General features: G+C 48.1%; 107 protein-coding genes, 6 tRNA genes and 1 other RNA gene (2 of these 114 running past the window's edge). 34 read left to right on the forward strand and 80 right to left on the reverse strand.

All coding sequences use genetic code 11. From position 1 onward, the window contains the following. The 8 genes in view from purL to fbaA are tightly spaced (at most 32 nt apart) and all read right to left on the reverse strand, a layout consistent with a single transcriptional unit that may run on beyond the window. Window positions 1-810 carry the 5' portion of a phosphoribosylformylglycinamidine synthase subunit PurL gene (purL, locus tag AC8GFK_RS06535; RefSeq protein WP_506625104.1) on the reverse strand. It extends 1,422 nt beyond the left edge of the window, so only the first 810 of its 2,232 coding nucleotides appear in the window; its start codon is at window positions 808-810; its stop codon lies off the left edge, out of view. Then, window positions 810-1,490 (reverse strand): phosphoribosylformylglycinamidine synthase subunit PurQ, encoded by a 681-nt coding sequence (gene purQ / locus AC8GFK_RS06540; RefSeq protein WP_506625105.1) that lies wholly within the window; start codon window positions 1,488-1,490, stop codon window positions 810-812. Before purQ ends, purL begins: the two co-directional genes overlap by 1 nt. 5 nt (window positions 1,491-1,495) lie before the next feature. Further along, complete coding sequence (gene purS / locus AC8GFK_RS06545; RefSeq protein ID WP_426870824.1) at window positions 1,496-1,741, reverse strand: phosphoribosylformylglycinamidine synthase subunit PurS; 246 nt, start codon at window positions 1,739-1,741, stop codon at window positions 1,496-1,498. A 32-nt stretch (window positions 1,742-1,773) separates the two neighbouring features. Beyond that, on the reverse strand, window positions 1,774-2,655 hold the full coding sequence (locus tag AC8GFK_RS06550; RefSeq protein ID WP_506625106.1) for a phosphoribosylaminoimidazolesuccinocarboxamide synthase: 882 nt from the start codon (window positions 2,653-2,655) through the stop codon (window positions 1,774-1,776). Continuing rightward, a complete protein-coding gene (gene purB, locus AC8GFK_RS06555) occupies window positions 2,652-4,073 on the reverse strand; it encodes an adenylosuccinate lyase (protein WP_506625107.1) in 1,422 nt (473 codons plus the stop codon). The genes AC8GFK_RS06550 and purB overlap by 4 nt, the downstream gene beginning before the upstream one ends. Then, complete coding sequence (gene purD / locus AC8GFK_RS06560; protein ID WP_506625108.1) at window positions 4,074-5,318, reverse strand: phosphoribosylamine--glycine ligase; 1,245 nt, start codon at window positions 5,316-5,318, stop codon at window positions 4,074-4,076. A 3-nt stretch (window positions 5,319-5,321) separates the two neighbouring features. Continuing rightward, window positions 5,322-6,605, reverse strand: a complete 1,284-nt coding sequence (locus AC8GFK_RS06565) for an adenylosuccinate synthase (protein ID WP_095674049.1) — start codon at window positions 6,603-6,605, stop codon at window positions 5,322-5,324. Window positions 6,606-6,633: 28 nt separating this feature from the next. Next, window positions 6,634-7,668, reverse strand: a complete 1,035-nt coding sequence (gene fbaA / locus AC8GFK_RS06570; protein WP_095674050.1) for a class II fructose-bisphosphate aldolase — start codon at window positions 7,666-7,668, stop codon at window positions 6,634-6,636. Window positions 7,669-8,046: 378 nt separating this feature from the next. Between fbaA and acs the strand changes: the two genes are divergently transcribed. Beyond that, the gene (gene acs, locus AC8GFK_RS06575) at window positions 8,047-10,005 is read left to right on the forward strand and encodes an acetate--CoA ligase (RefSeq protein WP_506625109.1); all 1,959 of its coding nucleotides are present in this window, start codon (window positions 8,047-8,049) and stop codon (window positions 10,003-10,005) included. On the opposite strand, the gene AC8GFK_RS06580 is transcribed toward acs, so the two are convergent. From AC8GFK_RS06580 to nth, 3 genes are read right to left on the reverse strand one after another with little or no spacing between them, the layout of a single operon-like run. Then, entirely contained in the window at window positions 9,989-10,459 is a 471-nt protein-coding gene (locus AC8GFK_RS06580) for a CvpA family protein (RefSeq protein WP_506625110.1), read from the reverse strand. The genes acs and AC8GFK_RS06580 overlap by 17 nt on opposite strands. After that, on the reverse strand, window positions 10,456-10,980 hold the full coding sequence (locus tag AC8GFK_RS06585; RefSeq protein WP_506625111.1) for a TlpA family protein disulfide reductase: 525 nt from the start codon (window positions 10,978-10,980) through the stop codon (window positions 10,456-10,458). The genes AC8GFK_RS06580 and AC8GFK_RS06585 overlap by 4 nt, the downstream gene beginning before the upstream one ends. Then, window positions 10,977-11,675 carry an endonuclease III gene (nth, locus tag AC8GFK_RS06590; protein ID WP_506625112.1) on the reverse strand — a complete coding sequence of 233 codons (699 nt, stop codon included), beginning with the start codon at window positions 11,673-11,675 and terminating at the stop codon, window positions 10,977-10,979. The genes AC8GFK_RS06585 and nth overlap by 4 nt, the downstream gene beginning before the upstream one ends. Before the next feature lie 17 nt (window positions 11,676-11,692). Between nth and AC8GFK_RS06595 the strand changes: the two genes are divergently transcribed. Continuing rightward, window positions 11,693-12,376: a Crp/Fnr family transcriptional regulator gene (locus AC8GFK_RS06595; protein WP_095674055.1), complete on the forward strand. Its 684-nt coding sequence runs from the start codon at window positions 11,693-11,695 to the stop codon at window positions 12,374-12,376. Here AC8GFK_RS06595 and AC8GFK_RS06600 read toward each other — a convergent pair whose 3' ends face one another. Genes AC8GFK_RS06600 through AC8GFK_RS06610 form a run of 3 tightly spaced genes read right to left on the reverse strand, consistent with a single transcriptional unit; the run spans window position 12,377 to window position 13,447 of the window. Next, window positions 12,377-12,835, reverse strand: a complete 459-nt coding sequence (locus tag AC8GFK_RS06600; RefSeq protein WP_095674056.1) for a RidA family protein — start codon at window positions 12,833-12,835, stop codon at window positions 12,377-12,379. It abuts the gene before it with no gap. Continuing rightward, window positions 12,835-12,987: a Sp36 family protein gene (gene sp36 / locus AC8GFK_RS06605; protein ID WP_017954825.1), complete on the reverse strand. Its 153-nt coding sequence runs from the start codon at window positions 12,985-12,987 to the stop codon at window positions 12,835-12,837. Before sp36 ends, AC8GFK_RS06600 begins: the two co-directional genes overlap by 1 nt. 1 nt (window position 12,988) lies before the next feature. Further along, window positions 12,989-13,447 (reverse strand): GatB/YqeY domain-containing protein, encoded by a 459-nt coding sequence (locus tag AC8GFK_RS06610; RefSeq protein WP_095674057.1) that lies wholly within the window; start codon window positions 13,445-13,447, stop codon window positions 12,989-12,991. Window positions 13,448-13,477: 30 nt separating this feature from the next. Between AC8GFK_RS06610 and AC8GFK_RS06615 the strand changes: the two genes are divergently transcribed. Then, the gene (locus AC8GFK_RS06615; protein WP_506625792.1) at window positions 13,478-14,299 is read left to right on the forward strand and encodes a metallophosphoesterase; all 822 of its coding nucleotides are present in this window, start codon (window positions 13,478-13,480) and stop codon (window positions 14,297-14,299) included. Between the two features lies 1 nt (window position 14,300). Here the strand turns inward: AC8GFK_RS06615 and gmd are convergent, their stop codons facing one another. The 7 genes from gmd to ffs form a co-directional block, all read right to left on the reverse strand. Further along, window positions 14,301-15,284 carry a GDP-mannose 4,6-dehydratase gene (gene gmd, locus AC8GFK_RS06620; RefSeq protein WP_506625113.1) on the reverse strand — a complete coding sequence of 328 codons (984 nt, stop codon included), beginning with the start codon at window positions 15,282-15,284 and terminating at the stop codon, window positions 14,301-14,303. Beyond that, the gene (locus AC8GFK_RS06625; RefSeq protein ID WP_506625114.1) at window positions 15,281-16,213 is read right to left on the reverse strand and encodes a GDP-L-fucose synthase family protein; all 933 of its coding nucleotides are present in this window, start codon (window positions 16,211-16,213) and stop codon (window positions 15,281-15,283) included. The genes gmd and AC8GFK_RS06625 overlap by 4 nt, the downstream gene beginning before the upstream one ends. 19 nt (window positions 16,214-16,232) lie before the next feature. Beyond that, window positions 16,233-17,285, reverse strand: a complete 1,053-nt coding sequence (locus AC8GFK_RS06630) for an aspartate-semialdehyde dehydrogenase (protein ID WP_506625115.1) — start codon at window positions 17,283-17,285, stop codon at window positions 16,233-16,235. Next, a complete protein-coding gene (locus tag AC8GFK_RS06635) occupies window positions 17,282-18,553 on the reverse strand; it encodes an aspartate kinase (RefSeq protein ID WP_506625116.1) in 1,272 nt (423 codons plus the stop codon). The genes AC8GFK_RS06630 and AC8GFK_RS06635 overlap by 4 nt, the downstream gene beginning before the upstream one ends. Before the next feature lie 90 nt (window positions 18,554-18,643). Continuing rightward, window positions 18,644-19,237: a recombination mediator RecR gene (recR, locus tag AC8GFK_RS06640; RefSeq protein WP_506625793.1), complete on the reverse strand. Its 594-nt coding sequence runs from the start codon at window positions 19,235-19,237 to the stop codon at window positions 18,644-18,646. 11 nt (window positions 19,238-19,248) lie between these two features. Beyond that, entirely contained in the window at window positions 19,249-21,072 is a 1,824-nt protein-coding gene (locus AC8GFK_RS06645) for a DNA polymerase III subunit gamma and tau (protein WP_506625117.1), read from the reverse strand. 80 nt (window positions 21,073-21,152) lie between these two features. After that, window positions 21,153-21,249, reverse strand: an RNA gene (gene ffs, locus AC8GFK_RS06650) — signal recognition particle sRNA small type. A gap of 72 nt (window positions 21,250-21,321) precedes the next feature. On the opposite strand from ffs, the gene AC8GFK_RS06655 reads away from it, so the two are divergent. After that, a tRNA-Ser gene (locus AC8GFK_RS06655) sits at window positions 21,322-21,409 on the forward strand. 6 nt (window positions 21,410-21,415) lie between these two features. Here AC8GFK_RS06655 and AC8GFK_RS06660 read toward each other — a convergent pair. Continuing rightward, window positions 21,416-22,576: a hypothetical protein gene (locus AC8GFK_RS06660; protein WP_506625118.1), complete on the reverse strand. Its 1,161-nt coding sequence runs from the start codon at window positions 22,574-22,576 to the stop codon at window positions 21,416-21,418. A gap of 70 nt (window positions 22,577-22,646) precedes the next feature. Beyond that, on the reverse strand, window positions 22,647-24,065 hold the full coding sequence (locus AC8GFK_RS06665) for an NAD-dependent succinate-semialdehyde dehydrogenase (protein ID WP_506625119.1): 1,419 nt from the start codon (window positions 24,063-24,065) through the stop codon (window positions 22,647-22,649). Between the two features lie 93 nt (window positions 24,066-24,158). Between AC8GFK_RS06665 and AC8GFK_RS06670 the strand changes: the two genes are divergently transcribed. Further along, window positions 24,159-26,498: an amino acid permease gene (locus AC8GFK_RS06670; RefSeq protein WP_506625120.1), complete on the forward strand. Its 2,340-nt coding sequence runs from the start codon at window positions 24,159-24,161 to the stop codon at window positions 26,496-26,498. Here the strand turns inward: AC8GFK_RS06670 and tadA are convergent. Then, window positions 26,487-26,942 (reverse strand): tRNA adenosine(34) deaminase TadA, encoded by a 456-nt coding sequence (gene tadA, locus AC8GFK_RS06675; RefSeq protein ID WP_506625794.1) that lies wholly within the window; start codon window positions 26,940-26,942, stop codon window positions 26,487-26,489. The genes AC8GFK_RS06670 and tadA overlap by 12 nt on opposite strands. Before the next feature lie 2 nt (window positions 26,943-26,944). Next, window positions 26,945-27,418, reverse strand: coding sequence for a tRNA adenosine deaminase-associated protein (locus tag AC8GFK_RS06680; RefSeq protein WP_506625795.1), 474 nt, complete (start codon window positions 27,416-27,418; stop codon window positions 26,945-26,947). Between the two features lie 46 nt (window positions 27,419-27,464). Here AC8GFK_RS06680 and upp point away from each other — a divergent pair, with 46 nt between their 5' ends. The 3 genes from upp to AC8GFK_RS06695 are packed head-to-tail and all read left to right on the forward strand — an operon-like array spanning window position 27,465 to window position 30,097. Further along, entirely contained in the window at window positions 27,465-28,103 is a 639-nt protein-coding gene (gene upp, locus AC8GFK_RS06685) for a uracil phosphoribosyltransferase (protein WP_506625121.1), read from the forward strand. After that, on the forward strand, window positions 28,104-29,480 hold the full coding sequence (locus AC8GFK_RS06690) for an NAD(P)-dependent malic enzyme (protein WP_506625122.1): 1,377 nt from the start codon (window positions 28,104-28,106) through the stop codon (window positions 29,478-29,480). It begins immediately after the preceding gene. Continuing rightward, a complete protein-coding gene (locus AC8GFK_RS06695) occupies window positions 29,480-30,097 on the forward strand; it encodes a DedA family protein (RefSeq protein ID WP_506625123.1) in 618 nt (205 codons plus the stop codon). The genes AC8GFK_RS06690 and AC8GFK_RS06695 overlap by 1 nt, the downstream gene beginning before the upstream one ends. Here the strand turns inward: AC8GFK_RS06695 and AC8GFK_RS06700 are convergent. Together AC8GFK_RS06700 and AC8GFK_RS06705 are read right to left on the reverse strand one after the other, a co-directional pair. Beyond that, a complete protein-coding gene (locus AC8GFK_RS06700) occupies window positions 30,045-31,001 on the reverse strand; it encodes a DMT family transporter (protein ID WP_095674073.1) in 957 nt (318 codons plus the stop codon). The two genes, AC8GFK_RS06695 and AC8GFK_RS06700, sit on opposite strands and share 53 nt — an antisense overlap. 12 nt (window positions 31,002-31,013) lie before the next feature. Beyond that, window positions 31,014-32,786: an ABC-F family ATP-binding cassette domain-containing protein gene (locus AC8GFK_RS06705; protein WP_506625124.1), complete on the reverse strand. Its 1,773-nt coding sequence runs from the start codon at window positions 32,784-32,786 to the stop codon at window positions 31,014-31,016. Window positions 32,787-32,810: 24 nt separating this feature from the next. Here AC8GFK_RS06705 and AC8GFK_RS06710 point away from each other — a divergent pair, with 24 nt between their 5' ends. Further along, window positions 32,811-34,085 (forward strand): kynureninase, encoded by a 1,275-nt coding sequence (locus tag AC8GFK_RS06710; protein ID WP_095674075.1) that lies wholly within the window; start codon window positions 32,811-32,813, stop codon window positions 34,083-34,085. Beyond that, the gene (locus tag AC8GFK_RS06715; protein WP_506625125.1) at window positions 34,082-34,876 is read left to right on the forward strand and encodes a tryptophan 2,3-dioxygenase; all 795 of its coding nucleotides are present in this window, start codon (window positions 34,082-34,084) and stop codon (window positions 34,874-34,876) included. The genes AC8GFK_RS06710 and AC8GFK_RS06715 overlap by 4 nt, the downstream gene beginning before the upstream one ends. Here AC8GFK_RS06715 and AC8GFK_RS06720 read toward each other — a convergent pair. Together AC8GFK_RS06720 and AC8GFK_RS06725 are read right to left on the reverse strand one after the other, a co-directional pair. Then, window positions 34,873-35,445 (reverse strand): nitroreductase family protein, encoded by a 573-nt coding sequence (locus tag AC8GFK_RS06720; protein WP_506625126.1) that lies wholly within the window; start codon window positions 35,443-35,445, stop codon window positions 34,873-34,875. The genes AC8GFK_RS06715 and AC8GFK_RS06720 overlap by 4 nt on opposite strands. A gap of 42 nt (window positions 35,446-35,487) precedes the next feature. Next, window positions 35,488-36,909, reverse strand: a complete 1,422-nt coding sequence (locus tag AC8GFK_RS06725) for a UDP-N-acetylglucosamine--LPS N-acetylglucosamine transferase (protein ID WP_506625127.1) — start codon at window positions 36,907-36,909, stop codon at window positions 35,488-35,490. A gap of 169 nt (window positions 36,910-37,078) precedes the next feature. Here AC8GFK_RS06725 and AC8GFK_RS06730 point away from each other — a divergent pair, with 169 nt between their 5' ends. Together AC8GFK_RS06730 and AC8GFK_RS06735 are read left to right on the forward strand one after the other, a co-directional pair. Further along, a complete protein-coding gene (locus AC8GFK_RS06730) occupies window positions 37,079-38,485 on the forward strand; it encodes an aspartate aminotransferase family protein (RefSeq protein ID WP_506625128.1) in 1,407 nt (468 codons plus the stop codon). 44 nt (window positions 38,486-38,529) lie between these two features. After that, a complete protein-coding gene (locus AC8GFK_RS06735; protein WP_506625129.1) occupies window positions 38,530-39,768 on the forward strand; it encodes a Glu/Leu/Phe/Val family dehydrogenase in 1,239 nt (412 codons plus the stop codon). Window positions 39,769-39,770: 2 nt separating this feature from the next. Here AC8GFK_RS06735 and AC8GFK_RS06740 read toward each other — a convergent pair whose 3' ends face one another. From AC8GFK_RS06740 to AC8GFK_RS06755, 4 genes are all read right to left on the reverse strand, one after another. After that, a complete protein-coding gene (locus tag AC8GFK_RS06740) occupies window positions 39,771-40,517 on the reverse strand; it encodes an ROK family protein (protein ID WP_506625130.1) in 747 nt (248 codons plus the stop codon). Further along, window positions 40,514-40,804, reverse strand: coding sequence for a putative quinol monooxygenase (locus tag AC8GFK_RS06745; RefSeq protein ID WP_506625131.1), 291 nt, complete (start codon window positions 40,802-40,804; stop codon window positions 40,514-40,516). The genes AC8GFK_RS06740 and AC8GFK_RS06745 overlap by 4 nt, the downstream gene beginning before the upstream one ends. A 72-nt stretch (window positions 40,805-40,876) precedes the next feature. After that, window positions 40,877-40,949, reverse strand: a tRNA-Arg gene (locus AC8GFK_RS06750). Window positions 40,950-41,033: 84 nt separating this feature from the next. After that, the gene (locus tag AC8GFK_RS06755) at window positions 41,034-42,470 is read right to left on the reverse strand and encodes a GuaB1 family IMP dehydrogenase-related protein (protein ID WP_506625132.1); all 1,437 of its coding nucleotides are present in this window, start codon (window positions 42,468-42,470) and stop codon (window positions 41,034-41,036) included. Between the two features lie 46 nt (window positions 42,471-42,516). Between AC8GFK_RS06755 and AC8GFK_RS06760 the strand changes: the two genes are divergently transcribed. Continuing rightward, window positions 42,517-43,737 carry a beta-N-acetylhexosaminidase gene (locus tag AC8GFK_RS06760; protein WP_506625133.1) on the forward strand — a complete coding sequence of 407 codons (1,221 nt, stop codon included), beginning with the start codon at window positions 42,517-42,519 and terminating at the stop codon, window positions 43,735-43,737. Here AC8GFK_RS06760 and AC8GFK_RS06765 read toward each other — a convergent pair. The 6 genes from AC8GFK_RS06765 to AC8GFK_RS06790 form a co-directional block, all read right to left on the reverse strand. Further along, window positions 43,734-44,339, reverse strand: a complete 606-nt coding sequence (locus AC8GFK_RS06765) for a GNAT family N-acetyltransferase (RefSeq protein ID WP_506625134.1) — start codon at window positions 44,337-44,339, stop codon at window positions 43,734-43,736. The two genes, AC8GFK_RS06760 and AC8GFK_RS06765, sit on opposite strands and share 4 nt — an antisense overlap. 2 nt (window positions 44,340-44,341) lie before the next feature. Then, on the reverse strand, window positions 44,342-45,172 hold the full coding sequence (locus tag AC8GFK_RS06770; protein WP_506625135.1) for a class II fructose-bisphosphate aldolase: 831 nt from the start codon (window positions 45,170-45,172) through the stop codon (window positions 44,342-44,344). Between the two features lie 8 nt (window positions 45,173-45,180). Further along, a complete protein-coding gene (locus AC8GFK_RS06775) occupies window positions 45,181-45,975 on the reverse strand; it encodes a DeoR/GlpR family DNA-binding transcription regulator (RefSeq protein WP_506625136.1) in 795 nt (264 codons plus the stop codon). After that, window positions 45,972-46,826: a carbohydrate ABC transporter permease gene (locus AC8GFK_RS06780; RefSeq protein ID WP_506625137.1), complete on the reverse strand. Its 855-nt coding sequence runs from the start codon at window positions 46,824-46,826 to the stop codon at window positions 45,972-45,974. The genes AC8GFK_RS06775 and AC8GFK_RS06780 overlap by 4 nt, the downstream gene beginning before the upstream one ends. Beyond that, window positions 46,826-47,713, reverse strand: coding sequence for a carbohydrate ABC transporter permease (locus AC8GFK_RS06785; protein ID WP_506625138.1), 888 nt, complete (start codon window positions 47,711-47,713; stop codon window positions 46,826-46,828). The genes AC8GFK_RS06780 and AC8GFK_RS06785 overlap by 1 nt, the downstream gene beginning before the upstream one ends. 134 nt (window positions 47,714-47,847) lie before the next feature. Further along, entirely contained in the window at window positions 47,848-49,083 is a 1,236-nt protein-coding gene (locus AC8GFK_RS06790) for an extracellular solute-binding protein (protein WP_506625139.1), read from the reverse strand. A 174-nt stretch (window positions 49,084-49,257) separates the two neighbouring features. On the opposite strand from AC8GFK_RS06790, the gene AC8GFK_RS06795 reads away from it, so the two are divergent. The 4 genes from AC8GFK_RS06795 to AC8GFK_RS06810 are packed head-to-tail and all read left to right on the forward strand — an operon-like array spanning window position 49,258 to window position 52,563. Continuing rightward, complete coding sequence (locus tag AC8GFK_RS06795) at window positions 49,258-50,139, forward strand: SIS domain-containing protein (RefSeq protein ID WP_506625140.1); 882 nt, start codon at window positions 49,258-49,260, stop codon at window positions 50,137-50,139. Between the two features lie 14 nt (window positions 50,140-50,153). After that, a complete protein-coding gene (locus tag AC8GFK_RS06800; RefSeq protein ID WP_506625141.1) occupies window positions 50,154-51,056 on the forward strand; it encodes an ROK family protein in 903 nt (300 codons plus the stop codon). Beyond that, complete coding sequence (locus AC8GFK_RS06805) at window positions 51,056-52,147, forward strand: N-acetylglucosamine-6-phosphate deacetylase (RefSeq protein WP_506625796.1); 1,092 nt, start codon at window positions 51,056-51,058, stop codon at window positions 52,145-52,147. The genes AC8GFK_RS06800 and AC8GFK_RS06805 overlap by 1 nt, the downstream gene beginning before the upstream one ends. Next, window positions 52,144-52,563 (forward strand): ester cyclase, encoded by a 420-nt coding sequence (locus AC8GFK_RS06810; protein WP_506625142.1) that lies wholly within the window; start codon window positions 52,144-52,146, stop codon window positions 52,561-52,563. Before AC8GFK_RS06805 ends, AC8GFK_RS06810 begins: the two co-directional genes overlap by 4 nt. On the opposite strand, the gene AC8GFK_RS06815 is transcribed toward AC8GFK_RS06810, so the two are convergent. The 5 genes from AC8GFK_RS06815 to AC8GFK_RS06835 all read right to left on the reverse strand — a co-directional run bounded on the left by AC8GFK_RS06815 (window position 52,560) and on the right by AC8GFK_RS06835 (window position 59,836). Further along, window positions 52,560-53,834: an FAD-dependent oxidoreductase gene (locus tag AC8GFK_RS06815; protein ID WP_506625143.1), complete on the reverse strand. Its 1,275-nt coding sequence runs from the start codon at window positions 53,832-53,834 to the stop codon at window positions 52,560-52,562. The two genes, AC8GFK_RS06810 and AC8GFK_RS06815, sit on opposite strands and share 4 nt — an antisense overlap. A gap of 28 nt (window positions 53,835-53,862) precedes the next feature. Next, a tRNA-Ser gene (locus tag AC8GFK_RS06820) sits at window positions 53,863-53,951 on the reverse strand. 24 nt (window positions 53,952-53,975) lie between these two features. Next, window positions 53,976-55,274 carry an endonuclease/exonuclease/phosphatase family protein gene (locus tag AC8GFK_RS06825; RefSeq protein WP_506625144.1) on the reverse strand — a complete coding sequence of 433 codons (1,299 nt, stop codon included), beginning with the start codon at window positions 55,272-55,274 and terminating at the stop codon, window positions 53,976-53,978. After that, the gene (locus tag AC8GFK_RS06830) at window positions 55,275-56,504 is read right to left on the reverse strand and encodes an FAD-binding protein (protein ID WP_506625145.1); all 1,230 of its coding nucleotides are present in this window, start codon (window positions 56,502-56,504) and stop codon (window positions 55,275-55,277) included. Between the two features lie 2 nt (window positions 56,505-56,506). After that, window positions 56,507-59,836: a proline dehydrogenase family protein gene (locus tag AC8GFK_RS06835; RefSeq protein WP_506625146.1), complete on the reverse strand. Its 3,330-nt coding sequence runs from the start codon at window positions 59,834-59,836 to the stop codon at window positions 56,507-56,509. Window positions 59,837-59,910: 74 nt separating this feature from the next. On the opposite strand from AC8GFK_RS06835, the gene AC8GFK_RS06840 reads away from it, so the two are divergent. Beyond that, complete coding sequence (locus AC8GFK_RS06840) at window positions 59,911-61,365, forward strand: aminopeptidase P family protein (protein WP_506625147.1); 1,455 nt, start codon at window positions 59,911-59,913, stop codon at window positions 61,363-61,365. Here AC8GFK_RS06840 and AC8GFK_RS06845 read toward each other — a convergent pair. The 11 genes from AC8GFK_RS06845 to AC8GFK_RS06895 all read right to left on the reverse strand — a co-directional run bounded on the left by AC8GFK_RS06845 (window position 61,354) and on the right by AC8GFK_RS06895 (window position 69,791). Beyond that, the gene (locus AC8GFK_RS06845) at window positions 61,354-61,692 is read right to left on the reverse strand and encodes a fluoride efflux transporter FluC (RefSeq protein WP_506625148.1); all 339 of its coding nucleotides are present in this window, start codon (window positions 61,690-61,692) and stop codon (window positions 61,354-61,356) included. The two genes, AC8GFK_RS06840 and AC8GFK_RS06845, sit on opposite strands and share 12 nt — an antisense overlap. After that, on the reverse strand, window positions 61,689-62,066 hold the full coding sequence (locus AC8GFK_RS06850; RefSeq protein WP_506625797.1) for a fluoride efflux transporter FluC: 378 nt from the start codon (window positions 62,064-62,066) through the stop codon (window positions 61,689-61,691). The genes AC8GFK_RS06845 and AC8GFK_RS06850 overlap by 4 nt, the downstream gene beginning before the upstream one ends. Beyond that, window positions 62,045-62,386, reverse strand: coding sequence for a phage holin family protein (locus tag AC8GFK_RS06855; RefSeq protein WP_095674107.1), 342 nt, complete (start codon window positions 62,384-62,386; stop codon window positions 62,045-62,047). The genes AC8GFK_RS06850 and AC8GFK_RS06855 overlap by 22 nt, the downstream gene beginning before the upstream one ends. Further along, entirely contained in the window at window positions 62,386-63,144 is a 759-nt protein-coding gene (locus AC8GFK_RS06860) for a succinate dehydrogenase/fumarate reductase iron-sulfur subunit (RefSeq protein WP_095674108.1), read from the reverse strand. The genes AC8GFK_RS06855 and AC8GFK_RS06860 overlap by 1 nt, the downstream gene beginning before the upstream one ends. After that, window positions 63,144-65,048 (reverse strand): fumarate reductase/succinate dehydrogenase flavoprotein subunit, encoded by a 1,905-nt coding sequence (locus AC8GFK_RS06865; protein ID WP_506625149.1) that lies wholly within the window; start codon window positions 65,046-65,048, stop codon window positions 63,144-63,146. The genes AC8GFK_RS06860 and AC8GFK_RS06865 overlap by 1 nt, the downstream gene beginning before the upstream one ends. Before the next feature lie 6 nt (window positions 65,049-65,054). Continuing rightward, the gene (gene sdhC, locus AC8GFK_RS06870; protein ID WP_095674110.1) at window positions 65,055-65,855 is read right to left on the reverse strand and encodes a succinate dehydrogenase subunit SdhC; all 801 of its coding nucleotides are present in this window, start codon (window positions 65,853-65,855) and stop codon (window positions 65,055-65,057) included. Window positions 65,856-66,025: 170 nt separating this feature from the next. Next, window positions 66,026-66,108 (reverse strand) — tRNA-Ser (locus AC8GFK_RS06875). A gap of 49 nt (window positions 66,109-66,157) precedes the next feature. After that, window positions 66,158-66,988, reverse strand: coding sequence for an HAD family hydrolase (locus AC8GFK_RS06880; RefSeq protein WP_506625150.1), 831 nt, complete (start codon window positions 66,986-66,988; stop codon window positions 66,158-66,160). Next, complete coding sequence (gene serS, locus AC8GFK_RS06885; protein ID WP_506625151.1) at window positions 66,985-68,253, reverse strand: serine--tRNA ligase; 1,269 nt, start codon at window positions 68,251-68,253, stop codon at window positions 66,985-66,987. Before serS ends, AC8GFK_RS06880 begins: the two co-directional genes overlap by 4 nt. Continuing rightward, entirely contained in the window at window positions 68,250-69,092 is an 843-nt protein-coding gene (pheA, locus tag AC8GFK_RS06890; protein WP_506625152.1) for a prephenate dehydratase, read from the reverse strand. The genes serS and pheA overlap by 4 nt, the downstream gene beginning before the upstream one ends. Window positions 69,093-69,095: 3 nt before the next feature. Then, complete coding sequence (locus tag AC8GFK_RS06895) at window positions 69,096-69,791, reverse strand: glycerophosphodiester phosphodiesterase (RefSeq protein WP_506625153.1); 696 nt, start codon at window positions 69,789-69,791, stop codon at window positions 69,096-69,098. Between the two features lie 36 nt (window positions 69,792-69,827). Here AC8GFK_RS06895 and AC8GFK_RS06900 point away from each other — a divergent pair, with 36 nt between their 5' ends. The 3 genes from AC8GFK_RS06900 to AC8GFK_RS06910 are packed head-to-tail and all read left to right on the forward strand — an operon-like array spanning window position 69,828 to window position 73,339. After that, window positions 69,828-70,604, forward strand: coding sequence for a PP2C family protein-serine/threonine phosphatase (locus AC8GFK_RS06900; RefSeq protein WP_506625154.1), 777 nt, complete (start codon window positions 69,828-69,830; stop codon window positions 70,602-70,604). Next, complete coding sequence (locus tag AC8GFK_RS06905; RefSeq protein ID WP_506625155.1) at window positions 70,601-72,148, forward strand: protein kinase domain-containing protein; 1,548 nt, start codon at window positions 70,601-70,603, stop codon at window positions 72,146-72,148. The genes AC8GFK_RS06900 and AC8GFK_RS06905 overlap by 4 nt, the downstream gene beginning before the upstream one ends. Window positions 72,149-72,157: 9 nt before the next feature. Further along, window positions 72,158-73,339, forward strand: a complete 1,182-nt coding sequence (locus tag AC8GFK_RS06910; protein ID WP_506625156.1) for a cytochrome P450 — start codon at window positions 72,158-72,160, stop codon at window positions 73,337-73,339. Window positions 73,340-73,341: 2 nt separating this feature from the next. Here AC8GFK_RS06910 and AC8GFK_RS06915 read toward each other — a convergent pair whose 3' ends face one another. Continuing rightward, on the reverse strand, window positions 73,342-73,971 hold the full coding sequence (locus tag AC8GFK_RS06915; protein WP_506625157.1) for an aminodeoxychorismate/anthranilate synthase component II: 630 nt from the start codon (window positions 73,969-73,971) through the stop codon (window positions 73,342-73,344). A gap of 28 nt (window positions 73,972-73,999) precedes the next feature. Between AC8GFK_RS06915 and AC8GFK_RS06920 the strand changes: the two genes are divergently transcribed. Continuing rightward, a complete protein-coding gene (locus AC8GFK_RS06920; protein ID WP_095674116.1) occupies window positions 74,000-74,266 on the forward strand; it encodes a cell division protein CrgA in 267 nt (88 codons plus the stop codon). A 10-nt stretch (window positions 74,267-74,276) separates the two neighbouring features. Here the strand turns inward: AC8GFK_RS06920 and AC8GFK_RS06925 are convergent, their stop codons facing one another. From AC8GFK_RS06925 to AC8GFK_RS06950, 6 genes are all read right to left on the reverse strand, one after another. Continuing rightward, a complete protein-coding gene (locus AC8GFK_RS06925; protein WP_506625158.1) occupies window positions 74,277-75,464 on the reverse strand; it encodes an MFS transporter in 1,188 nt (395 codons plus the stop codon). Next, entirely contained in the window at window positions 75,457-77,838 is a 2,382-nt protein-coding gene (locus tag AC8GFK_RS06930; RefSeq protein ID WP_506625159.1) for a beta-glucosidase family protein, read from the reverse strand. The genes AC8GFK_RS06925 and AC8GFK_RS06930 overlap by 8 nt, the downstream gene beginning before the upstream one ends. Window positions 77,839-77,853: 15 nt before the next feature. Next, complete coding sequence (locus AC8GFK_RS06935; protein WP_506625160.1) at window positions 77,854-80,559, reverse strand: family 78 glycoside hydrolase catalytic domain; 2,706 nt, start codon at window positions 80,557-80,559, stop codon at window positions 77,854-77,856. Window positions 80,560-80,585: 26 nt separating this feature from the next. After that, window positions 80,586-81,416: a carbohydrate ABC transporter permease gene (locus tag AC8GFK_RS06940; protein ID WP_506625161.1), complete on the reverse strand. Its 831-nt coding sequence runs from the start codon at window positions 81,414-81,416 to the stop codon at window positions 80,586-80,588. After that, entirely contained in the window at window positions 81,413-82,309 is an 897-nt protein-coding gene (locus AC8GFK_RS06945; RefSeq protein WP_506625162.1) for a carbohydrate ABC transporter permease, read from the reverse strand. The genes AC8GFK_RS06940 and AC8GFK_RS06945 overlap by 4 nt, the downstream gene beginning before the upstream one ends. A 76-nt stretch (window positions 82,310-82,385) precedes the next feature. Next, window positions 82,386-83,669 (reverse strand): ABC transporter substrate-binding protein, encoded by a 1,284-nt coding sequence (locus AC8GFK_RS06950; protein ID WP_506625798.1) that lies wholly within the window; start codon window positions 83,667-83,669, stop codon window positions 82,386-82,388. Window positions 83,670-83,923: 254 nt separating this feature from the next. Here AC8GFK_RS06950 and AC8GFK_RS06955 point away from each other — a divergent pair, with 254 nt between their 5' ends. Further along, window positions 83,924-85,195: an alpha-hydroxy acid oxidase gene (locus tag AC8GFK_RS06955; protein WP_506625163.1), complete on the forward strand. Its 1,272-nt coding sequence runs from the start codon at window positions 83,924-83,926 to the stop codon at window positions 85,193-85,195. Here the strand turns inward: AC8GFK_RS06955 and AC8GFK_RS06960 are convergent, their stop codons facing one another. Beyond that, window positions 85,196-86,194, reverse strand: coding sequence for a LacI family DNA-binding transcriptional regulator (locus tag AC8GFK_RS06960; protein WP_506625164.1), 999 nt, complete (start codon window positions 86,192-86,194; stop codon window positions 85,196-85,198). A gap of 153 nt (window positions 86,195-86,347) precedes the next feature. Here AC8GFK_RS06960 and AC8GFK_RS06965 point away from each other — a divergent pair, with 153 nt between their 5' ends. From AC8GFK_RS06965 to AC8GFK_RS06985, 5 genes are read left to right on the forward strand one after another with little or no spacing between them, the layout of a single operon-like run. Further along, window positions 86,348-86,671, forward strand: coding sequence for an L-rhamnose mutarotase (locus AC8GFK_RS06965; protein ID WP_506625165.1), 324 nt, complete (start codon window positions 86,348-86,350; stop codon window positions 86,669-86,671). A gap of 18 nt (window positions 86,672-86,689) precedes the next feature. Then, window positions 86,690-87,856: an L-rhamnose isomerase gene (rhaI, locus tag AC8GFK_RS06970; RefSeq protein ID WP_506625166.1), complete on the forward strand. Its 1,167-nt coding sequence runs from the start codon at window positions 86,690-86,692 to the stop codon at window positions 87,854-87,856. 4 nt (window positions 87,857-87,860) lie between these two features. Next, window positions 87,861-89,897, forward strand: coding sequence for a bifunctional aldolase/short-chain dehydrogenase (locus AC8GFK_RS06975; protein WP_506625167.1), 2,037 nt, complete (start codon window positions 87,861-87,863; stop codon window positions 89,895-89,897). A 6-nt stretch (window positions 89,898-89,903) separates the two neighbouring features. Then, entirely contained in the window at window positions 89,904-91,304 is a 1,401-nt protein-coding gene (locus tag AC8GFK_RS06980; protein ID WP_506625168.1) for a rhamnulokinase, read from the forward strand. A gap of 17 nt (window positions 91,305-91,321) precedes the next feature. Next, the gene (locus AC8GFK_RS06985; protein ID WP_506625169.1) at window positions 91,322-93,355 is read left to right on the forward strand and encodes a 4Fe-4S dicluster domain-containing protein; all 2,034 of its coding nucleotides are present in this window, start codon (window positions 91,322-91,324) and stop codon (window positions 93,353-93,355) included. Here AC8GFK_RS06985 and AC8GFK_RS06990 read toward each other — a convergent pair. The 6 genes from AC8GFK_RS06990 to gyrB form a co-directional block, all read right to left on the reverse strand. Next, window positions 93,336-93,887, reverse strand: a complete 552-nt coding sequence (locus tag AC8GFK_RS06990; protein WP_506625170.1) for a rhomboid family intramembrane serine protease — start codon at window positions 93,885-93,887, stop codon at window positions 93,336-93,338. The two genes, AC8GFK_RS06985 and AC8GFK_RS06990, sit on opposite strands and share 20 nt — an antisense overlap. Before the next feature lie 12 nt (window positions 93,888-93,899). Further along, a complete protein-coding gene (locus tag AC8GFK_RS06995) occupies window positions 93,900-94,412 on the reverse strand; it encodes a peptidylprolyl isomerase (protein ID WP_426829605.1) in 513 nt (170 codons plus the stop codon). A 55-nt stretch (window positions 94,413-94,467) separates the two neighbouring features. Next, window positions 94,468-94,540, reverse strand: a tRNA-Ala gene (locus AC8GFK_RS07000). A 13-nt stretch (window positions 94,541-94,553) separates the two neighbouring features. Continuing rightward, window positions 94,554-94,628, reverse strand: a tRNA-Ile gene (locus AC8GFK_RS07005). A gap of 94 nt (window positions 94,629-94,722) precedes the next feature. Continuing rightward, window positions 94,723-97,221, reverse strand: a complete 2,499-nt coding sequence (gyrA, locus tag AC8GFK_RS07010) for a DNA gyrase subunit A (RefSeq protein ID WP_506625171.1) — start codon at window positions 97,219-97,221, stop codon at window positions 94,723-94,725. Beyond that, window positions 97,221-99,191 (reverse strand): DNA topoisomerase (ATP-hydrolyzing) subunit B, encoded by a 1,971-nt coding sequence (gene gyrB, locus AC8GFK_RS07015; RefSeq protein WP_506625172.1) that lies wholly within the window; start codon window positions 99,189-99,191, stop codon window positions 97,221-97,223. Before gyrB ends, gyrA begins: the two co-directional genes overlap by 1 nt. A gap of 316 nt (window positions 99,192-99,507) precedes the next feature. Between gyrB and AC8GFK_RS07020 the strand changes: the two genes are divergently transcribed. Continuing rightward, a complete protein-coding gene (locus tag AC8GFK_RS07020; RefSeq protein ID WP_095674122.1) occupies window positions 99,508-100,230 on the forward strand; it encodes a response regulator transcription factor in 723 nt (240 codons plus the stop codon). Window positions 100,231-100,235: 5 nt separating this feature from the next. Next, a complete protein-coding gene (locus AC8GFK_RS07025) occupies window positions 100,236-101,711 on the forward strand; it encodes a sensor histidine kinase (protein WP_506625173.1) in 1,476 nt (491 codons plus the stop codon). Here the strand turns inward: AC8GFK_RS07025 and AC8GFK_RS07030 are convergent. From AC8GFK_RS07030 to dcd, 3 genes are read right to left on the reverse strand one after another with little or no spacing between them, the layout of a single operon-like run. After that, complete coding sequence (locus AC8GFK_RS07030) at window positions 101,688-102,611, reverse strand: M48 family metallopeptidase (protein ID WP_506625174.1); 924 nt, start codon at window positions 102,609-102,611, stop codon at window positions 101,688-101,690. The two genes, AC8GFK_RS07025 and AC8GFK_RS07030, sit on opposite strands and share 24 nt — an antisense overlap. Window positions 102,612-102,619: 8 nt before the next feature. After that, window positions 102,620-103,168 carry a LemA family protein gene (locus tag AC8GFK_RS07035; protein ID WP_506625175.1) on the reverse strand — a complete coding sequence of 183 codons (549 nt, stop codon included), beginning with the start codon at window positions 103,166-103,168 and terminating at the stop codon, window positions 102,620-102,622. A 57-nt stretch (window positions 103,169-103,225) separates the two neighbouring features. Then, window positions 103,226-103,804: a dCTP deaminase gene (gene dcd / locus AC8GFK_RS07040; protein ID WP_095674126.1), complete on the reverse strand. Its 579-nt coding sequence runs from the start codon at window positions 103,802-103,804 to the stop codon at window positions 103,226-103,228. Between the two features lie 81 nt (window positions 103,805-103,885). On the opposite strand from dcd, the gene AC8GFK_RS07045 reads away from it, so the two are divergent. Beyond that, a complete protein-coding gene (locus AC8GFK_RS07045; protein ID WP_506625176.1) occupies window positions 103,886-105,712 on the forward strand; it encodes an acyl-CoA dehydrogenase in 1,827 nt (608 codons plus the stop codon). A gap of 22 nt (window positions 105,713-105,734) precedes the next feature. Beyond that, window positions 105,735-106,655: an EamA family transporter gene (locus tag AC8GFK_RS07050; RefSeq protein ID WP_095674128.1), complete on the forward strand. Its 921-nt coding sequence runs from the start codon at window positions 105,735-105,737 to the stop codon at window positions 106,653-106,655. Between the two features lie 4 nt (window positions 106,656-106,659). Here the strand turns inward: AC8GFK_RS07050 and dnaB are convergent, their stop codons facing one another. Further along, a complete protein-coding gene (dnaB, locus tag AC8GFK_RS07055; RefSeq protein WP_095674129.1) occupies window positions 106,660-108,120 on the reverse strand; it encodes a replicative DNA helicase in 1,461 nt (486 codons plus the stop codon). A gap of 279 nt (window positions 108,121-108,399) precedes the next feature. Here dnaB and AC8GFK_RS07060 point away from each other — a divergent pair, with 279 nt between their 5' ends. Beyond that, a complete protein-coding gene (locus AC8GFK_RS07060) occupies window positions 108,400-109,371 on the forward strand; it encodes a magnesium and cobalt transport protein CorA (protein WP_506625177.1) in 972 nt (323 codons plus the stop codon). Between the two features lie 62 nt (window positions 109,372-109,433). Here the strand turns inward: AC8GFK_RS07060 and rplI are convergent, their stop codons facing one another. The 7 genes from rplI to AC8GFK_RS07095 all read right to left on the reverse strand — a co-directional run bounded on the left by rplI (window position 109,434) and on the right by AC8GFK_RS07095 (window position 114,826). Then, window positions 109,434-109,880: a 50S ribosomal protein L9 gene (rplI, locus tag AC8GFK_RS07065; RefSeq protein ID WP_095674131.1), complete on the reverse strand. Its 447-nt coding sequence runs from the start codon at window positions 109,878-109,880 to the stop codon at window positions 109,434-109,436. Window positions 109,881-109,893: 13 nt separating this feature from the next. Next, window positions 109,894-110,181 carry a 30S ribosomal protein S18 gene (rpsR, locus tag AC8GFK_RS07070; RefSeq protein ID WP_017955648.1) on the reverse strand — a complete coding sequence of 96 codons (288 nt, stop codon included), beginning with the start codon at window positions 110,179-110,181 and terminating at the stop codon, window positions 109,894-109,896. Window positions 110,182-110,245: 64 nt separating this feature from the next. After that, window positions 110,246-110,746, reverse strand: coding sequence for a single-stranded DNA-binding protein (locus tag AC8GFK_RS07075; RefSeq protein WP_506625178.1), 501 nt, complete (start codon window positions 110,744-110,746; stop codon window positions 110,246-110,248). Window positions 110,747-110,876: 130 nt separating this feature from the next. Beyond that, the gene (rpsF, locus tag AC8GFK_RS07080; protein WP_095674133.1) at window positions 110,877-111,161 is read right to left on the reverse strand and encodes a 30S ribosomal protein S6; all 285 of its coding nucleotides are present in this window, start codon (window positions 111,159-111,161) and stop codon (window positions 110,877-110,879) included. Window positions 111,162-111,264: 103 nt separating this feature from the next. Continuing rightward, entirely contained in the window at window positions 111,265-112,452 is a 1,188-nt protein-coding gene (locus tag AC8GFK_RS07085; RefSeq protein WP_506625179.1) for a glycosyltransferase family 87 protein, read from the reverse strand. 5 nt (window positions 112,453-112,457) lie between these two features. After that, window positions 112,458-114,383 carry a transglycosylase domain-containing protein gene (locus tag AC8GFK_RS07090; RefSeq protein ID WP_095674135.1) on the reverse strand — a complete coding sequence of 642 codons (1,926 nt, stop codon included), beginning with the start codon at window positions 114,381-114,383 and terminating at the stop codon, window positions 112,458-112,460. 26 nt (window positions 114,384-114,409) lie between these two features. Next, window positions 114,410-114,826, reverse strand: coding sequence for a DUF5318 family protein (locus AC8GFK_RS07095; RefSeq protein ID WP_095674136.1), 417 nt, complete (start codon window positions 114,824-114,826; stop codon window positions 114,410-114,412). A gap of 43 nt (window positions 114,827-114,869) precedes the next feature. On the opposite strand from AC8GFK_RS07095, the gene AC8GFK_RS07100 reads away from it, so the two are divergent. Beyond that, window positions 114,870-115,343: the start of an MFS transporter gene (locus tag AC8GFK_RS07100; RefSeq protein WP_506625180.1), read on the forward strand. It continues 804 nt past the right edge of the window; the window shows 474 of its 1,278 coding nt (coding positions 1-474); its start codon is at window positions 114,870-114,872; its stop codon lies off the right edge, out of view.

Consider the following 115,343-nt stretch of genomic DNA (forward strand, 5'->3'; position numbering starts at 1 on the left):
TTCAGCGAAGATTTCGAGTGAACATTCGATAAGAACTTTCTCAACGAATGGATCGCCAACTTGAACAGCAGGACGCTTTGCAGGTCCCTTTGATTCAAAAGTTTCAGAGGCAAGGACTGATACTCCGCCGATTCCATCTCCGCCGGTCTTTGCACCGTAGAGAACGACAAGGTTGCCAGCTCCGGCAGCTTTGGCAAGCTTGATATCGCTATGTTTCATAACGCCTACGCAAAGGGCATTAACCAAAGGGTTTCCGAGGTAGGTCTCATCGAAGACAACTTCGCCACCGATATTTGGCAAGCCAAGACAGTTCCCGTATCCGCCAACTCCAGCAACGATGCCAGGTAGTACGCGACGAGTATCGGCCGCATCCGCTGGACCAAAGCGAAGTGGATCCATTACTGCGATTGGACGTGCACCCATCGTCAAGATGTCACGAACGATTCCACCAACGCCAGTTGCAGCGCCTTGGTATGGCTCGATAAATGATGGGTGGTTGTGAGATTCGATTTTAAAAGTGACTGCGTAACCCTGACCAACATCGACAACACCTGCGTTCTCGCCGATACCGACAAGAAGGGCATCGGTCTTAACAGCCTTGTCACCAAATTGCTTGAGGTGAACTTTGGAAGATTTATATGAGCAGTGCTCAGACCACATCACTGAATACATAGCGAGTTCAGATGAAGTTGGACGGCGACCAAGAATTTCCTTGATGCGCGCGTATTCGTCAGGCTTTAATCCAAGCTCAGCGAATGGTTGTGATAAATCTGGATTTGCTTGTGCCGTTGCAACGGTATCGAGTGACATTACTTCACACCTCCAGAAACAAAACTTTTCAGAACAGAGGTAAAGAATCCAAGACCATCTGCTGACGGACCAGCAAGTGAATCGATGGCATGTTCAGGGTGAGGCATTAAGCCAACAATATTTCCGCGTTCATTGGTAATTCCTGCAATCAAGTTACGTGATCCATTCGGATTTTCTCCAACATAGCGCGCAATAATGCGACCTTCGCCTTCAAGCGCTGCAAGGGTTTCGTCATCGCACATATATGCGCCTTCACCATTCTTCAATGGAATGAGAACCTCTTGCCCTTGAGTAAATGAAGATGTCCACGCAGTATTTGTATTTTCGATTGTGAGCTTCTGATCACGGCATAAGAAGTGAAGTTCGTGGTTACGAGTAAGCGCACCTGGTATCAGGTGAGCTTCGGCAAGGACCTGAAAGCCGTTACAGATACCTAGTAGAGGCATCCCGCCCTGGGCTGCCTTAATGATTGGCTCCATCACTGGAGAGAAGCGAGAGATTGCTCCACAGCGAAGATAATCACCGTAAGAGAAGCCGCCAGGGAGGATGACTGCATCTACACCGTGAAGATCTGCATCGTTATGCCACAAAGCTACTGATTCGCCACCGGCATGGCGAACAGCGCGGGCTGCATCTCGATCATCGAGAGTGCCTGGAAAAGTTACAACACCAATTTTCATTGTTATTACTTCTCCACTCGAACTGTGAAGTTTTCAATAACAGGGTTTGAGAGCAGCTTCTCAGCAGCCTTTTCGACATCAGCAAGCTGTGCCGGAGTTGGCTCGCCATCGACTTCAATTTCAAATCGCTTTCCTTGGCGAACATCTTTGGCAAAGTTAAATCCAAGACGAGGAAGAGCTGCAGCAACTGCCTTTCCTTGTGGGTCAAGAATTTCGGGCTTTAACATCACATCAACCACGATCTTTGCCATTTTTATCTCCCTAGTTGTTATTTTGAAATCTATTAAAACTTGCTACCGGTAATACGTTCAAAAGCTTCTTCATATCGCGCCGCAGTTTTTTCTACGATCTCTGCGGGCAATTCTGGAGGTGTGGATTCTTTATCCCATCCACTTGATGTCAACCAATCACGGACAAATTGCTTATCAAATGATGGTTGCGATTTTCCTGGAGCCCATCCTTCGGCCTCCCAGAAACGTGAAGAGTCAGGAGTCAGGGCTTCATCACCTAAAGTGATTTCTCCAGCCATATTGATTCCGAATTCAAATTTTGTATCTGCCAAGATAATTCCGCGGCTGCGAGCAAAATCAGCTGCTGTGTCGTAGAGCTTGATAGTTAAGTCGCGCAGTTCTGCTGCTTGATCTGCCCCAACAATCTTGGCAGCGCTTTCAAAATCGATATTGATGTCGTGGTCGCCGATTTCAGCCTTGGTCGCTGGGGTAAAGATGCTTGTTGGAAGCGCTGAACCATCTAATAACCCTGCTGGGAGTGGGTTTCCGCAGACTGCCTGGTTACCTTTATATTCAGCAAGTCCGCTGCCAGTCAGATACCCGCGAGCCACACATTCGATGGCAAACATTTCAAGTGGTTGAACAATGACTGCACGATCCGCAACAGATGCAGGAACATCTTCACTAATGATGTGGTTGGGGACGATATCTGCCAAGAGTTCAAACCAGAACAGTGAAAGCTGAGTAAGGATCGCGCCCTTATTCGGAATTGTTGTCGGCAATACCCAATCGAATGCAGAGATGCGATCAGATGCAACTAAGAGAATTTCACCGGATTCATTTGTATAGAGATCGCGGACTTTTCCTGTGCGAAGGTGCTTCCAACCTTCGATGACTGGTGCTGGCGGTGCGCCAGCTGCGCCGAAGCCGCTCACCGGATACTGGCGGGTTTGTACTGCGCTGCGGCAGGGTGCGCGGAAGTAATCGCGTCGATGCGACTTACAACTCGAGCTACTTGTTGGCGTGCATCGCCAGTAAATTCAATGGGGTTACCAATCAGCGCATCAAGTTCTGCGCGCTTAAATGGAATGCGGTCATCGCCTGCAATTGCATCAAGGAAATTATTAGGCTTGCCTTCGCGCATACCAAGAGCTGCAGCAACTGCATGTTCTTTAATCGCTTCATGTGCGACTTCGCGACCGACGCCAGCTTTAACCGATGCCATCAAAATCTTTGTTGTTGCTAAGAATGGAAGGTAGCGCTCGAGCTCTGCAGAGATCACTGCAGGGAAAGCGCCGAACTCGTTGAGAACTGTAAGCATTGTTTCGAGTAATCCATCCATGGCATAGAACGCATCAGGAAGTGCAACGCGACGAACAACGCTGCATGAGACATCGCCCTCGTTCCATTGATTGCCAGCAAGTTCGGAGACCATTGAGGCATAGCCGCGCAAAATAACGGTGAGGCCATTTACTCGTTCACATGAACGGGTATTCATCTTGTGTGGCATCGCCGATGAACCAACTTGGCCTGCCTTAAAGCCTTCTGTAACAAGCTCTGCGCCCGCCATCAAGCGGATTGATGTGGCAAGAGAAGATGGTGAAGTCGCCAGCTGAACAAGAGTTGTGAGTACTTCGTAATCAAGTGAACGGGGATAAACCTGGCCAGTTGAATCGAGAACGCGATAAAAGCCGAGTTCCTTAGCAATCGCAGATTCGAGTGACTGGTGCGCTTCAGTGGAACCGAGTAAATCAATTGAATCTTGCGCTGTTCCGACAGGACCCTTGATTCCGCGCATTGGATAGCGGCTCTGAAGAGATGCAAGACGCTCGTAGGCGTAAAGGAGTTCTTCGGCAGCGGATGCAAAACGCTTTCCGAGTGTGGTGATCTGTGCGGGCACATTATGTGAACGACCAGCGATTGGTTGATCTGAATACTGTGCTGCCTTTGCACCAAGGGCGGCAAGGAGTGCAACTGTCTTATCGTGAACAATCGCCAGACCCTCGCGCACTTGAAGCGCTTCAATATTTTCGGTTAGGTCGCGGCTAGTCATTCCGGCATGGATAGCTTCATGCCCGGCAAGTGCGTTGAACTCTTCGATACGTGCTTTCACATCATGGCGAGTAACTTTCTCGCGTGCATCGATAGAAGCTAAATCAACTTTTGTTAAAACCTTTTCGTAATCGGCAATAACTGCATCCGAGATCGAGTGTCCTAGCTTTGATTGTGCGCGGGCAACTGCAAGCCACAGCTTACGTTCGGCGATGATCTTCTGTTCTGGCGCAAAGACTTGGCGCATCTCTTTCGATGCATAACGATCTGCTAATACGCTCACTGGTGCATTCTCCCCCATTTAATTGCCCTTCTCAGCGACCGACGCATTGAGCGCGATATCCGAGCGGTAGAACGATCCCTCTAGTTCAATCTGTGAGATTGCGCGATATGCGCGGTCGCGCGCTTCAGTTAGATCAGCGCCGGTTCCGGTAACGGTGAGGACTCGTCCGCCTGTTGAAAGTAGCGCGCCGCTGCTATCGCTTGTGCCTGCATGAAATACCTGTGATTTATCAATGGCGGGAATAGATGAAATAGCTGCCCCAGTCTTTGGCGATTCTGGATAACCCTGAGCTGCGAGAACGACAGTGACGGCGCTTTCATCGCGCCAGTGAAGAACTGCGTCATCCAAATTATCTGTTGCAGCGTTATAGAGAAGAGTTGCAAGCGGGGTTATAAGTCGTGGAATCAGAACTTGAGTCTCTGGATCACCAAAGCGCGCGTTAAATTCAATGACGCGGATTCCATCATCAGTGAGTGCAAGACCTGCATAGAGAAGTCCAACAAATGGAGTTCCACGTGCTGCCATCTCGGCAATCATTGGAGCTAAGACTTTTTCATACGTCTCTTCGACGATGTCATCCGGTGCCCATGGAAGTGGCGAGTAGGCACCCATTCCACCAGTGTTTGGACCTTCATCGCCATCGTATGCGCGTTTAAAATCTTGAGCTGGTTGCATCGGCAAGATATTGCGGCCATCTGAGATTCCGAAGAGTGAAATTTCTGGACCTGCAAGATATTCCTCGATAACAACTCGTGAACATGCAAGAGCGTGATCAAGTGCTACCTGGCGGTCGTTTGTAACGACAACGCCTTTGCCTGCAGCTAAGCCGTCATCTTTTACAACATATGGGGCGCCGAAAGTATCGAGCGCCTTTTCAATTTCAGATTGTTCGGTGCAAGTGAAGCTGCGTGCTGTTGGAACGCCTGCGTCGCGCATAACGCCCTTTGCAAAATCTTTTGAACCTTCGAGTTGTGCGGCTGCCTTTGATGGACCAAAGACAGCAAAACCTGCTTCGCGCAGTACATCAGATACTCCATTAACCAAAGGCACTTCAGGACCTACGACAACAAGATTGACTGCTAATTGCTGTGCGAGTTTAAGGATTGCTTCGTTATCTGTAATTGCAACAGGGTGAAGAGTTGCAAGGGATGCAATACCTGGATTTCCCGGAGCTGCATGAAGTTCAGTACAACTTTTATCTGCTCTTAGTCCTAGTGCGAGTGCGTGCTCACGACCGCCGCTACCGACTAGGAGGATTTTCATGGCTTAGATGAAATCCTTGACGACAATTGTCTGGGTACGCCCGGGCCCGACTCCGATGGCGCTCATTGGGGCGCCTGAAATCTTCTCGAGGAAGGTGATGTAATCCTGGGCGTTCTTAGGAAGATCGCTGATCTTCGTAGCTCCTGAAATATCTTCTTTCCAACCTGGGAGATATTCGTAGATTGGCTTTGCATGGTGGAAATCTGATTGTGAAGCTGGAAGTTCTTCAACGCGCTTTCCGTCAATCTCGTATGCAACACATACTGGAATCTGTTCCCAGCCAGTGAGTACATCGAGCTTTGTTAGGAAGAAATCTGTAAGTCCGTTAACGCGAACTGCGTAACGAGCGATAGGTGCGTCATACCAACCGCAACGACGAGCGCGACCAGTTGTTACGCCGACTTCGCCACCGATGGTGCGAAGTTTTTCGCCATCTTCATCGAAGAGTTCTGTTGGGAATGGGCCAGAACCAACGCGTGTTGTGTAGGCCTTAACGATTCCGATGACGCGATCAATCTTGGTTGGTCCGATTCCGGAACCAGTACATGCACCGCCCGCAGTTGGGTTTGATGATGTAACGAATGGATAAGTACCGTGATCGACATCGAGAAGAGTTCCTTGTGAACCTTCGAGAAGTACGCGCTTTCCAGCCTTCAAAGCGTTATCGAGCAGAAGCACTGTATCTGCAACGTATGGACGCAAGATTTCGGCATAGCGTAGGTATTCCTCGAGAACATCTTCTACTTCAATATCTTTACGGTTGAAGACCTTGATAAGAACTTGGTTCTTATCGCGAAGTGCGCCTTCGATCTTCTGGCGCAAGATTGATGGATCAAAGAGATCTTGTACGCGAATACCGATGCGGTTGATCTTGTCTGCGTACGCTGGTCCGATACCGCGACCAGTTGTACCGATCTTTGACTTACCAAGGAAGCGCTCTGAAACTTTATCGATGGTGCGGTGATACGGAGTAATCAAGTGCGCATTAGTTGAGATAACCAACTTGCTGCAATCGATACCGCGTTCTGTGAGTCCCTTAATTTCTTCCAGCAATACACCTGGATCGATAACAACACCATTAGCAATTACTGGGACAACGTTAGGAGAAAGAATTCCGGATGGAAGTAAGTGAAGTGCGTACTTCTGATCTCCGATAACAACTGTGTGGCCCGCGTTATTGCCGCCTTGATAGCGAACAACATAATCAACGCGATCACCGAGCAAATCGGTAGCTTTACCCTTGCCTTCGTCGCCCCACTGAGCGCCAAGAAGTACTAATGCAGGCATGGATAAAGCCTCTCCGACTCGTCGTTAATTACTTAAGAAGTGATGTGCCAGTTGAACGAAGATCTTCGCAAGCAACGCCAACACGTGCAGCGATTCCTGCTTCAGCAGCTTTACCCCACGCACGTGGATCGTAAGCCTTCTTATTACCAACTTCGCCGTCGATCTTAAGAACGCCGTCGTAGTTCTTGAAGATGTGATCAACGACTGGACGTGTAAACGCGTACTGAGTATCTGTATCGATATTCATCTTGATTACGCCGTAATCAAGTGATTCGCGGATTTCAGTAAGAAGTGAGCCTGAGCCACCGTGGAATACGAGATCCATTGGCTTGCTTCCTGCTGGAAGACCGAGCTTTGCAGCTACTGCATCCTGAAGTGTCTTAAGAATCTTTGGCTGAAGAACAACGTTTCCTGGCTTGTAAACACCGTGAACGTTTCCGAATGTTGCTGCCACCATGTAGCGAGCATTTGCATCATGTCCAAGAGTTTCGATTGTAAGAAGTGCATCTTCAGGTGTTGAGTAAAGCTTTGCATCATGCTTTGCCTCGATGCCATCTTCTTCTCCACCGACAACGCCGATTTCGATTTCAAGAACAGTGCGAGCTGCAACTGACTTATCAAGAAGTTCGCGAGCAACCTTCATATTCTCTGGCATATCAACAGCTGATCCATCCCACATATGTGAGTTGAACAGAGGCTGCTTGCCTTCCTTAACGCGCTGCGCTCCGATTTCGAGAAGTGGACGCATGAAACCGTCGAGCTTCTCCTTTGGGCAGTGATCAGTGTGAATACCGATGTTGACGTTGTAATTCTTTGCAACAACGTGTGCGAATTCTGCGAGCGCTACTGCGCCATCGACCATGTGCTTAACAGTTGAGCCTGATGCGTATTCAGCTCCACCCCAAGAAAATTGGATGATTCCATCTGATTCTGCTTCAGCGAATCCACGGATCGCACCAATAATGGTCTGCGATGATGAAACGTTGATTGCTGGGTATGCGAATGCTCCGGCCTTAGCGCGGTCCAACATTGCTGCATAAACTTCAGGGGTTGCTATTGGCATTGTGACTCCCAAATCAGTGACTAGAACTGGTGTAAACGCTCTTGACGCACCATTGGGTCTAAGTGAGGCTTACGCCTAATCCAACCACCTACCCCCGCGTATGAAAAATCGGCACACTCAATACGCGAGGGCGCAGCCCTTTTTGGCCGCTGGGCTGGCCTACGGGTGGAGGTACTTCTGCAGGAAGGCTACGAAGCCTGCGAGTAGGGCTGGGTTGCTCAAGACCTTGAGCAAGATCGTCAAGAATGCTGCGATTGTCATCTTTCTCCTTTCATATTTTCCTATTTCAAGGCGCGAAGTATCTGCAGAAATCGAAATGAACAAATGAACAAAATCAATCACTGTTGATAAATCAGAGCGGGCGGTAATCTCACCTACATGACTTCTGACTCAATTGAGAATCTCTCCACAGAGAACCGCACCTTTGCGCCAACTCCAGAATTTTCTGCACAAGCAAATGCACAAGCAGGCCTCTACGGTGAAGCAGATAACGATCGTTTAGCTTTCTGGGACCAGCAAGCAGAAGCGCTGATCTGGGAGAAGAAGTGGGATAAGACCCTCGAGTGGGAATCTCCATATGCAAAGTGGTTTGTCGGCGGAAAACTCAATGCAACAGTTTCAGCGCTCGATCGCCACGTTGCTGAAGGTCATGGCGGAAGAATAGCTTTTCACTTCGAAGGTGAACCTGGAGATACGCGCACAATTTCTTATGCACAACTTCTTACCGATGTCAGCAAGGCGGCTAATGCTCTGACTTCGATTGGGATTAACGCCGGCGATCGCGTTGCAATTTATATGCCGCTTATTCCTGAAGCAGTTGTCGCAATGCTTGCCTGTGCCCGTATCGGTGCAATTCACTCTGTTGTATTTGGTGGATTCTCTGCAGACGCACTTCTTTCACGCATTCAAGATGCAGATGCGAAATTGGTAATCACTGCAGATGGTGGCTTTAGAAAGGGCGCTGCCTTTGCGCTCAAGCCTGCAGTCGATGAAGCGCTCAAGGGCGAAACAAACGTTGCGCAAGTACTTGTTGTGAAGCGCACCGGTCAAGAGACAGCATGGGTCGAAGGTCGCGATTTATGGTGGCACGATGTTGTTGATCCACAGCACTCAACACATACCCCTGAATACTTCGATAGCGAGCACCCGCTCTTTATCTTGTACACATCGGGTACAACGGCGAAACCAAAGGGAATTTTCCACACAACTGCTGGTTATTTAACTCAGGTCGCTTACACACATAAAGTCGTCTTCGATATCAAACCAAAGACAGATGTTTACTGGTGTACTGCAGATGTTGGCTGGATTACTGGACACTCATACATGGTTTATGGCCCGCTTATTAACGGTGCAACTCAAGTTATCTACGAAGGCACACCTGATACTCCGCATAAGGGACGCATGTTCGAGATCATCGAAAAGTATGGCGTCACAATTTTGTATACAGCTCCAACACTGATTCGCACATGGATGAAGTGGGGAGATGAATTTCCAAATCAATTTAATCTCTCATCACTTCGCTTACTTGGATCTGTTGGAGAACCAATCAACCCTGAAGCGTGGATCTGGTATCGCCACGTTATTGGTGGAGGCAATTGCCCAATCGTTGATACATGGTGGCAGACAGAGACTGGCGCGATCATGATTTCACCGCTGCCCGGTGTCACTGCTACAAAGCCAGGATCTGCGATGAAACCAATTCCTGGAATCAGTGCAAAGGTCGTCGACGATAAAGGCGTTCCTGTTCCAAATGGACATGGTGGATTCCTTATTCTTGATCAACCTTGGCCATCAATGCTTCGCGGCGTATGGGGCGAAGATGAACGATACAAAGAGACTTACTGGTCACGCTTTCCTGGAATTTACTTCGCAGGAGATGGCGCAAAGCTCGATGAAGACGGCGCAATCTGGTTGATGGGTCGCGTTGATGATGTCATGAACGTTTCTGGTCACCGCATCTCAACAACCGAAGTTGAATCCGCGCTTGTTTCACATGAAGCAGTCGCAGAAGCTGCTGTAGTTGGTGCAGCTGATCCACTTACTGGTCAAGGAATTGTTGCTTTCGTGATTCTGCGCGGAGGCGTTGAACATGCAGATGGCGATGTTCTTATTAAAGAGCTTCGCAATCACGTGGCTAAAGAGATTGGCGCAATCGCAAAGCCTCGCCAAATAATGGTTGTAAACGAGCTACCTAAGACCCGAAGCGGCAAGATCATGCGCAGATTGTTAAAGGATGTTGCCGAAAACCGCGCGGTTGGAGATGCAACTACTTTGGCAGATCCGAATGTGATGAAGCTGATTTCAGAAGGTTTGAAATCTTCTAAAGACGAGGATTAGAGAGCGCCTTTTCCACTTCGCGGCGAATATCTGCGATAACTCCGGGTGCATGTTTATTCACCTGGAGGTAGAACTCGCTTTCAGAGACCGAATTCTGTCCTGCGCTCCATGGCGCCCACAACAGAATTGTTCCGATCACGTAGAAGAGAAGAATGTACTTTCCAACTTCGAGTACTGCGCCTAATGCGGAATCGATTAGACGTAGGGGTCCGCGAATCAAGGTGAGCTTCAAAGTTTTCGCTAGTTGGGTGCCAACCCAAGCTGCTGCATATGCACCAAAAATAATTGCCACGATGAGCCAGCCGCTCTGGTCATATTTCACAACGAAGTACATCGCAGCAACTCCGCCAGCGATAAAGAAGGCAGTACGAAGAATCGTTGTCAGAAGCCCGTTCTTATATCCATTGAAAAGTGCTCCAACAAAGATCAGCGCGACAATTACATCAAAGATCATTTCACTCCCAGATACTTGATTATGGCCATTTCGATTTCCTCAAGAGATTTAAATGGACCGAACTTCTTATAGGCAACTCTGCCCGAAGAATCGATAAACCAAGTAACAGGCACGCCCATGCCAAAAGTTTCACGGGTGGATCCATCTGCGTCATAGAGAATCGGCCAAGTTATTCCATGTGTTTCTACAAACTTCTTAACTACAGCAGGGCTCTTCTCTTCTACGGCAATACCAATCACCTTCGCGCCCTTTGGGTGTTGAGCTAAGTAATGTGCAAGATGTGGAAGTTCCTGGCGGCAAGGCTTGCACCACGTTCCCCACACATTGACTATCGCTGGCCCGCGAATTGCACTGACTGCAGCCCCTTCGCCCCCACCAAGACATTCAAGTGGCGCATCAGTACTTGGGCTCACCCGAATTGATTCGCATGAAACAACTTCGCCTTTCACCGGAATTGGTTCGGTGAGCGAACAACCCGTAAGAGTGGCGACCGCAAGGAAAGTCGCTAAGAATTTCTTCATCGGAAATCCTTATCTGTCTTCACAAGCAGCTTGGCTTTCTCTTTATCCATCTCACCAATTCCTACCGATGGACAAATCTTTGCGAGAGGACAAGCGCCACATGCAGGTTTACGTGAATGACAGATGCGACGGCCATGCCAAATCATTCGCTGCGAGAGATTGGTCCACTCTTTCTGCGGAATGAGTTCTCCGACTTCGTGTTCAACTTTCACAGGATCCATTGATGTGGACCATTCGAACCGGCGAGAGAGTCTCCCGAAGTGCGTATCGACTGTAATTCCTGGAATATCAAAGGCATGTCCTAAAACTACATTTGCAGTTTTACGGCCAACTCCGGGCAAAGTAATTAACTCTTCAAGAGTTGCAGGAACATGGCCATCAAATTCTTCAACTAACTTAATTCCGATACCTTTGAGGTGGCGTGCTTTCACATGATGGAAACCAGCTGAGAAAATAAATTCTTCAATCTCCGCAAGGGGCGCCTTCGCATAATCCTTTGGCTTCTTATACTTCTTAAAGAGCGCAGGCGTAATGGCGTTAACTCTCTTATCTGTGCACTGCGCTGAAAGCACAACTGCGACGAGAAGCTCGAGAGGATTCTTAAAATCTAGCTCGCAGCGGATATCGGGGTAGGTCTTGGTCAAAATTCGATAGATGGCCCTTGCTTCTCTTCGAGTTTCGCTATCGACGGCCATGCGAGTAAACTACCGACGTGCCTCAAGAAGATGAAGTCGTAAGACGCGCCCCTCTCTTTACCGCCCTTGACGATGCTCAAGCGGCGTCTCTGCGCACCTCAATGGATTCAGTAAAGATCAGCAAGGGCGGAATTCTCTTCAAAGAAGGCGATGAAGGCGAGCACGTCTACGTAATCCTCGAAGGAAAGCTCAAGCTTGGAACTTCTAGCGGTGATGGACGCGAAAACCTTCTCTCAATTCTTGGACCTGGTGAAATGTTCGGCGAACTTTCACTCTTTGATCCAGGCCCACGTACTTCAACTGCAACAGCAGTCACCGATGCAAAGCTTCTATCTCTTAGCCACGAGAAGTTAATTCCTTGGCTTAAGGGAAATCCAGAAGTTTCACTTCACCTTTTGGCTCGTCTTGCTCAGCGCCTACGTCGCACAAATGAAGCAGTGGGCGATCTCGTATTTTCAGATGTTCCTGGCCGCGTTGCTAAGGCGCTTATGGATCTTGGAACTCGCTTCGGCAAGAAGACTGATGACGGTCTCTTTGTTCACCACGACCTTACGCAAGAAGAGCTTGCTCAGCTTGTTGGCGCATCACGCGAAACAGTAAATAAAGCTCTCGCTGATTTTGCTGGTCGCGGATGGCTCAAGCTCGATGGTCGCGCTGTATTAATTACAGATATCGAGCGCCTCGAAAAAAGAGGTAAGTAGTTACTTAACTTCCACCGTTAACTCGACCTCGACAGGTGAGTTAAGAGGAAGTTCAGCAACACCAAGTGCACTTCGTGCAGCAACTCCAGCGTCTCCCCAGATATGCATAAAGAGCTCTGATGCTCCATTTGCAACTGCTGGCTGAGAGATAAATCCTGGTGCACCGTTTACATAACAGACGATGCGAACAACCTTGACGATTGAATCTACTGGAGCAACGAGTTCAACTGCAGAGAGTGCGTTAAGCGCACAGATCTTTGCGAGTTCGTAAGCCTCTTCAACTGTTACATCTGCGCCGACTTTTCCAGTCTTTGCGATTGCGCCATCAACCATAGGAAGTTGGCCAGCAGTAAAGACAATATTGCCGGTACGAACCGCAGGAACATATGCAGCTAATGGCTTTGATGAAACTGGAAGTACGAGGCCCTTTTCAGCAAGCTTTGCGCGAACATCAGTCATTACTTAACCTCACGCTTCATATATGCAACGAGTTGTTCGCCGCCTGGTGCTGGAATAACAGTGACGAGTTCCCATCCATCTGAACCCCATGTATCAAGGATCTGCTTTGTTGCATGTGAGAGAAGTGGAACGGTTGCGTATTCAAACTTCATATTAATTTCCTCCGGCTAGAGCGGCTTTAACGAGAGATGAAACGAGTGATCCATCTGCCTTTCCTGCAATCTGTGGCTTGATAGCGCCCATGACCTTGCCCATATCGGCTGGTCCTGCAGCACCGGTTGATGCAACTGCTGCAGCAATGAGTGCCTTGATGTCATCTTCTGAAAGTTGTGCAGGTAAATACTTAGCGATTACTTCGCCTTCAGCTTTCTCTTCAGCTGCCTTTTCTTCGCGGCCTGCCTTAGCAAACTCTTCCGCTGCTTCGCGACGCTTCTTCGCTTCTCGTGAGAGCACAGTGATGATTTCCTCATCAGTTAGAACGCGTGCTTCTTTCCCTGAAACCTCTTCATTGGTGATTGCAGTCAGAACCATGCGGATAGTGCCTGATACAACTTTGTCACTGCTGCGAATTGCTTCGGTGAGGTCGCTCTTAAGTGTCTCTTTTAAGGTCATGTGCTCATCTTCTCACAGCCCTGTATCTTGTTGCACATGAGCTACGTACTCCGCGAGGCCGAGATGCCTATCTTGCCTCCTGGCCACGACGATATCCGCGTCCTGCACTTCTCCGACCTGCACTTAACTCCTGCACGTAAGAAAGAGATTGCAGATATCAAGTCATTTATTTCACTGAAGCCTGATCTTGTAATCAGTACTGGTGATTTCTTGGCACACAAGAACGCAGTGCCTGTGGCACTCGATGCACTTGATGCGCTGCTTGATATCCCTGGACTCTTTGTCTTCGGCTCTAATGATTACTACGAACCTGTTCCAAAGAATCCTTTGAAGTACTTGCTACCCAATCATGGAAAGCGAGTTCATGGTCCTGAACTTCCGTGGCAAGAACTTGATGCAGGGCTACAAGCCCGTGGTTGGAAGAACCTCAATACCTCTCGCACGACAATCACAATAAATAAGACTGTGATTGAAGCTCGTGGAACCGACGATGCTCACCTTGAATTTGATGATTACTCACTTGTTGCCGGCGAAGCCGGAAAGTGTCACGTAGCAATTGGTGTAACTCACGCGCCTTACTTACGAATTATTGAAGGCATGAAGAACGATAATCTCGATGCAATCTTTGCTGGCCACACACATGGCGGACAAGTTCGACTTCCATGGCCCGGTGGATCAAAGGCGCTCACAACTAATTGCGACCTACCGAATTGGCGTGCGCGCGGATTAACCGTTGTAAAAGGTGAACCGCTCTTAAACGTTTCAGCAGGAATGGGAACAGGACCGTTCTCACGAATTAGAGTTGCCAGCCCACCAGAAGTTTCTCTGGTGACGCTTACTGCAGCTTTTTAACTTACTTCTTCAACGCCTCAATATCGGCATCAACCATAAGTTCTGCAAGCTCTTTCCAATGAGTCTTTGCCTTCCAATTCAAAGCTTTTTCAGCCTTTGATGGATCGCCGATAAGTGCATCAACTTCTGTAGGGCGGATGTACTTTTTATCTGTCTCAACATGGTCTTGCCAGTTAAGTCCTGCACGAGAAAACGCTGCTTCGGCAAAGTCTTTTACTGTCGCACCAACGCCGGTCGCAACCACGTAATCAGATGGCTTATCTTGCTGAAGCATCAGCCACATTGATTCGACATACTCTTTTGCATATCCCCAGTCGCGAACTGCATCAAGGTTTCCAAGGAATAGCTTGTCCTGCTTGCCTGCCTTGATGGCAGCCACTGCACGTGTGATCTTGCGAGTAACGAAAGTTTCACCGCGGCGTGGAGATTCGTGGTTGAACAAAATTCCGTTTGTGGCATGAAGGCCATAGCCGTCGCGGTAGTTAACGGTGCACCAGTACGCCATCAACTTTGCAGCTGCATATGGTGACTGTGGGCGAAAGACTGAAGTTTCATTCTGCGGTGGTGGAGTTGAACCAAAGAGTTCTGATGTTGATGCTTGATAGAAACGAATATCAAGATCTGCAGAACGGATTGCTTCAAGAAGACCAACAGCTCCAACAGCATCTACTTGACCTGTGTATTGAGGCATTGTGAATGAAACCTGAACGTGTGATTGAGCACCGAGGTTGTAGACCTCTGTTGGCTTGATTTCGCGGATGAGGTTGGTAAGTCCAACTCCGTCAATAAGGTCGCCATAGTGCAAGAAAAGCTTTGGATTCTTATCGTGTGGATCCTGGTAGATGTGATCGATACGAGAAGTATTAAATGTTGAGGAACGACGGATCAGGCCGTGTACTTCATATCCCTTTGCGAGCAAGAACTCTGCAAGGTATGAACCATCTTGACCTGTAACACCAGTAATTAGTGCAACTTTTCTACTCATCGTCTCGCTACTCCCTTTGCAGATGCATCTCTATACCAAGCGATAGTTGATGCAATTCCATCACTTAAAGAAATCTTCGGTGCCCAACCTAGCGACTTAGCCTTCGAAACATCAAGAACTTTGCGTGGAGTCCCATCAGGTTTTGATGAATCCCATGCAATTTCGCCCTCAAAGCCTGCTAATTCAGCGACAAGTTCGGCAAGTGCCTTAATTGTCAGATCTTCACCTGTTCCAATATTGATGTGATCAGATGAGTTGTAATTCGAACCAAGGTGAACAACGGCAGCAGCGAGATCATCGACGTGAAGGAACTCGCGCTTTGGTGAACCTGTCCCCCACAAAGTTTCAGTTGCAACTTTCTTTTCAGCTGCCTCAACAAAGCGACGGATAAATGCAGGCAAAACATGTGAACCTTGAAGTTCAAAGTTGTCATTAGGGCCATAGAGATTTGTTGGCATCAAGGAAATCCATGTGCGGCCATACTCTTTACGGAAAGATTTAATGAGTTCGATGCCGGCAATCTTTGCAATTGCATAGGCAGAGTTGGTCTCTTCAAGAGGGCCAGTCAGTAAATACTCTTCTTTAATTGGCTGAGCGCAATCACGAGGATAAATGCAGCTTGAACCCAAGAAGATGAACTTTTCTACATCGGCAGCATGAGCAGCTTCCATGAGATTGCTCTGGATGCGCACATTGTCTGAAAGGAACTCGACCGGAAATGCGTTATTGGCGCCGATTCCGCCGACCTTGGCAGCCGCATCTACAACAAGCGATGGCTTGGTCTTCTTGAGATATGCCGTAGTGGCATCGCGATCAAGGAGATCGACGACAGAGCGGTTGAGTGCAATGACCTCTGCGCCAGTTGCCTGATAGGCCCGCACGATTGCAGAGCCCGCAAGACCAGTTCCGCCCGCGACAACGATTGTCATGGGTGCAGTCTAGTTGCGGTTAGCGTGTGAATTCGACAGCGAGAAGCTCTGCGATTTGCGCAGTATTTAACGCTGCACCCTTACGCAAATTATCTCCACATACAAAGAGATCGAGTGACATTGGGTCATCGATGCTCTTACGTACTCGCCCAACCCATGTTGGGTCAGTGCCGACTACATCTGCAGGTGTTGGGAACTTGTGATTTTCAGGGTCATCAACCAACTTCACGCCCGCTGCGTTCTGCAAGATATTTTGCGCAGCTTTACGTGATGGTTCCTTTGCAAATGTTGCATGCACAGTCAATGAGTGAGTTGTAATAACTGGAACGCGGACGCATGTTGCTGAAACCTTGAGGTTTGGGAGTCCAAGAATTTTTCTCGATTCGTTGCGAACCTTGAGCTCTTCAGATGAGTAACCATCTTCTTTGAGTGACCCCGCCCATGGGACAACGTTCATCGCAAGTGGCGCTGGGAAAGGTCCGTTGTCCTTAACAACGTTGCGGAGATCTCCGGCAACATCGCCAACAACTTTGCCAGCGACCGCATCTATCTGGGCACGAAGAGTGTCTATGCCTGCTTGTCCTGCACCTGATGCTGCTTGGTAGGAAGAGACAACAAGTTCTTTGAGTTCGTATTCTCGGTGAAGTGCGCCCATTGCAACAATCATGGAAAGTGTTGTGCAGTTTGGATTCGAGATAATTCCGCGAGGACGATTCTTTACATCCTGAGGGTTTACTTCTGGAACAACTAGCGGAACGTCAGCATCCATACGGAAGGCGCCAGAGTTATCGACAACAACAGCGCCGCGTGACGCAGCAACTGGTGCCCACTCTGCTGAAATTTCATCTGGCACATCGAACATTGCAACGTCGATGCCATCAAATGCCTCGGGTGAAAGTGAAACGACGGTGAGTTCTTCACCGCGGCACATCAACTTCTTACCTGCACTTCGCGCAGATGCAATCAAACGGATTTCGCCCCATACATCGGGACGTTCAGACAAGATGCCGAGCATCACTGTGCCAACGGCACCTGTTGCACCTACAACTGCGAGAGATGGCTTCTGTGTCATCGACCTGTTCCTCCGTATACGACTGCCTCGTTCTGATCTGAATCAAGGCCGAAAGCTGTATGTGCTGCTTGTGCTGCGCGCTCGAGATCGCCCTCGCGGACAATGACAGAGATGCGAATTTCTGATGTTGAAATCATTTCAATATTCACACCGGCTTCAGCCATTGCTGCAAAGAAGGTAGCTGTCACACCTGGATGCGAACGCATTCCTGCTCCAACGAGAGAGAGCTTTCCGATGGTGTCGTCATATTGAATTGATGCAAAGCCAACTTCACCTTGGATCTTCTTGAGAACAGTTGTCGCTTCAGCGCCATCTGCCTTCGGCAAAGTGAATGAGATATCAGTAAGACCTGTTGCTGCTGCAGATACGTTCTGCACAATCATGTCGATGTTGAGGTCGTTATCAGCAAGCGCTTGGAAGATGCGCGCAGCAACACCTGTGCGGTCAGGTACACCGACGATAGTTACCTTCGCCTCTGACTTATCGTGTGCGACTCCAGCGATGATTGCTTGCTCCATGGTGCCTCCTTCTGGGTGGTTCTCAACTACCCATGTTCCTTCTAGTGGTGAAAAAGATGAACGGACGTGAATCGGTAACTTGAATCGTCGCGCATATTCGACGCAACGTAAGTGAAGAACTTTTGCACCCGCTGCTGCGAGTTCGAGCATCTCTTCATAAGTAACAGTCTTTAATTTGCGAGCTGCAGGAATTGCACGTGGATCTGCAGAGAAGATTCCATCGACATCTGTATAGATTTCGCAGACATCAGCTTCGAGTGCGGCAGCGAGCGCCACTGCAGTTGTATCGGAACCGCCGCGACCAAGAGTTGTAATGTCATTTGTATCTTGCGAAATTCCTTGGAAGCCAGCAACGATTGCAATTGATCCTGAATCGATAGCTTCGCGAATGCGACCAGGTGTGACATCAATGATGCGCGCCTTGCCGTGAGTTGAATCTGTAATTACTCCAGCTTGTGAACCAGTAAAGGAAAGTGCTTCGAATCCAAGATTGTTGATTGCAATTGCAAGAAGAGCCATAGAAATTCGCTCGCCCGCTGTTAACAACATATCGAGTTCGCGCCCTGGTGGAATCGGGCTGACTTGATTGGCGAGATCGATCAATTCATCGGTGGTGTCGCCCATGGCGCTGACCACTACGACGACCTGATTGCCCGCCTTCTTTGTAGCAACGATGCGTGCAGCAACGCGCTTGAGCCCCTCGGCATCAGCAACTGAGGAACCACCAAACTTCTGAACAATGAGACCCATGGCTTAATAGTGAAGCACTCTGAATACTCGCGCTACCCGATTAAGGGAAATTCTTAATATATGAGACGGCTTACCGCCCACATAATGAGACTAAAGGTTGGTTCGACCTTCGAATGCCCGTCCGAGCGTAACTTCATCGGCATATTCAAGATCTCCGCCTACAGGAAGTCCTGATGCAAGTCGCGAAACGTTGATGCCCATCGGCTTAATCAAGCGAGCCAAGTAGGTCGCAGTAGCTTCGCCCTCAAGGTTTGGATCAGTCGCCAAGATGATTTCAGTAATCGCTGAATCTGCAAGGCGCTGCATTAATTCGCGAATGCGAAGCTGGTCAGGACCGATTCCGTCGATAGGGCTGATTGCTCCACCGAGCACGTGATACTTCCCGCGGAATTCACGAGTGCGCTCGATTGCAATGACATCTTTACTCTCTTCAACAACACAAATCTTCGTGCCATCACGTCGTGGGTCGCGACAGATGCGACATTCAGTTTCTTCAGAGACATTGCCGCATTGAGTGCAGAACTTCACGCGTTCCTTAACGGTGCGAACTGCCTCAACAAGGTTAGCTGCGATTTCAGAATCTGATTGCAGAATATGGAACGCAATTCGTTGCGCGGACTTCGGTCCGATTCCAGGCAGGCGACCTAAAGCATCAATCAGATCTTGAATCGCGCCTTCATACATTCCGGTTGACATTAGTCGTGGTTCGTTTCGCTAATGACTGTTGCACCGAGTTCGGCTGCAAGCAGCGCTGCACCAGAAAGCTGTGTTGGATCTGTTGGCGCTTCTGATGTGCGAACAGCGCGTGCTTCGGGAGTTGAGGTTGTATCGATACTTGGATCGACAGTCACTTCAATCTTGCGATCGAGTCCAACGACTTCGATAAATGCTTGGCGCAGAATTTCATCTGATTCACTTCGAACAAATGAATCACGCGCGCCTGCGTTGACGATTCCGATCGTAATGATTTTCTCGTCGACGCCCAGAATCTGTGCACTCGCTGAAAGTAGTGACCACGTTAGGCGACGGCGCTTCTTTACATTCTCAATCACGTCAGGCCACAAACGACGAAGCCCTGCGACGTCGATACTGTCTATCTTCTTCGGCGACGCCGTCTGAGGTGTCTCGGAAGCTTGGCTCGCAGAGCTGGTTGCTTCGCGCCCAACCTCTGCTCCACCAACTTCCTTCGACTTCTTTGCGGCTAGCGGTTCTTCTCTCTTTGCCTCTGCTGTAGCCGGGCTTACGTAATCAGCTGGATCAACCGACTTCGTAGGCGTTGATTCTGATTGCGAAGAGGGTTGGCTAAGGAGACTATGTGAGCGAAGCGAGTTAGTCGACGTGCCAGACCCTTGAGCAATATTCTCCACGCGCTCGAGGCGTTCGATGCGGGCGAGCATGCCGGATTCTGAGGAGTCGCCGATTGGAAGAAGGATGCGGCCGCAGATGAGTTCGAGAATCAAACGGGGAGCTGTTGCGCCGCGCATTTGGGTTAGGCCTTCGGCTGCAATATCTGCTGCACGTGAAAGTGAAGCTTGTCCGATGTTCTGTGCCTGAACGCGCATGCGTTCGAGTTGATCATCAGGAAGTTCGCGCAAGATGCTGTTGGCATTGGTTGCTTCAAGTGCGTCAACAATCATCAAGTCGCGAAGTCGTTCGAGTAAATCTTGTGTGAAGCGACGTGGGTCATGTCCAGATTCAATAACGCGGTCAACTGTTTTAAATAACGTTGCACCATCTCGCGCAGAGATTGCATCCATCGCATCATCGAGAAGAGCACCATCAGTGAATCCAAGTAGTTGAATAGCGATTTCGTAGCTAACACCATCTTTTCCTGCACCAGCAAGAAGCTGACCAAGAACAGAGAGTGCATCACGCACTGATCCGCCAGATGCACGAACCACAAGTGGAATAACGCCCTTAGCGACTTTAACGCCTTCAGCTTCGCAAACCTTTTCGAGATGCGTTGCAAGGGTGCCAGGTGGAACTAAACGGAATGGGTAGTGGTGTGTACGAGAACGAATTGTTGAAATCAACTTCTCTGGTTCTGTTGTAGCAAAGATAAAAATGACGTGCGCAGGTGGTTCTTCAACAACTTTGAGTAGCGCGTTTGCAGCGCCCGGCCCAAGTTGGTGAGCCTCATCGATAATGTAAATCTTGTACTTGCTATTTACTGGTGCGAAGAATGCTTTATCGCGAAGATCGCGCGCATCATCAACTAATCCGTGTGTAGCCGCATCGAGTTCGATGACATCGATAGAACCTGGACCATTTGCAACGAGATCTTTACAAGATTGGCACTCACCACATGGAGTAGGAGTTGGGCCTTTTTCGCAGTTAAGTGAACGCGCCATGATGCGAGCGCTTGATGTCTTGCCGCAACCGCGTGGGCCGCTAAAGAGATATGCGTGATGTGTTTTGCCTGATTCAAGCGCGTTAGATAAAGGAACAGTGACATGTTCTTGCCCGATGACATCTGCAAATACAGAGGGGCGATACTTTCGATATAACGCTAACGACATCTTTATCTACTCTCGTTAAGGCCGCGATTCAATTCACTTCTAATTGACCGAGACTTACTTATTCACTTCTTTACTAGCTTTCTAGGGACCTCCGGTGCACCCGCCAGAGCGTACCTACCCTTGCTGTATTCCTACCCTGGGGGAGTTCAGCACGATGACGTCGCACCGGAGATCTGCTCCAATCCTACGTGTCAGGGCAGACTTCGAGCACCGCTACCCTTGGGGCGTTGAGGCTCGCGCCTTAGCGCTGGAGGATTCGCATAGCGGCCGAGTGCGCACGCTTGGAAAGCGTGTATAGGGAAACCTATCGAGGGTTCAAATCCCTCATCCTCCGCCAGATTTACTAGTAATGCGCTGGCGGTGCCGCTGGGGTTAAAGCAGGTCGGTTACCTTGTGGGATATTCAAGTAGTCATACCACTCCGTGTAGAAATCTTCACGCGAAATCCCGAATGCGGTTTTAAATGAGGCGGTCCAATCATTAGAAGTTCCATAAATAGAAACAAATTTAAAGAGTGCGTGAAAACCACCGTGTCTTGCCGCTAATAGTTCAACTGCGTAAAAGTTTTGGCTCGATATGCAGCTGTTGCCCCAATTTCTATCTTTCGATTCGAAATCCTGAAGAGTCTTAGTGCAGAGTTTTTTTGGAAAACTATCAATCATGTTCGAGGTAGCGAGATAGTCAAAGTAATTCTTCTTTTCATCATTTGAATCTGAAATCGCAAGCGCTGCGAACAGTTGAACAAAGCCTTCACGAATCCATGCAGGAATTTGATCCTTGACCCCATTATATGGAACAGAACCATACTGAGCCTGAAGTTCATACATAGTCGCTACATCATGAGCAACTAAGTAATCGACGATCTTTGCTTGGGAGGGAGTCAATAACTTATCTACAAACTTCTCCCCTTGTGGTGCATTCACCACAAAATATCCGAATCCCAATTGAATATGTCCACAATAGATTCCCAAAGGCTGTTCGGGAACTGATCCACCGCACGCGATTGGTTTTCCTGTTGCCGAAAGCCACTCTTCAGTATCGCCCAATACTGAAATAGGATCTTGGAGCAATTTATATCCGTTTCCTACAAACGTGGCTATCAGGACATCCGAATGCTTACTCGCACTAGTCCATTTTGAATCGTATCCTGGCTGAACAATCATTTTGATTGGAGTGAAAGTTGAAGCACTCTTTCTACGCCACTCACTCCATAAAGCCTCTACCTGCGAAATTACCTTCTCATGACCACTTAATTCTTTTGAAGATTCGGGCTTCACTGGGCTAGGCGTTGCTTTAGCTGGAACTAAGAATCCTTTATCCCATTGCAGTTTCTTGCCAAGTTTGACGCAGGTAAATTTCTTTCCAGAGAAAATTGATGTCTGTCCAGCTTTAGTACAAGAAGCACCAGCTTTTGTGGCGGCGACGGCTAAGTCAGAGAAGAAAAAGGTAGACGTAACTGACAGAGCTATTGAAAGAATCAATTTTCTTCTGCTGCTGGATTTCATCTCTACAGGGTAGAACTAAGTTGCCTTTATAACTAGGCATTCTCTCCAGTATTTAGCTTCTTAAGATTTTCTAAATCTCAACGCCGATGTACTTGGTCTGCAAGAACTCGTGAACCCCATCGAAGCCACCTTCGCGACCAAGACCTGATTGCTTGACGCCACCGAATGGCGCTGCAGGATCTGAGAGAAGTCCGCGGTTGATACCAACCATGCCAGCTTCAATTCCTTCAGCGAAACGGATTGCGCGCTTCAAATCTTCTGAATAGACATAACTAATAAGTCCGAATTCGGTGTCATTGGCCATTGCGAGAGCTTCTTCATCTGTATCGAAGAGAACTACAGGAGCCACGGGCCCGAAAACTTCATTAGCAAGGATTTCATCATCCTTTGAAACTTCAAGAACTGTTGCTGGATAGAAAGCGCCAGTGCCTTCAGGAGTGGATCCACCGAGGTGAACTTTTGCGCCTCCTGCCTTCGATGCATCGACTAGTTCGGCAATCTTGTTACGTTCCTTCATAGAAACGCTTGCGCCAAGTTGTGTTCCAGCTTCGCGGCCAACGCCCATTTTCAGAGCAGCCATTGCCTTCGCGAATTCTGCGATGAACTTATCGCCGATAGAACGTGCAACATAGATGCGGTTTGCAGCGGTGCATGCAGCACCACCGTTGCGCATCTTTGCCATCATTAAACCCTTAACTGCCTCTTCAATATTGGCATCATCGAGAACAACAAACGGCGCATTTCCGCCGAGCTCCATTGAGCATCGGATTACTTGATCAGCAGCTTCCTTAAGAAGAATCTTTCCAACAAGCGTTGAACCAGTGAATGAAAGATTCTTAACTCGTGGATCGTGAAGCACCTTGCTAATTGCAGGACCTGTCTGTGCAGGAAGGATCACGTTGAGAACTCCCTTTGGAAGTCCGCATCGTTCAAGGATGTCGACGATGGCGAGCGCAGTCAGCGGTGTTTCACCTGCTGGCTTTAAAATCATTGTGCAACCAGCTGCAACTGCTGGACCAATCTTGCGAGTCGCCATACCTGCAGGGAAGTTCCAAGGAGTAATAAGGAGTGAGACACCAATTGGTTGGTGAGTTACGAGAATGCGCTTATCTCCAGATGGTGCCATACGGAAATCACCAGAGATGCGAACAGTCTCTTCAGCAAACCAACGGAAGAATTCTGCGGCGTAATTAACTTCAGCCTTTGCATCCGGTAGCGCCTTACCGTTCTCCTTCGAGATGAGTTCAGCTAAGTAATCAGCTTCTGCAATCATCATTTCAAATGCTTTGCGCAAGATTTCACTGCGAACGCGAGGAGCGGTCTTTGCCCATGAGGCTGCGGCGCGGTCAGCGGCATCAACGGCTGCGAGGTTCTGTTCATCGCTAGAAGTAGCAACTTTGGCGATAACTGAGCCATCGCTGGGATCGATAACGTCTAAAGTCCCGCTTCCATCGACCCATTGGCCATCTATATATAACTGTGTGCGCATAAGATAAGCATACTTACGAGAATTCAATGGGTCACCTAAAATGGTTACCTGCGTAGGCGTGATGCATTAATTGCAACGCCAAAGGGAGTAGTTGTGGCTAAGTCTTGGACTGATGATGCACCCCAGCCTGTAGCACTTCAGGATCACGCACATGTGAAAGATCCGTTCTCGTACAAGGTAAAGCGCTTCTTCCTTGGCGGCGCATTGAACCGCCACTCACTTGGACACCAACGCCTCAGCAAGCGATACGCGCTCGGAATTCTTTCATCTGACTGTATTTCATCTTCGGCTTACGGTTCTGAACAGATTCTCATTGCACTCTTGCCAGCATTCGGTCTTGCTGCATTCGCAATCTTGATGCCGATGACTGCAGTTGTATTAGCAATTCTTGTTCTCATTACTCTGTCTTACCGAAATGTCATCGAGGTCTATACAAAGACTGGTGGCGCATACATTGTTTCGCGCGATAACTTCGGGCCTGTTGTTGCCCAAATTGCAGCTGTTGCATTGATGCTCGATTACATCGTTACTCTGGCGATTCAATCTGCGGCCGGTGTTGCAGCAATTATTTCAACATTCCCTTCTCTTGAGCCGTTCAAGATGCCGATGATCTTTGCTGTCATCATTTTGTTGACCTACGGAAATCTACGTGGCGTTAAAGAAGCAGGAAAGGCATTTGCGTTCCCTACTTACTTCTTCGTCGGTTGCATGTTTATTGTCTTCGGAATGGGTCTCTATCGCCTAGCCAATGGCACCCTCCCAGTTCTTGATACAGATCTTCCTGGCGCTGTTCCACTTGGACAAGAGCAGGGTCTTCTTACATTTGCTGCAATCTTTATTCTCTTGCGCGCATTCGCTAACGGTGGATCTTCTCTCACGGGCTTGGAAGCAATCTCAGATGGCGTTGCTCTCTTTAAGACTCCAGAGCATGTAAATGCAAAGCGCACCTTGGTCGTCATGAGTACCTTGCTTGGAACTCTTGTTCTTGGCGTCTCTTACTTCGCGCACCATATTCATGCGATGCCATATGAATCAGGCGTCCCAACTGTTATTTCACAGATTGCAAAGGCTGCTGTTGGAACCGGTGCATTCGGTTCCTTTATGTTCATCATGGTTCAGCTCGCAACAATGCTTATTCTCTTTGCTGGCGCAAACACCACCTACAGCGCATTCCCATTGCTCGTTAACTTCGTTGCTACCGATGGCTACCTGCCACGTCAGCTAACAAAGCGTGGTCACCGACTAGCTTTCTCAAACGGAATTCTTCTTCTCGCATTCGGCGGAGCGTTGCTGGTAGCAATCACAGCAGGTTCTGTTGAGCACTTGGTCGCCTTCTATGCGCTCGGTGTATTTACAGGATTTACTCTTGCTGGCTTTGGAATGACGCGTTACTACTTGCGAACAAAGCCTTCCCAGTGGAGAGTCAAAGTGTTCATCAATGCTCTCGCTGGTTCTGTCTCTTTCGCAATCGTCATTATCTTCTCGGTTGTTAAATTTACTGAAGGTGCATGGTTAGTTCTTGTTACTGCGCCAATCATGGTTGTTACATTCCTTCGACTTCGCCGCCAGTATTCACGTGAACAAGAAGCGCTTTCAGTGAAGACTTCGCAAGAGAGAGCAACTTCGATGGCTCGTCACGATGTCACTATCTTCGTAGATAGCGTTGATATCGCAACGGTTGGCGCAGTTCGCTACGCACGCAGCTTGAAGCCACATAAAATCAAGGCCGTTCACTTTGTTATCGATGATCGCCGCGCTGAAGAAATTCAAGAAGCGTGGGCAAAATCAGATGCTCTCGAAGATGTGCAGCTCGATCTCATCGACTGTCCAGATCGCCGTATTGCAAACTCTGCCCTCGATTACGCAATTCGTAAGACAGAGAAGCCAGATATCGAATTAACTATTCTTCTGCCACGTCGTTCTTACTCACGCGTCTTAGGTCGCTTGCTTCACGATCAAACAGCTGAAGAAATTGCTGCACCGATTTCACAGCTAGAACGTGTAGTTGCAACCATCGTTCCGTTCGACGTGAACCGAATTACTTCAGGCAAGAAGTTCATTGTTTCCAAGGAGAGCCCAGTTGCAGCGACAGCGCTTGCTCCTGAAAAGACAAAGCCTGCACAGGTTGCGCCACAAGTATTTGCACCTATTACTCACTACGCAGAAGATGTGACACCAATCGGCAAGATCGAATGGCGTAAGCGCTCAAAGGTTCATGGCCGAGTTACCTCAATTTCAACTGCTCCACGTGGTTCTGCACCAATGCTTCAAGTAGAAGTGTGGGATGAAACAGGTGGAATCACTCTTAACTTCCTTGGTCGCCGAGAAATTGCGGGCCTTGAAGTAGGTATGGAACTTCGCGCTGAAGGCATGGTCGGTGAAGAAGATGGTCAATTAACTATCTTGAACCCATCGTACGAACTACTTATCTGAGAAGAACTCTTTCAGTAAAGCAGCGCACTCTTTTTCGAGCACTCCCGCGGTCACCTCAACCTTAAAGATTGATCGAGGATCTCGAAGAACATCCCATACAGAACCTACGGCCCCTGCCTTTTCATCCCATGCACCAAAGACCAGGTGAGAAATTCGTGATTGTGCAATTGCACCTGCACACATGGCGCATGGTTCGAGTGTCACGATGAGCGTGCACCCATCAAGACGAGAATTCTGAAGTCGCGCAGCCGCGTTACGAATTGCCACTACTTCAGCGTGTGCAGTTGGATCGTTATTGGCTTCGCGCTCGTTGAAACCTTTGCCGATAACAACGCCATCCTTATTTATGACTATTGCTCCGACGGGTACATCACCTGTTGCAAAAGCTGATTTCGCGATGGCAATTGCTTGCTGCATCAGCTCTTCAGAATTGTGAGTGGAAATTTCTAGGACTCCAATAGCTCAGTTAAAGCGTCACCAAATCCTAAACGATTTGCAATAGCTTCAATCTGTTCGTCAGGAAATAAATCAGCATCATCACAAAGAGTTGAAAGCTCCATGCTGTGCATACCTAAGTCAGAGAAAATATCGAGATCCCCTGCTGGAAGTGGTTCGTCATCTTCTTCAGGTTGATCAAGATCTGCAAGTTCAAGAAATTCTGCTGCAACTTCATAATCAATTGCGCATGTAACGTCGCTGATAAAAAATTTAACGTGAGTTCCGAGAACTCGAATCGCAAGGAAGAATTCGTCATCAATTGCAATCAGTGCAACTGCGCCACCATTGGTCTGCTGCTTCTTAAGTCGGTCAACGATGTGAGTTAGGTCATCAGGATCAGGCAAGGACGCAATAGACCAGCGGCCGTCTTCATGCCACGCCTCGATTGCGAAGTCCTCGGTTTGCTCTGACACATCTCCCATATTGGCACTCATTGAAGTGGAAAGAAAGCCCTGTAAGGTAGATGACATGAAAGTCCACGTTGCAAATCACCCATTGATTTCTCACAAACTCACAGTTTTACGTGATGAAAGAACAGATTCTCCAACGTTTCGACTTCTTGTCGAAGAGCTCGTGACACTCCTTGCTTACGAAGCGACTCGCGAAGTTCGCACCAAGACAGTAACGATTAAAACTCCTGTTACTGAAACAACTGGGCTCAAAATGGCTGAGCCTCGCCCAGTAGTTGTTCCAATCTTGCGTGCAGGACTTGGAATGCTCGAAGGAATGGTGAAACTTCTTCCAACAGCTCAAGTTGGATTCCTTGGAATGGTTCGTGATGAAGAAACTTTGAAGGCGACAACTTATGCAAATCGCCTTCCTGAAGATCTATCAGGACGCCAATGCTTCATTCTCGATCCAATGCTTGCGACCGGCGGAACTCTTGTCATGGCAATCGATTACTTGATCGAACGCGGTGCGAATGAAATTACCGCAATTTGTCTTCTCGCTGCCCCTGAAGGAATTAAAGTTCTAGAGGACCAGTTCAAAGATTCAGGTGTGCCAATTACTTTGGTGACTGGTTCACTCGATGAGAAGCTCAACGAAAAGGGTTACATCGTTCCAGGACTCGGCGATGCCGGCGATCGACTTTACGGAGTTGTGTAAATGGCATCAACGTCACCCGGATACGGAATCACAATCCGTGTCGAAGGAGCACCTGAACTTCATCCAGTAGCTCTCATTACAACGACTATTACCAATGCCGGGGCGACAATCACAGCGCTCGACGTGGTTGAATCACTTCTCGATAAGGTCGTGGTTGACGTTACCTGTGACACCGTCGACGCGGATCACGCACAAGAGCTTCACAATGCGCTCTCAGCGCATCAAGGTCTCACTGTTCGCAAGGTAAGTGACCGTACCTTCTTGCTTCACCTAGGCGGCAAAATTGAGGTCAACTCAAAGGTTCCATTAAAAACTCGCGATGATTTATCACGCGCTTACACACCAGGCGTTGCTCGTATTTCTCAGGCAATCGTTGATGACCCTTCAGATGTCCGTCGCCTGACCATGAAGCGCAATACCGTCGCTGTGGTTACCGATGGATCAGCAGTTCTGGGCTTAGGAAATATCGGCCCTGCCGCAGCGCTACCTGTGATGGAAGGTAAAGCTGCCCTCTTTAAGCGCTTTGCCAATGTTGATGCGTGGCCTGTCTGTCTTGATACACAAGATGTCGATGAGATTGTCCGCACCGTTCAATTGATTGCTCCTGTTTATGGCGGAATCAACTTAGAAGATATCTCTGCACCTCGTTGTTTTGAAGTCGAACGTCGCCTTCGTGAACTTTTGGATATTCCGGTTTTCCACGATGACCAGCACGGAACAGCAATTGTTGTCTCTGCAGCTCTTCGCAATGCACTGAAACTTGTGAAGAAAGATATTTCAAAGGTAAAGATCATCATGAGTGGCGCAGGTGCTGCTGGCACTGCAATTGCACGTCTCTTGGTTCTTTCAGGTGCAACCAACATCATCGCCTTCGATAAGGATGGCGTGATCTCTAAAGATTCACAATCAGAAGATTCAATGCGCGATTGGTTTATTGAAAACTCTAATAAAGCTAACTTCAAGGGTTCAATCCACGAGGCCATGGCGGGTGCCGATATCTTCATCGGCGTCAGCGCCCCTAACGTTCTTAATGAGGCAGATGTCGCCTCAATGGCTGAAGGTTCAATTGTCTTTGCTCTGGCCAATCCAGATCCTGAAATTGATCCAGCTATCGCGCGTAAATATGCAGCAGTTGTTGCGACAGGCCGCAGCGATCATCCAAACCAAATCAATAATGTTTTGGCATTTCCTGGAATCTTCCGTGGTCTTCTTGATGCACAGGCACACAAGATCACCGATAAGTTGCTCGTTGCAGCAGCCGAAGCGATTGCAGATTGCGTGAGCCCTTCACAGCTCAACACTTCATTTATCGTTCCAAGTGTCTTCGATCCTAATGTGGTCACACAAGTCGCAGCTGCAGTGAAAAAGTCGGTGTAATGAATTTTTCTCCACTTGAACTTGCTGCGTCTTTTGACGAGCAGTTCACAGCCCTTGCTCCATTTATCTTCTATGTAATCATCGGGGCAATAGTCTTTGTCGAAACCGGCCTTCTCTTTGGCTTCTTCCTACCTGGTGATTCAGTCCTATTTAGCGCTGGTTTAGTGGCTGCTACAAAGAGCGATATCAATATCGCCATCCTTGTAGTTGTGATTCTCGCTGCTGCGTTCTTTGGAGACCAGATTGGCTTTGTATTAGGCCGCGTTATCGGGCGCCCTTATTTAGATAAACGAAAGTCGCCGTATGTGCAAAAGATGATTGCAAACTCTGAGCGCTTTTACGAGCAGACCGGATGGTGGGCTGTCGTTGCTGCTCGCTTCTTCCCTTGGATTCGTACCTTTGTCCCACCTATCGCAGGTGCCTCAAAGATGAATTACTACAAGTTCCTATCTGCAAATGCCTTGGGCGCGATCTTGTGGGGCGCTGGAATTACTCTGGCTGGTTATTACGCAGCTTCAATTCCTTGGGTAAAGAATTTTTCTTACGGAATTGCTGCCTTCTTTATTACTGCGTCAATCGTTTCCGCGATTGTGAATTATTCACGCCGCCAACGATAACGCCCAAGTAAGTCATAGCAATTCCAACAACTAGATAGATCGAAATCTGAACTCCATCTGTCGGTGAAAAAATGTCAATCAGCAACGACCCAACTAATTGGCCTCCAACGCTAAAGAGCGTAAATGTTAAAACGCCAAGGTGTTGAACAATCATCGATGCCATCGCAATATAGATAACTCCGAGCACTCCGCCGGTGTACATCCACCAAGGACCCGCTGGAAGCGGTACGACTTTGCTAGAACCAAAAATTAAGGTTGCTGCAAGGAAGATGACTAAAAACGTTGTTCCCATTGTGAAATTTAGAAATGAAGTGGCATAACTTTGATGTGAATGCTCATTAATCTTTCCATTGAGCGATCGCTGAACACCAACGAGCGCACCCGCTAGACAGCCCAGCAAGACAGCAACGATGGAAACATCGTGGGCATCAAGACGATCAAAGACAGAGACAAAGACTGCGAAGACGGTAAAGGCTGCAGCAGCAATACGTCGCGGAGTGATGTGCTTCTTTCCGCCACCAGTTAAGCCGATGCGATCGACCACAAGAGATGCTGCGGTCTGACCTGCGATTGAAGCCACAGAGTAAATAGCGACGCCTATTAGGGGCACGATATGGGTTTGAACCGCTACAAAACTGCCGCCCAGCATTCCGGCAAAGAGCGTCCAGGCGGGTAGCTCCTTGCGAACTACCGATGTTCGAATATTTCGAACGCCTTCTTTAATAGAAGAGCTAAAGATTGCAACAATCGCGATGATGGCTAAGCCTGAACCAAATGAGACCAGCGCCGCTTCAATGCCATTTCCTAAGCGATGTGAGAGCTCACCATTTGCGCGCGCTTGGAAAGAAATCATCACAGCAGTAAGCGCTGCTAGAACATCGAGGCGCTGCGTCTTCTTCGACATCTTCAAATCCTATTAACTTTCGAGGGCCAGAGTTATCTCTAGCCACTCTTCTTCTCGTATTGCGAGCTCGGTCTGTACCTTCTCGACCTCTGCAGCAATCTCAATCAATCTTTCGGGGTTGAAGCTTTCAGCCTCTTGCTCTTTCAAAAGTTCGGCTAATCGTTCCTTGCCCTTAGCCACTTGGCGCTCTACGCGAGTGAGGTCTTTCTTCAACTGACGTTGTTCAGCCGCACTTGAAGTCGAAGAAGATTTACTTCCACTGGATGCAGACGCGGTGATCGATGCTGCTCGCTGTTCAAGATATTGATCGACTCCTCGAGGTAAATCACGGAGCGCCTTATCGCCGAGCAAGCCCCAGAAACGATCACAGACTCTTTCAAGGAAATATCTATCGTGGGAAATCACAATCAAAACTCCGCCATAACTATCGAGCAGGTCTTCGAGTTCAGTAAGCGTTTCAATATCAAAATCGTTTGTCGGTTCATCGAGCAGTAACACGTTAGGTGAATCCATCAGCAAGCGGGTTAATTGCAGACGTCGACGTTCTCCCCCTGAAAGGTTTCCAACAGGAGTCCACTGTGCATCGCGATCAAAACCAAGTCGTTCGCAGAGTTGTGAAGCAGAAAGCGTCTTTCCTTTACCGATTTCGACATGCGTTGCGACTTTCTCAACTGCCTCAAGGAGGCGCCATGTTGGGTCTAGTTCATCGAGATGCTGCGTAAGGAAAGCTATTTTCACTGTTATTCCAGTGACTAGCTTTCCTGCAGCTGGTTGTAACTGGCCAGCCAAAGTGCGCATCAAGGTTGTCTTTCCTGCGCCGTTGATTCCAACGATTCCGATGCGGTCTCCTGGACCGATATTCCATGTCAGATTATCAATCAACTCTTTATCGCCAGCTTTAATCAGCGCGTGATGGAGTTCAAAGACTGTGTTGCCAAGGCGGTTAAGAGCGAATTTCAACAACTCAGTTGAGTCACGGGGCGCTGGTTCTGCAGAAATCAATTCGTTAGCAGCATCTACGCGAAACTTTGGCTTTGTTGTTCGCGCAGGAGCTCCACGACGAAGCCAAGCAAGTTCTTTACGAATCAAGTTGTTGCGACGTGCATCCATCGCATTTGCTTGGCGTGCACGTTCTGCCTTTGCTAATACGAAGGCTGAGTATCCACCGTCATACTCTTCAACTTTTCCAAGAACTACTTCCCAAGTGCGGTCAGTTACTTCATCGAGGAACCAACGATCGTGAGTAACAACCAGAACGGCTAAATCTCTGCGGTTCTTCAGGTGTGCGGCTAACCATGCCACGCCTTCCACATCAAGGTGGTTGGTTGGTTCATCAAGCAGAATTAAATCCAAATCATCAATAAGCAACTTTGCTAAACCAACGCGACGTTTTTCTCCACCTGAAAGGGATGCGAATGTTCGTTCGAAGATGTGGTCATCAAAGCTGCCAAATAGCCCAGTAAAGATTTCGCGAATTCGTGGATCGCTCGCCCAGTCATGTTTTTCGCGATTACCAAGAACTACATCGCCCACAGTTGATTGAGGGGCAGCACTATCTATCTGCGAAAGAATTCCAATGCGCGCTGAATTTGATTTTGTGACGCGACCTTCATCAGGGTCTTCAACGCCCGCAATGATTTTCATCAGAGTCGATTTTCCGGCGCCGTTACGGCCAACAATTCCGATGCGATCGCCTTCAGAGACTCCGAGGGATACCTTCTCTAGAAGTGGGCGAATATCAAAGGCTTTAGAGACCTCTTCGATATTCACAACATTGCGCGCCACGGTAGGAGAGCGTACCTTTGAACTATGAAGGTCACTGACCGCGCATATGCGTTAGAGCTCGATAAGAACGATCCGCTTGCTTCGTATCGGAGCAAATTTGTTATTACCGACCCCAATCTCTGTTATCTCGATGGAAATTCACTCGGTCGCCTCCCCCATGCAACCGTTAAGGCAGTCAGCGACTTTGTATCCCACGAATGGGGTAATGAGGTCGTTACCGGTTGGAGCCACTGGATTGATGAGGCTCAGGTAGCCGGCGATCTCTTGGGTCGTGCCTCACTTGGCGCAGCAGCGGGTCAAGTTCTTGTCTGCGATACAACATCGGTGAACTTTTATCAGCTCTGCCTCGCAGCAATTAATGCTCGCCCTGGTCGTAAGACAATCATTACCGATGCGGCAAACTTTCCGACAGATAGATACATCCTCGATGGAATCGCAAAGCAACTTGGTCTCAATCTCGTCATTATCGATAACGAAGATCCAGCGATTGCAGAGAACGAACGCATCACTGCAGAACTTCTTGAAAAATACATGTCGGAAGATGTTGCTCTCGTAACTTTTGAAGTAATTCAATACCGCTCAGGTGCTCGAACAGATATCCAATCAGTCACTGATTTGGCTCGTTCTTATGGCGCTTATGTTGTCTGGGATGCCAGCCACGCGACAGGTGCAATCGAGATGAACTTCGATGAATGCGGTGTTGATCTCGCCGTTGGGTGTACATATAAATATGGAAATGCCGGTCCTGGTTCACCTGCTTGGTTATATGTAAATAAGCGCGTACAGAAGGAGCTACAAGTTCCTATCCAAGGTTGGTTTGGAAATGAAGATCAATTTGGAATGGGTCCTCACTTTGAAAAGGCAGAAGGCATCCGCGGATTCCAGATTGCTAGCCCATCAATTATTGGTATTCGTGGCGTGCAAATTGCCTTCGAAATGATTGAAGAAGCTGGCATTGATGTCATTGCCTCAAAGGCAGCAATTGGCACTCAGATGATGATTGATCTCTTTGATGAATGGCTTGCACCTCTTGGCTACACACTTCTAACTTCTCGTAATCCAAAAGAGCGTGGTGGCCATATATCTATCGGACATCCAGATGCCGCAAAGATATGTGTAGCACTTCGTAAATTCGCAAACGTAATTCCTGATTACCGCACGCCTAATGCGATTCGCTTAGCGATCGCTCCATTGCCAACGTCTTACGTTGAAGTCTGGGATGGTTTCCAGCGCATTCGCGATCTGACTGAAACTCGTCAATATGAAAAGGTTGAAGGATCGGATTCACGAGTCACATGAGCGAAAACTACGATTCAGCCCTTACCTACACCTCTTATCTAGCAGTAGATGACTTACTGAAGTTACAGAAGCCGCTTTCAGATGGTCCAGAACATGATGAGATGCTCTTCATCATCATCCACCAGACCTACGAACTCTGGTTCAAGCAACTGATTCATGAATTTCAGCAAGCTCAGCGCGCATTAGAAGATGGCAATACGCATTATGCGCTTTCAATTCTTGGGCGTATTCGCACCATCATGAAAGTCTGTGTGGCACAGGTAGATATTCTCGAGACGATGACGCCGCTGCAATTCAACGCTTTCCGCGGTTACTTATCATCATCAAGTGGTTTTCAATCTTCACAATTTAGAAAAGTTGAAGCAATTCTTGGTCGTCGCGATAGCCGCATGGCTGGCCACTTGCCGCCAGATATGCAGGCAGAGATTGCAGAAATTACTTCTCGTAACTCGATTTGGGATTCTTTCTTGGATTACCTAACTAAACGTGGCTATTCGCTGCCAGTTGATGTAACTGGCCGCGATAAATCAATCGCCTACGTTTCAAATCCAGCGGTACAAGATGTTCTGCTTACTGTTCATCAAAGTGATCCAGAGAGTGCGATGGTCTCTGAGCGCCTGGTAGATATCGATGAAGGTATTCAAGAATGGCGCTATCGCCATGTAAAGATGGTTGAGCGCACGATTGGCCACAAGATGGGCACAGGCGGATCAAGCGGTGTTGATTACTTAGCGAGCACTCTCTTTAACCCAGTCTTTAAAGATCTCTGGGAGATTCGTTCTCGCTTCTAAGCAGGCAGTCCTTTTACGACAATCTCGTTAAGAGGCAGACGCTGACGTGGTGCGAGTTCGCGCTCGAGCAGTGGACCGCTTAACTTCTCTGGCGAATCTTGTGTACCCACAGCAATGGCTACAACGGGGATTAGCTCTGGTGCGATGGAAAGTTCTTCTTGCGCAATTGCCTTATCGAAGCCAGTCATCTGGTGGGCAATAAGTCCGCGATGGTGAGTCTCGACAACGAGTTGTGAAACGGCCAATCCGCAATCAAATTGGTAATCAGCATGAATTGAGCCATCGTTCTTCGTTGTTTTACCTGCGACCAGAATTAAAGCGGAAGCGTTCTTTGCCCAGCTCTTATTGAAATCACCAAGAGAAGTAAGAATCTGTCCAAACACTTCATCGCCGCGCTTACCAACAAAGAAGCGCCAAGGCTGACCGTTAAATGCTGATGGTGCCCAACGTGCAGCTTCGAGGATGGCGGTTAAATCTTCATTCTTAATAACAGCTGCTTCATTAAATGATCGAGGGCTGCGACGAGTTGCGATGATTTCGTGAACGGGGACTGAGGTCTCTGCTTTCATTTGATGACCTTAAACCTTTACGCAATAAAGCGCACTTTGAAATTACTGCTTCTTAATATTTATTACTTCAATCTTTGTTCCATATGCTTCATCTGCAATCTCTTTGCGTCGCTTGATATATGCATCAGATGCGCCAGTTATGAGATGTTCAAAACGCTGATCACCCTTAATAAGTGGGTGTAGCTCCTTGGCTGTGTTCTGTGATCCCCAAATAGGAGCATCTTCTTTGATTTTTTGAACAAGTAAATGCGGATGTAAGAATCGGTATACGAGCGCAAGGCGGCGTAAGCCAATCCAGGCAATATGTCGAAGTCCGCGGTTGATATGTACTTGTAGCTGAAGTTGTTGGTATCGCAGCCATGAAGGGCGTACCGGCTCTTCTTGCATCGCTAAGTCGTAGAGAATCTTTGCAACTTCTGCGCCACCCGTTGGGTCTGGTAGTTCAGTGCACTTCTTGCTCAAACGTTCACGTGTTTCTGGCTCTTGTAATTTCTTAACTGTCGCAGTGATATCGCGAAGATCAGCTTGGTTGGCACGCAGTGCAAATCCCATGTCATGACACCACTGTGCACGCGCTTCTTGATCATCTGTTCCACGAATATTTGAGACAAATACAGTTGGCACAAGTGCAGGCAGGAGTTCGTGCACTCCGTTATATCCGGTTGCACATACGCCAGCATCGAAGGCGTGAAGCACTCGTGCAAGCGGGAAGTGGCGTACTACGCGAATATCAAGGCCTTCAGGAGCAAGAGATTTTCCATCTTTATCCAGAGGTTGCTTAGTCAGAATAACCTGGAGATCTTTCCAACCGATGAGACCTGAAAGCGCTGCTGTCATCTTTTCGTTGACATCACTGTCGCCAGTTCCGAGCTGAACAAGAACTGCTGGGCGGTCTAAATCAAGGCCAAGAACCTTGCGCGCTTCATCGCGTGAAAGCGCGGTCTGCTTTTGGTAGAGCGAGACGGAAGAAGTCAGGCGCGCATCTTTACGTGTTGCAGTTGGACCGAAGTCGTAGGCACGGGCGTAATCGCCTGGTTCGACGATGTAATCCATCATCTTTGATTGCAAGCCTAAAACAAAGCGCTGTGGTTTTTTCTGCCAGAGACCACGACGCACCCAAACAAGTGCCAACTTGGAATGTGAAAACTTTGCCGCAATAACACCTGGGTATGGAACCACCCCATCAAATGTCATTACCTTTGCGCCCGTTTCATCAACGAGTGCAAGTAAGCGATCGCGAAGATAGACATCCCACTTATCGCGAGTCATCCACATGCGATCGCGGCCAGGAATATATTCGCAACGAATGCCCATGTATTCAGGAATTTCTGCGATGCCACCGGCCATGGAAACGATAATTGGGTTTGCATGTTCTTTTAGCGCAAGAGCTATTGCACTAGCGCGCGCAAGGTGTCCCATTCCCACACCATTACTGGTTGCGAGAATAATCGTTGGTTTTTCCATAAGGCTCAAAGGTTATCAATTTTTCATGCGTAAACCACGCGGGAATATCACTATTAGTTGCAAACTTTTTTGCCTTCGGAGATACTTGGCATGCGTTAATTCGCAACAACAAAGGAGAGTACTTCTCAAACCGTTTCTAAATCAGAAACATTTGCCGTACAGCTTTACAATGACTACACAAACAGCGATTCAATCGCAACACAAAGCAACACATCGTTACGTACCAACAACATCCACTCCAATCTCGCCTGAAAAAGTAGCTTCCGTACTTGCAGCCGAATGGGATCTCTTCACGAAGAACACCAAGGGCTCAGAGCTCGAGAGCAAGCGCGCCTTCGACTCGCTTCCACTTGGCGTGACTTCCAGCTTCCAGCACTGGGATCCTTACCCAATCTCAATCGTCTCCGCCAAGGGCGCATACATGACCGATGTCGATGGTCGTCAGCTCCTTGACCTCTCAATGGGCTTCGGCGCAATGCTCGCCGGCCACCTCAACCCAGTTGTTGTCGAAGAAGTTCAGGCATCTCTGAACCAAGGAATGCTCTTTGTTACACCTTCACCTACTTCTACCGATGCTGCAGAGCGAATCTGTAAGCGCTTCGGAATCGATCAGGTTCGCTTCACCAACTCAGGAACAGAATCAACGATGTATGCAGTTCGCGTTGCACGTTCTGCAACAGAGAAGATGGGCATCCTCAAGATCGAAGGCGGCTACCACGGCAGCTACGATCCTTTTGTTGTTTCAGCAAAGCCACCACTAAACAAGGCAGGCAAGGCAGAGAAGCCAACTCCTTATGTTGAACCAAACTTAGTTCCAGGTGATATCTATGTTGTCCCTTACAACAACATCCCTGCACTCGAAAAGATGTTTAAGAAGAATGCAAAGAAGCTTGCATGTTTCATCGTTGAACCTGTTCTAGAAAACCTTGCCATCGTTCTTCCGGATGCTGGTTACCTCGAGCGCGTTCGCGAACTGTGCGATCAATACAACGTCGTTCTTATCTTTGACGAAGTAAAGACAGGTCTTACAGCTGGTGCCCACGGTGCAGCGATGCGCCTCGGAGTGAAGCCAGACCTTATTACTCTTGCAAAATCAATTGGTGGCGGACTTCCACTTGCTGCTTTCGGTGGCAAGAAGAAGTACATGGACTTCGTTACCAACGGCAAGATGGCTCACTTCGGTACCTTTAACGGTAATCCCCTTGCAATGGCAGGCGTTCGCGCAATCGATCGCATCTGTTCAGATGAAGCTCTTGCAACTGCTGAAGAGTTCAATTTGCAGGCACTTACTCGCATTGGTGACATCATTGATGAGTACCAACTTCCAGCACACACAGTCGGTTTCGGAATCAAGGGCTGCGTTACATGGTCAACAACTCCTGTTCGCAATTACCGTGATTACAAAGCAACTGACTTCGGTGTTGCAGAGGCACACTGGCTCTTCGCTTTGAACCGCGGAATCATCACTCCTCCGGGACTTGATGAGCAGTGGTTAATCTCTTTGGCACACGGCCAGACAGAGATTGATCTACTCGTTGAAGATTTCCGCGAGTTTGCAAAGGCAATCAGGAGTTAATTCGCCCAATCAATATTTCCTCTAACTACGAATGATGTGAAGGTATGACAATGGAGTCAGCACTAGAAACAGCAAGAGCTCAGTTACGGCGAGCAGTAGAACTACTGAATCTCACTGAGAATGACTGGCAAACACTTTCGACTCCGCGTCGAATCCTCGAAGTAGCAGTTCCTCTGCGTCGAGATAATGGCAATGTCGAAATGTATAAAGGTTTTAGAGTTCAATATTCAACAACTCGCGGCCCATCTAAAGGTGGCGTTCGATTCCATCCGCAAATTGATATGGATGAAACCGTTGCGCTTGCAATGTTGATGACATGGAAGTGCGCACTCACCAACCTTCCTTACGGTGGTGCAAAAGGTGGAATCGCAGTAGATGCGCACTCACTATCACTTGCTGAAAATGAGCGCCTAACCCGTCGCTATACATCAGAAATTCTGCCAATTATCGGTCCGGAACGTGACATCCCTGCACCTGACGTTGGAACAGACGAGCGCAACATGGCTTGGATGATGGATACCTACTCTGTGAATGCCGGCTTCTCTGTGCCAGGAGTTGTAACCGGGAAGCCAATCGTTCTCGGCGGTTCTCTCGGCCGCACCTCAGCAACAGGTGACGGCGTTGCCATTTCAACAATTGAAGCGCTGCGCGTTAAAGGTATTGATCCCAAAGGTGCAACAGTTGCCATTCAAGGTTTTGGAAAAGTTGGATATTGGGCAGCAATTGCTCTTGAAAATCTTGGCCTCAAAGTCGTTGCGGTGAGCGATGTCAACGGCGGAGTCACTGGATTTTCCTCGGTCTCTGAATTGTGGAACCACTTCTTGTCCCAGGGTGATCTCAACGCCCCTGGCACAGACAAACTCACTCAAGATGAATTACTACACCTTGATGTAGATGTATTGATTCCTGCAGCTCTTGCAGACTCAGTTACTGGAACTTCTGCGCTGGGCATCAAAGCAAAAATCATCGTAGAAGGTGCTAACGCTCCGACTACCCCAGAAGGTGATGCGATTCTTAACGATAAGAAAATTCTTGTTGTCCCAGATATTTTGGCAAACTCAGGTGGTGTAATCGTTTCTTACTTCGAGTGGGTGCAAGATAAGCAGAATTACTTCTGGAGCGCTGAAGAAGTAAAACAGAACCTCAATGACATCATGATGAAATCCTTTAGAGAAGTTGAGCAAATGGCGACAGATAAGAACGTTTCTTGGCGCGAAGCCGCTCATATGATCGGTGTAGCCCGCGTTGCCGAAGCCCACAGATTACGTGGGTTATATCCGTAAAATTAAAGCTGCCACGCACGAACTCCGCCAGCAACTCCGGCAGAGTTCGGAACGATAACGACGTCATCGCCCATCAGGTTTAAGTCGCGCTGCTGAATGCTGTGTGAATTTCCGCCACCGATATAGAGGCGATCCCATAGAAACACTGGGCGAAGTTCAGAGACCATCAAGCGCACGCGACGTGACCAGAAGGTATTTCCCATGCGGTGACGTTCGCGATCTCCAATCCATGTGTCATATGTAGTGTTTCGGCGAACTGTTGCATGTGACATTTCAAAGTGTGGAGAAAGCTTTCCACCGTGGAAGACAGAGAATCCAAGTCCTGTTCCAAGTGTGAGCACAATTTCAAGACCTGAACCGGTAACAACGCCAGCACCATGTACTTCAGCATCGTTTAATACTTTTGCTGGCATGCCCAAACGTTCAGCAACTGCAGCTTCGGCATCAAATCCCCACCACTGATCTTTTAGTTCTTGATTCATACGTGTGTGCGGACCGGCATCATTGATGTAATGCGGAGTTGCAACAACAACACCGTTACGAATCATTCCTGGCAAACCAACAGTGACGCGTGCTGCCTTAGGAAGTGAGGCAGCGATTTCTTGAACAGTATCGAGGAATCGCTCGGTTGAAAGAGGATAAGGAGTTTGCACGCGCGTTGGTGCTGCGTGCATAGTTCCGGATTCATCAAGCACGCAGCTCTTAATAAATAGCCCGCCGCAGTCGATGGAGAGAGTGAATTGGCTCATGCGATTGCATCCATAACTGTGATTGTTTCGCCGAAAACTAGATCTTTAGCAACTGCCTGCCAGCCCTTGCTGTTCTCGTTAACCATATGCGCATCCCATGATGGGCGATCGCTCCAGATTTCCCAGACGTTTACAACGTTCTCTTTCTGGGTATCGCGATAGATATCGATAAATTCGCAACCAGCTTCAGTACGGATTACTGAGATGTGCTTAGAGAGAGCAGAGACAAATTCATCGTATTTACCTGGGCGCACATCAATAGCCACAAAGAGGAAGATTTTGCTCACTGAATAACGATACCGATAGTTAAGGTAAAAAAGAAAAGCCCCCGGTGTGAAAGGCACCGAGAGCTTAACTTGTGCGCGCGAAGGGATTCGAACCCCTAACCTTCTGATCCGTAGTCAGATGCTCTATCCGTTGAGCTACGCACGCTTATTGAATTGTGTATTGCGAATGCGAATACTACAGGCTTTTTAACGCTCTGAAAAACTGACCTAAATCAGCGTAATTCGGTGCTTATCCACGCCATGACTGGCTGAGTGGGCGCCCCTCTGCATAACCAGATGCAGATTGAATTCCTACGACTGCGCGATCTGCAAACTCTGCAAGGTTATGTGCTCCTGCATATGTACATGATGAACGAAGTCCCGAAATAATTTCATCAATCAAATCTTCAACACCTGGACGGTTTGGATCAAGGAACATCTTCGATGAAGAGATTCCTTCTTCAAAGAGTGACTTACGTGCGCGATCAAATGCATCTTCTTGTGAAGTACGTGCATTAACTGCGCGCTTTGATGCCATACCAAAGGATTCCTTATAAGCACGGCCCGAGCTATCGCGCATCAAGTCGCCAGGTGATTCATATGTTCCTGCAAACCATGAACCGATCATTACCTGTGATGCACCGGCAGCGAGCGCCAGTGCGACATCGCGAGGATGGCGAACTCCGCCATCTGCCCAAACGTGTGCACCTAACTTCTTTGCCTCTGCGGCACATTCAAGAACTGCAGAAAATTGTGGGCGGCCAACACCGGTCTGCATGCGAGTTGTGCACATTGCACCAGGTCCAACGCCAACCTTAATAATGGTCGCTCCTGCAGCAACAAGATCGCGAACGCCATCTGCAGTTACTACGTTGCCAGCAACGATTGGGACATTGAGGTTGAGCTTTTTAATCAGCTGTAGAGCTTCGATCATCTTCTTCTGATGTCCGTGTGCAGTATCGACAACAAGCACATCAGCCCCGGCAGCAACTAACTTTGCAGCCTTATCGGCTACATCGCCATTGATCCCAACTGCTGCCGCAATACGAAGTTTGTTGTTCTTATCAACTGCAGGCGTATACAAAGTTGCACGAAGTGCGCCTACCTTGGTGATAATTCCAACGAGTTCGCCATTTGCTGAAACCACTGGGGCAACGTTACGAAGACGTTCGTTGAGAAATTCAAATGCTTGGCGTGGATCAAGAGTGTCAGGCATTGTTGTGAGCTCTTGAGTCATGACTTGGCTGAGCTGAGTAAAGCGATCAACGCCGGCTAAATCATCTTCAGTAACGATGCCCACTGGTTTTTTGCCATCGACAATGACGATTGCTCCATGTGCGCGCTTATGGATAAGAGATGCGGCATCAGCAACTGTCTCTTTCAGAGTCAGAGTGATGGGTGTTTCAAAGAATGTGTGGCGCGCTTTAACGGATGCGATGACGTCAGCGACGACAGGGATCGGAATATCTTGAGGAATAACAACCATTCCACCGCGGCGGGCCATGGTTTCAGCCATACGGCGACCGGCAATCGCGGTCATATTTGCAACGACTAGAGGGATTGTTGTTCCACTGCCATCGTTGGAAGTGAGATCAACTTCCATGCGGCTAGTGAGTTCCGAACTGCTGGGAACCATGAATACATCGTCATAAGTGAGGTCATAGACCGGCTGGTTGATAAATCGCACGTACTGAAGCCTACCGCCGATAAGGCAGGGGCGACATAATCGCCTCATGATGCGCTGGCGTGGAGCGATGCTCGATATATCTCGCCACTATTTTGATGCCGCCTTTATCAAGAAGACCATCTCGGCTCTGGCCGCCTTTGATTACAACACTCTTCATCTGCACCTCACCGATGACCAGGGGTGGAGACTGGAAAGCAAAGTATTTCCGCGCCTTCATGAAGTCGGTTCTGTACGCAAGCAAAGCCAAAATAACCACGGACTACTCGAGCCTACCTATGATGGCAAAGAACATTCTGGATATCTGACCCATGCTGATGTCCGCGACATTGTGAGCCATGCGCACTCACTTGGGATGCAGGTTGTTCCTGAAATCAATATCCCAGGACATACCGGTGCACTCTTAGCTGCATATCCGCAATACGGAATCAACCAGAACAGCGTTGAAGTCAGCGGTCGCTGGGGAATCTCGGATTACTTGCTCCGCCCATTTCCAGAAACTTTTGAATTCCTTACCAAAGTATTTGAAGAAGTTGCCGAACTCTTTCCATCTGAATATATCCATGTCGGCGGAGATGAATCGCTGATCGATAACTGGCTGCAAGATCCTGAAGTTGTTGCCTTTATGAAAGAAAATGGATTTGCCACTACTAAAGAGCTCTTCATCTTCTTCATGAAAGAAGTAGAGAAGATTATTTCGGGCTTGGGTAAGAAGATGATTACTTGGGATGATGCATTTGCCTTTGATCCCGAGCAGGCAACCCAAGCAACGGTTATGTCATGGCGTGGAGCTGCAATTGCTCATATTGCACTCGACCATAAACGCGAAGTAATTCAAGGGCCAGTCTTTCCAACCTACTTTGATTACGCACAAGAAGTCTCTGAAGATGAACCGCTAGCAATTGGTGGGCCAGTAACTCTTGAAGATGTCTTGGCATTTACTCCTCTGGCCGGAGTCACTGGAGTTCAATTCCAACTCTGGAGTGAATACATCCAAACCCCAATGCATGCCGAGTACATGATGTGGCCTCGAGCTGCTGCTCTCGCATTTCGTTGTTGGGGTGAAGGCAAAGACTTCGAAAGCTATTTTGCCGAACGCAAACCTAAACTCGATGCGCTGGGCGTGACCATTCGCGATTTAAACCCTCTAAAGCGAGCCAAAATCGCACACTTGGGCATCGGTGCTTACTACCGGGGTTTTGATACCGCTTCAATGATGGAAGCTCTTGAGAAATCAGCAGTTGCCGGAGAAGTCGCGCACGATTTCTAAAGTTTCTTAGCAACTCCGATTTCACCAGGGCGCTCAAAGATCACGTGATACCCAACTGCTTTGTAGAAAGCCAACGCATCTAAATTCTTAGAGCTCAGAATGAGATGAACTCCAGCAGAACCTGCGCTGCGGAGCGAATCTTCCATCGCTGTCATCAGTTTCTTACCCCAGCCCTTGCCCTGCATCTCAGATACAAGATTGATGTGCGCATGGGAAGGAAACTCTTCAAGATATTCAGTTGGTGATTGAAGTGGATTGTGAATCAGATGAGTTAGACGTTCATCCCGGCTCCAATTTTCCTTCAATGCCACATCTGGTTTTTTGTAACTGAGCTGCTTCTCAGGCCACCAAGTTGCTTCAGCAACAGTTTCGAATGAAGTCGTATCAAGAGTTGCGATGCAGTAACCAAGCGCTTCGCCTGTTTCGCTCTGCACGACAAAGCAATGTTCAGGCGATAGATGCAAGTATGGACCAACCCAGATATCGCCTAGTAAGTCGGGTTGTTCGAAAATGCCTGTCGCATCTTTTCCAGAGTCGCCTGTAAGAACGCAGATTTCGTAAAGGCGGTCTTGATCTGCCTTTGTAGCTAGTCGAATATCCATGTTTACTTCAATAGCGCTAGAAGACGTGCAACTTCTGAGGCAACTGCGTCGCGACCTGGAGCGATGTACTTGCGAGGATCTACCAACTTGGAATTAGCGCCAAGTGCTTCACGGATCTCGTGGGTGAAAACGTTATTGAGGTGGGTAGCAATGTTGATCTTGCTCATTCCAGCCTTGACTGCTTTCTGTAAATCAGGATCGCTCACACCAGATGAACCATGGAGAACCAATGGCACAGCGACAGTACGAGCGATTTCAGAGATGAGATCAAAATCTAGAGTGGCATCACGAGTGGTCATGGCATGGGAAGAACCAACGGCCACGGCCAATAAATCAGCGCCAGTAGCCTCTGCGAAGGCCTTTGCCTCAAGTGGATTGGTGCGAACTCCTGGGGCGTGAACGCCATCCTTGCCGCCGACTTCACCGATTTCTACTTCGAGGGTTGCACCGTAACTCTTGCAGAGCTCTGCCATGCGCGCACTTGCTGCCACATTGTCAGCATAAGAAAGCTTTGAACCATCGAACATCACTGAGTCATAACCGAGATCAAGTGCTTCTTTAACCAGATCTTCGCTTTCTGCATGGTCTAGGTGAACTGAAACTGGCACAGATGAAGATTCTGCAATGGCAATTGTTGCAACAGAGATTGGCTTAAGGGCTTTGTGATAGCTGACGCAGTTTTCACTGATCTGCAAAATGACAGGAAGTTTTGCCAATTCAGCGCCAGCAACGAGTGCCTCAGCATGTTCGAGCAAGATGACGTTAAATGCGCCAACAGCAGATCCTGCGCTCTTGGCATCGAGTACTAACTTGCCTGCATTTGTGCGTGACATGGCGCTCCTTAGACAATCACAATCTCGACGCCAAGTGCGCGAAAATCTTTAACAATCTTTGGGTCGATTCCGTCATCGGTAATCAGAACATCAATCTCGCTAATTGGGCGGATTGATGCGAATGCACTCTTTGCAAACTTTGAGCTATCGGTGACGACAACAATCTTGCGGGCACGTGCAGCAATCTGGCGATTCACACGCGCTTCATCTTCATGTCGAGCTGCAGCGCCAATTACTGAATCAATTGCCTCAACACCAAGGAAAGCGATATCAATATTTACTTCCTTCAAAACTTCTTCAGCAAATGGCCCTGTCAGTTCGTAAGACTGTGGGCGAGCAACTCCGCCAGTGACAACAATCTTGATTTGGTGGCGAACAGTTAATTCGGCAGCGATATTAACCGCGTTCGTTACAACTGTAAGCGCTGGCTGAAGTTCTGAAGGATCACCGGGTGCGAACTCAGAACGAGCGACAATCGCGCGAGCAACCGCCGTAGTAGTTGTTCCACCGTTGATTCCGATGATGTCATTCCTAGAAACCATCTCGGCCGCGGCTTCAGCGATGCGCTGCTTAACCTCATCGTCTTTAGCTACTTTGTAGGTAAGCGGAAGACCAAGAGAACCACCCGTGGCAACTGCGCCTCCGTGGGTACGCGATAGCAATTGCTTCTTAGCTAGCGAATCAAAGTCGCGGCGGATAGTTGCTGCTGAAACCTTGAGAGAGTTAGCAACATCTTCAACTTCTACGCTGCCTTTTTCGACAACTATCTCCAGGATTCTGGAGAGTCGTTCTTGTCTACTCACTTCACGCTACCGGCAGTAAGTCCGCCAACCAACCACTTCTCAATAAGTGCGAAGAGAACAACGACTGGAACGATCGCGATGATTGAACCGGCGAAGAGGTAGTTCCACTGAACTTGGTATTGACCAATCAGTGATGTGAGGCCGACAGTAAGTGGTTCACGCTCAGGAGATGATGTCAGGGTCAGTGCAATCACGAACTCGTTCCAAGCTGCGATAAAGGTGAAGATAAATGCGGTGACAAGCCCTGGTAGCGCCAAAGGCAAGACGATACGAGTAAGCGTTGTAAATCTATTACAGCCATCGATCCACGCCGCCTCTTCGATCTCTTTCGGAATACTTGAGAAGAAGCTGGAGAGAATCCAGATGGAGAAGGCCATATTGAAAGCGGCATAAATCAGAATTAACGCAAGGTAGGTATCAACCAAACCAAACTTAACGATTTCGCGGAAGATTCCAACAACGAGAGCGGTTGGTGCAAACATCTGAGTAACGAGTACAAGGAGTAAGAAGAGCTTCTTACCGCGGAAATCATTACGCGCCACATAGTAAGCAGCAGGCACTGCAATGAAGATAACAATGATGGTTGCAGAAATTGAGATGATGAATGAGCTCTTAATAAAGCCCATCAGCGGAATCTCTTTCCAGACGCCGATGAAGTTATCGAAGGCCCACTTCTTTGGCAGATAAGTCGAAGGAATTGCCGTGATCTCTTCCTTTGGCTTAAGGGCCGTTAAAAGCATCTGTAGGTATGGCGCGAAGAAGAGGAAGCCCATAGTCCACGCTGAAATAGTGAGCGAGACCTTCTTGCCTGTGAAGCGCTTATGGCGCTTAGGAACCACGAGAGTAGTCATTAGTTCTGCTCCTGATTCTTTGACGCCTTAAGGAAGAGGCCGATGAAGACCAGAATGATTGCGAAGTTGATGGCTGCCATCGATGCGGACTGCCCTACATCTTGATCGCGGAAGGAGATCTTGTAGGCCAAAGTCGTTGTCGTATCTGTTTCATACCCCGGTCCACCCATGGTGATAACCCAGATGATTGGGAATGAGTTAAAGACGTTGATCAGGTTAATGACCGCTGCGACAAAGAGTGAAGGCTTAAGGAGCGGGAAGATGATGTGGCGATAGTTCTTCCAAGGAGATGCTCCATCAACTTTTGATGCTTCCATGATGTCGCTAGGGACGGTTGAAAGTCCTGCGAGAATTACAAATGATGTAAATGGAATCGAAACAAAGACAGCAACGACCATCAGCCAAGCAAATGATTGCTTTGTATTTGCAAGCCAGTCGATTGGTTCTTTGAGTAGACCGAAATCCATCGCGATCTCATTGAGAACGCCGTAATAAGCGTCGAGGATCCATTTCCAGACAGTTGATGTCATAACAAGGGAGGCTGCCCAAGGAATGATGATTGCCCAGCGAACTACTTTGCGACCTGGATATTTTGCATTGAGAAGCTGCGCAACAGGTAGCGAAATAATCATTGTAAAGAAGACAACACCGAGCACCCAGACGAGTGTACGAATCAGAACATTCGGAAGATCTGGATTATCAAGAAGTGTTGAGAAGTTTTCAAAACCGGCCCAGCCTTTAACGGCGCCAGTTGAACCAACATCTTGGAAAGATGTGCGGAGCATTTCAAATGCTGGCCACACAACGAAAACTAAAATCATGAGAAGCGCTGGAGCAATCCATGGCAAGGCACCTAACCGAGATTTGTTAGCTGAACGCTGTGCCATTTGAAAATGCTCCTATGTGTCTTGCGAATACTTGCGGAATTCTATTGCTTTGCTTAATCGAAAAGTAGAGCGGGGGTTCGCGATCACTCGCGAACCCCCAACCCGTACTTCATTGTCACTACATATGACAGGTATTACTTAGATGCAGCAAGCGCCTTTGCCTGGATTGCATCCATTGTCTTCTGTGGATTTACAAGTGCTGTACCGATCTGCTGCTGGATAGCACCCTTAACTGCTGGGAATGCTGCCTGATCTCCTGGGTAGAAGATTGCAGATGGAAGCAACTTGATGAATGGAGCCAATGCTGGATCCTTTGCCGCTGCTGCTCCTGCTGACTTAGTTGCAGGAATGAAGCCGCCTGCAGCCTTAAGGAATGCTGCGTAGTTTGTTGGCTCGAAGATGAAGTCCATCCACTTAGCAATCTCTGCCTTGTGTCCGTTTGCCTTGTACGCAGTGAAGTAATCCTGAACACCAAGTGTTACAGGCTTCTTTCCTGGTGCAGCAACGAATGAACCTGAACCTAGGTTAATTGCAGCGCCACCGTTGTCCTTGAGCCATCCTGGAAGGAAGACTGAACCGTTGATGAATGCTGCCTTACCTGATGCGAAGAGTGTCTGTGCACATGCTGTGCGATCACACTTAGCTGGGTTTGGCTGTGTCAACTTCTGATCTGTGAGCTTCTTAAGGAATGTCATTGTCTGAACGTTTTCCTTTGAGTTAAGAACCCACTTGCCGTTCTTAAACATTACGCCGCCGTTACCGCCAGCCCAGATTGCGAATTCAGCTTGTGCTTCTTCTGGTCCGAGTGGAAGTGCATATGGGTAAACGCCTGGAACCTTCGCCTTGATCTGCTTGAGAACCTTCTCAAGATCTGTCCAAGTTGTTGGAAGCTTTGTTACGCCAGCCTTCTTAAGGATGTCCTTGTTGTAGAAGAGTGCGCGTGCTGATGCCAAGTCTGGAACAGCGTATGCAATGTTGTTGTACTTAGAGTTGTTAAGGAATGTTGGGACGATGTCATCAAGAGTTGCCTTGCTGACCATTTCATCCGCGCGGTAGAGAAGACCTTCAGCAGCAGCTGCTGCGTAGTCACCCTTGTTTACAACGTCAGGTGTCTGACCTGTTGCAACAAGTGTCTTTACCTTGTCATCAATTGTTTCCCAAGAAACAACATCTACCTTGACTTTAATTGTTGGGTTTGCCTTTGTGAACTTTGCTGAGAGGTCATCCCAGAATGGCTGCATGTTTGCGTAATCTGCTGCGACCATCTTTAGTTCGACTGGGTCTGCTGCCTTAGCTGATGTGCCAAGGACAGAAGCCGCGATCAAACCTGTAGCTGCAACGAGTGCGCTTAGGCGAGTCACTTTCTTCATTCGTATAACTCCTGACGGGTTTAGGCCCCGGCAAAGGGGCTTCGTTGGGGCTAGTCGACCACCTTCGGGGGGCTAAATCAATGATTTGCATGTAACTGTTTGGTAACGAACAAATTAAATCAAAAACACGCAATTTTCTTGACTTTGGGGGTGAGCTCCGCCTACGGTTGCGCCATGACTACCGCCTTCCATGCAGATGCCGAAATCGCCTCCCAGCCTCAAATCTGGCGCCAGGTAGCCGAATTCGCCCCAAGCGTCTTTAGCAAGCTCCCCAAGAAGGGCGAGCGCGTGGCGGTCGTCGGCTGCGGAAGCTCTTGGTTCATGTCGATGGCATATGCCTCATTGCGTGAGGCTGCTGGCCATGGCGAGACCGATGTCTATGCCGGCTCTGAATTTAACTATGACCGTAAGTACGACCGCATCGTCTCAATCTCTCGCTCTGGAACAACTACTGAAATTGTCGAACTTCTCGGCAAAGTCAAGACCCCTTCTGTCATTCTTACAGCGATTCACAACTCCCCTGTCGAAGATCGCGCAACAGAGACAATCATTATGGATTTCGCTGATGAACAATCAGTTCTACAAACTCGCTGGGCAACTGCAGCTCTTGGTCTGCTCCGCGCCCACCTTGGCTTTGATCTCAATTCAATCGTGAAAGATGCTGAAGATGCACTCGCTAGCGATATCTCTGACCTCGTTGAAGTTGAACAGATCAGCTTCCTTGGTCGCGGTTGGACAATTGGCCTTGCACACGAAGCAGCGCTGAAGACTCGCGAATCTTCACAGTTCTGGGCTGAGGCATACCCAGCACTTGATTACCGCCACGGTCCTCTCTCGATTTCACAACCAGGACGCGCTGTCTGGGCATTTGGCGATATTCCTGCTGACTTGGTGCGCGATATCAAATCAACCGGCGCACTCTTTGAATCAAGCAAGCTCGACCCTATGGCTCATCTCATCCGTGCTCAGCGCGTAGCAATCGCTATCGCTAAGAAGCGTGGCGTAGATGCTGATAATCCACGCGGTCTAGCACGCTCCATCATTCTCGATAAGTAATTACACTCATCTCTGTGAGCTATGTAGTCGCAGTAGATGTAGGCGGAACCGAGATCAAGAGCGCTCTTGTCGACTCGGATTTCAACGTTATCGCAACAATAACTGCGCCTACTCCTAAGGCAGATTCCACTGGCGCAGAAACAGTCAATGCAATTGCTGCCATCGTTGCCGAATTCGGTGCTACACAAAAGGTTGAAGCAGTCGGATTAGCAGTACCTGGCGCTCTCGATGAGCCTGCTGGAACATCTCGTTGGTCAGGCAATCTGCAGTGGAAGAACCTTCCTATTCGCGATCTACTGCACACAGCCATCAATATTCCTGTCGCATTTGGCCACGATGTGCGCACTGCAGCAGTTGCTGAACTTCGCAGCGGCGCCGCACAAGGTGCGCGCAATGCAATCTTTATTCCTGTCGGAACCGGTATTGCCGCAGCGCTAATTATCGATGGAGAAATTCGCTCTGCTGAAGGTTATGCCGGCGAAATCGGCCACGTGAATGTCAACGGTAAATATCCATGCGTGTGTGGCAAGACCGGATGTTTAGAAGCTGCATCATCAACTCTTGCAATCAGTAAAGCCTACGAAGCTCAGTCGGGTAAATCTGGAACTACAACAGAAGAGATCTTCAAACTCGTTATTGCAGGAGATGCAGTTGCAACAAGCGTCTGGAACGATGCAACAGATGCAATGGCTCGTGCTTGCGAATCGCTCATCACAATTCTTGCACCTGAGGTAATCGTCTTCGGTGGTGGACTTTCAAATGCAGGTGAAACTTTCCTCAAACCAATAAGAGATTACCTCGATGCATCACTAACTTTCCAAAGTAAGCCGCGTCTTGAGATCGCACATTACGGATCAAAGGCCGGAACAATCGGTTGTGCCATGTTGGCATTTGATCTCGTGAAGGCGGGTAAGTGATGCATGTTCACGGCTCATCTGCAGTTGTCGATGGAAAGTTGCAAGAGAAGGTCTGCATTAAAGCTGCAGACGGTGTCATCACCACAATCACTCTTAACTGCGTAGAAACTCCTGATTCAAACCACACCGGAACACTGATTCCAGGTTTTGTTGATATTCACTCTCATGGCGGCGCTGGTTTCTACTTCTCTGATCTCTCCCCTGAAAATGTTGCCGCTGCTCGCAATGTTCACTTAGTTCACGGAACAACTACACATATTGCATCCCTGGTTACCGAACCTGTCGGAGTTCTCGAAGAGCAGATTCTGCGCTTAGTTCCGATGGTTAACGCTGGTGTCTTTGAAGGAATCCACCTTGAAGGTCCTTACCTTTCACATGCGCGCTGCGGTGCGCACGAACCATCTTTACTGCGTTCACCAAAGATCGACGAACTCTCAGCACTTCTCGATGCCGGCCAAGGTTCGATTTCAATGGTCACTCTTGCCCCTGAACTCGATGGTGGCATTGAAGCGATTGAGTATCTGACTTCTCGCGGAGTCACTGTGGCACTCGGCCATTCACAAGCAGATGCGGCAACCACCAATGCTGCATTCGCTGCAGGCGCCAAGTTGATTACCCACTTCAGCAACGGAATGCCTAAGCCAACAGCCGGTGGCACAACAATTGCTGAAGCATCCCTTGCCGAGAAGAGAATCCCACTTGAAATGATTCTCGATGGCATCCACGTATCTGAAGAGATTCTCAAAGAAGTTCTTACCTCCGGCGATAAGCGCACCATCTTGATTACAGATTCCATGTCAGCCGCAGGTGGCGCTGATGGAAGTTACTCAATCGGTTCACTTGAAGTAGTTGTCGTTGATGGCGTCGCTCGCCTTACTTCAAATCATTCACTGGCAGGAAGCACGCTCACTATGGATCGCGCCTTCATAAATCTCCTTGCCGCCAATAACAACATCGCAGATTGTGTCTTTGCTGCATCAACACTTCCCGCAAAGACTCTGGGCCTACATGCTGTTGGTGAAATCGCAGTTGGAAAGAAAGCCCACATTCTTGAATACAAATCTTCAGAAATCAGCGTTGTTGCCTCATGAGTTCACTAGAAGAGAACCGCCAAGCTGCCGCTGATTTCTTTGAGCAAATCTGGAATCAGAAAGATGAATCGGCAATTGATCGATTTATCGCACTTGATGCTGCAGGCAATGACCCAAAATTTGGCGTAGGCCGTGAATCATTCCGCGAACAGTGGAAGAAGTGGCACGCAGCATTTCCTGATCTTCACTTCGATGTCCGTGAAATCATCGCCGAAGGCGATCGCGTTGTAACTCGCTGGCACCTGACAGGAACACATACTGGCGCTGAATATTTAGGTAAGGCAGCATCAGGTGCCAAGATTGCCATTGATGGAGTCTCCATCGACACCATTAAAGATGGCGTTGTACTTGATGGATTTGATGCCTGGGATTCACTCGGTTTCCGCGAGCAACTAGGAATTATTAAGCCGCTTTAAAGTCCTGCGTGCTTTAACAAATCTTCACGCGCAACTGATTTACGACGTGGCTTTCCAACAGGTTCACCCGCAGCTACTTCAGCTTCATTAATTGCCTGCCAATGCAGCTGAGTTACAACTCTGTTATTTGTAATTACATCTGTGACATCACCTGAGTTCTTAGGTGTTCCAAGATCTTCAACCAGAAGCTTCATAACATCAGCAGCATCGGACTTATTGGTACCGATAACCCCTGAAGGTCCTCGTTTTGCCCAGCCAACGACATAGACATTTTCATATACTCGGCCATCAGTATTTACGACCTTGCCCTTTTCATAAGGAATACCATCGAGTGAAGCAGCCTCATAACCAATAGCTGTAATCACTAACCCGCACTTAACACTAAAAGTTTCATCGCTTCCGGTTTTTTGGAATACAACTTCTTCAACGCGGCCATCGCCCTTAATTTCGAAAGGTGTGGCCAAGAACTGGAACTTCATCGTACGTTCGTGGCTGGTGGCTTCCTTTTCGGAGATTAGAAGCATCGCATCGAGATTGCTCTTCACATCCTTTTCAGGTGCATCTCCTGCACGCACAAGCGCAGCATCAATATCTGCCTTCTCCATCACAACATTGGTGTGTTCAAGCTTTGGAAGTTCGCGTAGTTCAGGTGAAGTAAATGCCGCATGCTCAGGTCCACGACGTGCGCTGATAATGACGTTGCGAATTGAGCTCTGCTTCAGCGCATCAATGGCGTGATCAGCTGTATCTGTTGGATCTAACTCACTTGGTTCAAGTGCCAACATGCGCGCAACATCCATCGCAACGTTTCCAGCTCCTATAACAACTGCTGTATCTGTACTTAAATCAATTGATTCATCTTTGAAATCTGGGTGTGCGTTATACCAAGGCACAAAAGTCGCTGCAGACATAGACCCAGGAAGATCCTCACCCGGAATTCCAAGCTTCTTACCGAGAGCAGAACCAGTTGCAATAACGACTGCGTCGTACTTCTCTTTCAATTGCTCAATTGTGAGATCGCTACCAAGTTCAACGTTTGCAAAGAGTCTGAAGTTAAGTTCATTGGCGACTTTTTCAAATACCTTTGCGACCGTCTTAATCTTTGGATGATCAGGTGCAACACCGCTACGAACTAAGCCCCAAGGAGTTGGAAGGCGTTCAATCATGTCGATAGAGAATTGCAGTTCTTCGGTCTGAAGATTCTGTAAAGCTTGCGCTGCAAAGTAACCGGCAGGTCCTGCACCGACGATTGCTACTTTGTATTGAGGCACACGAATCCTTTGTCTAGCTAAATCAGAGCGGAGACGAGGAGATTTGAACTCCTGAAGGGTTTAACCCCTTACCTCGTTAGCAGTGAGGCGCACTCGACCGGGCTATGCGACGTCTCCGAGTTGCAGGTGAAGTCTACCGCGCTAGCGACGGCGGAATCTACGCACAATTCGCCAAGCAACGAGGGCTAAGAGCAGTATGCCAACGCCCTCCCAGAACGAAATCGGAAAAGGTCGATGGGCATCAAGTGGTTCACTGATGACTGAGCCGAGTGCAGTCACATTAAGTTCTGCGATGACTCCAGCATGGTCTGATCCGTATGGTGCGCCTTGTCCAAAGGTTCTTGCAGTGGCTACATCAATTCCATTCTTAACGAAGATGTAATCCAAGCGATCTGTAAACCCAAAGCTATTGCCCATCGCAGTTGCAGCTGCTTTTCTCTTCGGATCTGCACCTGTGAGAAGTGCATTCATCCCCCATGTGTAACTACTCGCTTCGCTTGCATCGGGACCAGCATCTGTAAATCCTGCATCACGCATAATTTTATAAGCGTTGCAGTCAGTTGCCCCCGCTGGACATTTTTCAGATGCAGTTGGTTGTTCACCTGGGTTTGGAACATCCAATGGACGCGGATCTCGCGGATCTGAGTTGAAGTCACCGATCAGAACTATTGGTGATTTTGTTGATTTCACATCTGCAACAAGTTGTCGAGCTTGATCTGCAGCTTTTGGAGTTTTGTTCTCGTCCCACAATGATTCAAGATGTGTAGAGATGAACCGAACATTAGTTCCCTGCATAGTGATATCAGCCCAGGTATATCCACGATTAATTTCCATAAGAGTCGGCACAACTTTGTAAATACTCGCGTATTCGGAGTTTCCCACTTGATTTACATATTGCGAAAGCTCTTTCTTGACGATGAGTGCATCACCAATTTGGAATCCGCAATCAGCTTTATCTTGGCCGAAGAGTTTCTGAAAAGTCTCTGGATCCTTAACGGTAGTCAGAAATGAGATTGGACCAATTGAGTAACCAGGATTGTTTGCCTGAACTCCGTCTTTCTCGGCGATGATGTAATCGCCTTTGAGTTCAGCGAGTAACTCTTGAGTGAAGTTGAAAACCTCGGTTTTCTTGCTCCAGAACTTGGCTTTGCAGTACCAAATCGTCGCTTCTTGAATACCTATGACATCAGGTGATTCGGCTCGAATCTGGTCGGCAAGAATCTTCTTGCGCTTGGAAAAATCAGTCTTCTGAACTTGATCCCACATAAATTGAGCGGCAGCCGGCATATTCGGAATCTTTGCTAGAGCCACACCCACATCTGCACCAAGATAAAGATTGCGTGACATCACTTTGATGGGCTGGGTATCTGCCTGTGCAGGAAAGATTGGAGCGAGAAGAAGCAGTGAAAGGGTTGAAGTGAGAAGTGCCCGAAATTTCATTTAACCGACCACCTTTCTTGTGAAACCGTTCTCAAACTTCTTATTCGGATCTAGCGCCTCGACAAGAGCCTTGAATTCGCTCATCTTTGGGTAGACGCTCTTTAGATATTGAGCATCGGCAGTAAATACCTTGCCCCAATGTGGGCGGTAATTGAATGCTCGAAGAGCAGCTTCAACTTTTTCAATAACTGGATAAATTGCATCATCTTTTTTCCAGGTGAAGTGAATAGCCAAGGTATCGCGCTGAAATGCACCGCTAAGCCACAGATCATCTGCGGCAATTGTGCGAAGTTCAGTAATCCATAAGAGTGGAGAGATTTCAGCACCTAACTTACTCACTGCCTCTATTGCAGCAGCTGCATCCTTTCGATCGACAAAAAACTCAGTCTGAATCTCTTCACCAACACTGGGAGTGAAATCGAGTTTGAAGTGCGATAAACGCTCATGCCAAAAACCTGAAACGCCCAGTTGTTCAGTACAAGCAACTGGATCAACAGAAGGGATTGGGTGATATTTCTTATCAGCCTTTGAACTTCCGCCGATACTTTCGGGAATTGCTTCACCATCGCGGAATTTGCACCAGAGATTTCCAACCTGATCGCTACCCCAATCAGTGAAGTAGCTGACGCTATAAGCAGTGCCCATAATTTGATCAAAGCTACGTTGCAGAACATCAAGAGGTATCTCTGGATAAATAACCTGACGGATTTCAAATGTTGGTTCAATCTTTAGCTCGTACTGATAAACAATTCCACCGAGACCAAGACCTACAACGAGTGCGTTAAATGCTGGGTTTGTGCGATTAATATGGCGAAGTTCGCCTTCGGCAGTTACAAGATCCAGAGCAAGAACTTGGTTGGCAAGGTTCTGATTCATTATTCCTGAACCATGAGTGCCCGTAGAAATCGAGCCAGCAATCGAAATGTGTGGAAGAGATGCGAGATTGTTGAGCGCCCATCCTTGTTGGTGAAGAACGGGTGCAAGTTCGCCGTACTTCAATCCAGCAGCAACGGTGACCGAGTTTGATTCAGGGTTAATCTCAATAGTCTGAGGCATCTTCGAGAGATTTATTGCATAGCTGCTGGTATTTGCAATCTCATTGAAGCAATGGGCAGTGCCTCGTGCGCGCAACTTTGCATTACTGCGCACTAACTCTTGTAATTCAGCGAGTGACTCTGGCTGCAAGTAACCTCGATCGTTGAAATCAACGTTCTTGCTCCAGTTCTGCATGGTTATTTCAAACCACTACAGGCTGGCTTTGGTCCACCGTTTGGATTTCCGTAGCGGTGATAGGTAATCGCAACGGACTGTTCGAGCAACCAGCGCGGAGTTTCGATATCTCCACGTTGTGCAATAGGACGATGGTCGACTGAGATTCCGTTATCCATCTCTTCAAGGATCGGTGGCTTACTTGATGCAAGCCAGCGAACGCGTGAGTACTTCTCTTTTACATCACCAAGATCGGTTGTGAAGATGACCTTTGCACCTGTTGTCTGAGCGATGTGGTGAATTAGTGACTTTTCGGCCTGAGTAGTTGATTCATCAACAACAACCACAATAGGCGCCAAATAACGGCGATAGCGCTGGAAGTTCTTCTCAACAATTAGTCCACTGCGATCAATCGCTTGTGAACCAACCTTTGCCCACCACGTATTAACGCCATAAATGGCTGCTTCGAGGTTTGTTACACGTGGCCAGTTGCGAAGTGTGTTGACGTAATTAAGTCCGCCAGCTTTCGCATTGGGGCCAACTGCAGAACGCTTCCAACCACCAAATGGTTGACGGTTAACAATCGCGCCAGTAATTCCGCGGTTAACGTAAAGGTTTCCTGCTTCGATGCGATTGATCCACTCTTCGCACTCTTTCTCATCGAGAGATTGGATACCTGCAGTCAGGCCGAAATCAGTTTCGTTCTGCCAATTGATCGCTGTATCGAAATCAGATGCTTCGATTACTGCAAGGACTGGACCAAACCATTCGTTGCGATGTGACCAAGACTTTGCCTGCACACCAAGCTTTACACCTGGGCGCCACATCAAACCTGCATCATCAAGTTGCTTTGGTTCAACCAGCCAGGTTTCTCCGGAATCTAGCTGTGTCAGTGCACGAGTAAGAGCGTTCTCTGATGGGCGAATGATTGGTCCAACAGTTGTTGAGAAATCCCACCCTGCTCCAACATGAAGTGATTCGACGGCATCTTTGAGCTGGCGAACAAATGCCGGGTCGTTGTAGATATGGGTATCAACGATTGCAATAGAGGCTGCTGAACATTTCTGTCCTGCGTGACCAAATGCAGACTGTACGAGATCCTTAACGGCTGCATCGATATCTGCGCACGCTGAGATAAGAACAGCGTTCTTACCGCTTGTTTCTGCCATCAAGTTGATCTCAGGGCGCCATGAAGTAAAGAGCGCTGCGGTGTTGAAAGAACCAGTCAGAATCAGACCATCGATGCCTGGGTTGGTAACGAGATACTTTCCATTTTCGTCATCTCGCATAGGCAAGAACTGCAATACATCCTGAGGAACACCGCCTGCCCATAGGTGGCTGACGATCTCCCAGGCTGTAGCAACAGTCTCTGGCGCTGGTTTCAAGATCACCGTATTGCCAGCGGCGAGGGCTGCACAGACTCCACCCATAGGAATTGCATATGGGAAGTTCCATGGTGGAACAACAAGAATGGTTCCGAGCGGAGTTGATTCGCCGAAGTTCTGCGCAGTCGTTGCATAGAAACGCGCAAAGTCGATAGCTTCAGCAACTTCTGGATCTGCTTCTGCCACTGTCTTTCCGGCATCGCGTGACATGACTGCGATGGTTTCGGTTGTTGCTTTCTGCATTACTTCTGCCGCTTTAAAGAGAATTGTGGTGCGCTCTTCGATTGTTAAACCGCTCCACTTGTCCTGCGCTTTCTTAGCGGTTTCGATTGCGGTATCTACATCTTTGGCTGAACCAACTGAGTAGTGGTACCAAACTTTGCCGTTATCAGAAGGATCGGTTCCTTCTTCTTGCTCTTTAGTAAAAATCTCTTTGCCATTGATAACCAATGGAATCTCTTGATCTTTAATGGCGCGGACCTTCTTGATTGCCTTTGAGACAGCCGCGATAAATTGAGGTTCGGTTGGATCTGCGTTGCGCTCATTTTCAAATGTCGTACCGGTTGTCATCGCATATTCAATATGGCGCAGCGATTCAGTAGTAATTGTGTGGCGCTCAGCAATTGACTTAAGGAAGCGCTCTTCTTGCTCTTTAAACTTTGCAGGGTTCTTTGAGATTTCAAATGCTGCTTTTAAGTAATTCTCATCCGATGTGTTTTCATCAAGACGGCGAACAAGATAAGCAACCGCTGCAGCAAAATCATCCTTACGAGTTACTGGCGCATACAAAAGAACTGGCTGACCCGCACGAGTCACAGCGAGTGCTTCAGCATTTGCCATTCCTTCAAGCATTTCAATATCAATCTGGTCAACAACCCCACGAGACTTTGCGACTTCAAGCGCCCATGTCATATGGAATAAGTTGTGTGAAGCAATACCAATGCGCACAGCCTTTGAATGTTCTGGGCGAAGAGCGGCATCAACAAGGCGCACATAAGAGGCGTCTACATCTGACTTTGAGCGATATGGGGCAGAGCTCCAGCCATGAAGTTCTGCTTCTGCGCGCTCCATTGCAAGGTTTGCACCCTTAACGAGGCGAACCTTGATGGTGCCACCGCTGCGCGCATAACGCGCCTTTGACCAATCAACTAACTGAGCGAAGAACTTATGGGATTCAGGAAGGTATGCCTGTAGAACGATTCCGGCCTTCATGGATTCGAATTCTGGTTCATCAAGCACGCGCATAAATGCCGCAACAGTCATTGGAAGGTCGCGGTACTCCTCCATATCCAGGTTTACAAATACACCGTGCTGGATTGCTTCACGATAGAGAATGCGCATCTTTTCAGATACGCGAGTAATTGAACCTTCGACGTCCATGATGATGAGCTGAGCAACGATGGATGAAAGCTTTACTGAAATGTAATTCACTTCTGGGCGACGCATCATTTCAAGAATTGATTGGAAGCGAAGTTCGGCTTCATGGTCGCCGAGAACCGCTTCACCTAAAACGTTGATGTTGAGTGAAATACCTTTGTCGGTGCGCTTGCCAAGATGCTTCGATAATTTATCGGCTTCGGATGCAAGAATTAAATCTTTAGAAAGTGCGCGTACGCGCTGGTGGACAGCAGCAACTACTGGCGTTGGCAATACATTTGAGATGATTCCAATTGCATGAAGCCCGATTCCGTTAAGTGGACCAAATCCAGTGATGCTCGCCTTCTTGGCTGCGCGACGGAAGATGCGAGAAGAAGATTTAACTGAAGAGATACGCATAACTTCATCGGTCAAAGTGATTGTTGCCTCGATTGCCTTCGGATCTTTAAAGAGGCGAGCAACGCGCTTGCGGTTAGCTTTCTCGCGGCGGTCACGCAACTTATCTGACTGCTCCATTAACTCTTTGGTGCGAGTAATGGCAGTCGTTGCGAGCTTATCGAGCGCTGCATCTGTCTCAAAGATTGAAGGCATTTCGCAAGGTTATCAAGGGATATTCACCCTTGCAGGCCCTACAAATGTGAGATTTATAAGCGTAAGATTGAAATATGAATAACGAAAATGCAGACGTTACGACAGATAAGCCAAAGCGCATTCACGACCAAGCGCCTTCTGAGCTCTTCTCGAACTTCATGAAGTCAGGATGGGCGCCATCTGATCTGAGCAACATCGAACCTCTCGAAGTTGTTACGTATGCATACTCCCGCCGCCAGGTTTTATCTGCGGAATACAAGGGAATTCGTCTCGTCCTTCCGGCTGGTGGATTTAAGGTCCGCGCCAACGACTCTGATTACAACTACCGCCCTCATAGCGCTTACGTTTATTACAGCGGAGTTCAAGGTGCAGATGCAACAGCGGACGCAGTTCTCGTTCTGGAACCATCTGGTGATTCACACATTACCTATCTCTATATGAACCCTCGCTCTACTCGCGACACCGATGCTTTCTACCGCGATGCAAAGTACGGCGAACTCTGGGTTGGCCGTCGCTTCACACTGGATGAAGCCAAAGCTCGCTACCAAATCGATACTCGCCATCTCAATGAACTTGAAACCCTCTTGGCTGATGGAAAAGAAACCCTCACTCTTCGCAACGTTGATCCGGCAGTGGATCCAAAGGTTAAGAAGCATGACCGCGAAGATGAATTCGCAACTTTCGTATCAGAACAACGCCTCTGCAAAGACGAGTACGAACTTCGCGAAATGCAGGCAGCCGTTGATGCAACCGCACTCGGGTTTAACGATGTCATCCATGCCATGCCTGCAGCTGTTGAAACTCCTCGCGGTGAACGCGTTCTTGATGGTGCTTTTTACGGTCGCGCACGAATCTTGGGTAATGACCTTGGTTACAACACCATTGTTGGTGCTGGTTCACACGCATGTGTATTGCACTGGATCCGCAACGATGGAGATGTTCGTCGTGGTGAACTAGTGCTAGTCGATGCAGGTGTTGAAGTTGAATCCTTCTACACAGCTGATATCACTCGTACTTTGCCCGTTGATGGAAAGTTCTCACCTGCTCAAAGAGCACTTTATATGCTGGTTTATGAGTCTCAATTAGCTGGCTTTGCTGCAATTAAGCCAGGGGTTCTCTTCTCTGAGATCAACAAGGCATGCCAAGAAGTATTGGCAAAGGGCTTGGCAGATATGGGAGTTCTTACCGTTTCGGCAGAAGAATCAATGAAGCCTGAAATCGGATTGCATCGCCGTTGGACTTTGCACGGAGTAAGCCACCACTTAGGTCTAGATGTTCACGACTGTGCGCAAGCTCGTAAAGAGCAGTATCTCGATGCACCTCTTCGCGAAGGAATGGTTCTGACTGTTGAACCAGGTCTCTACATCCAACCTGATGATGAACTCTTTGCGCCGGAATACCGAGGTATTGGTATCCGCATTGAAGATGATGTTGTTGTGACTGCAGATGGTTGTCGCAATATCTCTGAGAATATTCCGCGTCATCCAGACGAGATCGAAAAGTGGATGCAGGGGATTTTAGGACGCTAGTAAATATCCCCCGTATGCGGCTAGTAAGCCAAATACGAGAGATGCAACTAAGTTCACTGCAACAACTTTGTACTTCTTAAGTTCATAACCTAAGAAGATGTCAATGATAAAAGTCGACCAAGTTGTAAAAGCACCCGCAAAACCAATTGCTAGAAAATCATGCCAATGTTCTGTCGAGCTATATGTAAGACCGATGAGAAACGAACCTGCAATATTGACTACAAAGGTTCCGACAGGTTTTTCAGTAAATTTCCTAAAGTATTGATCGACTAAAAAACGCGCTGGTGCGCCAATTGCAGCGCCGAGAATGATCAGGAGAGTATTCACGCGCGCACCTTGATGTATTTACGAGCAAATTTGAGCGCAAGAACTACGACGATAAGAGATGAGAAAAGATTGAAGAAGAGGAAAGCGAGCCCTGCTTCACCTGGGGCCACAGCTTCATAAGTAACTGCCGAGAATGTAGAAAGACCGCCGCAGAAACCTGGGAGAAGTAAGTAACGCAATTCAGTGATTCCGCGGCGTTCCATGAAGACCATCAAGACCATGGCGAGGGCGACGGCAATAATGTTTGCAGCAAGAGTGCCCAAACCATTTGATGGAATGAGAAGCGATAGGGCGTAACGAGTAAGAGTTCCCAGAACTCCGCCCAGCGAGACGAGCCAGACCGCTTTCAGAGTTAAGCCAACTTCTTCGTAGATTTAAAGAGAGTTGTAATGACGCTGATGATCAGTGATGCAAAGAGTGCGGACCAGAAACCAGTGACTTCAAGTTTTTCGCTCCATCGCGCAGTTAGCGACAACATCGCTGCGTTCACGACAAAGAGGAAGAGACCAAAAGTTACGATGGAAACTGGAAAAGTAAGCACCTTGATTATCGAACCGAAGAAGCTGTTAATGAGCCCGAAGAGCAGCGCAACCCATAAATAAGTAGTTACGCCGCCATCGACGGTAATGCCAGGTACGACTAGCGTCGCAATCCACATCGAGAATGCGAGTACAGCCCACCTAACGAGCAACATTAGTTGCGCTTTTCTCGCTTCAAAATGCCCGCGAACATGCGTGCTGGATCGTACTTAATATCAACAACGCGCTCCTTCATAGGAATGATTGCGTTATCGGTGATCTTGATGTGCTCTGGGCAAACTTCAGTACAGCACTTTGTAATGTTACACATTCCGAGACCATGCTCTTCTTGTGCTGTGCGCTTGCGGTTCTTGAGCTTATCGAGTGGGTGCATATCAAGTTCTGCGATGCGAATAAAGAATCGTGGGCCAGCAAATGACTTCTTATTCTCTTCGTGGTCGCGGATAACGTGACATGTGTTCTGACACAAGAAGCATTCGATGCACTTGCGGAACTCTTGGCTGCGCTCGACATCGATCTGTTCCATACGCGCTTCACCAGGAGCGAGCTCCTTTGGATGTTCGTATGCAGGAATTTCCATCGCCTTCTTGTAATTGAAAGATACGTCTGTGACGAGATCCTTAATTACTGGGAATGCGCGAAGTGGAGTAACGGTAATAGTTTCATTCTCATCGAATGAGGCAACCTGTGTCATACAAGCTAGACGTGGCTTTCCGTTGATCTCCATAGAACAAGATCCACACTTGCCAGCCTTACAGTTCCAACGAACTGCCAAGTCGCCCATCTGTGTTGCCTGAACGCGGTGAATTACATCGAGAACAACTTCGCCCTCGTTGACATCTACCTGTACATCTTTGAGACCACCGTCTGTCGAGTCTCCTCGCCAGATGCGAAGATTAAGTTTGCGCGCCATTAGTTGGAACCGCCTTTCGCAATTTCTTCCGGTGTCATGTACTTCTCAAGTTCGTGAACATCAAAGAGATCGAAGAGCTCCTTAGGCAACATCGGAAGCGCTTGCGCCTTGATGTTGACTTGATTGCCATCGAATGAAGAGATGTGGTTGACCTGACGCCATGTGTTATTCATGCCAGGGAAATCATCGCGAGTGTGGCCACCGCGTGATTCCTCACGCAAGAGAGCTGACTTTGCAGTTGATTCAGCGACGAGCAACATATTGTCGAGGTCGAATGCCAAGTGGAATCCTGGGTTGAACTTTCGTCCACCAGCTACTGCCACGTTCTTACTGCGAGCGCGGATATCGGCAATCTTTGCGATCGCTTCTTCGATCTCAGTACGTGTGCGGATGATTCCGACCAAGTTATGTGTGACTTCCTGAAGTTCTGCGTGAAGTGAATATGAATTCTCTCCGCCCGCACGACTAAATGGAGCTTCAATGCGATCTGCTGCTGCCTTGATTGTTGAATCAGAGACAGGGTTTGCACCAGCGCTCTTTACGTACTCAGCTGCTCCTGCACCCGCACGACGGCCGAATACCAAAAGGTCTGTGAGTGAGTTTCCACCGAGACGGTTTGAACCATGCATTCCACCAGCAACTTCACCTGCTGCGTAAAGTCCTGGAACTCCGATCGCTGCAGCTGTATCTGGCTCTACTTCAACACCGCCCATGACGTAGTGACATGTTGGGCCGACTTCCATCGCTTCCTTGGTGATATCTACGCCAGCAAGTTCATAGAACTGGTGCCACATAGATGGAAGGCGCTTCTTAATAACTTCAGCTGGGATGCGCTTTGAGACATCGAGGAATACTCCACCGTGCTCGGTTCCGCGTCCTGCCTTAACTTCTGAGTTAATCGCACGAGCAACTTCATCACGTGGAAGAAGTTCTGGTGGACGACGATTGTTGTCCTGATCTTCATACCAACGATCTGCTTCTGCTTCGTTATCTGCGTACTTATCTTTAAATACATCTGGGATGTACTTAAACATAAAGCGTTCGCCTTCAGAGTTGGTAAGGATTCCACCTTCACCGCGAACAGATTCTGTTACGAGAATTCCGCGTACTGATGGTGGCCAGACCATTCCTGTTGGGTGGAATTGCAAGAACTCCATATCAACAAGGTTTGCGCCTGCCTTAAGAGCAAGTGCATGTCCGTCGCCGGTACCTTCCCAAGAGTTAGAAGTAATCTTGAAAGTCTTTCCTACGCCACCGGTTGCAATAACAACTGCTGGTGCTTCAAAGAGAACTTCTTCGCCAGTTTCGCGCCAGTAACCGTAAGCGCCAGCGATCTTGCCATTCTCCTTAAGAATTTCAGTGATGGTGCATTCAGCAAAGACCTTGATCTTTGATTCCATGTCACCGAATTCGCGACCATCTGCTTGCTGCAGAGCAACAATTTTCTGCTGCATGGTGCGGATGAGTTCTAGACCTGTGCGGTCACCAACGTGTGCCAGGCGTGGATATTCGTGTCCACCGAAGTTACGTTGTGAAATCTTTCCTTCTTTAGTGCGGTCAAAGAGAGCGCCCCAAGTTTCAAGTTCCCAGATGCGATCTGGCGCTTCCTTGGCGTGAAGTTCTGCCATACGGAAGTGGTTAAGGAATTTTCCGCCGCGCATTGTGTCGCGGAAGTGAACCATCCAGTTGTCATTGTCGTTGACGTTACCCATCGAAGCAGCTGCGCCACCTTCTGCCATAACAGTGTGGGCCTTGCCGAAGAGTGACTTACAGATGATTGCAACGCTCAGACCAGCTTCGCGTGCTTCTACCGCAGCGCGAAGACCTGCTCCACCTGCACCAATTACTAGGACGTCGTACTTATGTTTTTCCAAAACCGAATTTAATGAGCTCATATCAGCCATCGTCCTTTAGAAGAAGTAGAAGTTTGTCCAGGCGCCAGTTGCAACTTGGCGAACGTAGATATCGGCGAAAGCAACGCCAGCAAGTGAGTACCAAGCGAACTGCTGGTGCTTGTGGTTCATTGCTGAGACGAAAGTCCAGAGCTTGTAACGAACTGGGTGCTTCGAGAAGTGCTTCAGACGTCCACCAACTGTGTGGCGACATGTGTGACATGACAATGAATATGTCCAGAGAAGAGTTGAGCTCACGAGAAGTACGAGCGAACCAACGCTCATATGTCCCCATTCGCCTTCAACGTTCTTAAATGAAATCACTGCGTCATAAGTAAGGAACACGTTAAATACCAAACCTGCATAGAAGAACCAACGGTGTGCGTTCTGCAAGATAAGTGGTGCGCGAGTTTCGCCTGTGTACTTTGTATGTGGTTCTGCAACTGCACATGCAGGTGGAGAGAGCCAGAAAGCACGGTAGTAAGCCTTGCGGTAGTAGTAGCAAGTCATACGGAAACCGAGTGGGAAGATCAAAATAATAAGAGCTGGTGAAAGTGCGAAGTTGAAGATCTGTGCACTTACTGGAGTCCATCCGAAGATCGTCGCTTCAGGAACACACGCTTCAGATAAACATGGTGAATAGAAAGGTGAGATCAAGTGATCCTTATAGTAATTTGCACCTTCGAATGCTCTAAACGTCGCGTAGATAACGAATGAGAAGAGAACGCCGAATGTAACTGCGGGTTCTAACCACCACTTATCTGTGCGAAGCGTGCGCTCTTTAATCTTGGCGCGCGTTGGAGAAAAAACTCCGGACATATCTGCTCCCCTGAACTCAAAGCGCAGTCTGTGACTGCAATGAGAGAAGTGTGCGCTTCTACGCCGAAAGTCGCTAGGCGGTAAGCCTCGTAGGGCTTATGAAGTCAGCCACAACTCGAGGGGGAAATGCGAAACCCGCCTCAGTGATGAGACGGGCTTTGCCTTAAGCGCGGAGGACGTGGGATTTGAACCCACGAAGGTTTCCCTTGCCGGTTTTCAAGACCGGTGCACTCGGCCGCTATGCGAGTCCTCCGTGGGAGAGATTACCCGAAATCGGCTACTTCGAAAAATCGTCTGGAAATTTACGCTGGAAGTTCGAGCAACTGCTCGATGATGATTGCAACACCATCTTCTTCACATGGACCAGCTACACCTTTTGCATGGAGTGGTCCTTCAGGGTGGCCATCAGCCATTGCAAATGATCGACCACACCACTGAAGCATTGAGAAATCATTTGGGTTATCGCCGAATGAAACGCAATCGGCTGCATCGATACCAAGTCGTTCTGCCATCTTTGCAAGAGTTAGACCTTTGGAGACACCGAGTGCAGAAATTTCAAGGAGTGAATCTGAAGGGTTTGAGTGGGTAACAGTTACAACACCTTCTAGTTCAATTCTTGCAATCGCAAGCATTTCATCGGATGAAAGTTCTTGTTGTGAGCAACGTGCGAGTAATTTCAGAGCTGGTGAAGTAATAATCTCTTCAATCTGATCTACACCCACGTTATCGAGACCGACATCCCAGCGCGGAATATATGCCTTCTCGCGGTGGAAGTAATTATGTGATTCAACTGCAAATGAAATCTGTGGGATCGCTTTACGTAGACGTGTAACTGTTTCTAGTTGTGCATCAACTGGAATCAGCCACTCTTCAAGAACCTTGTCGTTGTGAAGGTCGTACAACATTGCGCCATTGCCACAGATTGCGCTGCCAATTCCAAATGCTTCTTTGATTTCAGGCATCCAACGCGGTGGGCGGCCAGTGACGAAGAAAATCTCAATGCCCATGGCGTGAGCCTTCTTAAAGGTATCGATTGTGCGCTGAGTGATATCTCCGTAATGCGCAACGATGGTTCCGTCGAGATCCGTTGCAATTAACTTCGGGCGACGTGCTACTTCTTGGTTATTGCTCACACGAGCTCGAATTTCTTCATTCCGAGGAATGGTTGAAGAGCTGCAGGAACATTGACTGTTCCATCAGCGTTCTGATGGTTCTCGAGAATCGCAACAATCATGCGAGGAATAGCGACCAATGTGCCGTTAAGAGTTGCAATCGCCTTTGTACCTTCTGCATCCTTGTAGCGAATGTTGAGGCGACGTGCCTGGAATTCGGTGCAGTTAGAGGTACTTGTTACTTCGCGATAAGCGCCCTGTGTAGGAACCCAAGCTTCGATATCAAATTTACGTGTGGCAGATGATCCGAGATCACCTGATGCAACATCGATAACGCGGAATGGAATCTCCATCGCTGTAAGGAAATCTTTCTCCCACTGCAGCAAACGCTTATGTTCTGCCTTTGCATCCTCTGGCTTGCAGAAGGTAAACATTTCAACTTTATCGAATTGGTGAACGCGAATGATTCCGCGGGTGTCCTTGCCATATGTTCCAGCTTCGCGGCGGAAACATGATGAGTAACCGGCGTAACGAAGTGGCAACTTATCTGCAGGAAGAATTTCATCCATATGCATTGCAGCAAGTGGAACTTCAGATGTACCGACAAGATAGACATCATCTTTTTCAATGCGATAAACGTTTTCTGCGGCTTGGCCTAAGAAGCCTGTTCCTTCCATTGCTGCAGGGTTTACCAGCACAGGTGGAATTACAGGTGAGAAACCATTCTTGAGTGCGCTCTGGATTGCGTAATTTACAAGTGCGAACTCAAGGAGTGCGCCAACGCCAGTTAAATAGTATGAACGTGAACCGGCAACCTTGGCACCACGCTCGGTGTCAATTGCGCCAAGCAACTTTCCGAGTTCGACGTGATCTTTTGGTTCAAAGCCATCTTTAGCGAAATCACGAGGTGTTCCGATGTGTTCGATTGTTACGAAATCTTCTTCGCCACCAATAGGCGCTTCGGTATCGAGAAGGTTTGAAAGCTGAAGCAATAGCGCCTTTGCCTTCTCTTCAATCTCTGAACGCTTTGCATCGGCAGCCTTTACCTTGTCGGCAAGCTCCTTTGCATTGGCAAGGAGCGCGGCCTTTTCATCGCCCTTTGCAGCTCCGACGCTCTTTGAAAGCACATTCTGCTCTTGGCGCAGAGTTTCGAATTCAGAGACAGCAGCGCGCTTGATTTCATCGATTGCAATGATCTGATCTACGAGCTCAACGTTTTCGCCGCGGCCCTTTTGAGATGCGCGGACAACATCAGGGTTCTCGCGTAGGAACTTGATATCAATCATGAACGCACCTCTCGTGGATAGGAACCTAGGAATCTAATGTCATCGCAGATCGAACGAAGCTCTTCAATCGACTTTCCGACTGGAGCATCGTTGATATGGCCTTCGACATCAATAATGAAATGGTAGTGACCAAGTTCGCGACCTGTTGGACGTGACTGGATGAATGTCAGGTTTACATCATGCTTGGCAAATACCTGGAGGATTTCCAGCAGCGCGCCAGCGTGATCGATATCGATAAAGACAGCCATCGAGGTGCGATCGTGGCCGGTCGGTTCTGGAACCCAACCTGGCTTCTGGGCGCAGATGAATCGAGTGACAGCGCCGGCATTGTCACCAATATTGTCTTCGCGAATTTCTAAACCGAAGTGGCTAGCAGCTGCATTTGATGCAATTGCTGCATCCAGTTCGCCCTTGCTCACTGCTTCTGCAGCAGCTGATGTTGAATTAGTAGGAACAATCTCTGCATGCGGATACTTCGCTGCAATGTATGAACGGCACTGTGATTCTGCATGTGGGTGTGTGCCGATGCGGTTAATTGTTGTTGCGCCCGGCTTAGTCATAAATGCAAAGGTGACAGGCAAAGTAACTTCGCCAGCGATAGTAAGTGGATCTCCGATTGCTAATTCATCGAGCGTGCGTGCAACAACACCTTCGACAGAGTTTTCAATCGGAACTAGAGCAAAATCTGCTTCGCCTTTACGTACTGCATCAAGTGCTGCAGTGACATTTGCATAAGGAACTTTTACATCAGAATCGCATGTAATTTTCGCAAGAGCGGCTTCGGTAAATGTGCCAACGGGGCCTAAATAGGCGAATGTCTGGCTGTCGGCTGCGCTCACTGGTTAAGGATACCTGAGTACCTCGCGGGCATGTGACGGCTTATTTGTGATGAGAATATCGACGCCTAACTTCTCGCAGAGTTTGATATCGGCATCATCATCGACAGTCCATACATTAAGCGAGCGGCCCAGCTTCTTAATGCGTTCGGCGCGAATGGGTTCTTCGCGAAGTTCGTTGATGCCCGGACCTATTGATGCCGAAGATGAGAACTTTGCTTGAAACCATGAGGTGTTCTTTTGCATCAGAAATGTTGTGTGAATAGTTGGATCAATTCTCTTCATCTTTTCAATCGCAAACCAACTAAATGACATCACTGCCACATCAATCTTTTCGATTCCTTTAGTTGCACGAATTTTCTCAACAACAACTTCTTCAATGCGATTTCCAGAAATAACTGGGTGCTTAGTTTCTAGCAAGACACCTTTCTTATTACTTACTGCAAATGCAAGAAATTCATCGAGGGTAAGAATCTGCGGATATGCGCGCGATACCTCTTTATATGTCATCTCGGCTATCAGCCCAGCGTTGCCTGCCCGTTCGAGCATCGTCGCGTTATGCCAGAGAACCGGCACCTCATCTTTTGTCAGCCGGACATCGCATTCAAAGCCATCGGCCCCTTGAGCGACTGCGCCTTCGTATGCAGCCAGGGTGAGCTCTGGGAAGTCAGCGCTAGCACCGCGGTGAGCATAGATAAGCATGAGACTGACAGTAGCAAAGAGATTAGGCTTATGCGCATGAGCCAGCTCTACTTCGCTACATCTGCGCGATCTGCAGTTGGCCTTGTCCGCAGCGGAAATGAAGATAGCGCTTTCACGTCTCGCAACATCGTTGCAGTTGCCGATGGCATGGGCGGACATGCAGCTGGAGAAGTTGCATCAAAGATTGCAATTTCAACTCTTGCTGAATTATCAAAGGTAATTACTAGTCCTGATATCGATTCTGAATCATCAGACGATATCTATCTGAACTCTTTTCACACTATTGATCAAGAGTTAAAAGCAGCGGTGCAAGAAAGCCCAGAACTATCTGGAATGGGAACAACCCTTACCTCTCTTTTCTTGCGCAATAACGAAGTCGCGCTGCTGCATATTGGTGATTCGCGTGCCTACAGATTGCGCGGAAATTCATTAGACCAGCTCAGCGTTGATCACACTGTTATTCAAGAGCTACTTAACCAAGGTGCAATCAGCCAATCTGATGTAGCTACACACCCTCAAAGGTCTGTACTTACACAGGTATTGATGGGCGAGGGCAATCTCGACCTTCCGCTCCCTGTATTCGAAGGAAAAGTTAAGGATCGCTACTTAGTATGTAGCGATGGCTTGAGTTCAGTTCTTTCCGAGAAAGAGATCAAATCTCTTATTAAGGGCAAGGATCGTGACGAAGCGGTGGGCGCACTTATCGATGCGACATTTATCAATGGCGCACCCGATAATGTCACTGTCGTCATTGCAGATCTTGTAGAAGAAGTTCAACCAGATAACATCGAGAAGATTGGAGCTGCACAATGATGAACTCATTGCTTGGCGGCCGTTATCTTCTCGGCCAGATGATTGGCACCGGCGGAATGGCCGATGTTTATATCGCTCAAGATCAGCGCCTTTCACGTGAAGTTGCGATCAAGATTCTCCGCAGTGATTTAGCAAAAGATCCTGCATTCGTATCTCGCTTCCGCAAAGAGGCAAAGGCTGCAGCGGGTTTGAACCATCCAGCAATTGTTGCTGTCTATGACTCTGGTGAAGAACCTGCGCCATACATTGTTATGGAGCTCGTATCTGGACACACTCTGCGCGAACTCATTCATCAAGGTGAAAGACTTCCACTCAACCGCGCTCTAGAAATTGCTGAAGGAATTCTCGCCGGTCTTGAATATTCGCACGATCGACATATCGTGCACCGCGATATCAAACCTGCAAACGTCATGATTACCGATAACGGTGATGTGAAGGTGATGGACTTCGGAATTGCGCGCGCGATGGATGATCTCGGTGCAACGCTTACAAGCACATGGAACGTTGTTGGCACTGCGCAATACCTCTCGCCAGAACAAGCAGTTGGCGAACCTGCAGATTCTCGTAGCGATATTTACTCAACCGGTTGCTTACTCTTTGAACTTCTTACCGGGCAACCGCCATTTACTGGCGAGACTCCAGTCTCAATTGCCTATCAGCATGCATCAAGCATCGCGCCACTTGTGCGAACACTGAAGCCAGAACTTCCTGAAGGAATTGAAACCGTTTTAGCCGTTGCACTTTCCAAGAAGCCAGAAGATAGATATCAGAGCGCACAAGCAATGCTCAATGACATCGCAAAGGTTCGCGCTGGTGAAGTTGTCACAACAAAGGTTGCAAAGAAGCCTCTCTTCTCTCGTCGTTCAGCTTTGCTCTTGGGTGGTTCTTTCTTTGCCGCCATCGCTCTTTCTGTAACTGGCCTCTTAATGAGTGGCGGCGGAAGTAATTCAGGGCCAATGGTTCCGAACGTTGTGGGCTTAAGCGAAGAAATGGCTCGCGCTCTTCTTGCTGATTATTCAGTCACCATCAAGCATGCCCACGATGGCGTTATCCCTAAAGATCGCGTAGCAAGCCAGCTTCCTCTTGCAACGACCAGAGCAAAGGTTGGCTCTTCGGTAGTTCTTACCGTCTCGGATGGTCCAGGTGATGCAATCGTTCCTGATGACTTAATAGGTATGTCACTTATTGATGCGCGCTCTGCACTAACTTCTGTTGGTCTCTTGGTATCGCAAACAATTGCTTCGCCTTCTGATCAACCACAAGGAACTGTGCTCGACGTAATGCCAGCCGTCGGTTCGGTAACCGAGGCAGGAAGTTCAGTAATTCTGACCATCGCAAGCGGTGAAGTAACTGTTCCAAACTTGATTGGTATCGAAGCAATTCAAGCGAAGACGTTACTTATTCAAGCTGGCTTCTTGATTAAAGAATTTTATGACTATGACTCTGCGCAACCTGCTGGTGTTGTTATTCGACAGGCACCAGATGCGGGAACAACGCAGACGATTGGTAAATCAGTAACAATTACTATCAATCGGGCTCCGTAGGAAAGAACTATGGATTGTCCACATAAGCACAATCTCCCATCGGATGGAACGCCGTTAAATCCCTCTCCTACTCTCGACCATTGGCGTGATTCATCTTCGATTACATCTTTATCTTTCCCGGATGGGCATGAAGGTTTAATTGCACTTCGGCAGGAAATTTCACAAGAAATTCTTATTGACGTCCGATTTAGCCAACAACCACATCGCTTCCCAGGATTAGCACCTCAACAAACTCCGGAAGAATTCATTGATGAGCGAGACGAACTTGCAATTACTACAGCTGATTTATTGGCGCTCGATGGAGATCAACATAGAAAGTGCCGCAAGACTGTAACTTCAAAATTCTCGTTTAAAGCTGTCAACTCATATTCAGAAGCAGTCTCGGCTCTAGTAACTAATCAATTGAGTCACTTCCTGCAACAGCCGCAACCAGTTGATCTCACTGAGCATTTCAGTGAACCAATCTCGATCGCAAACCATGCATTTGTTCTTGGAATACCTCAGTCGCTGGTGAAAGAATTTGAACGCACATTTGTTGGCTCTGTTACTCGCGAAGAACGCATTTCATACCTCCGCCAGGTTTATCAATATAAGTTAGAGAATCCAGGTGAGGACGTCATCTCTCATCTGATTCAATCTGAGCTTACGCAGGCTGAAGTAGAAGGCCTTATCTACGTCTTCTTCACCTCTGGGCGTGATTCAGTCGCTTACATGATCTCAACCAGCATGATCGCGCTTCTTCAAAACCCAGATCAGCTCGATCTTCTGCGAAAGAGCCTTCCTGTCCCTGCTGAAGCAATTGAAGAGTTGATGCGCTTCTGCGCCATGTTTGTGACTCTCTTTCCTCGAACCGCGCTCGAAGAACTAGAGATAGACGGTCATAAAATTGCAGCAGGGCAGAGCATTTCCGTTTCACCTGTTGCAGTAAATCGCGATCCACGCATTTGGGATGAGCCCAACTCGTTGAAATTAGATCGTGAATTGAAGGCGCACCTTTCATTCGGACATGGAATACATGGATGTATCGGTCAGCAACTTGCGCGCTTAGTCATTCAAGAATCCCTGACTCAATTACTTAACGCGGTAAGTGAAATTGAGTTGGTCTCGGCCGAACAGTTAGAGCCTATGGAATTTGCCCATCCTGTTGCGACCTACAAGGTGGGAAAAGTTTTGATCAACTGGAAGAAGTAGCTTTACTTCGAGCTTCCAACTACCGGAGATAATCCAACTGCACGCTTTGGTGCATCAAGATCTCCACATTTAACGAGCCAGTTAGCAAGCATTAGATGACCATGCTCTGTTAATACTGATTCAGGATGGAACTGAACGCCTTCAATAGGCAGAGTTGCGTGACGCATTGACATCACAACACCGGATTCAGTTGATCCTGTAATTTCTAGAACTGCAGGAACAGTGTCACGTTCGACTGCAAGTGAGTGATAACGAGTTGCAGTAAACGGTGATGGAAGAGTTGCAAGAACTCCTGCACCGTTATGAATTACTTGCGAAGTCTTCCCATGAAGTAATTCAGGTGCACGAGAAACAGTTGCACCGAAAGCTTCACCGATTGCTTGGTGGCCTAGGCAGACACCAAATAATGGAATGGAATTTTCTGCACAGAAATTAATCATCGCAATACTGACGCCTGCTTTATCCGGCGTTCCCGGTCCTGGAGAGATCAAGACTCCGTCATATTTAGCGGCCTCATTCGCCTCGACTTCATCGTTGCGAACTACGGTGCATTCGGCGCCCAACTGCTGCAGGTACTGCACCAGGTTGAACACGAACGAGTCATAGTTATCGATGACGAGGATTCGAGCCATGCGGTAATTGTGCTGTAACCTAGGCCCTATGCCAAAGTCGAAATTGCGTAAGAAGGTTCAAGAGCAGCACGCTCACGAAGAACAGCATCACATCGAGGAAGATTCAGCGATCCTCGAGAGCCCATCATGGCTCGCACCTGTGATGGTCGCTAACTTCCTTATCGGCTTGTTCTGGATCGTTGTCTTCTACGTAAGCCAGACTCTCTATCCAATTCCTGGAATTGGTGCATGGAACATGATTATTGGTTTTAGCTTTATTGCAGTTGGTTTCTCACTCGCTACCAAGTGGCGCTAAACCCGACTCTTTAGCTTTTATATTCCTTAAGGTAAAACAGAGTTGCTGCGCTTGCGCATGCCAAGAATCCGAACGGCAACCAAAGCGTGGTGCTTGCTCCATATCTATCGATGGATTGTCCAGATAGAAAACTTGAAAGAGCTCCGGTCAGTGGAATTCCAGCTGTCGCCAAAGTAATTGCTTGCGTCATTTGTGATGGTGGAACAGAGTTGGTGACAAGAGGTAAGCCATTAGGAAGTAGCGGCGCGATACAAAGCCCCTGCAAAAATAGTGCGATACCCAATTGATAGAAGTTTTCAAGAAACGGAAAAGTTAGAGAGATGGCAGTCATCCCAAATAAGTAAGCTAAGTATCGAGAGCCGTGGGAAATTTTCCACGTTATGGATCCATTTATCAGCGCTGAGACGGCTCCACCAACTGCCCATATCCCAAGAAGAACTCCAGAAATTGATTTAGACCCTCGTTCTTCAGAGAAGGCCACTACAGAGATATTCACTGCACTAAAAGCTCCACCGGCGATGGTGAGAGGAATTGCAACTGCTTGTAGTTTTCGATTTCGAAATACTGATTTGTGTTTCTCGCCTTTATTGCGATGTTCGATACCAGGGTCAGACTTTGAATGTGCGGCAAGTGTGGGTGCGCCAACAACTAAGAAGATAATGCCCAGTACAAGACCAGCAACAGGTGATATTGCAGCTACTACTGCAGTTGTAATGACCGGTCCTAAAATGTAAATAAATTCATCCAGCAGGCTTTCAAATGCGTACGAAGTTGAGAGGAGATCTTTCTTCTCCTCTGCAATCAGATGAACCCAGCGACGTCGCGTCATAGAACCGATACTTACCGACGCCGATTCAGCTACAAAAATCGCGATAAACCAGCTCCAAATAGGTGCTCCGTTCTTCACGAGGGCGATAAAGGTGATGATTGAAAGTATTCGAATGGGTACAGCGATAGTCAAAACAGGTCGCTGGCCAATGTGATCTGCGGCTTTAGACCACAGTGGAGAAGAGATAACTGTTACTAGCGCAGCAACAGCGGTTAACGAGCCTGCTACTGCGTATCTGCCATCGACAGATTGAACAAAGAGAATAATCGCCAAGGTATCCATGGCAATCGGTAATCGAGCAATAAAACCTGCCGAAGCAATTCTCTTTGCACCCGGCGTCTTAAAGAGCTCGATATAAGTTTTAAACAATTATGGACGAACCTTCTTCAAATGCATTCTCTGCAAGAGTGATCTCCCATTTACCGGCTTGATCTTGCCATCCACCCTTGAAGCGCTTGAAGGCAAGTGGTTCGAGAGCAACATCAACCTCTTGGCTTTCTCCTGCCTTGAGAAAGACCTTTGCGAATCCAGCTAATCGTCGCTCAAAATTTTCATTGCTTTGCAGGTGCGCATAAATCTGAACAACATATGCACCATCACGGTTTCCTGTATTTGTAACTTTTGCTCTCGCGGTTGATTTATCCGCGGTTACTAGTTCGGAAGTAAATGAGGTATATGACAATCCATATCCGAATGGAATCAAAGGCTTCTTCTTCGCTTTCTGCCAAGCGCGGTAACCGATGAAAGGGCCTTCTGAATAGTGAAGCTCGCCATTTGATGGCGTTGTATTGGAAACTGGAAGATCGGACATCTTTCGTGCCCATGTTGTTGTTGTGCGGGCTGCAGGATTAACAGCACCAAAAAGAACATCTGCAAGCGCATTGCCCATCTGTTGCCCGCCAAAGAATGTGAAGAGAACTGAATCAACTTCATCAAACCATGGCATCTCAACCGGAGAGCCTGAATTCACCACAACGATGGTGCGCTTAGCTGCTTTAGCAACTGTAGAAACCAATTGATCTTGACCGTCTGGTAGCGAAATGTCTGCACGGTCGTGGCCTTCAGACTCGATTTCAGCAGTTGTGCCAACAAAGACGATTGCGACATCTGATTCAGTGGCAAGAGAAGCTGCTGCGGCAATCTCTTCAGCCTGACTGCGTGAAGGTTCGCGGAATCCAATTAAGAAAGATGCAATAGGAATTGGTAATGAACCTTGCGGGTATTCCCATTGAATCAATACTTCTTCACCCTTACGCAAGGTATGCCCGAAAGATCTAGTTGGGGGATTAAGAACGAATTCACCTAGGTCGTCTGAGTGCATTGGGATAAAGCCCTCGTGTACTTGATCTCCAATGGTGACCTTGTAATTACCGACCATTCCTACGCCAAATTGATATTCACCATCCGCATTTGCCGTGAAGATTCCTGAAACGCGGATGAAGGAGTACTGGAACATCCATGGCTGAGTCGCCCAGTTAAAGAATCCGCCGAATCGATCTTCTCGCAATAGAACGCTTCCATCCGGTGCGAAAATTTCAGCGAGGCAACCTCCTTGGCCCGTTGCTGGGTTCTTGAGGTAATTCTTATCAAATTGGATAAGCCCCGTATCTGAATTCACGCCAAGTGCATACTCAATTGTTGATCCTGCTGGCGCGTTATTCGTTAAACCTTCAAGAGGTGCAACAAATTCTGTTGGATACACCGTCGCAGAGCCGCCACCTTGTCCACGTCCAAATCTCGCATGCGCACCAATGACTGCAATTGAAGTCTTCTTCTCAATCGGTAATGCAGAATTTTCATTCTTTGCCAAGACAATAGATTGGGATCCGACAGATCGAGCAAAAGCTTGCAGCTCGGCATTTGTAAATGCTTTAGCCTTCTTAACTTCAGCATCTGCAAACTTACCAACTCGGTATGCAAGGCGTAGAAGTCGCTCTACTTTTGCATTGATTGCTTCTTCGGATACTTCGCCACTTTTTACCGCTGCAATTAACTTCTCGCCCCAGAAACCAAAGGGTCCCGGCATCTCAAGATCGTTGCCCTCGTTGCCAGTATCAACAGTCGACTGGACTCCGGTCCAATCCGAAACGACGGCGCCATCCCAACCCCACTCTTCCTTCAGCATTGAGTTGAGAAGTGGAGAAGCAGCCATCTTTGGGCCATTGACGCGGTTATATGCGGACATGATTGTCCAAGGATTTGAATCTCTGACAGCTATTTCGAATGGAAGTGCATAGACCTCACGCAGGGTCTCGTCATCCAGGATGTTATTGACTGTGTGGCGATCTGTTTCAGCATCATTGGCGATGAAATGTTTGAGGCATGCACCAACACCTTGCCCCTGAATTCCATTAACAAAAGCAGAAGCTAATTTTCCAGAGAGCACTGCATCCTCTGAATATGCCTCAAAGTGGCGTCCACCCAGTGGTGAGCGATGAAGATTGATAGTTGGCCCGAGGACCACATCGACGTTCTTACTGCGAGCTTCATGTGCCATAACTTCGCCAACGTGGCCGAGTACATCTCGATCCCAAGTGGATGCAAATGCAGTCGCAGATGGAAGTGAGAGCGAAGGGCTTCTTTCATCCCATAGTTCTCCACGTACGCCTGATGGACCATCGGAGACCACCATCTTGCGAAGTCCAATACTGGGAAGTGCGTAAGTAGTCCAAAAATCTTCACCTGTTAATAGGCGAACCTTCTCTTCAATACTTAACTTATCGACACTCGCTTTGAAATCCATGAGGCTCCCTAGTAATTAAAGTGCAACTTTAAAGGATGCAACTTCAGGTGCACTCACTGTGACTTCATAATCTCCATATCCAACTTCAGCTTTGTTGGAGACGGTCTTGCCATTCACTCGAAGTACTGAATTGGCTGAGACTGGGAAATCGATTACTGCACGAGATCCAAACGGAACAGTGACTTTTGCAGAGAGCACGCTGTCGCCAACAATCTCCCAAGAGATTCCAGCAACACCATATGGAGTTTTGATATCCGCTGATGCATAAGTGAATCCTTCACCTGGACGAGGTGCAAAAGTGATGTGACGATAGCCAGGGTTCTTTGACGTAGGTGCAATACCTGCAACGTTGCGATAGACCCAGTCAATCACTGCACCGTATGCATAGTGATTGAAGGAGATCATCGATGCATCTGGCTGCTCTTCAGAAGAAGTTGCCATCTCGCCCTTGTGGATTGATCCATCTTCACGGATCGCATCCCAACGTTCCCAGATTGTTGTTGCCTTCTGGTCTACTTGGTAGAGCCAAGAACGTACCTTGCGGCGCATCAACATTGTGTATGCGGCGTTGAAGTAGCCATTCTTTGAGAGCGCGTGCAAGATAAGTGGTGTTCCAAGGAATCCAGTGGTGATCTTTCCTTCATCTGCAATGACCATATCGCTCAAGATCTTTGCGACTTGTGCTTTTTCAGATTCAGGAACAATTCCGAATTCAAGTGCAATGGAGCAACCAGCTGTTGTCTCTTTTGCTTCTTGGCCAAAGTGCTCCCAGATATCTTTCTTAAGCGTTGCTGCTAATTCGGTGAACTTCTTCTGATGCGCAGCATCTCCAACTAGCGCCTCTGTGTCAGCTGCTAGTTGAACGGTATTTGCAAAGAATGCGTTTGCTACGAATTGCGCCTTTACCTTTGATAGCCAAGGTTGGTCTACAGGTGCATCAGGATCGCACCAGTCTCCAAATTGGAACTCTTCTGGTAAAAACTTTTCTCCTTGGCGACGCGCTGATAAGCCATCAACGTAAGCACGGATACTTTCAACTTGTTGCTTGAGTGTTGCAGCACTTCCATATGACTCATAAGCAGCCATCGGAACGATAGTTGCAGCATCAGCCCAACCCGCGCGGTCTGTAATAACCCAGCCTGCACCTTCTGCTGGAGAAGGTTGCTTAGACAAAATATCTGGAACAACGGCGCCAACTCCGCCCACACGCTTCTGATCCACCCAGAGGTCGACCAACCAGTTACGCCAGAAGCTATCGAGCTTGTATAAAGTATTTGATGTCATCGCAATTGCTTGCGCGTCCCCCGTCCAACCAAGGCGCTCATCGCGCTGTGGGCAATCTGTTGGGACCGAGACCATATTGTCGGCAATAGACCAGACAACATTCTGATGTAAGCGGTTAAGACGTACATCCGAAGAAGTAAATGTTCCGCGGCGCTCATTTGCAGATGAAATTGCAACACCCACGGCAGAGATGAACTTGGCCGGGCCGGTAACTTCTGCGAATTGGAAGCCATGGAATGTGAACTTTGGTTCAAGAACATGGCGACCGTCGCGATCAAGAGTGAAATGGTCTGTTGCTTTCGCAGTGCGAAGGGCAGCAGTGTGCAGATTTGGCCCTGGTTCAAGGACTTCAGCATGACGGAGTGTGACTACGTCACCCTTCTTGCCATCGACTGTAAGACGAACCCATCCTGAAATATTCTGAGAGAAATCAAGAAGTGTACGAGTGGTGTTCTTTGAATCAAGAATTTTTGAAGCGAACTCTTCAATCTTCACAACTCGAGTCGATGTGCGAGCAGAGAGAGTCTCCTTCGCGAATGGATATACAACCGGAGCGCTCCATGCTGAGTCATTAAATCCAACTAACTGCCAACCTTTTTGGCGCTTTGTGTAATCGATTGTTGTGCCATCGTAAATATCTGCAAATTGAATCTCGCCGGAAGAAACCTTCCAAGACTTATCTGTGACAACAACATCTGATGATCCATCTGTGTATGTGACTTCAAGTTGTGCAAGCAGGTGAATGTTCTTGCCATAGTTGTCGTACATATTCATAAATCCGAGCTTGCCTCGCGTCCAGCCATCACCAAGTTCAGCGCTTATGCAGTTGCCGCCATCTTGAACTAGGGCTGTGACGTCATAAGTAATGTAGGTACGACGATCATCGTAAGCAGTCCAACCAGGAGTAAAGAATTCATCTGTTACAGGAACTGCGTTCAGATAGAGAGCGTGGATACCTTCGGATGCTGCGTAGAGACGAGCCTTTGCAACTTTCTTTCCTGCTTGAAATTCTTTGCGCAGAATTGGAGATGGTTCGGAGTGTGAAGATGAATCACCAATCGATTCTCCCTTTAACTCTGCACCTGCGGCTAAACCTGTCTCGAACTTTGCATAGGGGCTAAATTCGGACCAACCATACTGAGTAGCAACTCGAACGCGAAGATGACGAATTTCGCGGGCCTTGGAAATGTGACCAGCTGCTACTTGTTCAATCTGCTCTGCACTAATTACAACTGCAGATGTGATGACATCTCCGATCTCTCCAACAGAAGAAATTTCGTAGGCAAGTTGAGTTGCATCTATTCGCTCACTTGAAATCTGCCAAGTCAATTGAGGATCAACGATGGGAAGGCCAATTAAGTCAGCTGAGTACTGCGTCTGAAGCCCAATGACTCTGGTTGCTTCATCGCGCTTTGTTGACTCTGGAAGTGATGACATGACGTTCCCCTTTAGTTGTGTAAGAACTAACCCTTTACAGAGCCAGCAGTAAGACCAGAAACAATCTTCTTATTGAAGATAATGAAGACGATGAGCGGTGGAATTGTGATCAATAAGATGTCAGTAAAGAGCAAGTTGTACTGGGTGAGATATGCGCTTTGGAAGTAGAAAAGCGTGAGCTGCACTGTTGCATTGTCATTGCCCGGTAAGAAGTAGAGCGGGTTGGTAAAGTCATTAAAGATTGCAACTGATGTGGTCACAATGATGGTCACGTTCACTGGCATCAACAATGGGAAAATGATTCTTCGGTAGAGAGAGAAACCTGTGCAGCCATCCATCGCAGCTGCTTCATCAATTTCGCGTGGGATCGAAGCAATAAAGCCGCGGTAAATCAAGATCGCAAATGCTGCGCTGTAGGCGACTTCGATGAGAATGAGTCCTTGCATGGTCTTAAATAAGTGAAGACGTTGCAGTACCCAAATGGTAGGCACAACGGCTGGAGGAACTACGAGGCCAGCCAACACCATAATGTTTGCAAATGTCGTTAGCTTTCCTGGACGGCGGGCGAAAATGAAGGCTGCCATTGAGCTTACAAAGACGATCAGGATGACCGAGACTATGGTCAGAATTGATGAGTTAATGAATGCTCGAATCACAATTCCATCATTAGTCTGTAGGACAGTCTTGATGTTGTCCCAAAGTAGAAACTTCTCACCTAGCTGGAAGTTGAATTGGAAAGACTCTTTCGAATTCTTCGATGCTGTTAAGAAGATGAGAATAAACGGGGCTACGAAGACGAAGAGGCCAATCGGCACCGCGACAAAATCAATCCAGTTCTTGCGAAGGAATTTTTTCATGCTTGCTTCTCCTTCTTATTGAAGAACCAATACACAGGTCCAATGATTAATAGAACAAAGAGGAGCAGGATTACGTTTCCTGCAGTTGCTAGACCATAGAAACCAGCTTGATACTGCTTGTAATTGATAGATGCGATGACGTCCGAAAGGAAGCCTGGGCCTCCATTTGTCATCGCCCAAATGAGATCGAATGATCGTAGTCCGCCGATAAAGCTGAGAATGACGACAGCAGCGGTGGCTGGCTGAACTAAAGGAAGTGTGATGTTTTTAAATTTATCCCAGGCGCCGCCACCATCTACAGCAAGTGCCTCGTAATACTCTTGTGGAATCGTTGCAAGTCCTGCCATAAAAATTACAGTAGCCATTCCGACGCCTTTCCAGACATCTACGAATGCCACTGATAAAAGTGGAAGTAAATTCGGATCAACTAGCCATCCTGGACCATAAGTTTCCCAGCCGATGGTTTTACCAAAAGATACGATCGCTTTATTTACCGCTCCGTAGTTTGGGTCCAACAAGATACTAAAAGTAAAACCGACGCCGATAGTTGAAACTAATACCGGGAAGTACACAACTGATCGCAAAAATCCTTTAGCTCTTAAACGTCCAGTGAGAAGTAGTGCCAATGCCAGACCGAATACAACTTTGAGACCTGAAGTAACTACTCCATAAATAAGGGTGTTCTTAAATCCAATGGCAAGTGAAGCTTCTTTAAAGTATTGAATAAAGTTTTCAAATCCAACAAATTCCCAATCAAAGAGAGTCCATCGGGTCATTGAAAAGAAGAAAGATACAAAAGTCGGAATTATAAAGAAAACCGTGAAGATGATCGCAATCGGCAAAACAAGAGCGTACGAGTACGGGCTCTTGATTTTCTTCTCTGCTTTCTTCACTTTTCCCCCAAAAATAAATGTAATGAGTAAAACTGGCGGGCCGATTTCTCAGCCCGCCAGTTTTATTACTTATTTGTTACCAGCCCTTAAGGCCGAGTTGCTTCGCCTGCTTAACAACATCTGCATCGTATGCAGTAGCTGCCTTCTTAGCAGGAGTGATTCCTAATCCAACTTCGATAAGAATCTTTTCAAGGTTTGGACCCTTGATTGGTGATACGAACTCAAGTGCAGGAGCAGTTGCGTTCTTCTCAAAGTACTTAACGAGATCCTTTACTGCACCTGGAAGAGCGTTAGGAATGCTTGCTCCCTTGATGTAGTAAGGGCCGCCTGCAAATCCTTCAACGCCGTTCATAACGTCAACAGCCTTAGCTGTAGTCATCCAGCCAACAAACTTCTTTGCAGCTGCAGCGTTCTTTGTGTTAGCTGGAATGTATGTTCCTGATGGAACCCACACAGTTACACCATTGACACTCGCCTTAGAACTTGGCTGTGCGAAGAAACCAACATCTTCAAGGCTTGCAGGTTGCTGTGAAGCAATCTGTGGAATAGCCCATGTTGCCATTGGGTAGTGAGCACCCTGGCCTAGAGCAACCTTGTCGAGAGCCTGTGCGTAAGTTGTTGATGCGTAATCGCGGTTGAAGTAGTTGAGCTTCTTGAGCTCTTCAATGTATTCAAATCCGCGAAGTGCTGCCTTGTTCTTTGCGTACTTCTCTTTGTTGTTTGTGTAATCAGCAGCAAAGTTTGGTGATGCAGCTTGAACGTTGTAGTAATCAGCAAGAACGAAGAGCTGTGATGTCCATGTGTCCTTGTATGACTGGATAACTGGATCAATTCCAGCAGCCTTAATCTTCTTATTGTTAGCCATGAACTCTGCCCATGTTGTTGGAACCTTGAGCTTAAGCTTTGCATAAACCTTCTTGTTGTAGAGGATTCCGCCGCCCACTGCAGTTCCGAATGGAGTTCCGTAAACCTTCTTGCCTACAGAGACAACAGGGTTAAATGATGAGAGAACATTCTTCATGAAAGATTCGTTTGTGATTTCAAGAAGATTCTTTGAAGGAGCAAGTGCTTGGAAGAGTGAGCCGGAGTTGTATGTAAATACATCTTCCATTTCACCTGTTGCAAGCTTTGTCTTGACGAGGTTATCGCCATCTGCTCCGCCTGGACGAAGAACAACAGTGACCTTGTTGCCAGGGTTTGCCTTCTCATAGGCAGCTACGAGTGCCTTAGCAACATCCTGGTTGCTCTGGCCGTTATCGATGAGCCAAGTAATTTCTGTATCTGCAGCTTGTGATGGAGCAGCGACTGTAGCTCCAAAGACAAGTGCGATAGGTAGCGCAAGAGCTATTCCGCGCTTGATCATTGTCTTCATTCATCCTCCTGAGGTGAACTTTGGTTGAATCGTTTCAACCTTGGTGCGGAATTTAGCGGTGGTGTGACCTAACCGTCAATGGATTTCAGAAAAAGCTTGATAACGGTTTCATTACGTTTTTACGCGTAAAACTCCCCTTGATTATTGAACAATTCAACCCGTACGCTGAGCACCGTTACTTACAGGTATTTTTCGATCTCCCTCAAAGGTTCGATTTGTACCAAAGGAACGTTTTTTATTAAATGGATTCAATTCCACTGAGCGTAATTAAGGGCGGTTCTCGCGTGGCCAAGAATGTTAAGCGTCAGTTCCCGAAGCCTTCTGAGCTCGCTCCCCTTCTGCAATTCTCACTTCCTACCTTGCGCCGCAAGAAGCGCCGCCTCGAACAGGCTTACACAATTTGGGACCTACGAGATATCGCAAAGAGAAGAACACCAAAGGGCCCATTTGATTACACCGATGGATCCGCTGAAAGCGAAGTAAGTCTCGAGCGCGCACGCCAGGCTTACCGCGACCTCGAATTTATTCCGAGCATCCTTAAAGATGTATCCACCGCTGACTTAACTCGAACAGCACTTGGTGAATCATTCTCTATGCCTGTCGGTATTGCACCTACTGGCTTTACCCGCATGATGCAGTCTCAAGGTGAGATTGCTGGCGCACGCGCTGCTGAAAAATTTGGAATTCCATTTACGCTTTCAACTTTAGGCACAACAACTATTGAAGATGTGGTTGCTTCAGCTCCTGACGGGCGCAACTGGTTCCAGTTATATATGTGGAAAGACCGCGAAGGCAGCATGGCTCTGGTTGAACGAGCAAAGCGCGCTGGCGTTAAGAACCTGATGCTTACAGTGGACGTCCCTGCTGCAGGTCAGCGCATTCGAGATTATCGAAATGGATTGACTGTTCCACCACGTCTTACCGCTGGCACAGTTATTAATGCACTCCCTAGACCAGCTTGGTGGATTAACTTCTTAACCACACCTTCCATTGAATTTGCATCTATGAAGAATTGGGAAGGCACAGTCGGCGAACTCCTTGATTACATGTTCGACCCAACAATGACTTGGGAAGACCTCAAGTGGATTCGTGAACAATGGGATGGAACCCTGACGGTAAAGGGAATTCAGAACCTTGAAGATGCAAAGATGGCAGCGAAGTTAGGCGCCGATGCAATCTTGCTTTCAAACCATGGTGGTCGTCAGCTCGATCGCGCACCGATTATGTTGCACTTGCTTTCAGATATTAAGAAGGAATTTAAGAAGGATTACGAGATTCATATTGATACCGGGATCATGCACGGAGCAGATGTTCTTGCTGCGGTGGCTCTTGGTGCCCAATTCACCTACGTCGGAAGAGCATATTTATATGGGCTCATGGCAGGTGGCCAAGATGGCGTCGAGCGAGCGCTAGAAATTATGCGCACTCAGATGGTTCGTAATATGAAGTTGCTCGGGGTTAATTCACTCGATGAGTTAACACCTAAGCATGTTCGCTTCTTAAATCGTCATTAATCAGCGCTTACCGGTAGATGCGCGTTCAACCAATTGAGGTTGGAAACGAATCTGTTGGTGTTCATGGTTTTCGCCATCTTCACATTCATTGAGTAACAAATCTGCGGCTGTTACACCCATTTGGTATGAAGGCTGCGCGATAGATGAGAGTGGAACTGCTGCCGATGGAGCAAATTCAATGTTGTCATAGCCGAGTACGGAGACTTGTTCCGGAATTCGCACCTTACTTGCAAGAAGTGCACGCATGACGCCAAGAGCTAACAGATCGTTTGCGCAGAAAATGGCGGTCGGCATAACGCCCAATTCAAGAATTTTCTTTGCTGCTTCTTCACCCTTGGCCGCATTCATGAGTGGCACACGAATTGTTTCTATCTTCGCACCAGCAACCTTCGCTGCTTTTGTAACACCCGCACCACGATCAGCAACCTGAGGAATACTTTCAGGTCCGCAGACCCACGCAATGTTTTTATGACCAAGCCCGGCAAGATATTCAATTGCTATCTGACCACCATGTACGTCATCTACTGAAACCGAGCACTGCTTACGCCCCTTAATTTCACGATCCAGGAGCGTGACAGCAATTCCTCGTTCGCGCATCACCTCAAGTCGGTCAGACTTCATATCAGCGGGAGTAATGAGCACCCCACGTACCTGCTGTTGAATGAGAACATTGACGTAGCGATCTTCCTTAGTCGCAGACTCATCTGAATTACAGAGAAAGACTGCGTAATCGCGCTTGCTGGCGGCATCTTCAACACCACGGGCAACTTCGGTAAAGAATGGGTTCGCTACATCAGGCACGATCAGCCCCAGAGTTCTGCTCTGGCCTGAACGTAGATGGCGAGCAAAGCCATTAGGAACGAATCCCAGCTCTTTGATTGTGGCTTGTACACGGGCCAGCGTTTCAGGGGCTACGACTTCAGGGCGGTTGAGAACATTTGAGACCGTTCCAACGGAGACTTTGGCAGCCTTGGCTACATCTCGAAGGCTGACGCTCATGGGGCGTGAGTCTGCCCTTGCAATTGAACCGTGTCAATAAATTCAAGGCCATCTTGACCCAATTGTTATCGGATGAGGGTTGACTCACGCTTATTTCCCTCTTAACGTCTGCCTATTGAATATGAATCGTTTCAACTGCGAAGGGATGTATTGATGGAGCGCGTTGGATTTCGACTCAAGCTTCGCAAGGAGAAGCTTGATGAGTATGTCCTGCACCATCAGAACGTCTGGCCCGAGATGCTCGCAGCTCTCTCTGAAACGGGTTGGCATAACTACTCGCTCTTCTTAGATCGCAGTGATGCAACCTTGATTGGTTACTTCGAGACTCCTGATCTTCAGAAGGCGCTCGATGGAATGGCTGAAAAAGATGTCAATGAACGTTGGCAAGCATTTATGGCTGATTACTTCGAAGCACTCGATGGTCGCAGACCTGACGAAGGTTTCCTGAAGCTCGAAAACATTTTCTACCTCAAATAAAAAGAATGGATACCGACAATGGCAAGCACTAATGAAGTAAAAGCTGTTCTCAATCGCTTAGGTGTTGAGACTCCTTCATGGGCCTACGGCAACTCCGGGACGCGCTTTAAGGTCTTCGGTCAGCCAGGCGTGCCGCGCGATCCATACGAGAAGGTCGCAGACGCTGCGCAAGTACATAAGTACACCGGCGCTGCGCCAACTGTCGCTCTTCACATTCCGTGGGACAAAGTTGCTGATTACAAAGACTTTGCGGTTCATGCGCAAGGCCTTGGAGTAAAGCTCGGCACAATCAATTCAAATACTTTTCAGGATGATCAGTACATTCTTGGTTCTGTCTGCGCGCCAGATCCAAAGGTTCGCGCAAATGCCGTTGCCCACTTGCTCGACTGCATCGACATCATGGACCAAGTTAACGTTCAGGATCTCAAGCTCTGGTTTGCAGATGGAACAAACTATCCAGGACAAGACAACATCGCAGATCGTCAGAACCGTTTAGCAGAGTCACTTGAAAAGGTTTATGCACGTCTTGGCGCTAACCAACGCATGTTGCTCGAATACAAATTCTTTGAGCCAGCTTTCTATCACACTGATGTTCCTGACTGGGGAACTTCACTTTTGCATTGCATGGCGCTCGGACCAAAGGCGATGGTTGTTGTAGATACAGGCCACCATGCACCGGGAACAAATATTGAATTCATCGTCGCTGGTTTGCTGCGCGCAAAGCGACTTGGTGCTTTCGACTTTAACTCACGTTTCTATGCAGATGATGACCTTATTGTTGGTGCTGCAGACCCATTCCAGCTCTTCCGCATCATGCATGAAGTAAATATCAATGGTGGTTTTGATGTTGGAACACCTGTTTCTTACGTCCTCGATCAATGCCACAACATTGAAGCGAAGATCCCTGGTCAAATCCGTTCCATCATGAACGTACAAGAAGCTGTCGCTAAAGCAGTTCTTGTTGATCAAGATGCACTTAAGAAGGCGCAGCTTGCCGGTGATGTACTAGCTGGACATGAAGTTTTGATGGATGCATACAACACCGATGTTCGCGGACTTCTTCGCGAATGGCGCAGCGATAAAGGTATTGATCCAGAACCAATGAAGGCATATGCAGCGAGCGGTTACGCCGCAAAGATTGCTGCAGATCGCGTCGGCGGTAATCAAGCAGGTTGGGGAGCTTAAGTTAATGTCGAATAAAACTATCGAAGAGTTATTGGGTCGATCGAACCGTCTCGGGAGTAATCCGAAGTTCACCAACTATGCAGGTGGAAATACCTCTGCCAAAGGCGAAGCTAAAGATCCATCAACTGGACAAGATGTGGAAGTTCTCTATGTAAAAGGTTCCGGCGGTGATTTAGGCACACTTAAGGAATCAGGGCTTGCTGGTCTCTATCTCGATCGCATGCGCGCTTTGGTTAACGTCTATCGCGGCGTGGAACATGAAGATGAAATGGTTGCACTCTTTGATTACTGCACATTTGGTCGCGGTGGAGCTGCACCAAGTATCGATACTGCGATGCATGGACTGGTTAACGTTGCTCATGTCGATCACTTACATCCAGATTCCATCATTGCACTAGCTACAGCGGCAGATGGACCTGCGCTCACTAAAGAATGTTTTGGAGATGAAATTCTCTGGGTTGATTGGCGCCGTCCTGGTTTCCAACTCGGTCTGGATATTGCAAAAATGGCTCAAGAGAATCCGAATGCTAAGGGCGCTGTCCTTGGTGGACATGGCTTAACAACCTGGGCAGAGACTTCTGCTGAATGTGAAAAGCGTTCCATCGAAGCAATTGAAAAGGCCGAAAAGTTCTTAGCTGTAAAGGGAAAGAGGGATCCTTTTGGGGCCCTCGTAAAAGAATGGGCTCCGCTTTCCCCTGAAGCGCGCAAAGCAAAGGCGGCACTTCTTGCACCGGCACTACGTGGAATCGCATCCATGGATGCACCAATGCTCGGAAGCTTCAGTGATACCGATGTGGTTCTCGATTTCATTTCTCACTCAGAACTCACTCGCCTTGCAGCCCTAGGTACTTCATGTCCAGATCACTTCCTGCGTACAAAGATTTCACCGATGGTTCTTGATACACCTGCAGATGCATCTGTTGAAGATGTAATCGCACGCGCTCATGAGCTTCACGAGAAGTACCGTGAAACTTACGCGGCGTACTACAAGAAGTATGCAAAGCCTGAAAGCCCTGCCATGCGTGGTGCAGATCCACTCATCATCTTGGTTCCGGGCGTCGGAATGTTTAGCTACGGAAAAGATAAGCAGACTTCACGCGTTGCAGGTGAGTTCTATATCAACGCGATCAACGTGATGCGCGGTGCTGAATCGGTTTCTACCTACAAGCCAATCGCTGAATCTGAAAAGTTCAATATTGAGTACTGGGAACTTGAAGAAGCAAAGCTCCGTCGTATGCCAAAGCCAAAGCCATTGGCTGGTCGTATCGCTATCGTCACCGGCGGTGGCTCAGGTATCGGTAAGGCAACTTCACTTCGCTTAGCTGCCGAGGGTGCATGTGTTGTGATTGCAGATCGTGATCTCGAAGCGGCATCTGCAGTTGCTGCTGAAATTGGCGGGCCTGATAAGGCAATTGCCGTCAAGGTTGATGTCACTGATGAAGAAGCAATTATTGCAACTGTTCATGCATCATCTCTTGCATTTGGTGGAGTAGATCTTGTTGTAAATAATGCAGGTCTTTCGCTCAGTAAAGCGCTCGTTGATACAACTGTTGCTGACTGGGATCTTCAACATGATGTCATGGCACGTGGTTCATTCTTAATGTCGCGCGAATCAGCAAAGGCGATGATTGCTCAGAAGATGGGTGGCGACATCGTCTACATCTCATCCAAGAATTCAATCTTTGCAGGGCCTAACAACATCGCATATGGCGCAACAAAGGCCGATCAAGCACATCAGGTGCGCCTACTTGCTGCTGAACTCGGCGCACATCAGATTCGCGTTAATGGCGTAAATCCCGATGGCGTAGTGCGTGGCTCAGGAATCTTCTCATCTGGTTGGGGTGCTAATCGCGCTGCAGTTTATGGAGTAGATGAAGAGAAGTTGGGCGAGTACTACGCACAACGTTCAATCTTGAAGCGCGAAGTATTGCCAGATCACATTGCTGCAGCGGTATTTGTTCTCTGTTCATCTGATCTTGTACTAACAACTGGTTTACATATTCCAGTCGACAGTGGAGTAGCTGCCGCATTTATGCGATAGAACTTTATGTTTGAATTTCTTGCTGTCGATCTTGGTGCAACGAGTGGTCGAGTCGCTATAGGACGGGTAAATAGCGGCTCGATCTCACTCGATGTGGTCCACCGTTTTCTACATGAAGTGATTCCGCAAGAAGATGGTTCGCTCTTATGGGATTGGGATTTAATCCTCACTGAAGTTCTTTCAGGTCTGCGCGAGGCTGTAAAACAATCAGATCCAATTAGTTTGGCTGTGGACTCATGGGCCGTTGATTACGGCTTTATCAGCCCCACACACCAGTATCTGCCTCCAGTTCATGCCTACCGTGATCCCCGTAATGAGATTGCTTATCAAGAGTTGACGCAGAAAATTGGCAAAGAGCGCATTTACTCAACAACCGGAATTCAATTCCTTCCTTTCAATACGATTTATCAGCTTTATGCAGCGAGAGAACTTCCGGAATACAAAAAAGCTGCGAAGTTCTTGATGCTTCCCGATCTGATCAATTTTCTCTTCACCCAAAAACTTTCAACAGAAGTAACTAACGCATCGAGCACGCAAGCTCTTAATACGCGCACTCGTGAATGGGATCGTGAGTTGATTCAACTTGCCGGTGTTCGCGAAGATCTCTTCACGGAATTACATGAGCCAGGAACCTTGATAGGTGTAGTCAGAGGTTTTGATGAGCTTGATGGAATTAATGTTGTGGCTACCGCTTCACATGACACTGCCGCAGCAATTGCAGGCGTTCCCTTCGGAAATCGACTTACAGAGGCGTATATATCAAGTGGCACTTGGTCGCTCGTCGGCGTCGAACTCGATGCACCAGTACTAACCCCTGAAGCTTTTGCAGCGAATGTAACCAACGAACTTGGTGCAGATGGAACGGTACGCGCACTTAAGAACGTCACTGGAATGTGGTTGCTTGAAGAGTGTCGTCGATCTTGGCACGAAGAAGGGCGTGACTATGAGATGCCTGTACTGCTCAAGGCTGCATCCGATGCAAAGTCATTTACAACCCTGATTGACCCTAACGATCCGCTCTTCGCGCCTCCTGGAGGTATGCCAGAGCGCATCCACGCCTACTGTGTCGTACGAGGTCTTACTCCACCAGAAAGTGATGGCGAGTACGCAATCTGCATTCTTAACAGTCTGGCCCACGCCTATAAGAAGACCTTGGCTGAAATTTCAGCTGTCACGGGTCGAAAGATTGAACTCATCCATATTTTGGGAGGCGGTTCACAAAATGATCTCCTTAATCAATTAACGGCAGATATCTGCGGAATTACCGTAAAGACCGGACCAGTAGAGGCGACTCTCTTTGGAAATATCGCTGTCCAGGCCATCTCTGCAGGAGTTGTTGCCAATCTGACCGAAGCCCGCGCACTTATTGAAAAATCCTTTACTTCAAAGGTATTTCAGCCCGCTTAACGATTACCCTAGCGTTTATGAAGTTAGCGCTAGCAAGCATTTCTTATCTCATCACAGCTGTTGCATTAGTCCTTCTTGCAATTCGAGTTCGACAACTCATTGCAATCTATAAGAAGCAACAACCTGATCCAACACGTAGCAACGATAAAGCTGCGCGCTTTAAGAATATGCTCACAGAAGTTCTGGGCCACACAAAGATGCTTAAGTTCACTGGCTCTGGAATTGCTCACTGGTTCGTCATGATTGGTTTCGGTGCGCTCTTCGGAACTCTTGTTACCGCATATGGCCAAGTTATCAACCCTGAATTCGCACTTCCAGTAATTGGCCACTTCGTTGGGTACGAGCTCTTTGCTGAAGCAATTGGCGCACTTACTGGTATTGGAATTGTTACCCTCATTGGAATTCGCCAAGTAACACGATTCCGCATGCTCAATCGCTTTAGCGGTTCAGGAATGGGTAAGGCGTATTACGTCGAAGCAACAATTCTTGCAGTGGTCTTCTGTGTATTTGCACTGCGCGGTCTTGAAGGCGCACTTGCTGGAGAAACAGAATGGAATTGGCATTACGCAATTTCATGGCCAGCAGTTCTTGCATTCAACTCGATGTCGACAGCGTCTATTGAAAGTGCAATCGTCATCGTTGCAACACTCAAGATTGTTGTCTCAATGACGTGGTTTATTGTTATTGCATCAAATCTCACTATGGGCGTTGCCTGGCACCGCTTCTTGGCATTCTTCAATATCTATTACAAGCGCAATATTGATAAGCCTGCGCTCGGCGCACTTCCTGAAATGCTTTCTAAGGGAAAGCCAGTTAACTTCGAAGATCCTGCAGAAGATGATGTCTTTGGCCTAGGTACACGCGGAGATATCTCGTGGAAGGGCTTGCTGGATATGACCAGCTGTACCGAGTGCGGTCGCTGCCAATCTCAGTGCCCTGCTTGGCATACAGATAAGCCTTTATCTCCGAAGCTCTTGATTATGGCTATGCGCGATCACGCTATGGCAAAGGTTGTTGAAACCGAGAACCTTGTCGGCGAGAACGCTCCTATTGCATTAGATGTCTTGTGGTCTTGTACTTCATGCGGCGCCTGCGTTGAAGAGTGTCCCGTCGATATCGAACATGTTGATCACATCGTCAATATGCGTCGTTTCCAGGTTCTCGTTGAATCAGAATTTCCAACAGAACTTGGCGGAACTTTCCGTAACCTAGAAAAGTCAGGAAACCCATGGGGTGCCAATAAGCAAGATCGCGAGGGTTGGATCGCTGAATGCGACTTCCCTGTTCGCGTTGTCAGTGGCGAACTTCCTGAAGAAGTTGAGTACTTATTCTGGGTTGGTTGCGCTGGTGCTTACGAAGAGCGCGCAAAGAAGACAACAAAGGCTGTTGCCGAACTTCTACATATGGCAGGCGTGAACTTCGCTGTTCTCGGAAAGCGCGAGACATGCACCGGAGATCCTGCACGTCGCTCGGGAAATGAATTCCTCTATCAGATTCTCGCTGCCGAAAATATTGAAACCTTTAAAGAGACTTTCGGTAATCGTGGAGTGAAGAAAGTTGTTGTTACCTGCCCTCACTGCTTCACAACGATTGGTAAGGATTACGCGCAGAGTGGTTACGAGCTACAGATGCTCCACCACACTCAGCTGCTCAATACTTTGGTGAAGGAAGGAAAGTTAAAGACTTCACCACATAAGGCTGATCAGAAGATTACTTTCCATGATCCTTGCTACTTAGGTCGCCACAATCAGATTTATGCACCACCACGCGAACTTCTTGAAGCATCTGGTTGCGACATCGAAGAGATGCCGCGTAACCAAGAACGTTCATTCTGCTGCGGTGGTGGCGGAGGCCGCATGTGGATGGAAGAGAAGATTGGTACTCGCATCAACCTCAATCGCGTTGATGAAGCGATTGATACCGGTGTTCCTGAAGTTGCTGTCGCTTGTCCGTTCTGCCGCATCATGGTCGGCGACGGAATGGTTGCGCGTCAATCAGACGTCGAAGTACTTGATGTCGCTCAGGTCTTACTTAGGAACGTGAAGAGCTAAGTAAGAACTTTGTCACAACTGCGCCGGTGATGAGGCCGCCGAGGTGGGCGCGCCAATCGACTCCGCCAATAGTGAAACCGAGGACGAAGTTAAGTCCGATGATCACTAGCGTGCTCTTTACTTCAGCGCCGATTCTGCGGCTGATGACAGCCCATGCTCCAAAGAGTCCGAAGACAGCTCCTGATGCACCGATTGAATAACCACTGTAACCAAGGAACATCGCAGATGTAAGTGATCCACCGATAAGAGATACAAAGAAGATAATCAGGAACTTGTTACGCCCTAAGAAGGTTTCAATCGGTGTTCCAAGTGAGTGCAGCGCGAGCATGTTAAATGCCAAGTGAATTGGAATAGTGCTCGAGTTATCGTGAACCAGGGCTACAGTGATTAATCGGTACCACTCATTGGTGACCTTTAGTAGATCGATTCCATAGAGTGCAAAGGTTCCAATAATCCCTGAATCAACGAGTTCGTAGAGATAAAAGGCGCAGATAACAGTGATCAGAGTTAATACTGCTGAACGCTGCTTCATACCTGTGAAGTATTAAGCGATAGTGACGCTATTGATTACAACTGGTGTGACAGGCTTATCTTGCGCACCTGTTGGAGTTGAACCAATCTTGTCGACGACAGCCTGTGATGCTGCATCTTTTACTTCACCAAAAATTGTGTGCTTACGGTTGAGCCATGTTGTTGGCGCAACTGTGATGAAGAACTGTGAACCATTTGTTCCTGGTCCTGAGTTAGCCATTGCAAGAATGTATGGGCGATCGAATTGAAGTTCGCCGTGGAATTCATCTGCGAACTGGTAACCAGGTCCACCGAATCCCTGACCAAGTGGGTCTCCACCTTGAAGCATGAATCCTGCGATGACGCGGTGAAAAATTGTTCCGTCGTAAAGCTTCTCTGTTGACTTCTTACCTGTGCGTGGGTCTGTCCACTCTTTTGCACCAGTTGCTAGACCGACAAAGTTTTCAACTGTCTTTGGTGCGTGATTAGGAAAGAGTTCGATGACGATATCGCCAAGAGTTGTGTGGAGAGTTGCTGTTGATGACATTTGTTTTCCAATCGAGTGATAGTAAAAATCCCGCCACATGTGACGGGATCTTGAGTGGAGACCAGGGGAATCGAACCCCTAACCCCCGCCTTGCAAAGGCGGTGCTCTACCAATTGAGCTAGGTCCCCGTATTAGAACGGGTGGGCCCAGGTGGACTTGAACCACCGACCTCTTCCTTATCAGGGAAGCGCTCTAACCAGGCTGAGCTATGGGCCCGCAGACGAACTTTCGTGCGTTTGCAGAAGCGCTAGGTTACTTGATTTTCATCAAGTGACCAAAACGGCCTCCATAACTACAGGCGTGAACCCTACTACTTTTGCGTCGAAATCTCATCTTCGCTGTTGCGGGTCACAGATAAGAGGGTCGCACCTTCATCGAGGTTGACCAGGCGAACGCCCATCGAGTCACGGCCTGTCTGGCGGACTTCAGCAGCTGGGGTGCGCATAACGGTTCCGGCAGATGTGATCGCCAGGATTTCATCGCTATCTACTAATACGAGGGCTGAGACAAGAGTTCCGCGAGATTCTTCATCAATCTTTGCAGCCTTGATTCCGATTCCGCCGCGGCCTTGTAAACGATATTCATCGATTGGAGTCTTCTTGCCGTAACCACCATCGGTTGCAGTAAATACAAATGCACCGACAGATGTTTCGGCATCAACACGTGACATGGTCAGAAGTTCATCGCCTTCGCGGAACTTCATTCCGATAACACCTGAAGTTGATCGACCCATTGAGCGAAGTGATTCGTCATCTGTTGTAAAGCGAAGTGACATCGCCTTCTTTGAAACGAGCAGAAGTTCATCACCGTTGCGGACGAGGGATGCAGATACAACTTCGTCGCCGGGCTTAAGTGAAATCGCAATCAAGCCACCGGTACGAGGTGAGTCGTATTCAGAAAGTGGAGTCTTCTTGACGAGACCGTTCTTTGTTGCAAGAACTAAGAATGGAGCTGCGTTGTAATCCTTAAATGAAAGTACCTGTGCAATCTGCTCATCTGGCTTAAATGCCATCAAGTTTGCAACGTGCTGACCGCGAGCATCGCGTCCTGCATCCGGTAGCTCGTGAACCTTTGCGCGATAGACGCGACCTTGGTTGGTGAAGAAGAGCAACCAGTCGTGAGTAGAGGCAACGAAGAAGTGATCGACAACGTCATCTTGCTTGAGCGCTGCACCCTTTACTCCGCGACCACCGCGGCGCTGTGACTTATACAAATCTGCACTTGTGCGCTTTGAATATCCGCCACGTGTAATGGTGACAACGACATCCTGATCTGGAATCAAATCTTCTGCAGAGAAGTCGCCCTCGCTTGCAACAAGCTGTGTGCGGCGTTCGTCGCCGTACTTAGCGATCAAATCTGAAAGCTCTGTCTTGATAATTTCGCGCTGCTTAGCTTCAGAAGCCAAGATTGCGTTGAGTTCGATGATGTCGGCCATCAAGCCTTCGTACTCATCGTTGATCTTCTGGCGTTCAAGAGCTGCAATACGACGAAGCTGCATATCCAAGATTGCATTTGCTTGAATTTCATCTACATCAAGGAGCTTCATCAAACCTGTACGCGCTTCTTCGGGTGTCTTAGATGCGCGGATAAGTGCAATTACTGCGTCCAGTGCATCGAGCGCCTTGAGGTAACCCTTAAGGATATGAGCGCGCTTCTCTTTTTCTACCAAGCGGAACTTGGTGCGGCGAACAATAACTTCGACCTGGTGCTCGATGTAGTACTTGATGAATTCATCAAGGCGCAGTGTGCGTGGCACACCATCGACGAGCGCCAACATATTTGCACCGAATGTGTCTTGAAGCTGTGTCTGCTTATAAAGGTTATTAAGGATTACCTTAGGAATTGCAGAAGATTGAAGAACGATGACGAGGCGTTGGCCAAGACGTTCGTTACCTTCGTCGCGAACATCGGCGATGCCCTTGATCTTGCCATCTTTAACGAGTTCAGCAATTTTAAGAGCCAAGTTATCTGGGTTTACTTGGTATGGAAGTTCAGTGACAACAAGGCATGTGCGCTTGTTGATCTCTTCAACGTTAACAACTGCGCGCATCGTGACTGAGCCACGGCCCGTGCGATACGCATCTTCGATTCCACCGCGACCAACGATGAGCGCCTTCGTTGGGAAATCTGGACCCTTAACAATGGTGAGCATGTGGTTGAGAAGATCAGGTGCTGCCATCTCTGGATGTTCAAGTGCGTAGATAACTGCTTCGCCGATTTCGCGAAGGTTATGTGGCGGAATATTTGTCGCCATACCCACTGCAATACCTGCAGAGCCGTTGACGAGAAGGTTTGGAAAACGTGAAGGCAGTACATCTGGCTCTTGTGAGCGACCGTCGTAGTTAGGTGAGAAGTTGACGGTATCTTCATCGATATCGCGCATCATCTCCATAGCGATAGGCGCTAAACGTGCTTCTGTATAACGCATTGCAGCTGCTGGATCGTTGCCGGGAGAACCGAAGTTTCCGTTTCCATCAACCAATGGATAGCGAAGTGACCAAGGCTGAGCTAAACGAACAACGGTGTCATAGATCGCGGTGTCACCGTGTGGGTGGTAATTACCCATGACGTCACCGACGATACGTGAAGATTTGTAATAGCCCTTATCTGGGCGATAACCAGCGTCGTACATTGCATACAAGACGCGGCGGTGAACTGGCTTAAGACCATCGCGAACATCAGGAAGTGCGCGACCAACGATGACTGACATCGCGTAGTCGAGATAGCTTCGCGCCATTTCGACTTGAAGGTCGACCTTCTCGATGCGATCGAAAGTTACTTCGTCTGGATTCATATCTTCTGTTGTCATTAGATATCCAAGAACCTAACATCTTTAGCGTTGCGCTGAATAAATGCGCGACGTTGTTCGACATCTTCACCCATAAGAACTGAGAAGAGATCATCTGCAGCTGCTGCGTCATCAAGAGTTACTTGAATTAGCACGCGGTGTTCAGGATCCATCGTTGTGTCCCAAAGCTCTTTCGCTGGCATTTCGCCAAGACCTTTAAAGCGCTGGATTCCATCATCCTTTGGAAGACGCTTTCCGGCATCGAGACCAATCTTGATCATGCCATCGCGCTCTTTGTCGCTAAATGCGTATTCGACAGGATCTTTTCCGCCCCACTTCAACTTATACAAAGGAGGCTGTGCGAGATAAACAAAACCATTTTCAATCAGCGGGCGCATAAAGCGGAAGAGCAAAGTAAGTAGCAATGTGCGGATGTGCTGGCCGTCGACATCCGCATCGGCCATCAAAATAATCTTGTGATAGCGAAGCTTTGCGATATCGAAGTCATCGTGAACACCGGTGCCGAGTGCGGTGATAAGTGCCTGTACTTCGTTGTTCTGTAGCACGCGATCAATGCGCGCCTTTTCAACGTTAAGAATTTTGCCGCGAATAGGCAGAACGGCTTGGTTACGTGAGTCGCGACCACCCTTTGTAGAACCACCTGCAGAGTCACCCTCGACAATGTAGAGCTCGCACTTTGCAGGGTCTGTCCACTGGCAATCAGCGAGCTTTCCTGGCATTCCGCGACCTTCGAGCAAACCCTTGCGGTTACGAGCTAAGTCGCGCGCTTTACGTGCAGCAACGCGAGCAGATGCAGCATCAATCGATTTACGAATGATGTCTTTACCTTCTTGCGGATTCTGCTCAAACCATTGTGTGAGGTGCTCATTAACAACTTTTTGTGTAAATGACTTTGCCTCGGTGTTACCAAGCTTTGTCTTTGTCTGTCCTTCAAACTGTGGCTCACCAAGTTTGATAGAAACAATTGCGGTCAGACCTTCGCGAACATCGTCACCTGTTAGGCGATCTTCCTTCTTGCGAATCAAACCTTGTTCTTCAGCAAACTTATTTACAACAGAAGTGAGAGCGGTACGGAAACCTTCTTCGTGTGTTCCGCCTTCGTGCGTGTGAATTGTGTTTGCAAATGTATAGACAGATTCTGAGAATCCGTTATTCCACTGCATCGAAACTTCGAGTGAAAGTCGCGCCTTCTTATCCTCAGCCTCAAGAGCAATTACTGATTTGTGGAGTTCGCCGCGGGTTGAGTTGAGGTGCTTTACAAAGTCAGTGATTCCGCCTTGGTATTGGTAGCGCACAGAAAGCTGCTCGCCCTTTTCGTCGACATGGCCTGGACGCATATCGGTAAGAGACAAGATAAGTCCGCGGTTAAGAAATGCCATTTCGCGGAAACGTGTTGAGAGAACTTCAAATGAGAAATCAACTGTTTCAAAGATATCTGCAGATGGCCAGAATTGAATTGTTGTTCCGGTCTCGGTCGTTGCTTCGCCCTTTTTAACTGGCGCAGTTGGAACACCAAGTTTGTATTCCTGTGTCCAGATAAATCCATCGCGCTTTACCTTTGCAGATAAATCTGTAGAAAGTGCGTTTACAACTGATGAACCAACACCATGGAGACCACCAGAGACTGAGTAACCACCATCGCCGAACTTTCCACCTGCGTGAAGAACGGTGAGAACAACTTCGAGAGCTGGTTTCTTTTCGACTGGGTGAATATCAACTGGAATTCCTCGACCGTTATCGACAACTTGAAGAGATCCGTCGGCCATCAAAGTCACTTGGATTTCAGTACAGAAACCTGCGAGCGCCTCATCGACGGCGTTATCGACGATTTCATAGACAAGGTGGTGGAGGCCGCGTTCGCCGGTTGAGCCGATATACATGCCTGGGCGCTTGCGGACTGCCTCAAGGCCCTCGAGGACGGTGATCGAGGAGGCGTCGTAACCGCCGGATTCCTTCTTCACATCAGCCAAGGGGGGCTCCTTCAAAGTGCCTATGTTGAAATGTCCTGTATGGGGCTGTAGAGCGGTATTTCCTCAACAGCAGGCTGAAATCCTATCGTTAAATGGAAAGTGAAATAACCCTGAAAAGCCTTAGGAGTGGGAAATACCGCGCGAAAAGCGATGGGGTGAGGGTTCCCATTAAAAAGTATGAAAAATCGACCCTATCCACAGGGTTTATCCCCATTGTGTGTGGAGTTACAGGCGTGTAATTCAGCGTTAACTCTTCCACCACCTAATAACTCTCTATTCTCAGCAAAGGCACAGGTTGAGCGAGGACTCTTGAGGCATGACAACCAACACTGCAAGTGAAGCAAAGGGTCAACGCATCCTCGTCGTCGATGACGAGTCAAGCATTAGCGATCTCATCGCAACAAGTTTGAAATTCGTTGGCTTCGATGTGCGCACTGCAGCAACTGGTTCGCAAGCTTTAACAATTGCCGAAGAATTTAAACCACACGCAATGATTCTCGATGTCATGTTGCCTGATCTTGATGGCTTCGAAGTCTGTCGTCAGATTCGCAATGAAGGTATTGAAGTGGGAGTTCTCTTTCTCTCTGCCAAAGATGAGATGAAAGATAAAGTGCAAGGTTTAACAATCGGTGGCGATGATTACATGACAAAGCCATTTAGCCTCGAAGAACTTGTTGCACGTCTGCGTGCGCTCTTGCGCCGAATTGGCGTTGTCGAGCAGAACATGGATGAAGAGAAGATTCGTTTTGCAGATCTCGAACTCGATGAAGCAACTCACGAGGCTCGTCGCGCCGGACATCTCCTTGAACTCTCTCCTACTGAATTTACTTTGCTTCGCTACTTGCTGATTAACGCTGATCGCGTTGTTAGTAAGGCACAGATTCTGGATCACGTATGGGATTACGACTTTGGTGGCGATGCCGGAATTGTTGAAACATATATTTCATACCTGCGCAAGAAGATTGATATCTACGAACCAGCACTCATTCACACAGTGCGTGGCGTTGGCTACCGACTTAGATTGCCTGCTGCAAAGTAGATTCAATGAATTCGCCATTTCGCACCTGGAGCTTACGCAGCAGACTCTCCCTTGGAATTGTTCTGCTCACGGCGCTGGGCTTTGTAGCGGCCAGCTTTGCTACACAATCACTTCTTAAGGGTTACTTGCTCTCACAAGTTGATGAACAATTAGTTGTTATTGCAGAAGCTGCTGTTCCTCGTATTGAACGCGGCGGTATTGCTAACGATGATGATGGCGATGAAGATGACAGACGTCCTGGTCGCGGTTTAGGTCGTGGGCTTGGTGCACCAGCACCACTTTCACAAATACCAACATCTACATCCATCACGGTTCTTGGCCCTGATGGCGTTGTTCTGGGTGGTTTAGGTGGCAATTTAGGCGGCGCATCAATTACTTCATACCTTGCAGGTCTACTGCCTGAAGAGGTTGCAGTACATGGCGATGAAGCATTCACGATCGCAGCTCCTGGTCCTGACTTTCGAGTTATTGCACGTCCACTCACATCTCCTGCTGGAACATTTGTCGCTGCACAAAATCTTGGCGATTTAGAACGAACACTTGCGCGACTCTCATTCTTATTCGGACTTATTGGTTTGGTACTTCTTCTCATGATTGCCGCAGCTTCTCGCGCTGTCATTAAAATTGGTCTTCGCCCATTAGAAGATGCTGAAAAGACTGCCGAAGAGATTGCATCCGGTAACTACTCAGCGCGTATGCCAGAAACAGATCCGGGAACTGAAGTAGGCCGCCTTGTCACATCTTTAAACTCAATGTTGTCGCGTATTGAAAAGTCTTTCTCTATTCAGACCGATAGCGAAAACAAGCTCCGTCGCTTCGTGGCTGATGCTTCTCATGAACTTCGTACACCGATTACTGCAATCCGTGGTTTCTCTGAGCTTCATCGCCAAGGTGCGGTGACTGGTGAGAAAGAGACCGCAGAGCTCATTGCTCGTATTGAAAATGAATCCAAGCGCATGGGTTCATTGGTAGAAGATTTACTTCTCCTTGCTCGCCTTGATCAAGCACGCGAGATGGAATCAAAGCCTGTAGATATCAATAAAGTTGTTGAGGATGCTGTTATCTCGGCACGCGCTGCTGGGCCAGAACATCCTGTTGAATTCATTTCTAAGAGCGATGAGATCTTCACACTGGGTGATGAAGTGCGCATCCACCAGGTCGTTGCAAATCTTTTGGCTAATGCACGCGCACATACGCCAGCAGGTACTCCGATTACAGTTTCGGTTGCTACAACGGATGCGGGCGTTGAAGTTTCAGTTGCAGATAAGGGTCCTGGCTTAAGCGCTGAAGATCAGAATCGAATCTTTGAACGTTTCTATCGCGCAGATTCATCGCGCGTTCGAACAGGCGCAGATGGCAGTGGACTTGGTCTTTCAATTGTTGATGCAGTGATGCGCGCCCATGGAGGCTCAGTTTCGGTGAAATCTACGCCCGGAGAAGGCGCAGCTTTCGTACTTCTATTCCCTGCTAGGGCCGAGTGACTCCATCGCCTTCAAAGTGGCGATACGTTCCTGAATCGGTGGATGAGTACTAAATAATTTAGAGACAGTTTGTCCATCGAGTGGTGATTCAATCCAGATATGCGCAACTGCATTTGATTTCTGGCGCACCACAGTTGAATCCGCAGCAAGAACTTCAAGTGCTTTGCGAAGTCCTGCAGGGTTACGCGTAAATGAAACTGCAGTGGCATCTGCCAAAGCTTCACGCTTACGTGAGATTGCAGATTTCAATAACATCGCAGCAAGTGGTGCGAGAATCAAAACAACGAGTGAGAAGACCAGCATAAGCGGGTTTGAATTTCCGCCACGGTCGCGATCGCGTCCGCCGCCAAACCACATCATACGAGTAAGGAAATCGCTCAAGATGGCGATGGCACCTGCTGTTGTTGCAGCTACGGCTGAAACCAAGGTGTCACGGTTTGCCACGTGTGACATCTCGTGGGCAATTACGCCCTGTAGTTCGTCGCGATCCATGACCTCGAGAATGCGAGTAGTAAATGCAATAAGCGCGTGTTCAGGATTTCGCCCCGTTGCAAATGCGTTTGGCGCACTATCTTCAACGATGGCAACCTTTGGCATAGGTAGACCGCTTGCGATAACAACTTCTTCAATGACGTTAAAGAGTTCGGGGGCATCTTCGCGTGTAATCAACTTTGCACCCGTCATGGTGAGAACTAATTTGTCAGAGCCGTAATACGAGCCCCACACACCAATAAGTGCAAAACCAACTGCCATCGGCACCATTGTTGAAGCGGTTCCGACTCCGAAATATGTCATCGCTGCATATGCAACGAGCCATGTCAGAACACCCATCGATGCCAGAAGGAAATAGGTCTTTCCCTTATTGGCAGATTGAAGTGCGCGGAAGTTGTTCTCAGCCATTGGTGAAATTAGAACTTAACGTTTGGAACGTTACGATCTGCAGCATTTTCAACTTCGTAGAAGTCGCGAGCGCCAACCTTTGCAAAGCCTGCGAAGAAGTTGGTAGGCACTGTCTTTACTGCTGTATTGAGCGAGCGCACATTGTCGTTATAGAACTGGCGCGCAAATGAAACTTTATTCTCAGTGGTAGAAAGTTCTTCTTGTAGAGATAAGAAGTTACTTGATGCTTTGAGATCTGGGTAAGCCTCAGCAACTGCGAGCAATCCGCGAAGCGCGTTAGTTAGTGCGCCATCTGCTGCTGCAACATCGGCAACCGTTGAAGCACTTGTTGACTTCGCGCGAGCGGCAACGACAGCATCGAAAGTTCCTTGTTCGTGCTTTGCATATCCCTTAACGGTTTCAACCAGGTTAGGGATGAGATCTGCACGGCGCTTGAGTTGAACCTCAATCTGCGCGAATGCTTCATCGACTGTGATGTTAAGTCGGATGAGGCGGTTGTATTGAGCAACGCCAAAGATTACGAGAAGTACGAGTACGCCGATAATGATGAGTTCCATAGTTATTTCAACCCCTTGACTCTGGTTCTTATTCCCCAGATAAAGATTATCGGGGCTTTACTTGATCTTGCTTTGGTGGAAATTCATGAAGGAGCGGCTTGGAGTTGGTCCGCGCTGTCCTTGATAACGTGATGCGTAGATCGCTGAGCCGTATGGGTGTTCAGCAGGCGATGAGAGTTTAATCAGACAGAGCTGACCGATTTTCATGCCTGGGAATAACTTCACTGGCAAGTTTGCAACGTTTGAAAGTTCGAGCGTGATGTGGCCCGAGAATCCTGGATCGATAAAGCCCGCTGTTGAGTGGGTGAGTAGACCAAGGCGTCCGAGTGAAGACTTTCCTTCGAGGCGACCTGCGATGTCATCAGGAAGTGTGATGACCTCATAGGTAGATGCAAGAACGAATTCGCCTGGGTGCAAGATAAATGCTTCGCCTTCTTCGGCGATAACTTCGCGGGTGAGCTCAGATTGTTCGATCGATGGATCGATTACTGAGTACTTGTGGTTCTCGAAGACGCGGAAGAACTTATCGAGACGGACATCAACTGATGAAGGTTGGATCATCGCCTCTTCAAAAGGTTCGACGGCAACGCGGCCATTGGTTATTTCTGAGCGAATATCGCGATCACTGAGTAGCACGGCGCGAGCCTACCTTTCCAGCACGAAAAAAAGGCCCTTGGCACGCTTGCGTAAGTTACTGGTGGGTAGCACCATTACGCCATGAGCCATTACAACGCCAACCTCCGTGACATTGAATTCTGCCTCTTCGACCTATTGGGTCGCGAGAAGGTGCTGGGTACCTCTATCTACTCCGAGCTCGATCGCGATACTGCGATGGGAATGCTCGAAGAGATGAAGCGCCTGACCGAGAACGATCTCGCTGCATCATTCGTCGATGGCGATCGCATCGGAACAGATTTCAATAAAGCAACAGGCGATATCAAACTTCCAGAAAGTTTCAAGAAGTCATACAAGGCATATGTTGATGGCGAATGGTGGCGTCTTGATGCACCTGTCGAACTCGGTGGAATGAAAGTTCCTGCATCAGTTCGTTGGGCGATCGCTGAAATGGTTTTGGGTTCTAATCCTGCAATTCACATCTACGCATCTGGTTATGCATTTTCACAGGTTGCACATGTATTAGGAACAGATGTTCAGAAGAAGATGGCGAAGCACATGGTGGATCGCCACTGGGGTGCAACTATGCAGTTGACTGAACCTGATGCAGGATCTGATGTTGGCGCCGGTCGTTCTAAGGCAGTGCAACAGCCAGATGGAACATGGCACATCACCGGCACAAAGCGTTTTATTACTTCAGGTGATGCTGATATTTACGAGAACATCATGCACTTCACTCTTGCACGTCGCGAAGGTGGTGGACCAGGAACTAAGGGTCTCTCACTCTTCTTGATTCCAAAGTTTATGTTCGATCTAGAAACTGGCGAACTTGGAAAGCGCAATGGCGTTTATGTAACAAATGTCGAACACAAGATGGGACTTAACGTCTCTGCAACATGCGAAATGAATCTTGGCGAGAAGGAACCAGCTGTTGGTTACTTGCTTGGTGATGTTCACGAAGGTATTGCGCAGATGTTTAAAGTCATTGAATTTGCTCGCATGATGGTTGGTACCAAGGCGATTGCAACACTTTCGGCTGGTTACCAACAAGCACTTGCCTATGCCAAGACTCGCGTTCAGGGCGGCGATATGAAGGTTATGAACGATAAGGCCAGCCCTCGCGTCACCATCATTAAGCACCCAGATGTGCGTCGTTCACTGATGGTGCAGAAGGCTTACTCCGAAGGTATGCGCGCACTAGTTCTTTACACCGCATCAATTCAAGATGAGATCGAACTTGCTCGCGAAGCAGGAGATACCGAGAAGCTTGAAGATATGGAGAAGCTCAACGATCTCTTGCTTCCAGTTGTTAAGGGATTTGGTTCAGAAAAATCTTGGACACTTCTTGGTACTGAATCTCTTCAAACATTTGGTGGTTCCGGCTTTACTCAAGACTGGCCACTCGAACAATATGTGCGTGATGCAAAGATCGACACCTTGTATGAAGGCACCACTGCAATTCAAGGTCTTGATTTCTTCTTCCGTAAAGTTGTTAAAGATGGCGGACGTTCACTTGGGCTACTTGGTAAAGAGATTCAAGCTTTCGCTGAATCTGGTGGGGCTCATGCAGAAGAGAAGCAAGCACTTCTCAAAGCGCTCGGTGACCTTAATGGAATTATTGGTGTTCTTGTAGGTCATGCAATGGCTTCCCAAGAAAACCCTGCTGAGATTTACAAGGTGGGTTTAAGCACATCACGTGCGCTCATGGCTGTTGGTGATGTCATCATCACTTGGTTGCTACTTCGCCAGGCAGATATTGCTACGGAAAAGCTGGCAGCAGGTGCTGGCAAAGATACTGATTTCTACACAGGAAAGATTGCCTCAGCAAAGTTCTTTGTTGCCACAGTTCTGCCTCACATCACCGCAGATCGCAAGATTGTTGAAGGAACTGACTCATCAATCATGGAGATTCCAGAGTCTGCTTTCTAACTCTTTAAGTTAAACTCACCGCATGCTTTCAAAACATCGCGGTGAGTTTTTACTTATTCTGGGAGCTTTCTTCTTCTCGCTCTCCGGAATCGTCGTCACCGTTGTGATGAAACACTTGCCGGCGCTGCGTCTTGCTGAAGTTCGCTCCGTATCCGCAGTCGTGATACTCGGTACTTACGTTCTTCTAACTCGCCCTGAAATCATCAAGGTGCAGAAATCTGAAATCCCTCGCCTCGCCCTCTATGGCGTAGTGGGCTTCGCCTTCGTGAACTTCGGCTATTTATTGGGCATAGAGCGCGGAGTACCGCTCGGCCTCGTCCTTATTATCGAATTTACCGCCTCAATCTGGATCGCTCTCTGGATCAAACTGGTCCGCAAAGGCCATGTTTCTAATGAGATGTGGCTTGCTGTCATTCTCTCGCTGACCGGACTGATTCTCGTTGCAAAGGTCTGGCAAGGTTTTAAATTCGACCTCATTGGAATTACCGCTGCAACGTTGTGTGCATTCTGTTTAGCGGCTTACTTCCTTATGAGTGAACGAATTGGAAAGAAGCGCGAACCAATTGCAACGCTGATCTTCGGTATGGGTTTTGCATCTGCCTTCTGGCTGATTGTTCTTCCACCTTGGACATTTCCCTTTGAAGTATTTTCAACGCAGATGGATCTCGGTGGAATCGCAAAGGGCACAATGCTTCCTGGTTGGTTATTGATTGGTGCAGCGGCAATCTTCGGAACTGTCGTTCCATACATGTTGGTTCTATCGGGAATGAAATATTTGAGCGCATCGACAAGTAGCGTTATTGGAATGCTTGAGCCTGTTATTGCTGGCGCATTTGCCTGGATCTGGTTTGCGCAGAGCTGGGATGCAATTCAATTGGCGGGCGCAGCCATTGTGCTTGTTGGAATTTATCTAGCTGATCGCGCAAAGACTGCGGCGAGTTAAGAAGTTACTCGTTCCAACCGCCATCACCAGGTGCTGATGGCTGAATATCTGATGGACCTGCTGATTGTGTGAAGTCGCGGCCTGCTCCAACATTTGGCGCCATATCGAAGAAGCGCGCGAAGTGGAGTTGAGCTGAAACTGTAATTGTGCGAGTTGGTCCGTTACGGTGCTTTGCAACGATGAAATCTGCTTCGCCCGAACGGTTCTGTGAATCGTACATATCATCGCGGTGCAACAAGATAACAACGTCAGCATCTTGTTCGATAGAACCAGATTCACGAAGGTCAGACAACATTGGGCGCTTATCTGTACGTTGTTCAGGTCCACGGTTGAGCTGTGAGATTGCAATAACAGGAACGTTAAGTTCCTTTGCCATCAGCTTGAGGTGACGTGAGAATTCAGATACTTCCTGCTGACGGTTTTCAACGCGCTTACCTGATGACATCAGCTGCAAGTAGTCGATAACAATGAGTTTGAGGTCATGGCGCTGCTTAAGGCGACGGGCCTTTGCGCGGATCTCCATCATTGAAAGGTTCGGTGAATCATCGATAAAGAGTGGTGCATCAGAGATTTCACCCATACGGCGAGCAAGCTTTGCCCATTCATCATCGCTGAGTTGTCCGGAACGAATATTGTTTAGACCAACGCGCGCTTCGGCAGACAACATACGCATTGTGATTTCTGATTTCGACATTTCGAGAGAGAAGATCACTGCCGCTTGGTTATCGTGAATCGCAGCGTGGCGCGCAATATCAAGACCGAGCGTTGACTTACCAACTGCAGGACGCGCAGCAACGATGATCATGTTGCCTGGGTGCAGTCCGTGAGTCAGCGCATCGAGATCGCGGAAACCTGTCTTAACACCTTCGATACCAATTCCCTTAGAGATTGCTTCGATTTCATCGAGAGCGGCTGGCAACAAGGTATTGAGTTGTACATAATCTTCAGAAGAGCGGCGTTCGGTAACTGCATAAACTTCTGCTTGCGCAGCATCGACGGCATCATCGACTTCACCATTTTGATCGTAACCAAGTTGAACAATCTTGGTTCCGGCTTCAACAAGGCGGCGCATGATTGCATGTTCTAGAACAATCTTTGCGTAGTAACCAGCGTTAGCAGCTGTTGGTACAGATGAAATCAAAGTGTGTAGATATGGTGCGCCACCTGCACGTGCGATTTCTCCGCGCTTCGTGAGTTCGGCTGCAACGGTGACAGCATCAGCTGGTTCACCGCGTCCATAGAGATCGAGAATTGCATCGTAGATAAGTTCATGTGCAGGGCGATAGAAATCGCGTTCGCGAAGTACTTCAACAACATCAGCGATTGCATCTTTAGATAGCAACATTCCACCGAGAACAGATTGTTCTGCTTGTAGATCTTGTGGTGGTGTGCGTTCGTATTCGGCGCCGACAGTGTTGTAGGTAGCTGCGCCTCTAGAGTTATTAGGTAGTTCTGCAATGCTCATGCGACATACCTTCCTCTAAGCCACTGACAAGGCCGGATCCCAGTCAGCAACGGGGCAAAGGTATGGCTCGCACGCTCAGTAAGCGAGAAAGTCCCCTCGGTAATGGGGATAAAGGTGTGCATAACTCGGTGGATAAGCGTGGATAGCTGTGCATAAGGTGTTGATGAATTGTGTGTAACTCCCGCTTTAAGCGTGAATAAGTGTGGAGGAAAGTAATTCCTGGATTCTCATTGGTTGAGATGTCATATCAAATTCATCTTTGTAGGCAAGACTTCGCACATGATCGTTGATTACGCGCTCTACCAAAGTGGAAAGCGCCACACAGAGCCTTCCAATCTCCCCGCTCTTATTCAGAAAGCAAAGAGTGAAGGTGGATTTGTTTGGTTAGGCCTTGCAGAACCAACACAGAATGAATTTGAAAAAGTCGTTGGTGATTTTGGATTTCATCCACTCGCAATTGAAGACGCGGTTATGGCACATCAGCGCCCTAAGTTTGAAGAGTATCCCGGTGTGCAAGCGCTCGTTGTAAAGACAGCTTTCTATGAAGAGAAAGGCAGCCAGATTTCAACTGGCGAACTCTTCTGTTTTATTGGAGATCACTTCATCGTTGTTGTCCGCCATGGAAATGGTGCGCCACTTGTTAACACCCGCCATGCACTTGAATCTAATTCGGAACAGTTAGCCAAGGGCCCATATGCGGTTCTGCATGCAATTCTCGACCATGTAATCGACTGTTACATCGATATCTCAATCGAATTAGAAGCAGATGTTCTGCAAGTTGAACAGAAAGTTTTTGGCGATACTCGAGAGAGTGCCTCGCAAGAGATTTATCTCTTGAAGCGCGAAGTTATCGAGTTCCGTCATGCAATTGAGCCACTTCTATCTCCGCTTCAACAGATCTCAAGTATCGGCGCACGAAACATACCTTCAGAGCTCACACCATTCTTTAGAGATACCCTCGATCATCTTTCGCGTGCATCCGATGCTGCCTCTGGGCTCGATGCTTTGCTGACTTCAGCGTTGCAGGCAGAAATCGCACAGGTACAGCTACAGCAGAATGAAGATATGCGAAAGATAACTTCATATGTTGCTTTGGCTTCTGTGCCCACAATGGTCGCTGGTATCTACGGCATGAACTTCGATGTAATGCCTGAATTACGCTGGAAATTTGGTTATCCACTAGTCGTTGGTTCACTCGTTCTTGTGACAGCGTTTCTTTACCGCAAATTTAAGAAATCAGGCTGGTTGTAATACTTACTTGGAATAAGAAAGGCCCGCCGCAATTAAGCGACGGGCCCCTCTTGTTGAACTAATTAAGCAGAAACTACAGCGAGTGAAACTGTTGCAACAACGTTATGTGCAAGAGAAACCTTTACTGAGTGTGTTCCTGTCTTCTTGATGTGGCCAGCAGTCTTGAGATTGTGGCGATCGATATCAACACCAGTAGCTGACTTAATTGCAGCTGCGATGTCCTTATCTGTAACAGAACCAAAGAGACGACCAGCTGTGCCGGTCTTTACCTTGATTGTTACTGATGCCTTCTCGAGCGTTGCCTTGATCTCCTTAGCGTGATCGAGATCGCGGACTTCGCGCGCAGCACGTGCACGACGGATTCCTTCGATCTGCTTCTCGCCACCAAGTGACCATGAGATTGCAAAGCCACGTGGCAACAAGAAGTTGCGACCGTAGCCATCTTTAACAGTTACAACATCGCCGGCGTTACCGAGCTTATTTACTTCACGAGTAAGAATGAGTTTCATAGTTCAAGCCCCCTTATCGTGCTGAAGATGTGTAAGGCAGAAGAGCAACTTCACGGCTGTTCTTAACAGCTGTTGCTACTGCGCGCTGATGTTGTGTGCATGCACCTGTAACTCGGCGAGCGCGGATCTTGCCGCGATCAGAGATGTACTTGCGAAGGGTCGCGATATCTTTGTAATCGATATATGTGACCTTGTCGCGACAGAAGCTGCATGGCTTCTTCTTGAACTTCTTATTAAGGGCAGCAGCCTTCGCGCCCTTGTTCTTTGGCTCGCGTAGAGCCCGGTTATTTCTTGCTCCCATTGTGGTGCTCCTTTTCGGGTGCCCCTCTATCGCTAGAGGGAATGGATTGTCGGTTAGTTACTTGTTAAAAAGGTGGTTCGTCGGTTGTAGATGTTCCCCATCCACCACCGGCTGGTGACGTTGACGCTGCTGCCCAAGGATCATCGTTAAATGATTCTGCAGAAGCTGGTGCTGCAGCTCCGCCACTTCCGCCTGCACGCTGGGTACGAGTGACCTTAGCTGTTGCATTGCGAAGTGATGGACCTACTTCATCTACTTCTACCTCAAACACTGTGCGCTTTTCGCCTTCTTTTGTTTCGTACGAACGCTGCTTGAGACGACCAGAGAGAATGACGCGCATTCCCTTTGTCAGTGACTCTGCAACATTCTCAGCCGCTTGACGCCAGATTTGGCATTGAAGGAAGAGGCTCTCGCCATCTTTCCATTCGTTAGTTGCCTTATCGAGATAACGAGGTGTTGAAGCAACGCGGAATTTTGCTACCGCTGCACCACTTGGGGTGAAACGTAGCTCTGGATCGTCAACTAGGTTGCCGATCATTGTGATTGTTGTATCTCCTGCTGCCATTTTATTTCCTCTTATCTACTCGTGGAGTCCGTGCTAATAAATTACTCGTCTACTCTGACTTTTCGTTTTCGAAACACCGCAGCTGTGGATGAATTGAGTTCCGATTAGCGCAGCGGTTCGGAATTGAAAACTAGAGCGGACGCATAACCTTTGTACGAAGAACAGATTCGTTCAGGTTGAGCTGACGATCCAATTCCTTGATAGCCGCTGGCTCGCAGTGCATATCTACAACTGCGTAAATGCCTTCTGGCTTCTTATTGATTTCGAAAGACATGCGGCGCTTGCCCCAAACATCGAGCTTGTCGACGCGGCCTCCGCTGTCCTTGATGATCTTGAGATATGTCTCAAGTGATGGTGTGACTGTACGTTCTTCGAGTTCTGGATCGAGAATGACCATTAATTCATAGTGACGCATGCGTTAACCCGACCTCCTTTGGACTAAGACGGCCACGGCATTTCCGTGACAGGAGGGTTAATACTCCTTATAAATAATCCCGGTGGGACGATTTACGAGGAGGTTAAGGGTAACTCTCGCCTGTAGATAAGAGAAATTGGCTTGGAAATACGCGTGAGCTTTGATGGCGGGCGGCTAGGCGGACCAGGAGCGCGATTGAGGCCCCGATGCGGATCAAGGTGATGACCGAATAGGCCACAACTGGCAAGCCGAACTTTGCACCAGTTACCTGGGCCAGGTGTTGCCAGATTGCAAGGTGATACAAAATTTCTGCACCTTGCCAGAACCAGAAAACTTTAAGGTCTCGCTTATCGGCAAGTGCAATTACTGCAAGCGGTGTTAGCCATAAAACATATTGCGGTGAATACACCTTACTTACAGCCATCACGATGATCATGACAAAGATTGCAATCTGTGCCAGCTGTGGGGGTGTGCGAAGTTGCAAGAGATAAATGGCAAGAGATGTCAGACCAATTGCAAGAAGAAGAACAGATAAATAATTTTGGTGCGTTAAATCAAGACCTAAATTAGAGAGTGCGTACCAAAGAGATCCCCAGTCAGAACCTCGATTGAGATTGAGATCGTAGAAACGCCACCAACCTTCAGGAGTTGTTAGTGCAACAGGAAGATTTATCGCGATAAATGTTGTCAACGTAATTGCTGCGTACTTTACAAACTTAGCCATCTTCTCTTGTCTAAAGAAAATGATTGCAAGAGGAATAAGTAAGAAGACGGGTAAAAACTTTGTGGAGATTGCAATTCCGAGTGCAATCGCACTTGCTAATTCGGCTTTCCGATCAAACCAATAAATCGCAAGCAACATCGTGGCAATCGCCCACAAATCCCAATTGATATACAACGATGCGATTGCAGCGGGTGCAAGAGGCAGCAAGTAACTAAATTCTGGTTTCATCTTAAATACAAGAAGAGAGATAAAGATAAAGAGCAGAGCAAGCAAAAGTGCGCTGCCATAGAAGTAGTTGTTAACGCCTGCAGGAATTACCTTTGCAGTCGCCCACATGATCGCGCCTTGAATTACTGGATACTCAACGGATTCGGCCCCGCTGCTATATGCCCACACCCCTTTATCTAGGCCTCTTTCGCCATAGAGTGCAGGAATATCTGAATAACAAGCGTGTACGTATTGATCAGGTGATTGCCAGTTGTTTTCAGCGCAATAGTTGAACTTTGCGAAACTTAAAAGCGAAGCAAGAAGTGCGAGTAACAATATGACGCGAGTAGAAACGCGCATAGAAATTACTTCTTCTTCATTGATTGGCGGCCACCACTAGTCATGACGACTGGGTCGAGTCCACCAATATTTGCAGGCGCTGGGAAGCTCATAACTGGTTCGCCCTTAAGCGCGCCCTTCATAAATGCAGTCCAGATCTTCGCTGGGAAAGTTCCACCAGTAACAGATGTAAGTCCACCGATTCCATTTAGTGATTCAGATGCGCTGTCACGGAAGAGTGCAACCGATGCTGCAAGCTGTGGTGTGTATGCGCTAAACCACGCAGATGCGTTTGACTGTGAAGTTCCGGTCTTACCTGCAGCAGGTCGACCAAGTGCAAGTGCTGCTCCACCGGTTCCGCCATTAACAACGCTCTTCAATGAGTGAGTCAGGTCAGCCATAACATCTTTGCTAAATACTTCTTGTGTCTGTGGCTTTCCTTCATACAAGACGCCTTTGTTAGGCCCGATCACCTGAGTAACCATGTATGGCTTTGAGTAAACACCTTGCGCGGCAAATGTTGCATATGAGTTTGCAACATCAATCACGTGAGGGCTTGCAACACCAAGAACTACTGATGGAGTTGCAATCATCGCAACGCTTTCTGGAATTCCGGCGCGGCGTGCAGCGTCAACAACTTTATCCATGCCCGCCTTAATGCCGAGTGGAACGAAAACTGTATTTACTGAGTGCTGAGTTGCAGTGAGTAAATCAATCTGGCCCCAGCCTTCATCGCCATAATTTGAAACAAGATATGGCTTACCGAGATCATCAAAAGTTTGTGGTGAATCACCATTCCACATTGACGTTAAAGGAATGCCTGCTTCAAGTCCTGCGATGATCGCAAACGGCTTAAAGGTAGAGCCGGCTAGCGCAATTGATTGTGTGGCATCGTTTAATTGGCGCACTACATAATCTTTTCCACCATACATAGCTACTACTTCACCCGTTCCTGGGCGAATCGCGACAAGGGCGGTATGAAGATTTGATGGTGCAGGGCTCGGCGTAAATTTATTCACTGCATCTACTGCAGATTGCTGTGCGCGCTGATCAAGAGTTGTCTTAATGACGTATCCACCAACAAGAAGTTGATCTTGAGTAAATCCGAGCTTGCTCAACTCTTTCTGAACAGCATCAATGATGTAACCCTTAGGTCCGCTGAGCTGGCCAGATGTTGTGCGTGGAGCAATCATCGGCATCTTTGCAGCCTTTGCTTCTGCCTCAGTGATCCACTTCTTATCGAGCATTCCGTTAATAACGTAGGTGAAACGAGCCTCTAGACGAGCCTTATTGCGCGCCTTCTGCTCTTTATCTCCGTAGAACGGATCGTAGAGTCCCGGAGAGCGCAAAATACTTGCCACGATTGCGCTCTGAGAAATGGTGAGCTGGTTCGCGTTGCGGTTGAAGTACTGCTGCGCAGCAGTCTGCACACCATAAGCACCACGACCGAAGTAAATAGTGTTGAGGTAATTTTCAAGGATCTGATCTTTTGTCAGAGCATTTTCAAGCTTCAGTGAAATGACAAGTTCTTTAATCTTTCGCTGAACCGTACGGCTGGGCGTTAAGAAAGCAGTCTTTGCATACTGCTGCGTGATCGTTGATCCACCTTCGCCATTGAGCGAACCGGATTTCAAGTTATTTAAAAGTGCGCGAGCAATACCCGTTGCGCTAAATGCGCGGTTGGAATAGAAGTTGCGATCTTCTGCTGCCATCACTGCATAGCGAAGGCGAAGTGGAATCTTTGCTAGCGGCAGCACTTGGCGGTTCTGAGTACCAATACGACCGATCTCAGAACCATTTGAATATTGAATGATTGTTGATTGGCTATTGACGTATGCATTGGGATCAGGAATTGAAACAGTAAACCAAGCGAAGGCGAAGAGCGTTGCTCCTGCGACAAAGCCGAAACCAGCTAGGAATACTCCGGCGCGGATCAACTTGGTTTTTAGCATGTCGTTAGATTACTGCTGAATTACAGCTACTTCAGCGAAGCAAAGTCCTCATCTTCAAGTGTTCGCTGTTTACGTGGCGCTTTACGCTCGCGCCCATCACCTAATAAGTATGTGGAGCAGAGGTGATTCCAGGAACATTCGCGACAAACCTCAACGACATAGACAGAGAATTCACCGAATTCTGATTCCATCTCATTTAACTCATCGCCATTCTTGATGCGACCTGAGAACTGGCCGAGCTGATCGCCAAAGGTGTAACGAAGCTCAACGAGTGAATCCTTCTTGCAGACCGGACACTTTCTATCTGCTTTCTCACCGTGGTACTTAGCCGCACGCATCAAATAAGGGTCGGCATCGCAGGCATCGACAACGCCACGAAAGAGCGCGAGCAGGGTTGCACGCTTATCAAGTGAATAGTCGATGAACCCGCGCTTTGTTTTCATAGCAGGAGAAGAATAATCCTCTTTCCTTAACTACGCTTCTCGTATGAACTTTGCTGGGCTTATTCGCGATTCAAAGCTGATTCGCCTGCTGCGCGTTCGCTGGACCGGTCAATTAACGGATGGAATTTTTCAGAGCGCACTTGCCTCATTCATTCTCTTCTCACCAGAGAGACAGGCAAGTGCAGTCAACGCTGCAGTTGCCTTTGCAGTTGTTCTGCTTCCTTATTCAATAGTTGGTCCATTTGTTGGAACAGTTCTTGATCGCTTCTCACGTCAGCGTGCAATTCTCTTTGCGAACCTGACACGTTCAGCAACTCTCATTGTTATCGCATTCCTTATGTTTAATGATTACACCGGCGTTGAAATTACAATCTTTGTTCTCATTGCATTTGGTGTAAATCGTTTAATTCTTGCGGGTTTATCTGCAGGAATTCCTTTGATGGTTCCACCCAATACTCTTATTTCGGCAAACGCACTTGCTGTCACAGGTGGTTCCGTTTGGGTTGTTCTGGGTGGC

Origin of the sequence: Planktophila turicensis (SeqCode) (assembly GCF_965234405.1) — a bacterium.
GTDB lineage: Bacteria > Actinomycetota > Actinomycetes > Nanopelagicales > Nanopelagicaceae > Planktophila > Planktophila turicensis.

Bases quoted from the DNA above. Each gene is read 5' to 3' on its own strand.
- purQ (WP_506625105.1), bottom strand. From the start codon at position 1,490: ATGAAAATTGGTGTTGTAACTTTTCCAGGCACTCTCGATGATCGAGAT.
- purS (WP_426870824.1), bottom strand. From the start codon at position 1,741: ATGGCAAAGATCGTGGTTGATGTGATGTTAAAGCCCGAAATTCTTGAC.
- purB (WP_506625107.1), bottom strand. From the start codon at position 4,073: ATGGGGGAGAATGCACCAGTGAGCGTATTAGCAGATCGTTATGCATCG.
- purD (WP_506625108.1), bottom strand. From the start codon at position 5,318: ATGAAAATCCTCCTAGTCGGTAGCGGCGGTCGTGAGCACGCACTCGCA.
- AC8GFK_RS06565 (WP_095674049.1), bottom strand. From the start codon at position 6,605: ATGCCTGCATTAGTACTTCTTGGCGCTCAGTGGGGCGACGAAGGCAAG.
- fbaA (WP_095674050.1), bottom strand. From the start codon at position 7,668: ATGCCAATAGCAACCCCTGAAGTTTATGCAGCAATGTTGGACCGCGCT.
- acs (WP_506625109.1), top strand. From the start codon at position 8,047: ATGACTTCTGACTCAATTGAGAATCTCTCCACAGAGAACCGCACCTTT.
- AC8GFK_RS06580 (WP_506625110.1), bottom strand. From the start codon at position 10,459: ATGATCTTTGATGTAATTGTCGCGCTGATCTTTGTTGGAGCACTTTTC.
- AC8GFK_RS06585 (WP_506625111.1), bottom strand. From the start codon at position 10,980: ATGAAGAAATTCTTAGCGACTTTCCTTGCGGTCGCCACTCTTACGGGT.
- nth (WP_506625112.1), bottom strand. From the start codon at position 11,675: ATGGCCGTCGATAGCGAAACTCGAAGAGAAGCAAGGGCCATCTATCGA.
- AC8GFK_RS06600 (WP_095674056.1), bottom strand. From the start codon at position 12,835: ATGACTGATGTTCGCGCAAAGCTTGCTGAAAAGGGCCTCGTACTTCCA.
- sp36 (WP_017954825.1), bottom strand. From the start codon at position 12,987: ATGAAGTTTGAATACGCAACCGTTCCACTTCTCTCACATGCAACAAAG.
- AC8GFK_RS06610 (WP_095674057.1), bottom strand. From the start codon at position 13,447: ATGACCTTAAAAGAGACACTTAAGAGCGACCTCACCGAAGCAATTCGC.
- gmd (WP_506625113.1), bottom strand. From the start codon at position 15,284: ATGAGTAGAAAAGTTGCACTAATTACTGGTGTTACAGGTCAAGATGGT.
- AC8GFK_RS06625 (WP_506625114.1), bottom strand. From the start codon at position 16,213: ATGACAATCGTTGTCGCGGGCGGAACTGGTCTTGCGGGCTCTGCAATC.
- AC8GFK_RS06630 (WP_506625115.1), bottom strand. From the start codon at position 17,285: ATGACACAGAAGCCATCTCTCGCAGTTGTAGGTGCAACAGGTGCCGTT.
- AC8GFK_RS06635 (WP_506625116.1), bottom strand. From the start codon at position 18,553: ATGGGTCTCATTGTTCAGAAGTTTGGTGGTTCCTCAGTTGCTGATGCC.
- recR (WP_506625793.1), bottom strand. From the start codon at position 19,237: ATGTATGAAGGCGCGATTCAAGATCTGATTGATGCTTTAGGTCGCCTG.
- AC8GFK_RS06645 (WP_506625117.1), bottom strand. From the start codon at position 21,072: ATGTCGTTAGCGTTATATCGAAAGTATCGCCCCTCTGTATTTGCAGAT.
- AC8GFK_RS06660 (WP_506625118.1), bottom strand. From the start codon at position 22,576: ATGAAATCCAGCAGCAGAAGAAAATTGATTCTTTCAATAGCTCTGTCA.
- AC8GFK_RS06665 (WP_506625119.1), bottom strand. From the start codon at position 24,065: ATGCGCACACAGTTATATATAGATGGCCAATGGGTCGATGGAAGCGGG.
- AC8GFK_RS06680 (WP_506625795.1), bottom strand. From the start codon at position 27,418: ATGGGAGATGTGTCAGAGCAAACCGAGGACTTCGCAATCGAGGCGTGG.
- upp (WP_506625121.1), top strand. From the start codon at position 27,465: ATGAAAGTCCACGTTGCAAATCACCCATTGATTTCTCACAAACTCACA.
- AC8GFK_RS06690 (WP_506625122.1), top strand. From the start codon at position 28,104: ATGGCATCAACGTCACCCGGATACGGAATCACAATCCGTGTCGAAGGA.
- AC8GFK_RS06695 (WP_506625123.1), top strand. From the start codon at position 29,480: ATGAATTTTTCTCCACTTGAACTTGCTGCGTCTTTTGACGAGCAGTTC.
- AC8GFK_RS06700 (WP_095674073.1), bottom strand. From the start codon at position 31,001: ATGTCGAAGAAGACGCAGCGCCTCGATGTTCTAGCAGCGCTTACTGCT.
- AC8GFK_RS06710 (WP_095674075.1), top strand. From the start codon at position 32,811: ATGAAGGTCACTGACCGCGCATATGCGTTAGAGCTCGATAAGAACGAT.
- AC8GFK_RS06715 (WP_506625125.1), top strand. From the start codon at position 34,082: ATGAGCGAAAACTACGATTCAGCCCTTACCTACACCTCTTATCTAGCA.
- AC8GFK_RS06720 (WP_506625126.1), bottom strand. From the start codon at position 35,445: ATGAAAGCAGAGACCTCAGTCCCCGTTCACGAAATCATCGCAACTCGT.
- AC8GFK_RS06725 (WP_506625127.1), bottom strand. From the start codon at position 36,909: ATGGAAAAACCAACGATTATTCTCGCAACCAGTAATGGTGTGGGAATG.
- AC8GFK_RS06730 (WP_506625128.1), top strand. From the start codon at position 37,079: ATGACTACACAAACAGCGATTCAATCGCAACACAAAGCAACACATCGT.
- AC8GFK_RS06735 (WP_506625129.1), top strand. From the start codon at position 38,530: ATGACAATGGAGTCAGCACTAGAAACAGCAAGAGCTCAGTTACGGCGA.
- AC8GFK_RS06740 (WP_506625130.1), bottom strand. From the start codon at position 40,517: ATGAGCCAATTCACTCTCTCCATCGACTGCGGCGGGCTATTTATTAAG.
- AC8GFK_RS06760 (WP_506625133.1), top strand. From the start codon at position 42,517: ATGATGCGCTGGCGTGGAGCGATGCTCGATATATCTCGCCACTATTTT.
- AC8GFK_RS06765 (WP_506625134.1), bottom strand. From the start codon at position 44,339: ATGGATATTCGACTAGCTACAAAGGCAGATCAAGACCGCCTTTACGAA.
- AC8GFK_RS06770 (WP_506625135.1), bottom strand. From the start codon at position 45,172: ATGTCACGCACAAATGCAGGCAAGTTAGTACTCGATGCCAAGAGCGCA.
- AC8GFK_RS06780 (WP_506625137.1), bottom strand. From the start codon at position 46,826: ATGACTACTCTCGTGGTTCCTAAGCGCCATAAGCGCTTCACAGGCAAG.
- AC8GFK_RS06785 (WP_506625138.1), bottom strand. From the start codon at position 47,713: ATGGCACAGCGTTCAGCTAACAAATCTCGGTTAGGTGCCTTGCCATGG.
- AC8GFK_RS06790 (WP_506625139.1), bottom strand. From the start codon at position 49,083: ATGAAGAAAGTGACTCGCCTAAGCGCACTCGTTGCAGCTACAGGTTTG.
- AC8GFK_RS06795 (WP_506625140.1), top strand. From the start codon at position 49,258: ATGACTACCGCCTTCCATGCAGATGCCGAAATCGCCTCCCAGCCTCAA.
- AC8GFK_RS06805 (WP_506625796.1), top strand. From the start codon at position 51,056: ATGCATGTTCACGGCTCATCTGCAGTTGTCGATGGAAAGTTGCAAGAG.
- AC8GFK_RS06810 (WP_506625142.1), top strand. From the start codon at position 52,144: ATGAGTTCACTAGAAGAGAACCGCCAAGCTGCCGCTGATTTCTTTGAG.
- AC8GFK_RS06825 (WP_506625144.1), bottom strand. From the start codon at position 55,274: ATGAAATTTCGGGCACTTCTCACTTCAACCCTTTCACTGCTTCTTCTC.
- AC8GFK_RS06830 (WP_506625145.1), bottom strand. From the start codon at position 56,504: ATGCAGAACTGGAGCAAGAACGTTGATTTCAACGATCGAGGTTACTTG.
- AC8GFK_RS06835 (WP_506625146.1), bottom strand. From the start codon at position 59,836: ATGCCTTCAATCTTTGAGACAGATGCAGCGCTCGATAAGCTCGCAACG.
- AC8GFK_RS06840 (WP_506625147.1), top strand. From the start codon at position 59,911: ATGAATAACGAAAATGCAGACGTTACGACAGATAAGCCAAAGCGCATT.
- AC8GFK_RS06855 (WP_095674107.1), bottom strand. From the start codon at position 62,386: ATGTTGCTCGTTAGGTGGGCTGTACTCGCATTCTCGATGTGGATTGCG.
- AC8GFK_RS06860 (WP_095674108.1), bottom strand. From the start codon at position 63,144: ATGGCGCGCAAACTTAATCTTCGCATCTGGCGAGGAGACTCGACAGAC.
- AC8GFK_RS06865 (WP_506625149.1), bottom strand. From the start codon at position 65,048: ATGGCTGATATGAGCTCATTAAATTCGGTTTTGGAAAAACATAAGTAC.
- sdhC (WP_095674110.1), bottom strand. From the start codon at position 65,855: ATGTCCGGAGTTTTTTCTCCAACGCGCGCCAAGATTAAAGAGCGCACG.
- serS (WP_506625151.1), bottom strand. From the start codon at position 68,253: ATGATTGATATCAAGTTCCTACGCGAGAACCCTGATGTTGTCCGCGCA.
- AC8GFK_RS06895 (WP_506625153.1), bottom strand. From the start codon at position 69,791: ATGCTTATCTATGCTCACCGCGGTGCTAGCGCTGACTTCCCAGAGCTC.
- AC8GFK_RS06900 (WP_506625154.1), top strand. From the start codon at position 69,828: ATGAGCCAGCTCTACTTCGCTACATCTGCGCGATCTGCAGTTGGCCTT.
- AC8GFK_RS06905 (WP_506625155.1), top strand. From the start codon at position 70,601: ATGATGAACTCATTGCTTGGCGGCCGTTATCTTCTCGGCCAGATGATT.
- AC8GFK_RS06910 (WP_506625156.1), top strand. From the start codon at position 72,158: ATGGATTGTCCACATAAGCACAATCTCCCATCGGATGGAACGCCGTTA.
- AC8GFK_RS06915 (WP_506625157.1), bottom strand. From the start codon at position 73,971: ATGGCTCGAATCCTCGTCATCGATAACTATGACTCGTTCGTGTTCAAC.
- AC8GFK_RS06920 (WP_095674116.1), top strand. From the start codon at position 74,000: ATGCCAAAGTCGAAATTGCGTAAGAAGGTTCAAGAGCAGCACGCTCAC.
- AC8GFK_RS06930 (WP_506625159.1), bottom strand. From the start codon at position 77,838: ATGGATTTCAAAGCGAGTGTCGATAAGTTAAGTATTGAAGAGAAGGTT.
- AC8GFK_RS06935 (WP_506625160.1), bottom strand. From the start codon at position 80,559: ATGTCATCACTTCCAGAGTCAACAAAGCGCGATGAAGCAACCAGAGTC.
- AC8GFK_RS06940 (WP_506625161.1), bottom strand. From the start codon at position 81,416: ATGAAAAAATTCCTTCGCAAGAACTGGATTGATTTTGTCGCGGTGCCG.
- AC8GFK_RS06955 (WP_506625163.1), top strand. From the start codon at position 83,924: ATGGATTCAATTCCACTGAGCGTAATTAAGGGCGGTTCTCGCGTGGCC.
- AC8GFK_RS06960 (WP_506625164.1), bottom strand. From the start codon at position 86,194: ATGAGCGTCAGCCTTCGAGATGTAGCCAAGGCTGCCAAAGTCTCCGTT.
- AC8GFK_RS06965 (WP_506625165.1), top strand. From the start codon at position 86,348: ATGGAGCGCGTTGGATTTCGACTCAAGCTTCGCAAGGAGAAGCTTGAT.
- rhaI (WP_506625166.1), top strand. From the start codon at position 86,690: ATGGCAAGCACTAATGAAGTAAAAGCTGTTCTCAATCGCTTAGGTGTT.
- AC8GFK_RS06975 (WP_506625167.1), top strand. From the start codon at position 87,861: ATGTCGAATAAAACTATCGAAGAGTTATTGGGTCGATCGAACCGTCTC.
- AC8GFK_RS06980 (WP_506625168.1), top strand. From the start codon at position 89,904: ATGTTTGAATTTCTTGCTGTCGATCTTGGTGCAACGAGTGGTCGAGTC.
- AC8GFK_RS06985 (WP_506625169.1), top strand. From the start codon at position 91,322: ATGAAGTTAGCGCTAGCAAGCATTTCTTATCTCATCACAGCTGTTGCA.
- AC8GFK_RS06990 (WP_506625170.1), bottom strand. From the start codon at position 93,887: ATGAAGCAGCGTTCAGCAGTATTAACTCTGATCACTGTTATCTGCGCC.
- AC8GFK_RS06995 (WP_426829605.1), bottom strand. From the start codon at position 94,412: ATGTCATCAACAGCAACTCTCCACACAACTCTTGGCGATATCGTCATC.
- gyrA (WP_506625171.1), bottom strand. From the start codon at position 97,221: ATGACAACAGAAGATATGAATCCAGACGAAGTAACTTTCGATCGCATC.
- AC8GFK_RS07020 (WP_095674122.1), top strand. From the start codon at position 99,508: ATGACAACCAACACTGCAAGTGAAGCAAAGGGTCAACGCATCCTCGTC.
- AC8GFK_RS07025 (WP_506625173.1), top strand. From the start codon at position 100,236: ATGAATTCGCCATTTCGCACCTGGAGCTTACGCAGCAGACTCTCCCTT.
- AC8GFK_RS07030 (WP_506625174.1), bottom strand. From the start codon at position 102,611: ATGGCTGAGAACAACTTCCGCGCACTTCAATCTGCCAATAAGGGAAAG.
- AC8GFK_RS07035 (WP_506625175.1), bottom strand. From the start codon at position 103,168: ATGGAACTCATCATTATCGGCGTACTCGTACTTCTCGTAATCTTTGGC.
- AC8GFK_RS07045 (WP_506625176.1), top strand. From the start codon at position 103,886: ATGAGCCATTACAACGCCAACCTCCGTGACATTGAATTCTGCCTCTTC.
- AC8GFK_RS07050 (WP_095674128.1), top strand. From the start codon at position 105,735: ATGCTTTCAAAACATCGCGGTGAGTTTTTACTTATTCTGGGAGCTTTC.
- dnaB (WP_095674129.1), bottom strand. From the start codon at position 108,120: ATGAGCATTGCAGAACTACCTAATAACTCTAGAGGCGCAGCTACCTAC.
- AC8GFK_RS07060 (WP_506625177.1), top strand. From the start codon at position 108,400: ATGATCGTTGATTACGCGCTCTACCAAAGTGGAAAGCGCCACACAGAG.
- rplI (WP_095674131.1), bottom strand. From the start codon at position 109,880: ATGAAACTCATTCTTACTCGTGAAGTAAATAAGCTCGGTAACGCCGGC.
- rpsR (WP_017955648.1), bottom strand. From the start codon at position 110,181: ATGGGAGCAAGAAATAACCGGGCTCTACGCGAGCCAAAGAACAAGGGC.
- AC8GFK_RS07075 (WP_506625178.1), bottom strand. From the start codon at position 110,746: ATGGCAGCAGGAGATACAACAATCACAATGATCGGCAACCTAGTTGAC.
- rpsF (WP_095674133.1), bottom strand. From the start codon at position 111,161: ATGCGTCACTATGAATTAATGGTCATTCTCGATCCAGAACTCGAAGAA.
- AC8GFK_RS07085 (WP_506625179.1), bottom strand. From the start codon at position 112,452: ATGCGCGTTTCTACTCGCGTCATATTGTTACTCGCACTTCTTGCTTCG.
- AC8GFK_RS07090 (WP_095674135.1), bottom strand. From the start codon at position 114,383: ATGCTAAAAACCAAGTTGATCCGCGCCGGAGTATTCCTAGCTGGTTTC.
- AC8GFK_RS07095 (WP_095674136.1), bottom strand. From the start codon at position 114,826: ATGAAAACAAAGCGCGGGTTCATCGACTATTCACTTGATAAGCGTGCA.